This is a genomic window from Lysinibacillus boronitolerans JCM 21713 = 10a = NBRC 103108, from assembly GCF_000772935.1.
Taxonomy (GTDB): domain Bacteria; phylum Bacillota; class Bacilli; order Bacillales_A; family Planococcaceae; genus Lysinibacillus; species Lysinibacillus boronitolerans.
This window is the reverse complement of the sequence record NZ_JPVR01000067.1, coordinates 1-115,110: the sequence shown is the minus strand read 5'-3', so window position 1 is coordinate 115,110 and position 115,110 is coordinate 1. Positions and strand designations below refer to the sequence as shown.

The 115,110-nt window shown below is 35.9% G+C and carries 123 protein-coding genes and 4 pseudogenes; 83 read left to right on the top strand and 44 right to left on the bottom strand.

The annotated features are described in order from the left end of the window. Window positions 1–711: ribonuclease J (locus CD31_RS07165; RefSeq protein ID WP_036076486.1), on the top strand; the 711-nt coding region annotated here is incomplete at its 5' end. A 300-nt stretch (window positions 712–1,011) separates the two neighbouring features. Beyond that, on the top strand, window positions 1,012–1,956 hold the full coding sequence (locus CD31_RS07160; RefSeq protein ID WP_052125344.1) for a D-alanyl-D-alanine carboxypeptidase family protein: 945 nt from the start codon (window positions 1,012–1,014) through the stop codon (window positions 1,954–1,956). 42 nt (window positions 1,957–1,998) lie between these two features. Here CD31_RS07160 and CD31_RS07155 read toward each other — a convergent pair whose 3' ends face one another. Both CD31_RS07155 and CD31_RS22710 read right to left on the bottom strand, forming a co-directional pair. Then, window positions 1,999–2,244, bottom strand: coding sequence for a hypothetical protein (locus CD31_RS07155; RefSeq protein WP_036076482.1), 246 nt, complete (start codon window positions 2,242–2,244; stop codon window positions 1,999–2,001). A gap of 35 nt (window positions 2,245–2,279) precedes the next feature. Continuing rightward, the gene (locus tag CD31_RS22710; RefSeq protein ID WP_052125340.1) at window positions 2,280–2,615 is read right to left on the bottom strand and encodes a YolD-like family protein; all 336 of its coding nucleotides are present in this window, start codon (window positions 2,613–2,615) and stop codon (window positions 2,280–2,282) included. A 151-nt stretch (window positions 2,616–2,766) separates the two neighbouring features. Between CD31_RS22710 and CD31_RS07145 the strand changes: the two genes are divergently transcribed. Then, on the top strand, window positions 2,767–3,114 hold the full coding sequence (locus tag CD31_RS07145) for a YolD-like family protein (protein WP_244905065.1): 348 nt from the start codon (window positions 2,767–2,769) through the stop codon (window positions 3,112–3,114). Beyond that, window positions 3,098–3,451, top strand: a complete 354-nt coding sequence (locus CD31_RS07140) for a YhjD family protein (protein WP_081977464.1) — start codon at window positions 3,098–3,100, stop codon at window positions 3,449–3,451. Before CD31_RS07145 ends, CD31_RS07140 begins: the two co-directional genes overlap by 17 nt. Window positions 3,452–3,513: 62 nt before the next feature. Here the strand turns inward: CD31_RS07140 and CD31_RS07135 are convergent, their stop codons facing one another. From CD31_RS07135 to CD31_RS07120, 5 genes are all read right to left on the bottom strand, one after another. Then, on the bottom strand, window positions 3,514–4,254 hold the full coding sequence (locus CD31_RS07135) for a hypothetical protein (RefSeq protein WP_036076479.1): 741 nt from the start codon (window positions 4,252–4,254) through the stop codon (window positions 3,514–3,516). Window positions 4,255–4,410: 156 nt separating this feature from the next. Next, window positions 4,411–4,887, bottom strand: a complete 477-nt coding sequence (locus CD31_RS07130) for a GNAT family N-acetyltransferase (RefSeq protein WP_036076477.1) — start codon at window positions 4,885–4,887, stop codon at window positions 4,411–4,413. Between the two features lie 87 nt (window positions 4,888–4,974). Continuing rightward, on the bottom strand, window positions 4,975–5,259 hold the full coding sequence (locus CD31_RS07125) for a hypothetical protein (protein WP_036076476.1): 285 nt from the start codon (window positions 5,257–5,259) through the stop codon (window positions 4,975–4,977). 359 nt (window positions 5,260–5,618) lie between these two features. Further along, the gene (locus CD31_RS22925) at window positions 5,619–5,744 is read right to left on the bottom strand and encodes a YjcZ family sporulation protein (RefSeq protein WP_016993272.1); all 126 of its coding nucleotides are present in this window, start codon (window positions 5,742–5,744) and stop codon (window positions 5,619–5,621) included. A gap of 246 nt (window positions 5,745–5,990) precedes the next feature. Further along, entirely contained in the window at window positions 5,991–6,215 is a 225-nt protein-coding gene (locus CD31_RS07120; RefSeq protein WP_004224247.1) for a hypothetical protein, read from the bottom strand. 199 nt (window positions 6,216–6,414) lie between these two features. Between CD31_RS07120 and CD31_RS07115 the strand changes: the two genes are divergently transcribed. Continuing rightward, entirely contained in the window at window positions 6,415–7,395 is a 981-nt protein-coding gene (locus CD31_RS07115) for a DUF2268 domain-containing putative Zn-dependent protease (protein ID WP_036076472.1), read from the top strand. 528 nt (window positions 7,396–7,923) lie between these two features. Here the strand turns inward: CD31_RS07115 and CD31_RS07110 are convergent. After that, a complete protein-coding gene (locus CD31_RS07110; RefSeq protein WP_036076497.1) occupies window positions 7,924–8,910 on the bottom strand; it encodes an SDR family oxidoreductase in 987 nt (328 codons plus the stop codon). Between the two features lie 92 nt (window positions 8,911–9,002). On the opposite strand from CD31_RS07110, the gene CD31_RS23505 reads away from it, so the two are divergent. From CD31_RS23505 to CD31_RS07075, 9 genes and pseudogenes are all read left to right on the top strand, one after another. Then, window positions 9,003–9,173 (top strand): hypothetical protein, encoded by a 171-nt coding sequence (locus tag CD31_RS23505; protein ID WP_167334361.1) that lies wholly within the window; start codon window positions 9,003–9,005, stop codon window positions 9,171–9,173. A 95-nt stretch (window positions 9,174–9,268) separates the two neighbouring features. Beyond that, window positions 9,269–9,732 (top strand): annotated as a pseudogene (locus CD31_RS22920) (SDR family oxidoreductase); the annotation flags it as partial. Window positions 9,733–10,066: 334 nt separating this feature from the next. Then, entirely contained in the window at window positions 10,067–10,615 is a 549-nt protein-coding gene (locus tag CD31_RS07105; RefSeq protein ID WP_036076496.1) for a hypothetical protein, read from the top strand. A 353-nt stretch (window positions 10,616–10,968) separates the two neighbouring features. Then, window positions 10,969–12,030, top strand: coding sequence for a suppressor of fused domain protein (locus tag CD31_RS07100; protein ID WP_036076470.1), 1,062 nt, complete (start codon window positions 10,969–10,971; stop codon window positions 12,028–12,030). A 63-nt stretch (window positions 12,031–12,093) separates the two neighbouring features. Then, complete coding sequence (locus tag CD31_RS07095) at window positions 12,094–13,755, top strand: DUF6138 family protein (RefSeq protein WP_036076469.1); 1,662 nt, start codon at window positions 12,094–12,096, stop codon at window positions 13,753–13,755. Window positions 13,756–13,768: 13 nt separating this feature from the next. Beyond that, complete coding sequence (locus CD31_RS07090; RefSeq protein WP_036076466.1) at window positions 13,769–14,464, top strand: DUF4274 domain-containing protein; 696 nt, start codon at window positions 13,769–13,771, stop codon at window positions 14,462–14,464. Between the two features lie 17 nt (window positions 14,465–14,481). Further along, a complete protein-coding gene (locus CD31_RS07085) occupies window positions 14,482–15,282 on the top strand; it encodes a hypothetical protein (RefSeq protein WP_036076464.1) in 801 nt (266 codons plus the stop codon). A gap of 175 nt (window positions 15,283–15,457) precedes the next feature. Continuing rightward, complete coding sequence (locus CD31_RS07080; RefSeq protein ID WP_036076463.1) at window positions 15,458–15,931, top strand: DUF4259 domain-containing protein; 474 nt, start codon at window positions 15,458–15,460, stop codon at window positions 15,929–15,931. 15 nt (window positions 15,932–15,946) lie between these two features. Then, a complete protein-coding gene (locus CD31_RS07075) occupies window positions 15,947–16,414 on the top strand; it encodes a hypothetical protein (RefSeq protein WP_036076461.1) in 468 nt (155 codons plus the stop codon). A gap of 58 nt (window positions 16,415–16,472) precedes the next feature. Here the strand turns inward: CD31_RS07075 and CD31_RS07070 are convergent, their stop codons facing one another. Both CD31_RS07070 and CD31_RS07065 read right to left on the bottom strand, forming a co-directional pair. Beyond that, window positions 16,473–17,507 carry a YdcF family protein gene (locus CD31_RS07070; protein WP_036076459.1) on the bottom strand — a complete coding sequence of 345 codons (1,035 nt, stop codon included), beginning with the start codon at window positions 17,505–17,507 and terminating at the stop codon, window positions 16,473–16,475. 115 nt (window positions 17,508–17,622) lie between these two features. Continuing rightward, window positions 17,623–18,789 (bottom strand): immunity 26/phosphotriesterase HocA family protein, encoded by a 1,167-nt coding sequence (locus tag CD31_RS07065; RefSeq protein WP_036076457.1) that lies wholly within the window; start codon window positions 18,787–18,789, stop codon window positions 17,623–17,625. 183 nt (window positions 18,790–18,972) lie between these two features. Between CD31_RS07065 and CD31_RS23290 the strand changes: the two genes are divergently transcribed. The 4 genes from CD31_RS23290 to CD31_RS07045 all read left to right on the top strand — a co-directional run bounded on the left by CD31_RS23290 (window position 18,973) and on the right by CD31_RS07045 (window position 21,472). Then, complete coding sequence (locus CD31_RS23290; RefSeq protein WP_036076456.1) at window positions 18,973–19,407, top strand: GNAT family N-acetyltransferase; 435 nt, start codon at window positions 18,973–18,975, stop codon at window positions 19,405–19,407. Window positions 19,408–19,419: 12 nt separating this feature from the next. Further along, window positions 19,420–19,911 carry a nucleoside 2-deoxyribosyltransferase gene (locus CD31_RS23285; RefSeq protein ID WP_036076455.1) on the top strand — a complete coding sequence of 164 codons (492 nt, stop codon included), beginning with the start codon at window positions 19,420–19,422 and terminating at the stop codon, window positions 19,909–19,911. Next, window positions 19,911–20,225 (top strand): YbjQ family protein, encoded by a 315-nt coding sequence (locus CD31_RS07050; RefSeq protein WP_016993283.1) that lies wholly within the window; start codon window positions 19,911–19,913, stop codon window positions 20,223–20,225. Before CD31_RS23285 ends, CD31_RS07050 begins: the two co-directional genes overlap by 1 nt. 326 nt (window positions 20,226–20,551) lie before the next feature. Beyond that, window positions 20,552–21,472 (top strand): helix-turn-helix transcriptional regulator, encoded by a 921-nt coding sequence (locus tag CD31_RS07045; RefSeq protein WP_244905064.1) that lies wholly within the window; start codon window positions 20,552–20,554, stop codon window positions 21,470–21,472. 32 nt (window positions 21,473–21,504) lie between these two features. Here the strand turns inward: CD31_RS07045 and CD31_RS07040 are convergent, their stop codons facing one another. Then, a complete protein-coding gene (locus CD31_RS07040; RefSeq protein ID WP_036076453.1) occupies window positions 21,505–21,936 on the bottom strand; it encodes a hypothetical protein in 432 nt (143 codons plus the stop codon). Window positions 21,937–22,029: 93 nt separating this feature from the next. Between CD31_RS07040 and CD31_RS07035 the strand changes: the two genes are divergently transcribed. The 6 genes from CD31_RS07035 (at window position 22,030) to CD31_RS07010 (ending at window position 28,236) form a co-directional block, all read left to right on the top strand. Beyond that, window positions 22,030–23,718 (top strand): AAA family ATPase, encoded by a 1,689-nt coding sequence (locus CD31_RS07035; protein WP_036076452.1) that lies wholly within the window; start codon window positions 22,030–22,032, stop codon window positions 23,716–23,718. Window positions 23,719–23,916: 198 nt separating this feature from the next. Then, window positions 23,917–24,426 (top strand): TetR/AcrR family transcriptional regulator, encoded by a 510-nt coding sequence (locus CD31_RS07030; protein WP_016993288.1) that lies wholly within the window; start codon window positions 23,917–23,919, stop codon window positions 24,424–24,426. Window positions 24,427–24,518: 92 nt separating this feature from the next. Next, window positions 24,519–24,938, top strand: a complete 420-nt coding sequence (locus tag CD31_RS07025) for a DUF3995 domain-containing protein (RefSeq protein WP_036076451.1) — start codon at window positions 24,519–24,521, stop codon at window positions 24,936–24,938. A gap of 44 nt (window positions 24,939–24,982) precedes the next feature. After that, window positions 24,983–25,600, top strand: coding sequence for a histidine phosphatase family protein (locus CD31_RS07020; RefSeq protein WP_036076450.1), 618 nt, complete (start codon window positions 24,983–24,985; stop codon window positions 25,598–25,600). Between the two features lie 78 nt (window positions 25,601–25,678). Then, a complete protein-coding gene (locus CD31_RS07015) occupies window positions 25,679–26,515 on the top strand; it encodes a D-alanyl-D-alanine carboxypeptidase family protein (RefSeq protein ID WP_036076449.1) in 837 nt (278 codons plus the stop codon). Window positions 26,516–26,973: 458 nt separating this feature from the next. Then, window positions 26,974–28,236 carry a polysaccharide deacetylase family protein gene (locus CD31_RS07010; RefSeq protein WP_036076448.1) on the top strand — a complete coding sequence of 421 codons (1,263 nt, stop codon included), beginning with the start codon at window positions 26,974–26,976 and terminating at the stop codon, window positions 28,234–28,236. 48 nt (window positions 28,237–28,284) lie between these two features. On the opposite strand, the gene gltS is transcribed toward CD31_RS07010, so the two are convergent. Both gltS and hutG read right to left on the bottom strand, forming a co-directional pair. Beyond that, complete coding sequence (gene gltS / locus CD31_RS07005; RefSeq protein WP_036076447.1) at window positions 28,285–29,469, bottom strand: sodium/glutamate symporter; 1,185 nt, start codon at window positions 29,467–29,469, stop codon at window positions 28,285–28,287. Then, a complete protein-coding gene (gene hutG, locus CD31_RS07000; protein WP_036076446.1) occupies window positions 29,466–30,431 on the bottom strand; it encodes a formimidoylglutamase in 966 nt (321 codons plus the stop codon). Before hutG ends, gltS begins: the two co-directional genes overlap by 4 nt. A 140-nt stretch (window positions 30,432–30,571) precedes the next feature. On the opposite strand from hutG, the gene CD31_RS06995 reads away from it, so the two are divergent. From CD31_RS06995 to CD31_RS06975, 5 genes are all read left to right on the top strand, one after another. Further along, window positions 30,572–31,450: a LysR family transcriptional regulator gene (locus tag CD31_RS06995; protein ID WP_036076445.1), complete on the top strand. Its 879-nt coding sequence runs from the start codon at window positions 30,572–30,574 to the stop codon at window positions 31,448–31,450. 161 nt (window positions 31,451–31,611) lie between these two features. Then, window positions 31,612–32,847 carry an acyl-CoA dehydrogenase family protein gene (locus CD31_RS06990; RefSeq protein WP_036076444.1) on the top strand — a complete coding sequence of 412 codons (1,236 nt, stop codon included), beginning with the start codon at window positions 31,612–31,614 and terminating at the stop codon, window positions 32,845–32,847. Beyond that, window positions 32,844–33,620, top strand: coding sequence for an SDR family oxidoreductase (locus CD31_RS06985; RefSeq protein WP_036076443.1), 777 nt, complete (start codon window positions 32,844–32,846; stop codon window positions 33,618–33,620). Before CD31_RS06990 ends, CD31_RS06985 begins: the two co-directional genes overlap by 4 nt. Before the next feature lie 13 nt (window positions 33,621–33,633). After that, complete coding sequence (locus CD31_RS06980; RefSeq protein ID WP_036076442.1) at window positions 33,634–34,677, top strand: phosphotransferase family protein; 1,044 nt, start codon at window positions 33,634–33,636, stop codon at window positions 34,675–34,677. A 291-nt stretch (window positions 34,678–34,968) separates the two neighbouring features. Next, window positions 34,969–35,184, top strand: a complete 216-nt coding sequence (locus CD31_RS06975; RefSeq protein ID WP_036076441.1) for a DUF3955 domain-containing protein — start codon at window positions 34,969–34,971, stop codon at window positions 35,182–35,184. A gap of 37 nt (window positions 35,185–35,221) precedes the next feature. On the opposite strand, the gene CD31_RS06970 is transcribed toward CD31_RS06975, so the two are convergent. Next, window positions 35,222–35,707 carry a tetratricopeptide repeat protein gene (locus CD31_RS06970; RefSeq protein WP_036076440.1) on the bottom strand — a complete coding sequence of 162 codons (486 nt, stop codon included), beginning with the start codon at window positions 35,705–35,707 and terminating at the stop codon, window positions 35,222–35,224. 625 nt (window positions 35,708–36,332) lie between these two features. Between CD31_RS06970 and CD31_RS06965 the strand changes: the two genes are divergently transcribed. Beyond that, a complete protein-coding gene (locus tag CD31_RS06965; protein ID WP_036076439.1) occupies window positions 36,333–37,178 on the top strand; it encodes an alpha/beta hydrolase in 846 nt (281 codons plus the stop codon). Window positions 37,179–37,248: 70 nt separating this feature from the next. On the opposite strand, the gene CD31_RS06960 is transcribed toward CD31_RS06965, so the two are convergent. The 3 genes from CD31_RS06960 to CD31_RS06950 form a co-directional block, all read right to left on the bottom strand. Further along, window positions 37,249–37,683 (bottom strand): hypothetical protein, encoded by a 435-nt coding sequence (locus tag CD31_RS06960; protein ID WP_036076438.1) that lies wholly within the window; start codon window positions 37,681–37,683, stop codon window positions 37,249–37,251. 142 nt (window positions 37,684–37,825) lie between these two features. Next, window positions 37,826–38,401: a GNAT family N-acetyltransferase gene (locus tag CD31_RS06955; RefSeq protein ID WP_036076437.1), complete on the bottom strand. Its 576-nt coding sequence runs from the start codon at window positions 38,399–38,401 to the stop codon at window positions 37,826–37,828. A 16-nt stretch (window positions 38,402–38,417) separates the two neighbouring features. After that, window positions 38,418–39,284, bottom strand: coding sequence for an AraC family transcriptional regulator (locus tag CD31_RS06950; RefSeq protein WP_036076436.1), 867 nt, complete (start codon window positions 39,282–39,284; stop codon window positions 38,418–38,420). Window positions 39,285–39,551: 267 nt separating this feature from the next. Between CD31_RS06950 and CD31_RS06945 the strand changes: the two genes are divergently transcribed. Then, window positions 39,552–40,307 (top strand): class I SAM-dependent methyltransferase, encoded by a 756-nt coding sequence (locus CD31_RS06945; RefSeq protein ID WP_036076435.1) that lies wholly within the window; start codon window positions 39,552–39,554, stop codon window positions 40,305–40,307. A 47-nt stretch (window positions 40,308–40,354) separates the two neighbouring features. Here the strand turns inward: CD31_RS06945 and CD31_RS06940 are convergent, their stop codons facing one another. Next, on the bottom strand, window positions 40,355–41,548 hold the full coding sequence (locus CD31_RS06940; RefSeq protein WP_052125337.1) for a Ger(x)C family spore germination protein: 1,194 nt from the start codon (window positions 41,546–41,548) through the stop codon (window positions 40,355–40,357). 145 nt (window positions 41,549–41,693) lie between these two features. Between CD31_RS06940 and CD31_RS06935 the strand changes: the two genes are divergently transcribed. Continuing rightward, window positions 41,694–42,074, top strand: a complete 381-nt coding sequence (locus tag CD31_RS06935) for a VOC family protein (RefSeq protein ID WP_036076434.1) — start codon at window positions 41,694–41,696, stop codon at window positions 42,072–42,074. Window positions 42,075–42,238: 164 nt separating this feature from the next. Here CD31_RS06935 and CD31_RS06930 read toward each other — a convergent pair whose 3' ends face one another. From CD31_RS06930 to CD31_RS06920, 3 genes are all read right to left on the bottom strand, one after another. Beyond that, on the bottom strand, window positions 42,239–43,153 hold the full coding sequence (locus CD31_RS06930) for a class I SAM-dependent methyltransferase (RefSeq protein ID WP_036076433.1): 915 nt from the start codon (window positions 43,151–43,153) through the stop codon (window positions 42,239–42,241). 1,388 nt (window positions 43,154–44,541) lie between these two features. Beyond that, window positions 44,542–45,066 (bottom strand): hypothetical protein, encoded by a 525-nt coding sequence (locus CD31_RS06925; protein ID WP_036076432.1) that lies wholly within the window; start codon window positions 45,064–45,066, stop codon window positions 44,542–44,544. A 225-nt stretch (window positions 45,067–45,291) separates the two neighbouring features. Beyond that, entirely contained in the window at window positions 45,292–46,716 is a 1,425-nt protein-coding gene (locus tag CD31_RS06920) for a VanZ family protein (RefSeq protein ID WP_036076431.1), read from the bottom strand. 362 nt (window positions 46,717–47,078) lie between these two features. Between CD31_RS06920 and CD31_RS23500 the strand changes: the two genes are divergently transcribed. Continuing rightward, window positions 47,079–47,240 carry a hypothetical protein gene (locus CD31_RS23500; RefSeq protein ID WP_016993949.1) on the top strand — a complete coding sequence of 54 codons (162 nt, stop codon included), beginning with the start codon at window positions 47,079–47,081 and terminating at the stop codon, window positions 47,238–47,240. A 464-nt stretch (window positions 47,241–47,704) separates the two neighbouring features. Here CD31_RS23500 and CD31_RS06915 read toward each other — a convergent pair whose 3' ends face one another. Next, window positions 47,705–48,166, bottom strand: a complete 462-nt coding sequence (locus CD31_RS06915) for a DinB family protein (protein ID WP_036076430.1) — start codon at window positions 48,164–48,166, stop codon at window positions 47,705–47,707. 155 nt (window positions 48,167–48,321) lie between these two features. Further along, window positions 48,322–48,525 (bottom strand): hypothetical protein, encoded by a 204-nt coding sequence (locus tag CD31_RS06910; protein ID WP_036076429.1) that lies wholly within the window; start codon window positions 48,523–48,525, stop codon window positions 48,322–48,324. A gap of 247 nt (window positions 48,526–48,772) precedes the next feature. Between CD31_RS06910 and CD31_RS06905 the strand changes: the two genes are divergently transcribed. Then, window positions 48,773–49,282 carry a ClbS/DfsB family four-helix bundle protein gene (locus CD31_RS06905; protein ID WP_036076428.1) on the top strand — a complete coding sequence of 170 codons (510 nt, stop codon included), beginning with the start codon at window positions 48,773–48,775 and terminating at the stop codon, window positions 49,280–49,282. A gap of 685 nt (window positions 49,283–49,967) precedes the next feature. Then, on the top strand, window positions 49,968–54,089 hold the full coding sequence (locus CD31_RS06900; protein ID WP_036076427.1) for a chitobiase/beta-hexosaminidase C-terminal domain-containing protein: 4,122 nt from the start codon (window positions 49,968–49,970) through the stop codon (window positions 54,087–54,089). Between the two features lie 553 nt (window positions 54,090–54,642). Here CD31_RS06900 and CD31_RS06895 read toward each other — a convergent pair. The 4 genes from CD31_RS06895 to CD31_RS06880 all read right to left on the bottom strand — a co-directional run bounded on the left by CD31_RS06895 (window position 54,643) and on the right by CD31_RS06880 (window position 58,322). Continuing rightward, window positions 54,643–54,840, bottom strand: a complete 198-nt coding sequence (locus CD31_RS06895) for a hypothetical protein (RefSeq protein ID WP_244905067.1) — start codon at window positions 54,838–54,840, stop codon at window positions 54,643–54,645. A gap of 373 nt (window positions 54,841–55,213) precedes the next feature. After that, window positions 55,214–55,552: a hypothetical protein gene (locus CD31_RS06890; protein ID WP_016994200.1), complete on the bottom strand. Its 339-nt coding sequence runs from the start codon at window positions 55,550–55,552 to the stop codon at window positions 55,214–55,216. Between the two features lie 838 nt (window positions 55,553–56,390). Further along, complete coding sequence (locus CD31_RS06885; protein WP_036076425.1) at window positions 56,391–57,623, bottom strand: MFS transporter; 1,233 nt, start codon at window positions 57,621–57,623, stop codon at window positions 56,391–56,393. Window positions 57,624–57,692: 69 nt separating this feature from the next. Then, the gene (locus CD31_RS06880; RefSeq protein WP_036076424.1) at window positions 57,693–58,322 is read right to left on the bottom strand and encodes a LysE family translocator; all 630 of its coding nucleotides are present in this window, start codon (window positions 58,320–58,322) and stop codon (window positions 57,693–57,695) included. 247 nt (window positions 58,323–58,569) lie between these two features. Between CD31_RS06880 and CD31_RS06875 the strand changes: the two genes are divergently transcribed. After that, window positions 58,570–59,250 (top strand): TraR/DksA C4-type zinc finger protein, encoded by a 681-nt coding sequence (locus CD31_RS06875; protein WP_036076490.1) that lies wholly within the window; start codon window positions 58,570–58,572, stop codon window positions 59,248–59,250. A 300-nt stretch (window positions 59,251–59,550) separates the two neighbouring features. On the opposite strand, the gene CD31_RS23975 is transcribed toward CD31_RS06875, so the two are convergent. Further along, window positions 59,551–59,916, bottom strand: a complete 366-nt coding sequence (locus CD31_RS23975; protein ID WP_280522780.1) for a CBO0543 family protein — start codon at window positions 59,914–59,916, stop codon at window positions 59,551–59,553. 404 nt (window positions 59,917–60,320) lie between these two features. Here CD31_RS23975 and CD31_RS06865 point away from each other — a divergent pair, with 404 nt between their 5' ends. The 17 genes from CD31_RS06865 (at window position 60,321) to CD31_RS06785 (ending at window position 72,926) form a co-directional block, all read left to right on the top strand. Then, window positions 60,321–60,509, top strand: a complete 189-nt coding sequence (locus CD31_RS06865; protein ID WP_004225125.1) for a hypothetical protein — start codon at window positions 60,321–60,323, stop codon at window positions 60,507–60,509. Between the two features lie 236 nt (window positions 60,510–60,745). Then, window positions 60,746–61,153: an STAS/SEC14 domain-containing protein gene (locus tag CD31_RS06860; protein ID WP_167334362.1), complete on the top strand. Its 408-nt coding sequence runs from the start codon at window positions 60,746–60,748 to the stop codon at window positions 61,151–61,153. Window positions 61,154–61,703: 550 nt separating this feature from the next. Further along, the gene (locus CD31_RS06855) at window positions 61,704–62,024 is read left to right on the top strand and encodes a hypothetical protein (RefSeq protein WP_036076421.1); all 321 of its coding nucleotides are present in this window, start codon (window positions 61,704–61,706) and stop codon (window positions 62,022–62,024) included. 320 nt (window positions 62,025–62,344) lie between these two features. Further along, window positions 62,345–62,707, top strand: coding sequence for a hypothetical protein (locus CD31_RS06850; protein WP_232540661.1), 363 nt, complete (start codon window positions 62,345–62,347; stop codon window positions 62,705–62,707). A gap of 115 nt (window positions 62,708–62,822) precedes the next feature. Next, complete coding sequence (locus CD31_RS06845; protein WP_052125334.1) at window positions 62,823–63,338, top strand: hypothetical protein; 516 nt, start codon at window positions 62,823–62,825, stop codon at window positions 63,336–63,338. A gap of 259 nt (window positions 63,339–63,597) precedes the next feature. Further along, window positions 63,598–63,933 (top strand): hypothetical protein, encoded by a 336-nt coding sequence (locus CD31_RS06840; RefSeq protein WP_052125333.1) that lies wholly within the window; start codon window positions 63,598–63,600, stop codon window positions 63,931–63,933. Window positions 63,934–64,024: 91 nt separating this feature from the next. Beyond that, complete coding sequence (locus tag CD31_RS06835) at window positions 64,025–64,282, top strand: hypothetical protein (protein WP_036076418.1); 258 nt, start codon at window positions 64,025–64,027, stop codon at window positions 64,280–64,282. Between the two features lie 104 nt (window positions 64,283–64,386). Further along, window positions 64,387–64,575 carry a hypothetical protein gene (locus CD31_RS06830; RefSeq protein ID WP_036076417.1) on the top strand — a complete coding sequence of 63 codons (189 nt, stop codon included), beginning with the start codon at window positions 64,387–64,389 and terminating at the stop codon, window positions 64,573–64,575. A 565-nt stretch (window positions 64,576–65,140) separates the two neighbouring features. Then, window positions 65,141–65,566, top strand: a complete 426-nt coding sequence (locus tag CD31_RS06825; protein ID WP_004225136.1) for an acyl-CoA thioesterase — start codon at window positions 65,141–65,143, stop codon at window positions 65,564–65,566. A gap of 11 nt (window positions 65,567–65,577) precedes the next feature. Beyond that, window positions 65,578–65,952, top strand: a complete 375-nt coding sequence (locus tag CD31_RS06820; RefSeq protein ID WP_036076416.1) for a DUF423 domain-containing protein — start codon at window positions 65,578–65,580, stop codon at window positions 65,950–65,952. 160 nt (window positions 65,953–66,112) lie between these two features. After that, entirely contained in the window at window positions 66,113–67,444 is a 1,332-nt protein-coding gene (locus tag CD31_RS06815) for an SPFH domain-containing protein (protein WP_036076415.1), read from the top strand. A gap of 14 nt (window positions 67,445–67,458) precedes the next feature. Beyond that, entirely contained in the window at window positions 67,459–68,562 is a 1,104-nt protein-coding gene (locus tag CD31_RS06810; protein ID WP_036076414.1) for a TFIIB-type zinc ribbon-containing protein, read from the top strand. 433 nt (window positions 68,563–68,995) lie between these two features. After that, window positions 68,996–70,201 (top strand): EAL-associated domain-containing protein, encoded by a 1,206-nt coding sequence (locus CD31_RS06805; protein ID WP_036076413.1) that lies wholly within the window; start codon window positions 68,996–68,998, stop codon window positions 70,199–70,201. Window positions 70,202–70,525: 324 nt separating this feature from the next. Next, the gene (locus CD31_RS06800; protein WP_036076412.1) at window positions 70,526–71,170 is read left to right on the top strand and encodes a copper amine oxidase N-terminal domain-containing protein; all 645 of its coding nucleotides are present in this window, start codon (window positions 70,526–70,528) and stop codon (window positions 71,168–71,170) included. Between the two features lie 17 nt (window positions 71,171–71,187). Next, a complete protein-coding gene (locus tag CD31_RS06795; protein WP_036076411.1) occupies window positions 71,188–71,448 on the top strand; it encodes a hypothetical protein in 261 nt (86 codons plus the stop codon). A gap of 28 nt (window positions 71,449–71,476) precedes the next feature. Further along, window positions 71,477–72,382 carry an FAD:protein FMN transferase gene (locus CD31_RS06790; RefSeq protein WP_036076410.1) on the top strand — a complete coding sequence of 302 codons (906 nt, stop codon included), beginning with the start codon at window positions 71,477–71,479 and terminating at the stop codon, window positions 72,380–72,382. Further along, complete coding sequence (locus CD31_RS06785; RefSeq protein WP_036076409.1) at window positions 72,372–72,926, top strand: ferric reductase-like transmembrane domain-containing protein; 555 nt, start codon at window positions 72,372–72,374, stop codon at window positions 72,924–72,926. The genes CD31_RS06790 and CD31_RS06785 overlap by 11 nt, the downstream gene beginning before the upstream one ends. Window positions 72,927–73,066: 140 nt before the next feature. Here CD31_RS06785 and CD31_RS06780 read toward each other — a convergent pair whose 3' ends face one another. Together CD31_RS06780 and CD31_RS06775 are read right to left on the bottom strand one after the other, a co-directional pair. Further along, window positions 73,067–74,314, bottom strand: a complete 1,248-nt coding sequence (locus CD31_RS06780) for a sensor histidine kinase (RefSeq protein ID WP_036076408.1) — start codon at window positions 74,312–74,314, stop codon at window positions 73,067–73,069. 1 nt (window position 74,315) lies between these two features. Continuing rightward, window positions 74,316–74,981 (bottom strand): response regulator transcription factor, encoded by a 666-nt coding sequence (locus CD31_RS06775; protein ID WP_036076407.1) that lies wholly within the window; start codon window positions 74,979–74,981, stop codon window positions 74,316–74,318. Between the two features lie 218 nt (window positions 74,982–75,199). Here CD31_RS06775 and CD31_RS06770 point away from each other — a divergent pair, with 218 nt between their 5' ends. Continuing rightward, a complete protein-coding gene (locus tag CD31_RS06770; RefSeq protein ID WP_036076406.1) occupies window positions 75,200–75,748 on the top strand; it encodes a hypothetical protein in 549 nt (182 codons plus the stop codon). Between the two features lie 707 nt (window positions 75,749–76,455). Beyond that, window positions 76,456–76,848, top strand: a complete 393-nt coding sequence (locus tag CD31_RS06765; protein ID WP_036076405.1) for a RidA family protein — start codon at window positions 76,456–76,458, stop codon at window positions 76,846–76,848. Between the two features lie 53 nt (window positions 76,849–76,901). Here the strand turns inward: CD31_RS06765 and CD31_RS06760 are convergent, their stop codons facing one another. Continuing rightward, window positions 76,902–77,147 carry a hypothetical protein gene (locus CD31_RS06760; RefSeq protein ID WP_036076404.1) on the bottom strand — a complete coding sequence of 82 codons (246 nt, stop codon included), beginning with the start codon at window positions 77,145–77,147 and terminating at the stop codon, window positions 76,902–76,904. 430 nt (window positions 77,148–77,577) lie between these two features. Here CD31_RS06760 and CD31_RS06755 point away from each other — a divergent pair, with 430 nt between their 5' ends. Beyond that, on the top strand, window positions 77,578–78,432 hold the full coding sequence (locus tag CD31_RS06755) for a hypothetical protein (protein ID WP_036076403.1): 855 nt from the start codon (window positions 77,578–77,580) through the stop codon (window positions 78,430–78,432). Between the two features lie 356 nt (window positions 78,433–78,788). Here the strand turns inward: CD31_RS06755 and CD31_RS06750 are convergent, their stop codons facing one another. Beyond that, window positions 78,789–79,835, bottom strand: coding sequence for a DUF418 domain-containing protein (locus tag CD31_RS06750; RefSeq protein ID WP_036076402.1), 1,047 nt, complete (start codon window positions 79,833–79,835; stop codon window positions 78,789–78,791). A gap of 89 nt (window positions 79,836–79,924) precedes the next feature. Beyond that, window positions 79,925–80,878 carry a helix-turn-helix transcriptional regulator gene (locus CD31_RS06745; RefSeq protein WP_036076401.1) on the bottom strand — a complete coding sequence of 318 codons (954 nt, stop codon included), beginning with the start codon at window positions 80,876–80,878 and terminating at the stop codon, window positions 79,925–79,927. 100 nt (window positions 80,879–80,978) lie between these two features. Between CD31_RS06745 and CD31_RS06740 the strand changes: the two genes are divergently transcribed. After that, the gene (locus CD31_RS06740) at window positions 80,979–81,509 is read left to right on the top strand and encodes a dihydrofolate reductase family protein (RefSeq protein WP_036076400.1); all 531 of its coding nucleotides are present in this window, start codon (window positions 80,979–80,981) and stop codon (window positions 81,507–81,509) included. 14 nt (window positions 81,510–81,523) lie between these two features. Here the strand turns inward: CD31_RS06740 and CD31_RS06735 are convergent, their stop codons facing one another. Further along, window positions 81,524–82,531, bottom strand: coding sequence for a serine hydrolase domain-containing protein (locus CD31_RS06735; protein ID WP_036076399.1), 1,008 nt, complete (start codon window positions 82,529–82,531; stop codon window positions 81,524–81,526). A 138-nt stretch (window positions 82,532–82,669) separates the two neighbouring features. Here CD31_RS06735 and CD31_RS06730 point away from each other — a divergent pair, with 138 nt between their 5' ends. After that, the gene (locus CD31_RS06730; protein WP_036076398.1) at window positions 82,670–83,191 is read left to right on the top strand and encodes an AAA family ATPase; all 522 of its coding nucleotides are present in this window, start codon (window positions 82,670–82,672) and stop codon (window positions 83,189–83,191) included. A gap of 31 nt (window positions 83,192–83,222) precedes the next feature. Here the strand turns inward: CD31_RS06730 and ku are convergent, their stop codons facing one another. Beyond that, window positions 83,223–84,044, bottom strand: a complete 822-nt coding sequence (gene ku / locus CD31_RS06725; protein WP_016992188.1) for a non-homologous end joining protein Ku — start codon at window positions 84,042–84,044, stop codon at window positions 83,223–83,225. Window positions 84,045–84,151: 107 nt separating this feature from the next. Here ku and CD31_RS06720 point away from each other — a divergent pair, with 107 nt between their 5' ends. Then, on the top strand, window positions 84,152–85,969 hold the full coding sequence (locus CD31_RS06720; protein ID WP_036076397.1) for a DNA ligase D: 1,818 nt from the start codon (window positions 84,152–84,154) through the stop codon (window positions 85,967–85,969). A gap of 127 nt (window positions 85,970–86,096) precedes the next feature. Here CD31_RS06720 and CD31_RS06715 read toward each other — a convergent pair whose 3' ends face one another. Further along, entirely contained in the window at window positions 86,097–87,062 is a 966-nt protein-coding gene (locus CD31_RS06715) for an MBL fold metallo-hydrolase (protein WP_036076396.1), read from the bottom strand. 138 nt (window positions 87,063–87,200) lie between these two features. Between CD31_RS06715 and CD31_RS06710 the strand changes: the two genes are divergently transcribed. The 7 genes from CD31_RS06710 to CD31_RS06680 all read left to right on the top strand — a co-directional run bounded on the left by CD31_RS06710 (window position 87,201) and on the right by CD31_RS06680 (window position 94,899). Beyond that, window positions 87,201–88,676, top strand: coding sequence for a methyl-accepting chemotaxis protein (locus CD31_RS06710; protein WP_036076395.1), 1,476 nt, complete (start codon window positions 87,201–87,203; stop codon window positions 88,674–88,676). 161 nt (window positions 88,677–88,837) lie between these two features. After that, entirely contained in the window at window positions 88,838–89,311 is a 474-nt protein-coding gene (locus CD31_RS06705; RefSeq protein ID WP_036076394.1) for a GNAT family N-acetyltransferase, read from the top strand. Between the two features lie 46 nt (window positions 89,312–89,357). Next, window positions 89,358–90,014 carry a hypothetical protein gene (locus tag CD31_RS06700; protein ID WP_036076393.1) on the top strand — a complete coding sequence of 219 codons (657 nt, stop codon included), beginning with the start codon at window positions 89,358–89,360 and terminating at the stop codon, window positions 90,012–90,014. Window positions 90,015–90,175: 161 nt separating this feature from the next. Continuing rightward, entirely contained in the window at window positions 90,176–90,931 is a 756-nt protein-coding gene (locus tag CD31_RS06695; RefSeq protein ID WP_036076392.1) for an SDR family oxidoreductase, read from the top strand. A 335-nt stretch (window positions 90,932–91,266) separates the two neighbouring features. Next, entirely contained in the window at window positions 91,267–92,142 is an 876-nt protein-coding gene (locus CD31_RS06690) for a cation diffusion facilitator family transporter (RefSeq protein WP_036076391.1), read from the top strand. A 475-nt stretch (window positions 92,143–92,617) separates the two neighbouring features. Next, on the top strand, window positions 92,618–92,818 hold the full coding sequence (locus CD31_RS06685; RefSeq protein WP_004225195.1) for a cold-shock protein: 201 nt from the start codon (window positions 92,618–92,620) through the stop codon (window positions 92,816–92,818). A gap of 611 nt (window positions 92,819–93,429) precedes the next feature. After that, on the top strand, window positions 93,430–94,899 hold the full coding sequence (locus CD31_RS06680) for an Ig-like domain-containing domain (protein WP_244905066.1): 1,470 nt from the start codon (window positions 93,430–93,432) through the stop codon (window positions 94,897–94,899). Window positions 94,900–95,387: 488 nt separating this feature from the next. Here CD31_RS06680 and CD31_RS06675 read toward each other — a convergent pair whose 3' ends face one another. From CD31_RS06675 to CD31_RS06670, 4 genes and pseudogenes are all read right to left on the bottom strand, one after another. Then, window positions 95,388–95,786: a hypothetical protein gene (locus CD31_RS06675; RefSeq protein ID WP_036076389.1), complete on the bottom strand. Its 399-nt coding sequence runs from the start codon at window positions 95,784–95,786 to the stop codon at window positions 95,388–95,390. Between the two features lie 208 nt (window positions 95,787–95,994). Next, a complete protein-coding gene (locus CD31_RS22905; RefSeq protein WP_081977462.1) occupies window positions 95,995–96,111 on the bottom strand; it encodes a YjcZ family sporulation protein in 117 nt (38 codons plus the stop codon). A gap of 374 nt (window positions 96,112–96,485) precedes the next feature. Continuing rightward, window positions 96,486–96,770 (bottom strand): annotated as a pseudogene (locus CD31_RS22900) (manganese catalase family protein); the annotation flags it as partial. A gap of 5 nt (window positions 96,771–96,775) precedes the next feature. Beyond that, window positions 96,776–97,285 carry a DUF3231 family protein gene (locus CD31_RS06670; protein ID WP_016995542.1) on the bottom strand — a complete coding sequence of 170 codons (510 nt, stop codon included), beginning with the start codon at window positions 97,283–97,285 and terminating at the stop codon, window positions 96,776–96,778. 275 nt (window positions 97,286–97,560) lie between these two features. On the opposite strand from CD31_RS06670, the gene CD31_RS23275 reads away from it, so the two are divergent. The 11 genes and pseudogenes from CD31_RS23275 to CD31_RS06620 all read left to right on the top strand — a co-directional run bounded on the left by CD31_RS23275 (window position 97,561) and on the right by CD31_RS06620 (window position 104,903). Next, a complete protein-coding gene (locus tag CD31_RS23275) occupies window positions 97,561–97,698 on the top strand; it encodes a hypothetical protein (RefSeq protein ID WP_156113263.1) in 138 nt (45 codons plus the stop codon). A 91-nt stretch (window positions 97,699–97,789) separates the two neighbouring features. Beyond that, a pseudogene (locus CD31_RS06665) lies at window positions 97,790–98,636 on the top strand (MBL fold metallo-hydrolase). A 355-nt stretch (window positions 98,637–98,991) separates the two neighbouring features. Beyond that, window positions 98,992–99,297, top strand: coding sequence for a YfzA family protein (locus CD31_RS06660; RefSeq protein ID WP_016993770.1), 306 nt, complete (start codon window positions 98,992–98,994; stop codon window positions 99,295–99,297). Between the two features lie 15 nt (window positions 99,298–99,312). Then, on the top strand, window positions 99,313–99,684 hold the full coding sequence (locus CD31_RS06655) for a GntR family transcriptional regulator (protein ID WP_036076388.1): 372 nt from the start codon (window positions 99,313–99,315) through the stop codon (window positions 99,682–99,684). A 5-nt stretch (window positions 99,685–99,689) separates the two neighbouring features. Beyond that, entirely contained in the window at window positions 99,690–100,556 is an 867-nt protein-coding gene (locus CD31_RS06650; RefSeq protein ID WP_036076387.1) for an ABC transporter ATP-binding protein, read from the top strand. After that, window positions 100,549–101,154 (top strand): ABC-2 transporter permease, encoded by a 606-nt coding sequence (locus tag CD31_RS06645; RefSeq protein WP_036076386.1) that lies wholly within the window; start codon window positions 100,549–100,551, stop codon window positions 101,152–101,154. The genes CD31_RS06650 and CD31_RS06645 overlap by 8 nt, the downstream gene beginning before the upstream one ends. A 340-nt stretch (window positions 101,155–101,494) precedes the next feature. Further along, window positions 101,495–101,869 (top strand): annotated as a pseudogene (locus tag CD31_RS24110) (DUF6713 family protein). Between the two features lie 95 nt (window positions 101,870–101,964). Further along, window positions 101,965–102,333 carry a hypothetical protein gene (locus tag CD31_RS06635; RefSeq protein ID WP_016993763.1) on the top strand — a complete coding sequence of 123 codons (369 nt, stop codon included), beginning with the start codon at window positions 101,965–101,967 and terminating at the stop codon, window positions 102,331–102,333. Between the two features lie 100 nt (window positions 102,334–102,433). Beyond that, window positions 102,434–102,604 (top strand): hypothetical protein, encoded by a 171-nt coding sequence (locus CD31_RS23495; RefSeq protein ID WP_167334360.1) that lies wholly within the window; start codon window positions 102,434–102,436, stop codon window positions 102,602–102,604. A gap of 723 nt (window positions 102,605–103,327) precedes the next feature. Further along, window positions 103,328–104,179 carry a hypothetical protein gene (locus CD31_RS06625; protein WP_036076384.1) on the top strand — a complete coding sequence of 284 codons (852 nt, stop codon included), beginning with the start codon at window positions 103,328–103,330 and terminating at the stop codon, window positions 104,177–104,179. Between the two features lie 244 nt (window positions 104,180–104,423). After that, a complete protein-coding gene (locus CD31_RS06620; RefSeq protein WP_036076383.1) occupies window positions 104,424–104,903 on the top strand; it encodes a GNAT family N-acetyltransferase in 480 nt (159 codons plus the stop codon). Window positions 104,904–105,003: 100 nt separating this feature from the next. On the opposite strand, the gene CD31_RS06615 is transcribed toward CD31_RS06620, so the two are convergent. Then, complete coding sequence (locus CD31_RS06615) at window positions 105,004–105,945, bottom strand: DMT family transporter (protein WP_036076382.1); 942 nt, start codon at window positions 105,943–105,945, stop codon at window positions 105,004–105,006. Window positions 105,946–106,193: 248 nt separating this feature from the next. Between CD31_RS06615 and CD31_RS06610 the strand changes: the two genes are divergently transcribed. Continuing rightward, complete coding sequence (locus CD31_RS06610; RefSeq protein WP_036076381.1) at window positions 106,194–106,754, top strand: hypothetical protein; 561 nt, start codon at window positions 106,194–106,196, stop codon at window positions 106,752–106,754. Window positions 106,755–107,224: 470 nt separating this feature from the next. Here CD31_RS06610 and CD31_RS06605 read toward each other — a convergent pair whose 3' ends face one another. Then, complete coding sequence (locus CD31_RS06605) at window positions 107,225–107,854, bottom strand: TetR/AcrR family transcriptional regulator (protein WP_036076380.1); 630 nt, start codon at window positions 107,852–107,854, stop codon at window positions 107,225–107,227. Window positions 107,855–108,438: 584 nt separating this feature from the next. Here CD31_RS06605 and CD31_RS22705 point away from each other — a divergent pair. Both CD31_RS22705 and CD31_RS06590 read left to right on the top strand, forming a co-directional pair. Further along, complete coding sequence (locus CD31_RS22705; RefSeq protein WP_052125332.1) at window positions 108,439–108,837, top strand: helix-turn-helix domain-containing protein; 399 nt, start codon at window positions 108,439–108,441, stop codon at window positions 108,835–108,837. A gap of 604 nt (window positions 108,838–109,441) precedes the next feature. Then, entirely contained in the window at window positions 109,442–109,831 is a 390-nt protein-coding gene (locus CD31_RS06590) for a VOC family protein (RefSeq protein ID WP_036076378.1), read from the top strand. A gap of 311 nt (window positions 109,832–110,142) precedes the next feature. Here CD31_RS06590 and CD31_RS06585 read toward each other — a convergent pair whose 3' ends face one another. Further along, the gene (locus tag CD31_RS06585) at window positions 110,143–110,478 is read right to left on the bottom strand and encodes a hypothetical protein (protein ID WP_036076377.1); all 336 of its coding nucleotides are present in this window, start codon (window positions 110,476–110,478) and stop codon (window positions 110,143–110,145) included. Window positions 110,479–111,023: 545 nt separating this feature from the next. Here CD31_RS06585 and CD31_RS06580 point away from each other — a divergent pair. Further along, window positions 111,024–111,344 carry a DUF1827 family protein gene (locus CD31_RS06580; RefSeq protein WP_036076376.1) on the top strand — a complete coding sequence of 107 codons (321 nt, stop codon included), beginning with the start codon at window positions 111,024–111,026 and terminating at the stop codon, window positions 111,342–111,344. 571 nt (window positions 111,345–111,915) lie between these two features. Here CD31_RS06580 and CD31_RS06575 read toward each other — a convergent pair. After that, window positions 111,916–112,404: a hypothetical protein gene (locus CD31_RS06575; RefSeq protein ID WP_036076375.1), complete on the bottom strand. Its 489-nt coding sequence runs from the start codon at window positions 112,402–112,404 to the stop codon at window positions 111,916–111,918. 1,404 nt (window positions 112,405–113,808) lie between these two features. Here CD31_RS06575 and CD31_RS06570 point away from each other — a divergent pair. Together CD31_RS06570 and CD31_RS06565 are read left to right on the top strand one after the other, a co-directional pair. After that, on the top strand, window positions 113,809–114,048 hold the full coding sequence (locus tag CD31_RS06570) for a hypothetical protein (protein ID WP_016993743.1): 240 nt from the start codon (window positions 113,809–113,811) through the stop codon (window positions 114,046–114,048). Window positions 114,049–114,059: 11 nt separating this feature from the next. Next, a complete protein-coding gene (locus tag CD31_RS06565; RefSeq protein ID WP_036076374.1) occupies window positions 114,060–114,776 on the top strand; it encodes a hypothetical protein in 717 nt (238 codons plus the stop codon). The last annotated feature ends 334 nt before the right edge of the window (window positions 114,777–115,110 follow it).

Below are 115,110 nucleotides of genomic sequence, written 5' to 3'. Positions count from 1 at the left end.
CCAGCCGATACAGTTATATTTTCTTCATCACCCATTCCAGGTAATACAAAAAGTGTGAACAGAATCATCAACTTGTTACAACGTTCAGGTGCAGATGTTATTCATGGGCAACTTAATAACATCCATACTTCTGGTCATGGCTCACAGGAAGAACAAAAATTGATGTTACGTTTAATGAAGCCCAAATTTTTTATGCCGATTCACGGCGAATATCGTATGTTGAAGATGCACTCACAATTAGCAGTGGATTGTGATGTATTGGAAGAGAACACTTTTATTATGGAGAATGGGGAAGTTCTTGCGTTAAGTGCTAATCATGCAAGTATAGCAGGGAAAATCCCTTCTGGTGATACCTATATTGATGGTAATGGCATCGGTGATATTGGCAACATTGTATTACGTGACCGTCGTAAGCTTTCTGAAGATGGGATTGTGATTGTTTCTATAAGTATTGATACAGGACGACGAATTATCGTATCAGGGCCAGATTTTATGTCACGTGGATTTATTTATATGCGAGATTCTAGAGAACTCATCACTGAAGCACAAAAGATGCTAAGAGGTCATTTAAAAGAATGCATAAAAAAGAAGCCAACTGATTGGGGTAGTTTGAAAAATGCAATAACAAAACTTTTAGGGCCGTATTTATTTGAAAAGACGAAACGTCGTCCAATGATCTTACCTATTATTCTGGATGTTAATCAGCAATAATGAAGTAGGCAGTAAACTGATTCAATATTCAAAAAGCTAATATATATGCCTAACAACAAAATCCTACATTCAAGTATGTAACAAAACTTATAGAAAATCTAAACAGTCACATACTAACAAAGACCTCACTTTATAGAAAGATTCTTGATTATCTAAATTATCCCCTTATCTAAAGAAGAATCAATTTTGTATATAATAAACAGTTCAACTATTATTTTGTGAGGCACATTAACTATTTAAAGGAGTGGCTTTTTGAAACCAGTAGTTAAATTATTGTTTGTTCTAATTTGTTCATTTGCAATGTATTTTTCAGTAACAAAGTCTGCGGATGCATCGTATGCAGTTATAGATGCAGAAACTGGTCGACTTTTATCAGGCAATAATGCACATGCACAGTTACCAATTGCTAGTTTAACGAAAATGTGGACAGCTTTCGTAGTGATCGAAAATAGTAATTTAGATGATGAAGTAGTTATTTCAAGAGAAGCTGCATTAAGTGAGGGCTCTTCCATTTATTTAGAACCAGGGGAGAAAATAACGGTTGAAACACTACTGTACGGATTAATGTTACGTTCTGGAAATGACGCAGCATATGCATTAGCGGAACATACAGGAGGTTCGTTTGAAGGTTTTGTTGATTTAATGAATGAAAAAGCAACTTTTTACGGATTAAATAACACGTTTTTTACGAATCCATCAGGGCTTCATCATGATCTACACTTATCCTCTGCTTATGATACAGCGATGATGTTAAAAGTTGCATTAGAAAATGACACTTTTCGTAAAATTGCTACAACCGTTAATTATAAAAGTATAGAAAAAAATAATGTCACATGGCAAAATAAACATCGACTAGTTCAGGAACAAAATGGTGCGGTTGCAGGTAAAACTGGTTTTACTAAGGCTGCCGGACGAACACTTGCAACTTATTTTGAAAAAGAAGATAAAAAAGTCATTGTGGTTACATTAAGAGAGTCTAATGATTGGCAAGTACATAAACAACTTGCAAACTATGTATTCTCTCAATACGATGTCGTCACAGTAGCGAAAAAAGGAAATTATAAAACGATAGAAGACATAACTGTTACATTAAGCAAACCAATTAAACTTTTATTAAACAAGCAAGAGGAAGATGAAGTAAAAAATGTGTTACATTTTTCAAGAAATAAAGAAAATAAAAATGGCATTTGGCATGTGTTTTTAAATAATGAAAACATTTATTCAACCCGGGTAACGTTGAAATAAGGATTAGAACTATGAGGAAATGGGTGATTTCTTAAATTGATTTTAAAATGGTACCGTTTTACATTTGTTTTGCAGTTTTAATGAAGTTTTAGAACAGTCTTTCGTAATCAGGCGCTTTAATGGAGCAATGAAAAAGCCCAATTTCTCTTTTGATGCCGAGAAATCAGGCTTTTTCATATTGGAATTTCCATAATGTTGTAAATTCGCATCTCCTGACGCTACCCCATTTATCACTGCATATAAACCCCAGAGAACTTTAAATATAGCAATTAAATATAAAATCTCCATACTTCCCAGAAAGTTTCCAAAATGCATTTGCTAAACTAATATACAATTTCAATATCAACAATATCTAATAAATTTATTTTTAAAGCACTGTTGTCCTCGTAAACAATACAAGTTTTTCTGTAAAGATAGTCAATTTCCGTTAGTATACCTTTAATTACATGAATCCTGTTATTAGAAAAGTATTTAATTTTTACTTCAGAATTATTTTTCAGTGCTAGTTGGAAGATCAAATTCATTTCTTCAAGTTGATGTTCATCAACTTGAGGTTTTTTAATATCGTTTTGTTCTTCTAAAGCTTTTTTTAACAGGTTTACATGCTCAGGTAACATTAGAGACGTACTCCATTTTTTATTTCCACGATCTTGTAACATTAGATTTCCCTCCAGTAATTACAAATAGTTAGAACGTTTGTTCTGTGTTATTATAATCAAAAAGGGTTAACTTTACTATCGATAAAATGTATTTGGTAAACATTACATTATCTCTAACTATATATAAACAAAGAATGAGGTGTACTAAATAGTGGGAAATACAAAAATATGTCTTGATAACAACAAAAAATGGACAGCGATGATGCTACCAGAGCATTTAATGCTTTTGAAGGCATGGAAACAAGAGATGTTGACAGAGTTGCCACGAGAACATGCTGAATGGGAGCTTGAAGAATTACAGCAAACAATCACACAAGCATTCACACAGCATAACTATATTATGTTAACTATATGGGAACATGGTAACTATGTGCAATGGGGAGGTACCATCCAAGCGATGAACGAGGAGCAGCTGCTACTAGAAACCATTACCACAACGAAGCCCATCCCGTTAAGATACATTTATGCTGCTCGTATAGAAGATGATGGATGTGATTAATGGAGAGCAACGGCGATTATTACATCAATATTTGCTGCTTGATTTAGCTGTGAAATCCTTGCAGCACGACCTAACAGTGGCGGAACATTTTAAGATGAAGCGTGTATTTTTACCTGCTATGGATGCCTTATTAAAGCAGCTACACAACGATTATTTTCAATTAAAACGTCAGCTCGCCCAACAAAAAATACGATTAGTTGGCTGGCATCGGATTGATGACTACTTTAGTGATGTGCAGGTGGCTACCGCAGGTAATGATGAGGTACTACGCTATGCCAATCAAGCGTTAAAAACCCAAGTCGAAGAGCTAATAAATAAACATTTACACAATGCCTAGGCTTACCTCTACGATGAAAAAGCCAAAAGCTGATGACAGGAATGGTCAGCTTTTGGCTGGCTTTATTTCTCGATAGGTTTCACATCAATTTGCTCAACAAGAAACTCATTGTTAGTACGATTAAATTGATAGGCAATCCGAACATCGGCTACATAAATAGGTGAGATGCCAATCGATCCAGGGATGTTTAACATTATTTTTTGATTTTCTACTGTATAAATGACCACACCACCGAAAGCAAGTTGCGCTTGATTGATATCTGGTGCTGGATCAAAGTCGTAATCAAATGTAGATTCTTTTCCCTGTGCTTTTATCGTAATCGCTAATGTGCCATCATTTTTTTTAGTAATCGTTGATTCAATAGTATGTGCAACGATGTCTTCATAATGTTGGACATTCATCTCCGATAAATCCTCTCCATTTACCACATGAATCTCATAGTGATTGAGGCCTGTCCCTCGACCAGTTTGGATAATAATAACAGCCTCTTCCTTATGATCATTTGTCAGATCTGTATAGAATACCTGAGGTTTAGTTCCTGTATCAGGGATTGTCCAGTCAAAATTTTTCCGCTTACCATCAATATCTAAAGTTACCTCTGTTAGTTCATTTTGTGCTTCATTTCGTGCAAATACTTTCACCTTCTCATCTTCGGAAACAGCGATCAATGGAGCCTCATGTTGTATCTCCAGCTGTGATGAAACCTGTTCAGCAGGGGTGTTTACTGTATCGTTTGGAACAGTAACACTACATCCAGCTAGTAGAGAAATTCCTAATAACCATAGCCACATCTCTTTTTTCAATGTCTAGAGCCACCTTTTCTATAGCTTATTGACTTTATTATACTGTACAAACATGCCCCATAGCAGTTCAATTCGTGAAGGAAAAGCTTATATACCAGAGCGTGGAGGAGTAACAATGAAATTTAGAGATGGTAGGTGAAATGAGTGATACTTGCTTTATAGCGGCAAATTCATAACGATTTGCTCACCAATAGGTCCCATTCTTCTTTCTCCATGATCCACAAAGCCTACTTTGATATATAAATTCTGTGCAGCTCTATTCTTCTGATTGACGACTAACACTACTTCATTACATTCTTTAAATTCCTGCTTCACAAAATCAGCAAGTGCAAGCATAGCCCTTTTAGCATAGCCCCTACCTTGCTGTTGATGATCGATGGACAGGGCAGTTAGTAACATTGCCTGAGGATTACGAGAATATTCTTGTACTCTGTCCGTTGCATGAAGAACAAAAAAGCCAACAGGTACGCCACCACTTAAAATCACAATTGGATACTGTCCGACCTTCTCGATTGAAATCTCTTTAGGAAGTGCCGTAAATTGGTGTTGTTCTTCAGGTAATTCAAAACGATTTAACTGCTCTACATAGCTTTCAGAGAAATGTACTAACTCAATATTCGTTGTTTCTTGCATAAAAAAGCCTCCTTTTCTAATAGTTTAACCACAGAACAAACGTTCGTCAAGGAGGCTTGTATTAAAATAATGTGGGGGTAGGTCATTTTAACTTAAAAGGGTACCAAAAAGTAAAATAAAAGAAATACTAATCATCACAATAAGTGTAATGACCATTGTTAAAATTCCTCGAAGCAAGGTCGTTAAATTTTTAACATTTTTCATACCGACCAGGCTTAGGTAGAAACAGGCAATAGACAAGAGCAGTGTCAATAGTAATGGATGGAAATGAAGATATGTGTCAAAGAAGTCTTTCATTGAACCTGATAGAAAAAATAATAGGATACAGCCCAAAGATAAGATAAATGACCAGAGATTTAAATTAATTCCCATTGTTTTCCTCCCTCCTATAAAAACGAATTTGTTGTAGGAATGTTCCGATGATTCCGCTTGATAGGGAAAAGGAGAAACTAAATGTGTCGTTGCTCGAACAGGGTCACTCGGACGAAAGTGACCCACGTACCAAAAGGAGTATAAAGTAAAGTTGAAAGAACTTTACACTACTATTAGTATGTGAAGCTAGCGGTTTAAGATAGTTATCTATCTAAATTACTAGCTTTTAATTGTGAGTTAAAATAAATGATCTAGAATAAAACGAAAAGGGAGGAGATTTGAATAGTTGTGGTAGCGATTCATGGTAAAAAGGCTTTAGCTTCTGTAATGGAACAGAGGCAAAAGCCTGAGACGATCAATTAACACATGAAGCTAGCACCAACGATAATAAGAAGGATGAAGAGTACAACAATAAGCACGAATGTAGAGCTATTGCCGCCTCCATTGTCCCCGCCACAGTAACTATTGAAATTACAGTAACTCATGAAACACACCTCCTTTCCTTCTTCTAAAGTATGTATAGGACAAAAGGGGGGATGTTAGCGAGTAGAGAAAAAATGAGTTGTCCCTTCATTCGGAATAAGGCGATGAAAGCTTTACTTTATTATTATGATGGAATAGTAGCTTGAGCTAGTTGTTAGCCTGTATAGCATCAAGAATAATGAAACAAATTCTACTAATTGTTTTTGAATTCAACACAATGTAAAAAAACATCCGTTCTAGGATGTTTTTTAGTATAACGGCTGCTGCGTATGACAAGGGGGAAAGCCGTTCACATCATGAATCATATGAAGGTCGTACTGCTTTAAGGCAAATTGACTTTGATATAAATATTCAAGAACAAGCAGTTTTCCTCCTGATACGCCACAGAGGACACCAGAAGTTCCTTGACCATTTGTAAAAGAAACACCAACAGGCTGACCGATTAAATACGGAATTTTATGTTGCCAAGGCACAATAGCCACTCCTTTCACTATAATATATGAAAGGAGTGGCTAGAGGTTCTTATCTTCACAAAATCGTACACTCTGTTTGTGGAGATGCTAACTAAATACTGACAAATCAATCATTCTTTCATTTCTATTTTTATGGTAATATAAGTTATATATGGGGTTATAAAGAATTTTTAGTTATTAACGATTGGGAGGAGAATGGATGAAATTTAAAAAGGGAATCACCTTTATTCTAGGTCTCTTACTACTTATGCTTGCAGCCTGTACACCAACAGAAAAAAGTGAGAGCCAACTTCATGAGAAAAAGCAAATAACAGATGATGAAGAGATGGTGTTCTCATTTGAGCACCCTCAAACCAAACAAAAATACAAAATCATTTATGCCAATCAACTGTTTTATCCGTATATAGAAAAGGTCAAAGAGAATCCGAATCTTTCAAGCTCGGAAACTCTGGATTTGTATAATAAGGAAGTTATTCAACCGATCTATCAGGATTGTTTTGAAAATGGGGAATATTATCATATGGCAGAAACCCTGCTTACTACGGTTCCTACAGGGTTAACAGAAATTCAAGTGGTGAGTGAAAAAATGGAGACGCATAAAGCAGAAATCAATCAACTCATTCAAGAATCGTTATTGAAATCCGCAGACCTCTTACCCTCTCAAAGCGATGTAGCCGTTTGTGTATTCCCTTCAGCAACCAATAATAGAATACCCTTCGCAGTTGGAGCGGGCAAAATCATCATTCCGTATTCTCTAGGTGGTTCAGATGAATATTTAAAGGGAACCATTGCCCATGAATACCATCACAGCGTTTGGGCGGAGAAGCATACAAATAAAGTTAACACGTTTTCGATTTTGGATAATATAGTCTTCGAAGGAAAAGCCGTCATGTTCCAAAAGTCTGTATTTCCTGACATCAACCTGATTTCGGTGAACTTGACCTACAATAAGGAATTATGGACTCAAATTGAACCAGATTTAAAAAAGTCTAACTTAAAACGTTCCTTAGAGATTGTCCATGGTGGAAAAGGGTTACCGAAAAATTATGGTTACAGTGAAGGCTATAAGATGGTTAAATCCTATCTTGACTTGCATCCTGAACAAACACCAGAGGATTGGACAGCCTTAAGTGCACAAGAAATTTTCGAAGAAGGAAAATACTTGGAACACTATCAATAACTATTTTGGTGACACTTATTTGTGAAAGTTCAAAATTAAAGAGCACTTTTACTGATTACAACATGAACTAGTAAACATGCAGCATAATGATAGGAATTTCTCAATTGAAAAACAACAAACAATAAGTCACTACGGTTTTAAATCGCAGTGGCTTATGTGATGCCGCACAGTCCTATTAGCCTGATGGAATGAGGAGAATCTTCTCAAGAACAATGCAACGGCTAATTAATGAATAAAGTCTTGGGGAAATCTCCAACTAAACAGAGTATGTAAAAAGGGATAGCATTGTACAAAAACATCTTGGGGGCGATGTTAAAGGTGCTATCCCGACATTAATGTATGTGAAAGAACTTAAGAACATTACCACTGTAAGTAAATTGAAAAGTAATTGAAATAAGGGTGTAAAGCTTTTAATTAAAGGTATAATCCGAGGCCACATGGATAAATAACAGGTGGTTTTTCCTTGTCTGCTATGGTTGAAGTTATATTTTCATTATAAAGTCCTGCCATTAAACCATATTACGTCAATTATGAATTGGTTGATTCGCCACCATCTACATGCAAGACTTGCCCTGTAACATGTCTCGAATCATCTGATGCTAAATAAACAAATGTAGGGGCGACTTCAAAGGGCTGAGCCATACGGTTAAATAAATTGGTTCCATGTAAGGCATTTTCATCAGAGGAGAAGCTAGAAGGTATAAGTGGTGTCCAAATACGACCAGGGGCTATCGCGTTCACACGAATCTGTTTTTTGGCAACGCTTTTTGCTAGGGAACGAGTCCAGCCTACGATTGCCGCCTTTGTAGCGGAATAATCGATGAGTAAAGGTTCTCCTGCATAAGCCACAACGGAGGCAGTGCCAATAATGGAGCTTCCTGCTCGTAAATAAGGGAGAGCGGCTTTTGTCGTATAGAAGTGAGCATATACATTTAATTTAAAGGTTTCATCAAACTGTTCATCCGTGATGTCTGTCAGCTCATTTTGCTGAAATTGAATCCCAACATGGTTACATAAAATATCCAATTGACCAAAAGTATTCATCGTTTCGGAAACAATGTCTACACATTGTTTTTTAAAGCGAAGATCCCCCGGGAGCAGCAGACATTTTTGTCCTAATTCTTCAACTCTTTTTTTCGTTCTTAGCGCATCTTCATGCTCGTCTAAATAAGCAATGGCCACATCGGCCTCTTCTTTCGCAAAGGCAATGGCAGCAGCCGCACCCATCCCGCTATCACCCCCAGTAATAAGCGCGACTTTTCCCTTTAATTTACCACTCCCTTTATAATGAGGATTTTCAATGATGGGCTTAGGGACCATTAAGCTTTCCAATCCCGGTTGGCGTAATTGTCTTTGTTCAGGTTGAGTAAGGGGCACTTCTTTATATTGTGTAATCTTCCCATAGACAGGATATTGCGGGTACGGATCTTCCTTTTTATTGTCCTCAAACCACTTTTGATAAAAGTGGATTTGTGCTAATAATTCACGATAGTCCTTGTCATTCGGATTAGTAATAACCAATCCCTCCTTTTCAACATATACTATGAAAGCTTAGCTTTTTGTGTTAAACATCCAAACAAGCAGTGAAGGAAACAGGGGGACTGAAAATGGAGGTTGAATTTTTCCCAGAAGTGACACGATTATTAGAAAATGAAGCGTCTACATTAGAGATCCATTATTTGAAAGACACCTGGTTAACACCAACGATTGGCGTAAGACCACCTTATTATAGCTACCCAATCTACGAGTCATATTATCCGATTTGGGCTAATGAATAACCTGTAAACGAGGAAGCCATCTGGTGTTGTTATTTTTTCAACATCCGATGGCTTCTTGTTGCAGCTAATTTGGGAGTTTTTTTATATTCTCACATGGTTTTGAAGATAATTATACATTTGATAAGGATGAAGTAGAGGATATTTCAAAATTAATCAATATCAATCTAACCTCTACTATTACATATATTCAGGCACTTTTACCTAACCTAAGACAAGCAAAGCAGGGAAAGGTTATTTTAATTGGATCTACAGCGGGCTTAGATCACACAAACAATGCACAAGTTTCTTTTGTCACATCTAAATTCGGCGTAAGGGGTATTACAAATGCACTGCGTGAACATTTAAGGAAAGATAAAATTTCTGTCACATGCATTAATCCTGGTGAACTGGCAGCAGAAGTACCCTATGAAGAGGGAGCGGAAAAAGCCATTCATTTATATGAAGGTACACGAATCCCGTACAAGACATTGTATCTCTTGTGCAATGTGTAATTAATCTATCAGCAGTTTCCTGTGTAAAAGAAATTAATGTCCCAGCCATAACAGATTTAAATGCATGATTACTCAGTGAACGCTACTCAATATTGAGTAGCGTCTTTTTATAAAAAGGATAAATGAATTCCTTCCCCTAGAAAAAATTTTCGCGATCCTCTCCCACATAACACTACAAGTAAGCACATATAAATAAAGGTAGTAAAAAAATCAACATCCTTTCATCGTCATAATTAAATACTAAAACACTTCCAGCCTATTAAATCTTAAGAAAATCTTCAGGTTCTACTAGGAAATATTTAAGATTCGCTATGTATAATTATAAAAAAAGGAAATTTACGAAACCATTTGAAGATTTAAAACGTATTGGTAGTAGGAGAGAATATTGAAGTAGGTGAAGATATGGCACATACGATTTACATAGTATTAACCAAAACAGGGACGTTATTATCAAAAGCGATCGGTATGTATACGGGTAAGGAGATGAATCATGCATCCATAGCCTTTGATGAGGGGCTATTTGAGATGTATAGCTTTGGTCGAAGGCAATTGAACAACCCGTTAAGTGGGGGCTTTTTACGAGAGGATGCAGAAAGAGGGCTATTTGAGTGTGCGGATTGTGTTATTTATCGCTGTCGTATATCTCATTATCAATATTTAGACATGATGAAAATTGTCCGTTATATGTACTGGAATAGAGATCGCTATAAATATAATTTTATCGGACTTTTTGGTGTGGTGATGCAAAAGGAAGTGAGACGTGAGCGTGCTTATTTTTGTTCCCAGTTTGTAGCGACGCTACTAAAGGTGGGAGGGCTAAAAATATATCAAAACCCAGCATTAATGACGCCTCATTGCCTAGCGCAATTACCGTATTTAGAGAAAGTATTTGCAGGGAAACTGGCAGATTATTTACAAACGGTTCGTGAGCCAGCTATGCTATATGGTTAATGAATAGATGCACTACCTGACGTTTAAATAGAAAAATAGACACTCACGCGACAATCTTCTCTTTTGCAAGAGGATTGTCTTTTTATCTTTCAGCAGAAAACGCCCTTCCTTATTAGTGGTGAGATGAATGTACAAGTTGTACTTTTTGATTCAATGGTGCCCCAATACTTTTCGAGCAAGCTGAGGCGTCATCAATATTAGTCATATTTACCCCATATAGAATGTCAATAAACCTAGTTGCTGGAAACTGGAAAATGAGTCCTATTCCTGTTAAAAGAGTCACCATAAAATTGCTATCATAAATAATAGATACGTACGTTCTACGAGTGAATATCAGCAAGGAGGATATGGAAATGAGTGATGAAATAGCAGCAGTTGGTTGGGATGCGATTGATCAGGCATTAGCACAGGTATATGGTGAGCAGGAGCCAAAGCATTATGGGACATTGATTCCCTATTCACTAGGAGGACAAGATCCCTTAGATGGAATTAGTGTTTATAAAAGTGAAACATCCATTCCACATTGGCATTTTGTTACATATGGCTTCTCGGAACTATATGAAAAGGAATTTGAAAACAAGGACTATAGTGGATATGGATTTGAATTAACATTTCGACTAGTACGTCAACTAGATGAGGACGAGCCACCTGCTTGGGCATTGAATTTACTACAGAATATGGGCAGATATGTGTTTAATAGTGGTAATGTTTTTAGAGCGGGAGATTATTTGGATGCAAATGGTCCAATTTGTCTCGATGCTGACACGCATTTAACTGCACTAGCCTTTACACATGATCCAGAGCTTGCTGAAATCGATACACCAAATGGCAAGATGGAGTTTATCCAAATGGTTGGTATTTCAGAGGATGAGTTAGAAGCGATGCAGACATGGAATACGCTTGGTGTACTACAGGCTGGCATTAGGCAAATACCAAGCTATACTACGGATTTAACAAGAACTTCTCTCTTACAAAATCCTGAAGTTGCAGAGGCAGTTGCGCGAGGAATGGAGGAAGATGGTTCGAATACAGGGTTTCTTTTCGTAGATCAACTCGCTTGGGAAGTAGAAAAAAAGGGCTGGTTTAACAAACCGTCTAATGTCGTTCAACTCGGGGTAAAGCAAGCAGATGTCATTAGTAAATTATTACGTGGACGCATTTTGAAAGATAAAGATCTTAGCTTAGTCGGTCAACAAATAACGATAATATTTAGAGCAGGCCCTCAGGTAGGTTATTCTGAGAATGGTCAAGAGATTACGATCACATTGAACAAGGCAGCGGTAGAAGAATTAAGTCAGAGGCTGATACCGCAAGAAAGTCAATTTACTATTTCTTCTTTAGCTGGTGTAAGCTTTCAAATTTTGAAGACACATATTAAAAATCAAGAAGGAGCGGTTGTGAAAACAATCGGATAAGATGAATCTCTCGCTAGCTTTAGCGGGAGATTTTTCTCTAACAATAGAAAGGGAGGTTTTACAGTGAAGCAGTGTGTAGAGCATTTTCTAGCGGCTGTGTGGGAGCAACTCACGGCTGTTTATCAACAAGAGAGTAAACGAATAACAGACCTAAAAGAGCAAAGTAGGTTACAAGCAGGCATCCTTCAATATTTGAAAGTCGCCTGGAAAAAAGGGAAAAGTCCTAATGGCACGATCTTTATAGATGTTTATGAGCCATTTAGTTGGAGTGATAGCTCCTATAAGGTGGGAGCGGGTTCATACATACAAGAATTTACAGATGTCCAGCAGATTGAAGAGCTTTTTAGCGCTCTATGTACTAAAGCAGAGGAAGTGTTTCAATCTGAGCAATACGGTCCCCGATTTTTTGATTACCGCTTTGAGGTCGTGCTTGAATTTGAGCATGATAAAACGGTGCTTCATTATCAAAAGGAGCTGTTGAATAATCGTAAACTGGCGTCTACGAAACAAGTGCTGGCAAGCTTTATAGAAACAAAGGTGATGGCAGAGCTACCAGTTAGGCCAAGTGACAATGATGAATTTTTCCTTGCGCAGCATTTGGTCAATCCACATTTTTTCCATCAAACAGCTGAGGAAGTCGAACCACTTATTCATCGGCTTCAAGAAAAGCATCGGGCGAATAAAGAACGTTTAGACAAATGGATTTATTATTATACAATGGCCTTTAAGCAGTGGGCAGAGGAGCATTTTTTAACGCACTATTTTGAACAAGCAGGCGATTATAGGAAAGAGTGGGTATTGAAAACAGAGGACTCGGTACAGCAACTAGAGCAGGAAAAACTAGATTTCTTTCTTTATGTCGCGTTGAAGATTGGTCAAAAAGAGCCAGCCACTCGATTAGAATACTTGGAACTTGCGAAGCAGCTTGGCTCGCAGCAGGCAGCTAATTATTTGGAAAAAGGAAGCGGTCGTTTTGAAAGTATAAGAAAGCGGGATGTATTCGAAGGACAGGCAAATGATATTTTACAAACGATTGATATACGAGTGATGGTAGAAGAGGAAAATGCTTATCGTGAAGCCCTTTACTATATCATTCAACTGTTAGAAGAAGGTTTTCCAACGGGCTATAAGCTGACTTTAAAGAGTAAAGCGAAAAATTATCTTCCTATTAAAAAGGTAGCAAAATCAAAGCTTCATCAATTTTTCGCCAATTGCCTACAATATCCAAATCTTTTCCCTTTATTAGCGGACTATGCCCAGCTCGCTATGGAGGAATTTGCTTGGTACCAGGATGTTGAGCCGAGCGAAAAATCAGCTATGCCCAGCACCTATGCGGTTTTTGGATTAGGGCTTTATAGTAAGGATTATTTTCCGCTTGTTCAACGATATATGTTACTCGTTGATACAGAGCATCAATCCGTGCAAGATGCTTATGCGGAAGCTTTTCTTGAAGCTCATGGCTTATCAGTAGAGAGGATGCCTGTGTTTGTAGCTATTTTACTTGGTGCAAGTGAATCAGCAAAGCCAATAAAGAACATTGACATCATGGATTTAGATTTGCTCGTGGCACTCGGACAAGAACTTGAAAAGAAAGCAGATTATCAGCGTCCATTTGTTTTATATCGAATATTTGGTAGTTCCAAGAAGCTTGCTCAGCGACTAAAGCAAGAATCAGCACCAATAAGGGATGAACTTGAGAAATTACTGCAATGGATGGATTCCTGAAGGGGGTAGACGAATGGAATGGACCGAAGTGAGTAAATCCAAGGATTTAGAGGTCGTTCGTGAGGCCATTAGTAAATTAGATGTAAATGAGCGAGATGCACGTGGGAGAACACCATTAATGCTTTTTATAACAAATCGAATGCCACATGAAGGAATCAAGCTTCTTTTGGCACAGCATATAGACTTGGAGGCGCGAGATAAGCTTGGTGATACAGCACTTAAAAAAGCGGTAAAGTTTAAGCAGAAAGAAGTGATTTCTTTACTACTTGCAAAGGGTGTAAATTTATCTGAGCCAGAGGGGATTACCGCTACAGCTTGGTTTGCAGCAAGGGAGCATGCAAGAATAGCTGATTTATTGGTAGATACACCAGGTGCAATCCGTCTAACTTTGAATGCAGAAGAACAACAGCAAGCTGATGCCATTTTATACGAGGATTCTCTCAATACAATGTGCCAGCGCATAAGCAAGGTATCATCAGCTGTTATTTTACATGCCATTGTCAATAGCTATAACTGGGATGATGGCCCCGAGCCCATGCTCACAGCATTAGCTAATCCAGTTTGTGCCCCTATTACCATGATAGACATGTTTGAGCTAATGGAAGGAGAATATTGGCTAGCACTAACAGAGGAAGAGATAGCGAGTTCCGATTGGAAGCGACCATGGAAAGAGATGGCACTAACCTTACAAGAAAAATTAAAGTGCTAGCTAGCGAGGAGAGAGTAATGGACCAAAAAGCAAAGAAAATATTAATGCAAACCTATTGGCAATCTGGTGGATGGCGTTCAGGTGGTTATACCTATACAGAAGTAGATTTTCAATATGCTAAAAGTAAGGGCTTGATGTTTGATCGATTAACGATTTCCCATGATGAATGTGTACAAAGATTGCAACAGCTTCATGAAAAATACTTAACAAAGGAGCTTGTGGTAAAGGCATTTTTGCATAGCTTATCGACGCGCAAAGTTCATTTACGCAGCGCCTTATCGAGCTGGGCTCTTACGCAGGATTTACCGAAGCATACGTATTACGAACAACCTGTAGCATTGGTCTCCTATAGTGGCTGTGGCTACTGTAACGAGCGGAAAATCATGTCCAATGCTACATATGTCAATGAGGATTTAAATGTGCTAAATTTTGAACGCATCAAGTGGGGAGGGGTTCGTCTCAATTGGCTCGTCTATTGTTTACTAGACCTAGAATGCCTAGTGAAAGAACAAGAGGCATTGAATGTAAGTGAGGAAGACGTAGCCATCTTAAAACAGATGGTAACAGCAATAGAATCCTGTAACGACACAGATGCAGCTAGACAGCTAGAAAAGCGCTGGAAAGATGTTTTCAAGTCCAATCAACATGAACGAGATGTGGTCATGGAAATCTGGGGTTATGCGGGACTACTCGTATCAAAGGATGATTATCGCAAGGAGCGTGGACGTGGAACTGATTTTATGTCAATGGCGACTTGGAGAGGACAGGATGGCTATTCACAGGAAAAGATGAAGTTTTACTTTGGCTCCTACCTATAAAAAGGAGCAGTTATCGATCAAAAGATGGACCAAAGGATGCTGAGGATTATTGGTATAGCGAAGGAATTTTAAGAGCGCATACCATAATGGACTGCTGCCATGGTCATGCACTAATAATGTACAGATTTTACTTTTACCAGAGCTTTACTAGAATAAAAAAGAGAGGTGCAGTGAGATGGGTGCTTGGGGATACAAAGCATTGGAAAGTGATGAAGGTTTAGATGTGGTGGCGTTTTTACAGGAGTTTATGGAACAGCATAAGGAATCCAATCAGCTACCATTATCGGGTATTGTACAGGCAATGAAACAGCAAGGCTTTTTTGGTAAAACATTGGAGGATATAGATTTTTTCTACGATATGAGTGCCCTGGCTTTGGCAGAGCTTTATAGTCAATATTTGAATACTGGAACCATTTATGGTCAAGAAAGTAAGGATAGACAAATACAATGGGTAGTAGATGAAAGCTCTTTGACATTTATATTGCGGTATTTACAGGACATTCGAGATGAAGTACCTGATCAACATGGTAGTAGAGAGATTGTAGAATTATGGCAAGAGTCCAAGAGTTGGCCTGAATGGCAGTCCAACTTAGCCTATCTTATTCAAACCGTGGAACAAGCGATTAACCGTTTGCCACAATTAAAATAGATGGAGTGATTGGAAGTGACCTATGATTTTTGGATAATGGCTTCAATCATGGAGTTGGTTGAATACCCAGATGAGACAAGCGATGACTATATAGCACATCCAACTTTACAGACGATCATGAATGTGCTTGAAATCCAAGTACCGATAGCAGAGATTTACGAACGTTATTTTGGTCAATCCATTCATACGGGACATGTTTTGGTATTTGCGAATAAGCAGCAGCCACATGTCTGTGTGGTACTTGATACTTATCGAGATCCGCTCGATCAACTGGATTTAATTCAATTTGGCTGGAGAGTGAACACGAAAGATGTTCACCTAGTAAGACAGCTAACACGAAAACTGTTTGATAATTGTGAGGAGGGGATTCGCTATGAGGAAGGTCAATCCATTCTCTATCAGGTATTACAAGAGCAACGCTATCCTCGAAAATTTTACTATGAGACATTATATGAACAACAGATGAAGAAATTTTGGGTATAACAGCATCAAAAGGATTCGAAACACTTTCTAAAAAGTGTACGAATCCTTTTGCTAGAACTTATACAAAGAAAAAGCTGAATAGAGATAGCGCAATCGAAATGATCACGATAGGTCCAATCATTTTCATATGTCGTTTTCGTGCCATTACAACAATCGCTACATATTCACGAATCATCGCATTAGGCCAATAATAAAAGGCTGTCTTAGAGCCAATGCCCTGACTATCTAAGCCTGCGAGTCTTGCATAAATACCCGCACGAAAAAGATGAAAATTATTCGTGGTGAAAATACTGTTGTAGGCTTCACCCTGCTTCCGATCATCCATGAGCTGCTTAGAAAATAACATATTTTCATAGGTATTCACGGAGCGGTTCTCCTGGAGTGTATGCTCAATGGGAATACCTTTTTCAATTGCATATCGTTGCATCGCTTCAGCTTCGGGTAGATTTTCATCAGGACCTTGTCCACCAGAGAAAATAATGGTAGGCGGAGTGGTCACTGCTGCTTGCTTATGATAGAAATCAATTGCCTTTTGAATTCTACTAGCTAAAAGTGGAGGCACCTTATCATTAATTAATCCACTGCCTAGCACAATAATAAAATCTTGATTCAATCGAGGGCGATTGAATTGGTAGAGAAAATAAGCAGATAAAAAATTGGATAGATGGATAAAAAAATAAAACGTAATGAGTGAAATTCCACCAAAAATGGGCTGGAGGTGGACTGAAAACAAACTTGCTGGATTGATAATGGGTAATAGGATAAAAAGTAAAATGCCAATCGCCACAAGTAATGTTAAGGAATTGGCTAAACGTCTACCTTCTCGCTTCATTAATACTCTCGCATTTAAAAATAAACCAAACATTAAAGCAACAATACCAAAAGGAATTAAGATGAAAAGGGCAATCAGTGGAATAATGACAATAAGCCTTAAAAAGTAATGGTCAGATGCTAAAGATAGCATGACGCAGAATAGCAGAAATGAACAGATAAATAGATTAAATAATAGTCCGTTGATCATTTTTCTTGGGTCTTTGAAGTAAGAAATAAGAAAAACGATGAAAAGAATCAGTGGAATAATGCCAAAATACATACAAAATGCACCTCTAGTGATGGAGTTGGTTAATGATATCTTTATATTATAAGTAATTATTGGATGAAATCAACCATCGATGAAAAAGTGGAGAGGGCGCATCTAGAAGCTCCCTCTATTTTTTGTGTGTACGATGATAGGTTTTATTGAGGTAATGAATATATTGGGTGCGGGTCAAGCCACCCGTTTGGCGATTAAAGTCATCGTAGGAGATATCTTCTGGAAAACTAAATTCAGCGAATGCCCGCTGACGATCTTCGCGGAAGTGTGGATGATCTAGCGACTCTGTTACAATTCCTTCCTCTTGCTTCAACCAATCACTGGCAACGCCTGCATAGACACCATGATTGGTAAAACGGCTAGCTGTTTGATAGGAGGTAGAAGGTGCAGGTTTACTAATTGTTCCTGTTCCCCAGGATAAACGGTATCGAGGCTCTTTCCCATAGTTTAGTGTCACGCCATAGCCCATTGGAAATACAATATCGGATTCTGTTAACATTTTATGGCCAATCTTTTCATAGCATCCTCGCATAAAATGGTCATCCATCACAATATGTGTTTGAGGGGCCAATGGAGCAGATATGATTTCCTCAAGAGAAGGCAGGCGCTCTGTCGTTGTCAACAAATAGGGCCGTACAAACAATGGCATTGTCATTACATTATGCCAAATACTATCTTCTCCAAATAGATGATCCTTTTGCATTTGACGTAAGTCGCCAATGACAAGCACATAGCCATCTACAAATAAATCGATTTCTACACGAAAAATATCACCTGGTACCGTCTTATAGCGTAGACTTTTCATTTTAGTTAGCTTTTCTAGCTTGTCTGTGTAATCTGCAGGTAGCTGGGAGGGAAATTGCTGTAACCAATTCAAGAGAGCCGACTTAGTCGTTAAATGCTCAAAGCCTGTTAATGGTAGCTGATAATATGTTTTAGTGTTACGAGCTGTGATATAGCTAGATGGATGGTTTTCATTACCTAGACCAGCAGAAAAAACAACGCCTGCAGCTTTCACAGCGGAGATATTGGTGTAATTCAATTTCTTTTCTTTTCCACGCGCGGTTTGAGGGACGATGACTTCACGCTTACGCGTTAAAATGTCGACATCCGCTTCTTGGTAGCTATGCTCATTCACGAAAATTCTTTTTTTAATGAGATCACCTTCAAGGCAAATAAAATAATCCTCTCGAATCTGAATTGTTTCCCAATGTGCTTCTAAAGTATGTAGGCCGAAATAGGGGCGCAATGAATTGGTTAACCAACTAGTAAATGGTGTCAATCGGATTTCCTCCTAGCTATTGTTTTGTATTTTGGTCAAGTATACTGAATTTGATGGGTGTCGAAAATAGCTTAGATGGAAAATAGTTACTTTTATGCAGTGATAATAATTGCTTTTGGAGCAGATGCCTACCTTTTTCTTCAGGCTATAGAACTGCTATAATGACAGACAGAGGTGATGAATATGCATATTGTGACAATAGAAGGCATACCCTATGCTTGGCTTGAACAATTACAGGAAATCCACGCACACGTTTTTGATGGAGCTAATTTGCCACTCGAAAAGCTAGAAAAGAAAGAAGGCCTTCTTTGCATATTGGCAGTGGAAGGTGACACATTGATCGGCTTTAAATTAGGCTACCCACATCCAGATGGTATTTTTTATAGTTGGTTGGGTGGCGTCCAAGTAGCATATCGAGGTCAGGGAATTGCAAGTCAATTAATGAAACAACAGCATGAACATATCAAGACTTTAGGCTTTCACAAAGTTCGTACATATGGAAGAAATACATTCAAAGCCATGCTCATTACCAACCTCAAGCATGGTTTCGATATACTTTCAACATTTATTGATGAAAAAGGCAGACATAAAATTATATTTGAAAAAACAATTGGTTAAGGAGTTTTATACATGAAAGCATATTTAGCAAATGGGTTATTTTCGTTAGGCGATCGTTTTGTAAATGAACAATTGGCAGCAGCTATTCGTGAGGCAGTTCCAGGCATCGCATTATACGTACCTCAGGAGAATGAGGCCATCAATGATAAATCTGCCTATGCAGATAGCTTAGCGATTGCCCAAGCAGATTTAGAGATGCTCCAAAGTAGCGATGTTCTGATAGCTGTATTAGATGGGGTGGAAATTGATTCAGGCGTTGCCGCAGAGATAGGTGCATTTTCTATGCTGAATCGTCCCATTATTGGTGTGCTAACAGATGTTCGTCAACAGGGGCGGGACAATATGCAAAAAATAGAGGCACTGATCCGAGATGGGCTAGAGAATCAGTTTGTTTATCGTAATTTATTTGTTGTGGGGTTAATTAAACGCAATGGCGTGATTACATCTTCTATTGAAGAGGCTGTGGAAGCCATACAAAAACTACAAAACGGGGAGGCATCATGATGCTATTAGCTACATCAGACATTGTGGCAGGAAAAGATATCACGGAAACATTAGGGCTGGTGAAAGGGAATTCTGTTCAATCTAGAAATATTGGTCGTGACATGATAGCAGGACTTCGCAATATTGTAGGTGGAGAAATGAAGGAGTATGCGGAAATGCTTGTGCGCTCTCGTGAAATTGCCACAGAGGCAATGGTAGAGGAAGCCAAACAATTAGGGGCAGATGCAGTTGTAGGCGTTCGTTATGCTACTTCATCTGTCATGGATGGTACATCCGAAGTATTGGTATATGGAACAGCTGTAAAATTCAAATAAAAGAGTAGAAGGACTTTCATTCATTCAATGGAAGTCCTTTTTCAATGGTTAAAAAGTGACACATTCAACTAAAATGTTGTAAAATTTTAGTTAATTATGTCAAAAATACGGTCTATTGTGCTGCTTGAATGGTGATTTTTTATAGGATGCGTATAGTACAAATTATACCAATAAAGTAGAAGTTTTTCTTGATTCAGCAGAAAACGCTCATATGGAGCTTTTCGAGCAAGCTGGACGCAATTATGCTGAGGCGTAATTGATAGCAGGAAGGCTATTTATGTCCAATGTATTGCGAGCTGGGCATGATAGAAGAAAGAGTGGGATATATGGTAGATTCACAACAAGGCAAAGGCTATCGCATTCTATCGATGTTTGATCGATTGATGGATGGTCAAGGAATCAACAAGAAGCAAGAAGCATTGACACATCAGGTTGGTGAAAAAACCATACAACGGGATATCGATGAAATTCGTACATATCTAGAAAAGGCTAAGCTAGATTACCATTTACAATATGTGCGTACAGAAAAAGTGTATAAATTAATAAATACAAAAAACAATCGTTTATCTAAAGAACAGGTACTAGTCATCGTTAAAATACTGATTGCCTCAAAAGCTCTCGTAAAATCGGATATCGGTGAGATCGTTAATCAACTTCTCTCACGTGTAGCAGAGGATCAACTGTTATTAAATGAAAAAATTGTATATGAAGATATCCATCAGAACAAGTCATTATTGTCCTTGATATGGGGAATTTCAACAGCCATTCAAAAGAGAAAGGTCATTACCATTGATTATTTACAGGAGGGTGAAGCTATTCCAACTGCAAAAATTTTAAAGCCGCTCGCTGTTATCTTTTCAACACATTATTTTTATTTAATAGGAGATAATCAAGACACCCCAACTGTTTACAGAATGGATCGTATTCAGCATTTTCGTGAAATGGCTATCAATTTTGAAGCTCCATCTGTCCATCCATTACAAGTAGAGGACGCTAATGACCTTACTCATATACGGATTCTCTATAAAGGCCGTTCTCCTCAAATAGTCTACAGTCGTTTCCCAACAGCCCACCTTGTTTCACAAAACGATCATGAATATGTTTTTGAGGCAAAAGTGTTAGCATATGGCATGAAAGAATGGTTGTTAAGTCAAGGAGCCGATATGGAGGTATTAGAGCCAATTGAACTGAGAGAAGAGATCATTGAGACCTTACAAGCTATGCAGCAAAATTATCGTTACATATAAAAACCCATGCGTACATGCACGGGTTTTTACGCTTACTGAAACAATTGCTTAATGAATGTCATATCGATATCCTTAGTGAGCTTATAATCTTTCATGTAATTTTCCTCATATAAATAAACGAATAAATGCTGGTCATCATCTAAACGCAAGCCAATTTCTCTGTTGTCATTAATCGATAGTGTTAGCCAATAAGCTTCATTAGAATCGGAATTAGAAAACCACACTTTTTTTAAAGGTAGGTCCTTGAATGGCTGGATAATTTGATCGATCTCTGCTGCATCATTAATAATCACTGTTTTTTCATCTGAGGAACGAATAATTTCAATCTCATGAATTTCCTCCAGGTCGAGACGTTCTGTTACCTCTGTTGTAAAATCAGTGTCTCGTGTTAACAGCATTGTCGAGATATACAGAATAAGTAGTGGTAGTACAATGCCTAGAAATAGTTTGTATCTTTTTTTCATGCTCGTCTCCTTAAATTCTAAAAATTCACACATATGTATTCTTTTCCACGCTATAATTGAGCATATACTGAAATGATGAAGGAAGGCAATTAAATGACACATAATCATGAAGAAAAAGAACTATTTTACCCAAGTGGAATCATCATGTATCGAGGTGGCGTCAAAAAGAATGATTTCGGTCACGATATTTATGACGGCAAAGGCTCGTTATTTGATCAAGAGGGAGAATTATTATTCGAGGGTGAATTCGTCAATCATATGAAGCAAGGCAATGGCATTATGTATTTGAAAGGACAACTCATTTATCAGGGTGAATTCATTCAAAATAAGAAACAGGGTCATGGCATTTTATATAAGGATGGTCATATCCATTATGAAGGTCATTTTCGCAATGATTTAATGGACGGCTATGGTGTTTTATATTATGAAGAAGAAGTAATTAGGCCTTATCAAACACTGCGAGCACAGTACCCACATTTAAATCAACCACAGTATGAGGGTGACTTTGTCCACGGCATGAAAAAGGGAAAAGGCAAGCAATACTATCCAAATGGATTTTTACAATATGAGGGTGATTTTATCTGGCATCATATGCAAGGGGCTGGCAAGCTGTATTATCCTACGGAATCACCAACAGCTGAGGAGCTTGCACGTGGCGTAACTACACTCTACTATGAAGGTCATTTCTTTGAGGACCTAAAGCATGGTAAAGGCAAAGTATATGCTAGAGATGGAATTCTAGAAGCGGAAGGGCAATTTAAAGAGGATATGATGACAGGGCAAGGAACGCTCTATTATGCCAATGGGCAAGCTTCCTATATTGGTGACCTCGTTCAAGGCAAAAAACATGGACGAGGCGATTATTTTAATGAAGAAGGCAAAATTATTTATAGTGGTGAATTTATCAACGATGAGCGGTTACGCATTACACCTGAAGTCGAGCAAGAGATTGCCAAGCTACAAAAACAATTAGATAGTCTTGTAGGTCTTCCGAATGCAAAGAAGGAATTACATAATTTAATAAACTTTATTAAAATTCAAAGTCTGCGTGTGGATCATGGCTTAACAAGCTTTCCTATTACGTATCATCTTGTCTTCTCGGGCAATCCAGGCACAGGTAAAACAACCGTGGCACGCATTATTGGCCAAATCTACAAGCATCTTGGTGTTCTTTCAAGTGGGCATTTTGTGGAAACAGATCGTGCAGGATTGGTCGCTGGCTATGTTGGACAAACAGCGTTAAAGGTTCAGGAAGTCGTTAACAAAGCAAAGGGCGGGGTACTTTTTATTGATGAAGCCTATTCATTAATAAATGATAAGCAGGATGCATTTGGGAAGGAAGCGATTGATAGTTTATTAAAGGCAATGGAGGATCTACGTGATGACTTGGTAATTATTGTTGCCGGCTATACAGAGCTAATAGAAGAATTTTTACAATCCAATCCAGGCTTTAAATCTCGCTTTAATCATTTTGTACAATTTGATAATTTTAGCACGGATGAACTTTATGATATTTTTGCGATGCTTTGTCAAACGAACGATTATCAATTTGGCGAAGCATTTGCCCAACATATGAAAACACAGCTACGTCATATGCCGATTGAAACCATCCCTAATTTCTCGAATGGGCGTTATATTCGAAACTTGTTTGAAAAACTAGTGACGATCCAATCAAACCGATTGATTCAACAGGCAACAATCTCTAGAGAAGAACTTATGACATTTGAGGAGCAAGATATTTTACAGGGCATTGCAGAAAAGTTGTTTGACAATACTTTTTAAGACGAGGAGTAAATTCATGAAAAAGCTATTAGTGTTTATTTTAGTGTGTGCATGTATTTTACCACGACTAGTAACAGTTCATGTTACAGTAAATAATCATATTAATGTACGCCATAAAAACGATAAAAGTGGATGAGTGATGTATAAAGTGGTAATATACGACAAAACATACGCTATCGTATTTTTTGGAGGGCAATCATGCAAGTAACGAAAGAGGATTGGATTAGAGCGGGTCTAGAGCAATTAGCAGAAGCGGGGATCCATAAAGTACGCATTGAAGCACTTGCTCGATCATTAAACATTAGTAAAGGTAGCTTTTACCATTATTTTCGTGATCGTCAACAACTATTAGATGCAATGCTAGACTATTGGGAAAACCATGCAACAAAGGCCATCATTCAAAATATGGAGCAAGTTGATGCTACTTTAGAGCAGCTTTTACGGATAAGTTTTCACAAAAATAAAAAAATGGAGATAGGCATTTATGCTTGGGCCAAATATGATTCAGATGTCGCAGCGCGTATTGTTCAAATAGAGGAACAGCGAATAGCCTGTGTGGCGACGCTCTATCAAAAAAATGGGATAAGCATAGACGAATCCACTGATCGTGCAAGATTGGCTTATTTAACCTATATAGGCTGGATGACACGATTTGATGCCAATCCTCATTTCGATCTCGAAAAAATGATTAAGCTGTTAATACAATAAGAAGGTCTCTCAGAGCTGACATAAGCTTTGAGGGACTATATTTAACGCCAAAACATACGATAGCGTATGGAATTGTGAAGAGGAGGTAGTACATGTTTATTATATCAATTGTCGCAGTGGGACTATTATGGCTTATTAGTTTCCTACATATTTATTGGGCCTTTGGTGGTCGATGGGGTACAGAAGCTGTTATTCCTATGAAAGAAGGCAGCCACCAAGCCGTTTTTACGCCTAGGAAATGGGGAACGTTCTTTGTTGCAATGCTGGTGCTGCTAGCAAGTGGTATCATCCTTGTTCAAGGAGGCTTCATGCCATTTTTTCAAGCCTCTATTTATTCAAAAGTAGGAAGCATCGTTTGTGCGCTAGTATTTTTGCTACGAGCAATTGGTGATTTTAAATATGTTGGTATTTTTAAAACGATTAAGCATTCCAAGTTTGCTCAAAATGATTCAAAATGGTATAGTCCTTTATGCTTGTTTCTTAGCTTTGTTTATGTGCTGGTGTTAGTTTAACAGCAATTTTACTTTAACAGGGGAGCAGTATGGGGGGAAATAATATGGAGCAAATGATCTACTTACTTCGTCATGGTGAGACGACTTATAATACGCAAGGGAGATATCAGGGACAGCTTGATTCCCCACTCACTGAGCGTGGTCGGGAGCAGGTTCAGCAAAATGCACGCATGCTGAAGTCACTCATTGGTGATGTAGATGACTGGACCATCCTATCAAGTCCAATGGGAAGAGCTATGCAAAGTACAGCCATACTTTGTGAAACACTTGGCTATGACGGCAACAGGGTGAGGCAGGATCCACGTTTAACAGAGGTTGCTGTGGGACAATGGGCTGGTTTAACCATGGCGGAAATACAGCAAAAATGGCCTACCTTGTTAACGAACACGGATGCCTTCAATTGGTATTTTCGTGCACCAGATGGGGAAACCTACGAAGCTGTTGTAAGCAGATTAACGGCTTTACTTGAAACGATTCAACCACTTTCAAAAGTGATTGTTGTCTCGCATGGCTTGACTGGTCGTATTTTACGCGGCGTCTATGCGAGTCTAAGCAAAGAAGAGACGCTCAAGTTAGAGGTTTCTCAAGATGTAATATTCAAATTAACAAATAAAGAGATTAAAAGAATTAGTTCAAATGTTGATGATGATTTTTACCTGTGAAAATATTTGAGCACATCCCATTTTTCTCAAGGAATATTCAGAAATGCCGCCTCTTATAATGTGTAGGAGGCGTTTTTTATGAAAAAATGGATGTTATTTGGCTGTATTTGTATCATGGTTTTCTTATTTTATTTTACAAGCAAAACATATGAATTCACGCATCTAGAACTGCCATCATTACATAGTCAAAATGCTTTGTTACTCAATGAACAGGGCGATGTATTATACGAAAAAAATGCGGATGCTATTATTTATCCTGCATCCTTAACAAAGATCATGACAGCGATCGTTGCCATAGAGATGACAGATAATTTACAAACACAAACCATTGTAGAGCCCCAAACGATTGCGAACTATACGGCACAAAATGCTTCGATGGCAGGCTTTCAAGCAGGAGATTTTGTCACGATGGAGGATTTATTGTACGGCACACTCCTTGCCTCAGGTGCCGATGCAACAGGAACACTTGCAGATGCTGTCGCTGGCAGTGAGGACAAATTTGTCACGTTGATGAATAACAAGGCGCAAGAACTAGGCATGCATGACACACATTTTGTTAATACCAGTGGTCTACATGATGAGGCTCATGTATCCAGCGTGCGGGATATTAGCAAGCTTCTGCAATATGCATTAGAAAATCCTATCTTTTATCAAATATTTACCTCAAAAAGCTACACAACCTATGTTCCCAATCAATTAATCATCACAAACTCATTATTTACAAAATTACCGGGTCTAGACAGTCCGATAATAGGTGGAAAAACAGGGTATACCCCAGAAGCAGGACTGTGTCTAGCGTCCATAATCGAGAAAGAAGGGAAATCATTTTTATTCATTACAACCAATGCTCCTAGCTATCTATGGAACCCACCCCCACATATTGAAGATGCCCTAACTGCCTTCGAAGCTTTATAGGAGGAAAATTAATGAAAAAACCTCAACTTTTTCATGGTTTCCAGCGTCTTAATAGAAAGGGGGATATTTAAAGGACGGTGGTGGGTAACAGCCGTCAAATACGAGATTAAGGTGATGAACCGCTCCAAATAAGGAGAAAGCCGCTCACCTAAGTCGGTAGTACCCTCTATTCTTCGGAACAGCATGAAGATGATCAATTCTTAAAATAGGAGCTAACAAAAAATCTCCAAGATAAGCCACCATCATTTTATTATCATAATCTCTGCATAGTTTCGTAGAAAAAAGGGAAGGAGGAATGTATAAGTATTTACTAAAATAAAAATGTAGCAACATCGTAATAGGGAATCTAGTTGATTATTACTATTTTATGGCAGAGTTGTTTACTCTATAATGAAAGTTAAATCTTAGCAATTTTTTAGCAAACAGACATGGAAGACATCTAAGGGTGGTGTAGAACAATGAAAAAATATTTATCCTATGCAATCGTTTTGGCGTTTATGATGTGCATATTGGCTGGGCAACTTTCAGCAAGTGCAGAAGGGTCAGTGGTAATTCAAAAGGTAGTCAAGGATACGGTTATGTATGAAGAAGCTTCTACGAATAGCGCGGAGATCGGTGAACTAACAAAAGGAAGCTTTGTCTCAGTAACACAAGCAAGTAAAGGATGGACACATATTCAAACGCCAGAGCAGGAGGGCTATGTCACATCTGATGCTTTAGTCAAGTTGAAGTCTGAGGGATACCTGGTGAATCAAAAGGGTGGTACAACATTATTTACAGCCCCAAGTCAACATGCCCAGCATGTAGGACAGCTCTATGAGGGACGAATGATTTATGTGTATGGCACAGCACCTGGTGGTTGGTCTTTCGTTCAATATGGCGAGGAGATAGGGTATGTAGCGACAAACGCATTAAAAAAACCAGCTCCAACGAAGAAAAAAATTAATGCTGTTGCTGGTGCTGAATTACGTTTAACAGCTAGTCCAAACGGAGAAGTTCTTAGTACACTTCCCAATAAAACGACTGTCCAGTATTACATAACACTTGCTGGTTGGGCTTATGTAGAAGCAGGCGACCAAAAAGGGTATGTCAAAGCTTCTGAGCTAGCCGATATTCAGTTAATAGATAATAAAGTTTATAATAAAGGTGTACCAGTAGCGAAAGGCGCAAAAAAACGGGTAGCTTTAACATTTGATGATGGGCCTGATGCCAAGGTGACACCACAAATTTTGGCAACGTTAAAGAAATACGATGCCAAGGCTACATTCTTTATGGTAGGTAAAAATGTATCAAGAAATGCTGCAATCGTTAAACAAGTCTATGAAGCAGGACATGAAATCGGCAATCATACCTTGACCCATAAAAAATTAACGACTCTGTCAATAGCAGGCGTTAAACAAGAAGTCAATGGCACAAGTAATGCTATTTATGCAGCCATTGGGCAATATCCAACCGTTTTCCGTCCACCCTATGGGGCGACCAATGACCAAGTACGTTCTGTCATGACAATCCCCTCGATTTTGTGGTCGATCGATACACTAGATTGGAAACATCATAATCCAGATAAAATATTAGCGTATGTCAAAGCCTCTGTAAAAGATGGTAGTATTATTCTTATGCATGATATCCATCAAACAACAGCCAATGGTTTAGAAAATGTCATTCTTTATTTACAAAAGCAAGGCTATGAATTTGTTACAGTAAGTGAGATATTACAATAATAAGAAAGCTTTGCAATTGTCTACTCAAGACGACTGCAAAGCTCTTTTTTATTTAAATAAATTAATAGTTGTAATAATAATAGGAATACCAAATACATCGATTAAAAATGCGCCGACAATCGGTACAACAAGAAAGGCTTTTTTAGAAGGACCGAAGCGTTGCACAACGGCTGACATATTGGCCATGGCATTTGGTGTTGCGCCTAGACCATGTCCTGCAAAACCTGCTACCATGACAGCTGCATCATAGTTTTTGCCAAGTAATTTAAATAGCACAAAAATACTAAAGACAACAATAAAGAATACTTGCGCAAAAACAATGATAAATAATGGTAGTGCCAAATCAGCAATTTCCCATAACTTGATACTCATAAGTGCCATGGAAAGGAATACACCTAATGTGACATCTCCAATTAATGAGATGCTTTTCATATTAATGGCTTCAGGTTTGAATTTATCCATAATATTGCGTACTAAGACAGCCACAAACATAGCTCCTACATAGCCTGGCAGAACAAAACCTGTTGCTTCTGAGAATAGTGTGCCGACATACGTACCAACAGCCATACAGAAAGTAATTAATAAGACTTGTGTAAAGAACGAATCCGATGTAATTTGCTCATGTTTATTTTCATATTCGACTTCTTCCGATTCTTGTTCATCTGGTGTTAAATTATATTTACCTACTAAATATTTGACAATTGGACCACCAATTAAGCCACCAGCAATTAGACCACATGTTGCGGCTGCCGCACCAATTGTCATAGCTGAAGAAATCCCTAAATCTTCTAAGGTCTGGCCAAATGCCGCTGCAGCGCCATGACCACCCTCCATAGAAACGGCTCCTGCCATCATACCGATTAAAGGGTGGATCCCCATAAGTGAGGCCAGTGATACCCCAATGACATTTTGCATTAACGCTAGGAAGCCGCATGCTAGCCAGTAAATAATCAGTAATTTACCACCGAGCTTTACAAGTTTAAAGCTTGCACCTAAGCCAATTGTCGTAAAGAAAGTAATCATAAATAAGCTTTGCAAAGAAGTATCAAGTGATATTTCTAAAATACCCGTTGTTTTTAAGATGGTGGCAAGAGCAGCGAACAATAAACCACCAACAACTGGTGCTGGGATACAGAAACGCTTTAAAAAGCCGATTTTATTGATAAGAAAGCTTCCTAGTGCAAAGAGTGCTACAGCTAGGAATACCGTTGTAATTTGATTAATTTCGATCATGAACCTTGCCCCCTAAGTAAGTTGTTCAGTGCCTCATACACAAAATAAGCACCTAATTTCACTGTACGTCCGTTTTCATCTAATAACGGATTGACCTCACAAATATCAAATGAATGGGTGTGAGGGTGTGAAGTGACTTGTTGCAAAATAGAGCGCACAGTCGATGGGTCAAGCCCAAACGGTGAGGGAGCACTTACACCTGGAGCAAATGCGGCATTCAATACATCCATACATAATGTTAAAAGAATATAATCATGCTGATCCATAAAGTGTTGTAATGCATCCGTTAATTGTTGTTGGTAGGCTACCGTCATTTGATCCTCATAAACATACTTCACATTTAATGCATCAGCTTTTTCGAAAAGTTCTCTTGTATTGCCGTAGCGTTGAATACCAACAACAAAATAGTCAGCGTGTGGATCCTGCTCTAAAATTTGACGGAACATCGTACCTGACGAAGATTGTTCATCATATGGTCGTAAATCAAAGTGAGCATCTATATTGATGATGCCGATTTTAGCTTCCTTTGGTAGGGCAGAACGAACGCCTAAATAATGGCCATACAGCGTTTCATGCCCGCCACCTAGCACAACACATGATAAGTTTTTTTGCAGTACTGCTGCTACAACTTCACCAAGCTCACGCTGTGCCTCCTCTAAAGCATGGTTTAGACAAACGATATTGCCAACATCAATAATTTGCTGATCGTTCTCAAATGTCCACGGTAAACTTGCTAAGCCTTCTCGTAGCGCATTGGGACCATTTGCTGCCCCTACACGGCCTTGATTTCGACGTACCCCTTCATCGCAGATAAAACCAACGAGTGCAGCACTTTTCTTATCTGAAGCGCTTACATCATTAATCGCGACTCTTTTTACTTGTTGATGTAAACGAAAGCTGCTTTTATTTGTTGTTGAATCTATTCGGCCTTTCCATTGTTTTTGATCTGTCATTGTGTACATAAACGTATCAACCCCATTGTGAATATTATTGTAGAAAAAGTATTGTTGTAATTCATTATATATTCACATAATTATAATTACTAATATATAATTAATATTAATCTATAGCTTTTAATTATAAATACTGGAGGTATCTATAGGTGGACATTAAACAACTACACTACTTTATCGCTGTTTCAGAACAGATGAATTTCTCGAAAGCCGCTGAAAGACTGCATATTTCTCAGCCTTCCTTAAGTAATGCGATCAAAAAATTAGAACAAGAGATTGGCTCCCCGTTATTAGAAAGAAATACTAGAAATCTGCAATTAACAGAAGCTGGAGAATTACTTTTTGAACGAGCAAAAGTTATTGTGAAAAATATGGAAGTGTTGAAAATTGAAATGAATGAAGTGATTGTTCATGGTACAAGAGATATCACCATTGGGGTCATGGAATCGATCAAGCATTGGCTTCCGAAAGTAATTGCCAACTATAAAAAAGACTATCCTCAAATGAAATTTCATTTAGTCGATATTTTAGGCAGTAAGCGGGTGAAAAAATCCTTGAAAAGCTATAAAACGCATGTAATCATCACCAATCAGCTAATGGATGATCCAGAGTTGGAAGTTCAAACCTTATATGAAGAGCGGTTGGTTGCAGTGTTACCTTTACATCATCCGTTAGCCCAAAAGGATACTATAACCATCTCAGATATTTGTGAAGAACCATTTATTATTAGTACCGAGGGCTTTCAAACAAGACGAGATATCTTAACATCATTTGAACAGGCTGGTAAAAGCATCAATATTCAATTTGAAATTGAGCGTTTTGAAACGGCTGTATCGCTCGTACGAGAACATTTGGGTGTGACCATATTACCTGAAAATTACTTGCAAGGTCCGACTGCAAAGACGATTGTAAAAAAAGAAATTGAGGGCGTGAATTTAAATCGGCATGTTTATCTAGTGTACTTAAAAAACCGTCATTTACCATTAGCCATCCGACAATTATTGAAGGATATTTTACAGTTTTTTTGAAAATAAAACGATGTAAGTCCATAGTAATGAATTTTTCGTTTTGTTAGAAAATTCAAAAATAGAACATTGCTTTACTAGAAAAATAGCGGTAACATTTATTGTAAGAATGAAAATGAACATTCATTCATTTTACGAAGTTCAAGCAAAGGGGGTATCTTCCGATGAATTTTTCCTATAGTGAAAAAGTTGTGAAGTTACAGGACAAGCTGACGAATTTTATGGAGCAATACATTTATCCAAATGAGGCCGTTTATACTGCACAGGTCGAGGCAATGGAGGATCGTTGGGGAGCGATTCCACCTATTATGGAGGAGCTGAAGCAGAAGGCACAACAGGCAGGTTTGTGGAATTTATTTTTACCAGATAGTGAATATGGGGCAGGTTTAACCAACTTAGAATACGCTCCTTTATGTGAAATCATGGGACGCTCACTTCTGGCACCCGAAGTGTTTAACTGTAATGCACCTGACACAGGCAATATGGAAGTACTAGTACGTTATGGCTCGGCACAGCAAAAAAAGCAGTGGCTTGAACCATTACTACGAGGCGAAATAAGGTCGTGTTTTGCGATGACGGAGCCAGCCGTTGCATCCAGTGATGCTACAAATATTGAGGCGAGCATTGAACGAGATGGAGATGAATACATTTTAAATGGCCATAAATGGTGGACAACCGGTGCTGGGGATCCTCGCTGTAGAGTGGCTATTTTTATGGGCAAGCATAAAGATACAACGGCCCCTATCCATGAGCAGCAGTCTATGATTCTCGTACCGATGGATACACCAGGGGTAAAGGTGGAGCGTATGCTCACGGCTTTTGGCTATGATCATGCACCAGAGGGACATGGTGAGGTTACATTTACCAATGTGCGCGTACCAGTGGACAATATTTTATGGGGTGAAGGAAAAGGCTTTGCCATTGCACAAGGCAGACTAGGGCCAGGAAGAATTCATCACTGTATGCGTCTTATAGGTGCCGCAGAGCGTGCATTAGAGGAAATGTGTGTACGTGTGCAAGCGCGGCAGGCATTTCATCGACCATTAGCAGATCAAGGGGTAATGCGAGAGCGTATTGCAGAATCTAGGATGGATATTGAGCAAGCAAGACTTTTAACATTGAAGGCTGCTTATATGATGGACACGGTGGGCAACAAAGAGGCAAAAGCTGAAATTGCTATGATTAAGGTAGTTGCTCCAAATATGGCACTTAGAGTCATTGATCGAGCTATCCAAGCATTTGGTGCTGCTGGGGTAGGTCCTGATACAACGCTTGCTGCACAATGGGCGAATTCTCGTACATTACGTTTAGCGGATGGACCGGATGAGGTGCATCGTAATACCATTGCTAAACTAGAATTGAAAAAGCATGCCAACAAACAAAAGGAGCTGGTGAAATGACGGTCCTAGAGTTATTTAGCTTAAAAGGTAAAACAGCGATTGTGACAGGTGGTGGACGTGGACTCGGCGCACAAATTGCACAAGGATTTGCAGAGGCTGGAGCCAATGTGGTCTTGTGCTCACGAAAGGTGGAGGCATGTGAGGAGGTTGCAGCAGGGCTCGAAAAGCTTGGTGTTCAAACATTAGCGCTAGCCTGCGATGTCACAAAGCCAGAGGATATTGCCAATGTGGTAGCCCAAACGATTACAACATTTGGTAGAATTGATATTTTAGTCAATAACAGTGGTGCATCATGGGGAACACCAGCCATTGATATGCCTTACGAAGCCTGGCAAAAAGTATTTGATGTCAATGTCAATGGGACATTTTTATTCAGCCAAGCAGTTGGCAAAATTATGCTAGAGCAGAAAGGTGGCAAAATCATTAATATTGCTTCTATCGCAGGACTAGGTGGTACGCTACCAGCCTTTATGGATACGATTGCCTATAACGCGAGTAAAGGGGCTGTCATCACTTTAACGAAGGATTTAGCTGTCAAATGGGGACCACACGGTGTCAATGTCAATGCCATTGCCCCAGGGTTTTTCCCTACGAAAATGTCCAATGTTTTAATTGAACGTGGGCAAGACTATTTGATGGGTGTTACACCGCTAAAACGCTTAGGCTCAGAAAATGATTTGAAGGGCGTTGCATTATTTTTAGCAGCACCAGCTTCGGACTATGTAACAGGGGATGTCATTATAGTAGATGGGGGCATGAGCTCCATTATTTAAGGAGGGAAAGAAAATGGATACGATGCAAGTAAGGTCAAGTGAACGTTTAGATGTGGATAAGTTACATGCCTTTTTAGAGAGCCATTTCCCTGAGCTTCCACAGGATAGGCTTGAAATCACACAATTTAGTGCAGGGCATTCCAATTTGACGTATTGTTTAAAAATTGCTGATTTTGAAGCTGTTCTGCGTCGTCCTCCGCTTGGACCAGTTGCCAAAAAAGCGCATGATATGAAGCGGGAATTTACGATTTTATCGGCACTGCATCCATTTTTACCATCGGTTCCAAAACCATATGTCTATGTAGAGGATCGAGACATTATTGGTAGTGATTTCTTTTTGATGGAGCGCAAAAAAGGTATCGTCCTTGACACACATTTTCCAAAAGGCACAGAGCCAACAGAGGAACTGGCACGTCAGTTGTCCGAGATAATGGTTGATTCTTTAGTTGCATTACATGCGATCCCTTATCAGGACACACCGTTAAAGGAGATGGTAAAGCCTGACGGATTTCTTGAAAGGCAGGTGCATGGCTGGATCGAGCGCTATGAAAAAGCAAAAACCGCAGAACATAAAGAAGTAGCGATTTTAACAAAGTGGTTAAAAAACAATCTTCCCTCCAATAATGAGGCAACCATTATTCATTATGATTATAAATTGAATAATGCGATGTTCACTGAGGACTATAGCGAAATGATTGGTCTTTTTGATTGGGAGATGACAACGGTAGGGGACCCACTTGCTGATGTTGGTGTAGCAATGAGCTATTGGATGCAAGCGGATGACCCGAAAATGCTATTATATGCACTAGGAGAACCACCAGTAACTGTATTACCAGGCTTTTATACCCGACAGCAATTTATTGATCGTTATGCGGAGAAGAGTGGGCGAGATGTGTCAGCCATTCATTATTACAGTACATTTGCTTATTTCAAATTAGCCGTTATTTGTCAGCAAATCTATTATCGCTATGTTAAAGGACAAACGCAGGATGATCGCTTCGCTCAGATGGATAAAATGGTCGCTGCCCTCATACAACAAGCTTCTAAATCAATATAGTTTATGGAAAAACGGTTACTTTTAACAAAGTAGCTGTTTTTTTATAGCCCATTATAACAGATTATCCGACATTAATCTATATAATTAATTAAGCTCACTCGCACAACATTTACTCAAAAAGCATAATAGATCACGTACAAGAAATTAAAAGAGGGGGAACGTTTGTTCTTTTTGTCTAAAGTTGTTAATCAATAATAATTTATTGTTTTTCGATAAAAAATAATTGACTTATAATAAAAATAACGCTATCATCAATAACAACAAGGATTTAATAATATGGAGGAAGAAATAATGAGAAAATATTTACTTGCCACAATTCCGATGATCATGGGGATCGTTTGTTTATTTATAAAAGGCATTTTAGGAGATGAGATACTAGCAGATGGTACGGTAGTAGAGAAAAACTTCTTTCTCATTACATTGAGCTGTTTATTTTTCTTTAGCGGCATACTTACATTCTTGATTATGGCGTTATCTTCTTCATTCAAAAAACATAGTTCCGTATAATAATGCTAAAAACAGGCCCTGAATAGGAGCCTGTTTTTTATAACCATGTTTGATCTAGTTTATCACTATAGTAGTGAATTGCTTTTTTATAATCTTGAATGCCTTGATGATTGGTTGTGCGTAATATAGTGTTCAATAATGTTTCCATTGATTTTGCATGTTCGCCAAGATTATAAAGTGTCATGGCATAGAAGACCTTGATATGCTCCGCCTTCGGGAACTCTTGAATGGCTTGTTCAAAGATCCGTTTTGCTTGCTCGTATTGTCCAATAGTCCGATAGGTGCTCCCTAAACCAAGGTAGGCATCCACTAAAACTTCTGGTTCTAGCCCCAACTTTATCGCTTCTTCATAGTGCGGAACAGCCTCTTTTTCCTGCCCTAACGAATCAAATGTCCAAGCACATTGAAATTGATAATAAGCATTTTGAGGATGTTCCTTGACCAGTGCCACCATGCATTGATTTGCTTCCTCAAGCTGTCCGTTTTTTCTTAATGTAAGAATGTGTTCTAATTGTTTGTCCATTATATTTAACCTCTTCTTTACTTAAGTAACATACCATTCATAAAAACAATCTTCTATCAACAACTCAAATGAATCAGCTATTCGCTTAATTTCTCCACAATTATGATCCTAAAAACATGGCCTGATGGCTCGATGTAAATGGAATTACTCCTACCATCCATTGAAATAAATAGCTGGTTTCTAAAATAGTAGTTGGAGATAGGCTCTCTTTATATTGTTGGCGAAAATCCAGTGTTAAATCGACAACGGTTTCGTTTCCTACAGTTGATCCACTAGAAAAAGCATGAATTGCTAAACCTGCATATGCCCTCCAAACGTTTCAATGAATGCTACATAATTGCATGCAGTTGTTGCTGTGCATCTATTATTTACTTGCAGGTTTACCCACTAACGTTGGATGCTTATCAAAATGACCGCAAACGCCTTATTAGATCTTCCTTTATAGACACGCTCCCTTTATTAAGTATACACGATCCTTCATTGCTAGGAATCTGTGGGAATGATATTGTTAATGTAAATCGTAACATCTACTGAGGTGATAGAATGCTAGAGCGTTCAATAGAAAAAACACGGGAAAACCAAGAGGAAAGGGAGTGATGATACAAAAATAGAAAAGAGGATGAAGATGATGACATATCAAAAACTTATGTGTGATGGATTTGAATTAAACTATTGTATAAAGGGGCAAGGCCAACCAATTTTAGTGGTGGGGAGTAGTGTTTATTATCCACGTCTGTTCTCAGAAGACTTTTACCAACATTTCCAGGTAATTTTTTTAGATCATCGAGGTTTTGGTAAGCCAGCTCAAGCATTTACGCAAGAAGAATATACATTGGACAAAATAGTGAAGGATATGGAGTATGCAAGACAAATCCTTCAGCTAGATGATTTGATTGTTTTAGGGCATTCCGGACATGCATTTATGGCGATGGCATATGCCAAAGCTTACCCCCAGCATGTTCAAAAAATCGTTCTATTAAATACGGCAACAACGAATAGTCAAGAAAGACAGCAGCAAAGCTTGTCTTATTTTGAGGCACATGCAAGTACAGCGCGTAAACATCAATTTGCGCACGATATAGCCTTGTTGGAGCAGGATTTAAAGAAGGAGCCTGAGCGACGCTTTGTTCATATGTGTATTCGTATGGGGGCACATAGCTTTTATGATTATATGTTCAATGCAACCGCTATGTGGGATAACGTTCATCCGAATATGGAAATTATTGATTATCTATGGGGTGTAGCTTTTGCAGAGCAGAACCTTTTACAACAAATACATCAAGTAAACAAGCCGATTTTTGTAGGTCTAGGCAGGTATGATTATTTAGTAGCCCCTATATCATTATGGGATGCAGTGGACCCTATACCTCATGTAAAGAAAGTCATTTTTGAAAAAAGTGGTCATAATCCTATGTTTGAAGAACCTATATTTTTTAAAGAACAACTAATTCAATGGATAAACGAGGGGTAGTCGAATGGCTGGTTATGCTTTTATTGCAATTAACCAGCCTATTTATATCGAAAAGAGGAGAGCCAAAGTATTAACTATCTAAACAAGCTTTGCGTATTGCCTCAATGTTTTGACAGTCCATAATGACTGGCTGTACCGTATCATCGATTTGAAGGAAGTACCCACAGCAGCTTTGCGGAACAAGATAGATAAAGTAAATTCCTAAAAATTGGATGCCATCTGAGAGGTATACATCTACTAAAGTCCCTGGTTCAAAACTTTCTAAGTGACTGCAAATACAGCTTTGACAATGATTTTTAACTTGGTTTTGTTTCTGATATTTTTTTTCAAATTGGGGACTATTATAATATTTGATTTTATAAGAATCTTCCTCAATAATAATAGGATGATCTACGCTGGGAGAGTGACCAAAGTAAACATTCTTTGATTCACAATAGCATTTAGAAAACTTATGATAATTGTTAAATTCCCCATCCATTCGTGTTAAATATCTGTTTCCATCCATTTCTAAAACGCTCCTTTATGATTACAATGTCTTGCTAGCATGAGTCATCTATTTCTAGTCTATGTGAAAGAGCCCTTTGGGAGATGGTAAAATGTCCATTTATCTGTACAATATAAGAAAAGGCTAAACTCATTAGTAGAGTTTAGCCTTTCAAGTCGTAATCGCCTTTCAATAGACCGTATATCTCTAAATCAACAACCCCCTTGCCAGACCATAATGAAGCTTGTCTCAAAAGACCCTCTTTCGAAAATCCATTTTTTAGCAAAACTTTTTTCGATGGTTCATTTAAAGGCATGACTTCTGCCTGAATTCGATTAACATTTACCTCCTCCATTAAAAATTTTACGATGACTGCAACTGCCTCTGATGCAATGCCCTTTCCCCAGAATGCTTCAGCTAAGTAGTAACCAATTGTTACCATATCTACTTTTTGATTAAAGTCCATTGCTTCAATAATTCCTACAAGTTTCTCACTCTGTGATTTTTCGAAGATTCCCCATTTAATTCTGCTTTTTTTCATATAATCACGTTCAAAATGGCCAATCATTTTTTGAACAGTTTGAAGGTTATGTTTTGGGATGATGCCACAATACTCAAATACCTTGTCATTATCATAAATAGCAAATAGCTCTCGTACATGTGAGTCTTCAATTTTTTTAAATTGTAAATTAGCTGAATGTAGAGTAGGGAACTGCTTAAATACTTTCTCAATTATCATCGACCTTGCTCCTTTACTATTCTTTAATGGGAATGTAGATTTTCATTTTCATCTCATATGGATAGATAGATTGCATGACATCGGTTATTTCAAAATCAGGACCCGTATCGCGCTGATAATTAGAATTTGGCAACCATATTCCGTAAATGTAACGTCTTGTATTTTGAATACCTTCTGCAGTGCTATTTAACGTAAATTCCGCATATTTACCCTCAGGAATTTCAAGTTGGATAAAGCCCTTCTCTAATTGTTGCTCAAACGTTTCGACTTCCTCTCCTACAATAAAGGAAAATTGACCATCCTCTTGAAAATTTGTAGAAATGCCATACGCCATATTGGGGGCTACTTTATGTGAGATTTGCTCATAATACTGCTGTTGTCCAAAATCTAAATAAAAGCCTGGAATGTCTGCATAGTACTGTTCGTCTCGTATGGACGTTTTGTATTCATAGCCTACAATACGTTTTTTAGGTAATTGCAGTATTTCTGGTCGCTGCATAGGGAGTTCTCCTTCCAATTTATAATCCAAAAAATTTATTTTGGGTTGAAGTAGTATGGAGTTGGCCCCTTTACGGTATTTAGCAGGTGTGACACCAAAATACTGAACAAATGCCCGTGTAAATGCCTCCTGAGAACCATATTGAAAGTTGATTGCAATCTCAAGTATATTCTGCGTTGTTGTTGCTAATAAGGAAGCTGCTTCAGAGAGCCTCCTATTGCGAATATACTGCTGCACTGAAAAACCTGTAATGGCTTGGAAAAGTCGTTGGAAATGAAATGCTGAAAAGTATGACTGGGAAGAAATATCTGTAATCGTCAATTTTTCCTGTAGGTTTTCCTCAATAAACTCTATGGCGTTTTGAATTCTTTCAAAATAATCCATACCATCATCCTTTCTTAACTCAATGGTACTGTTTAATAGGAAGGGACTTTTGATAATTTGTGCTAATTTGTACATTAAATTGTAATGTATAGGAAATCAATAGAAACATTGATTGAAACAATAAATAAATGTATAATTTAACTAAATTTACAAGAAAGTGAGTGATAGATAATGATAGTCAGCTCTGTTTTCCCATTGAATATAAGAAAGGTGCGGGAGAATAAATAGATTAAATGATTTCTTCCGCAAAAAATCGGAGGAGACAATATGTACAAAAATTATGGACCATTAAGCACAGCACTTTATGATTTTACGAAACCAGTTGGATATTCCCTTGGTGGGGATATTGAATATTACCTAGAACGACTGCAAGGTGTAAAGGGAAAGATACTAGAAGCTGGGGTTGGTTCTGGACGCTTCTTTATTCCTTTCTTGGAAAAAGGCTTTGATATAGAGGGAATTGATTATTCCCCAGAAATGCTAGCATCCTGTCGAAAAAGATGCCAAGAACGGGGATTGACGCCAGTGCTGTATGAGGGAAATATTAGCCAATTCACCTTAGGTCAGCAATACGAAGCCATTGTTATGCCTACAGGCTCGTTTTGTTTAATTGAAAATCATCAAGAAGCGCTAGCATCCTTAACTGCTATGTATCAGCACCTTGTTCCTGGTGGACGACTCCTAGTAGATTTATTACTTCCTACAGACTGGAAAACAGGTGAAATTACAACATCCTACCATCAAATTTCACAAGATGAAGGAATTACACTTGAAAGAAAATCGATTGCCATGAACTGGGTGGAGCAATATACGTTGATGGTTTTAAAATATGAGAAGTGGCAGCAAGGTACATTAAGGGATACCGAACTGCAAAAGTTTTTATTGCGCTGGTATGGGATTGAGGAATTTAAGCTTCTATTACAAAGTGTTGGCTTCTCTGATATAACTTGTTCAGCGAATTATAAGTTCCTTCAACAACCAACTGAAGAAACGTCACTCCTAACATTTGAAGCGGTACGTTAATTAAAATGACCAGTACTCCTTAAAAGAGAACTGGTCATTTTTATGAATTAGTCTAGTTTTAATTTAGTTGCAGTTCCGACTCCTTTTGTATGCACATCGACTTCAATTTGAACTGCAAGCTCTGGATAGAGGGTTAGCCAGTTCTTTTTAATTCGATTCCATGCTTGGTAGTCTTCACGATGTAGTACTTCACTAAATTTTAATAGATCAACTTGATAGGTTTGCTGAATCGTTTGAAGTGTTCTTTCTAATCGTTCCTTGATTTGTTTGCTCGTGACTTTATTTAAAGCATCGATGGTTTTTGATTTTGTTAAATCCAACGGGCAACTTATCTCTGCAACGTTTTGTTCAATATCAAGTTTGATGGAAATTGAAGGTAGATCATTTTGAAAATGCCCCGTCACTTTAGTTGAGGAATTAATAATTTCTGTTGAGATTTTCCCTTGCTCAGGACAGGCAATAATTTCAAATGTGCTTTTTATATGATTATTTAAAAAACTATAATCTCTGCTTTCTTGTTCGGATAAATAGCCGATAAGTTTATAATTTTTAAAAATAGCCAGTCCACCATATTTTAATTGTGCAGGGCTATCAATTTTTTCTATATTCGAGCTAAAATCTCCAGCACCTGCATCACCATGTATATGAATAGAGGGTAAGACGGCACTATGATCTATACTACCTAATGATTGGATTAAATCATCAAGAATAACAGATTCTGTCGCGCCCCATACTGCTTCAGAAACCCTTAGTGATTTAAACATTTTACTTGCAGGAACATCTTCTAAAGGGGTTAAAACACTTAATATTTCTTGGGCAGTCGAATCATGAGAAACGATAATGTTAAAATCACTTCGTCCCTCAGGGTCTCTTTGAAATAAATCCAAAACGCTATTCATGCCTTCCTTAGCCATTTCTTCACCAATAATAATAATTTGGGCATGCGCATAATAGGGCTTTCTTGGTGTCAGCGATGTCAATTTTCGAATGGCTTCAAATAAGGATTTTCCTTTTGCATGGTAGGTATAGACAGGAACTTGATTGCTAGAGGCCTTTTTTGAGGCTACTTGACTTGGGTTAACAATCTGAACAGAAATTTCGAATAGCTCGTCCGATTTATCAACTCCAACAGCCGTAACAATCGCTAATTCGTTTAACTCCCGCTTATTCCAGCATCCACCCAGTAAAAGAAGCACTAATAGCAATAGGATGAATGATACCTTGTGTTTGATGGTGGACACCTCCTCTAGGAAAAGGGCGAAGTATTTCCGATACTATTAAGGATAAGCAAAAGACAGGCAAAATAATCAATAATGGAAATCTCAATGAATCTTTTTGTAGGAGAATAAAATGAAGAACACAAACTGTGAAATGGAGGTAAGAAAAATGAAACAATCCTTATTTAAAGGTGTAGAGGCCATTTTTATTCCAATAAAAGATCCCCAATTATCGGCTAAATGGTATGAGGAAATACTCGGATTTAAGCTTCTATATAGAGAAGAGGGCGCAGCAGTTATGAAGATTACTGAACAATCCCCCACAGTCATTTGCTTAGTAAAAGCTAAGGAGCATCAGCCATGTCATTTTCCAGACAATCACTTTGGTGTGGGGAAATATGTGAACTTCCTCTCTCAAAATATTGAAGAGACATATTTATTTCTAGTGGATCATCATGTTCAAGTCGAGGCTTTAGAAGGAGAAGGGGGTACTAAATTTTTTACCTTCTATGACCCTGATGGGAATCCTTTAGGTGTTTGTCAATCATAATAAGCGGGTCACTGCGTTAACAGTGACCCTAGTAACAAATCTAGGAGGTGTAAGGCTAATTAGCTTTACACTACTATAGTATACTCATTCTCTATATTGAAATAGTTAATTGCCTGGGTAATAAAAAGAAAATTAAGAATTTTATGAAAATAAATAAGTTGGACCTATTTTTTGACAATATGCATATAATGGATAGTTTCAAAAGCACATAAGTAATCTGTTCGGTTTTGAAAATACAGCTCTTGAATCGCTGTTGGAGATAGATGTTCGTATATAAGCAAACCTAATCGATCTAGCATCCTCTCCATGTCCTCATAAGCATAGCATGATTTCATTGGTTCACTACCAACTGCGGCCATGTTGACCATGTTTTCTACTCTATTGGAGAGTCCTTTTTCCGTGAAGAGAGATTCATCAGCATAATCCAAAACAATGGAACTTCCTGATGGAACTAGGGTAAATAGATGATTGAGTAAGCTTGCTAATTCTAATTTTGTTAAGTAATAGGAAACACCTAACAGACTAAAAAATGTTTTTTTAGATTGGAAGCCTTGCTCTACAAATAATGGAGCTTGAAAGTGCTTTGTAAAATCCATCGATACAAAATGCAGATGATTCAAGAGGGGGAGAGAAGCTTTCTGTAATCTTTTCTTTTTGGAAGCCTGTGTTGTGGGATAATCCACCTCAAAAATTTCTAGCATGGTTTGTCCTTGCTGCTGACGATACGGAAAAGTATCCAAGCCAGCACCTAAAATGACATATTGCTCGACACCAAGCTGTATTTCGCTATGCAAGACCCTTTCACAATAAGCAGCACGTGCCAAAGGAGTTGGTGAGAGTTGAACTTGTGTAATCCATTTTATTAATTCCTTTGAATTGTCTTTAAATTTTGTAGCGATATCTTTATTAAAAAATTCAATGCCCTGTATCATATTAGCTTGGATATTTTGATATTCTTCTTGTGAAATCAATTCTTTGGCTACATAATCATCAAAAATTTTCGGTGTATCAAATTGGCTATGGTAAGCTCTACTAAAGGCAGCCACTAATGAAGTGATACTAGATTCCTGTTGATTCATACCAACACTCCTTAACAAAAAATAGGATTCCCCTGGCCAGGAGAATCCTATTATATATAATATTAATTTAAATTTAAATTTTAGCATAAAAATATTTTTTTGTCAAGTATTAGGTGCTGAGAAAGAGGAGTAATATGAAAAAAATAAAATTGCCTTATCTTTACTCTTAGCAGTAATTGTTAGTGGCATAGAAAGATCAAAGCTCTTTTGCTACAGATCTATTAGAAAATTCCACTATAACACTACATCGTATAGATACAGATAAAGAAGATTAGTATGGTAGATGGCGCTGAGGACGTGTTTGATTTTGCAATTTAATTTGTAGCGTAAAAAATTTTTAAGAATGCGTAACTTTTTAAAACATCAGCCGTCTAACTCAGCAGTAGAATACAAAGAACTAAAGCAAACTAGTAACATTCACTTTTCACAAAAGGGCCAGGACTCACATTTTTTCGTGTTCCTGGTCTTTTTGTGTTGGTGGTCCTATATTTTAACGAAAAAATAAAGAATTTATGAAACCTTTAGCCTGTTCATTCGTATTGTAATTTGAATCTAAAGCTAGACAAGATTTAGTAAGATTCACTTTCACTTAAAAGACTAGAGCTTACATCATCATGTGAGAATCTAGTCTTTTTTGTTGTTCAGATATTGTTCAGTATAATATGTTAATCTATGAAAGAAGATTTTTCATAGTCTTCAACCTAAACGCAAAATGACCAGTTCTCTTTAAAAGAGTGACTGGTCTTTTTGTTTCATGTTAATTTAGCAGACTAAGATTCTTCTGCATGTTTGGTTAATAGCACGAAAAAGTTATTAAAGGGAGAAATAAAACCATAGAGACCTGTATGTTTGTAACAGACTAATGCGAGAATGATGACGTGGATTTCATGCTTTAGCAGAAATCATTCAGTTAGTTATGTGAAAATAGCAAATGGGCATCCAACCTATACAGGAACAATCATGGATAAAAGAGACTATGTCATCAGCCGCCTTTAGACAATTAAGAGATCGTGATTTCTTATTTTAATGAAAATAAGAAATACTATAAAATTTGATAGAAGGATTTATTTTCTCGAAAAAACATTAATTCTCCCTAAAATTCTATTGGAAAATATTTTAACTTGTTCAGCGCCTCAAGTTGTCGTAGTATTATAACGAATCAAAACTAAGTTAGTTAGTAAGATTCACTTTCACAATAAAACCAGGTGCTCCCCAAAAGAGAGCAGCTGGTTTTTTGTTTATATGCGACTTGGAAGTCACGAGATAAATGAGTATGAAATATGTAATGAAGTATTAAAGGGAGCCGAATACTCTCCTCTTGAAAACAAAAAAATCCCATCTCTAAAATTTAGAGATGAGAGCTACTGTTCTTTATATATACCTTTAATCTAGCCACTCAATTGAACAATCGTTAAGGAGCGGTTAGCATAACTGGCGACGAAGGAATCTGAAGCTGCACTGGCTCCCACCAAGTCGCCAGCGGCTAATGTAGCTTGAACCACATAGGCTGAGCTACTTCTATTGACAACATTAAAGACTGCAATGCCGTTTAAAAAAATAGGTTGCCCATTGACGGTAATGCTAACTGTGAAAAATGGTTGATCAGGATCAGGTAACGCAGTTGCTTGTGCATTGATCGACATGGTGATTTGATAGACACCGTCATTTTGAACGACCAATTCATTCCCAGATGGGCTAACCGCAACATTTGATAGCGGACCAACCACTTGGAAAGTGACGGGTGTTGCCTCAGGCGATAAAAGGCCCAATGTATCTCCTCTGAGGGATCCGTACGCTAAAACACTTCGATCTGGTGAAGGGACAGGAACAACAGGACCAGGAAGGGCAACAATTTTTGGGAAATATTTCATTTCATTTGGACAACAGTCCTGACATGTATGTTTACCGAACATTCTCTAACCCTCCTCTATACTCTCAATATAAATAGTATATTCAACTCTGTTATCTTTAATTGAACGGACACCTAGGCAACAGATTAAGTTTGTTGATGGTGTCCATTTTGTTAGCAGTATTCCAATGTTTGAGATGTTGAAAGAGAAAATAACTGTTTCAACTCACATTAAAAGAAAGCCCAGTATCAAGTCTGGGCTTTCCTTAGTTAACAGTATTAGAAAAGGCTACTTTCTCGCCTGAATCAGAGTGAACCAACTTTTTCCATTTAATGTACCAGAAACTCTGTATATAGGCTGATAGAAATCTTTTGTATCATACATATACGAGAGCTCTATTAAATCGACAGTAAGTTGATCGCCTTTTTTTATCAATAGTTCTTCTTCTGTTACGAGTGCATTATATTTTATCTGTGGAAATTCGCCATGCTTAATTCGCTCATACACCTCTGCAGGTGACAAAATATTTACTTCATGGACCAACTGATGCTCATGAATATTATACGATAATGAATACATACTACCATCTGGCTTCAAACCGAGGTCTACTTCACCAAGCCAATAATCTTGGTTCAATTCAGCTTGGTCAGGAAGCGTCCATTCAAATACGCCATTATCCAAAGCTGTAAACTCCCCATCTTTAGGAAGGAGAGAAAGCTCATCCATCATGCTCTTTGCCTTCTTCACAAGTGTTTCTTGGACAGCTAAAGAAGGTTGCACTGGCGTATAAAGATCGTCTGTTAGCAACCAATTTCCCTCTGAATTAATATATAACGTATACGAGTTTTCCGCTTTGTCTTTTAATAAAACCTCACGATCACCACTAATTTCCTGCCGACTTAACTCTGATAAATCAAATTTCTTTTGCAACAGGGTCTCAACTTCATCTGTATGCTTTATTTTTTTATACACTGGGGCAACGGTAGACGTTGCATGTAAATCTAATGAGGTGGTTACATCAACTTCCGACATATTCGATTTCGTATAGGCGTTAATTGCTAAATGACCAAATTCCTGCTGAGCGTAGACAATCATCATGCCAACAAAAATTACCCCCATTATGAGAGGTATCTTCAGATTTCCGACTAAACTTTTTATTTTTACTTTTTTATGCTGAACAATAGAAGATCCTAGTCTATATAGCTGGTATCCCATAATCCCACCAAGCGAGTTGTTGATTAAATCATCAAGCTCGAAAATCCCTGCTCCTGTGAGTGTTTGATACGTTTCAATGGATAAAGTTGCAATTACCACTACAGGAAGAAGCCATTTAAACGATTTAAATTTAGTGAAAAGTAGAGGTAAGAAAACGCCTAGTGGCACAAACATTAAAATGTTAAAAATACAATTTTGAAGATCACGTAACGAGTATTTCTTCCATGCATCTATATAGCCACTGAATGGTTGAAGATTCATTTGCATGAAATGAGAAGAACCACGTCCAAAAATCGTTAGTTCACATACAAATACAATATAGCCGATAAAGAGTGCTCCCAGTATCAATTGCTTAAAGTTTATTTTTTTTCGATTTGACTGTTGGTTTTTATGATAGAGGAAATAATAAAGTCCAATAAGTAAGAACTCCGCGCCAATAATAAGGATGACTGGCACCATTAAAATCCGAATGTTATTCATAATATCTGTAACGCCCAAAACAAGATGCTCCTAACTATGTTAATCTATTGTCGACTGTTCTTATTGTAAATGGTAATTATTAATAATTATTGAGAAAAATTATGAAGAATTCTTAAGATTTTACGTAAAAAAGGGGAGGAACAGTTAGGAGATTATCTACAAAGTTTGTGAAAATTGCACGTTTAGAGGCAAAGACAAACCTTGCTGTTTCGAATTATCAGCATAATTTTATGGGCAATAAAGTATAGGTAGGCGTTATTTATAAGACTTCCGTTATATTGTCTTGTCAGTCCTTGTAATCAAAATTGACGTAAACAATTGTCAGAAAATATCAATATACCCTATAATAAATAAAAAAGCTGAGAATAAGAGGTGAACTTATGGGGAAACCAGTAGATTACAATCTATTTCCGGGTTATAAAAACACACTTGACTCCAGACTTGATGAACGTAAGGAAGAATTTATTGAGGAACTAGAAAGAGCAAAAGTTGATGGACATATACTTGAATTTGAGAAAACACCAGAAGAATTGCCCCAATAGTAAGATCAAAGCATCTTGAAAAAGATGCTTTTTTCTTTTATTTAGAGCTTGTTTCTATGTATAAATTGGCTTTTCACTTCAAGGAGCTCTTCCTTTTTAAGCGATAATAATTGAGAGAAATGTCAATAATCAATAGGATGTAAAGTACACTAAATACATTTAAAGTTAACGAAGGCAGAGGGAAAATGACATCTCTAATCAATATTAGCCAAATAGTGGTGGATACTAAAACAATAGTATCCAATAAAATAACCATAGTATGTTTATGGGCTTTAAAAATAAAATTAAATACAATTAATCTTACTAAAATTGGTGTCGTGAAGAAGTAAAATGAATAGATCTGTGTAATTTCTTCTAGGCTCACATGCATCTCCCTTTGGTGTTATTTGAGTTAAATAAGCGGCAGCAAACAAAAATAGGACTATTAAAAGTAGTCCTATTTCAAGAGTGTAACATATAAATGTCTATTTTTCCATTTTACGTAAATAGGCAAGCTGTCCAATATGATAGGCATTATGGGTCGCGGCATTTGATATGATGGCCCACCACTCCGCTTTCACAGGAAACCCATTCACGATAGATAAAAGTTGTTCTTCCTCAATTAATTCTTGCCACTTAAGCAGGATATGTAATAACTTTTCTTTTAATTCAAAGAAAGTTACTTCATCTTTAACAAGAAACGTATTTGCATTATTCGCTTGAAAAGGGGCTTTTACTTGATTTTCCCTATATCGTATTTGCCAAATTTCATTCCAATAGATTAGATGCTGGACAATTTCAGCCATACTATGACTAGAAGAATCGGGTTTCCAAAAGGCTTCTGATTCAGATAGCCCTTCTACGACTTCAGAAAATGAGATATACCAACTTCGGTCATTTGCATTAGCTAAAAGTTGATCTAACAAAATGGTTTTAGCTTCCATCATTCACGTTCCCTTCCAAAGTATTTTTCAAATAGTATAACATTCTGAAGTTGGAATGTACGGATGAATTTGGTGCAAAAAAAAGCTGTAGCTTATTAGAGCTACAGCAAATATAGGAGAGCGTTTTAACAATTGAAAAGTTCCTAAAAAGAGGCAAATCAGCTTCTATTTTCAGCTTTTTCTGATTCATCTTTTTTACTTCTAAGCAACAAGGCCATGAATAAGAAACTGGCTACCCAAAAGGCAAAGAATAAATTTTCTAGTAAAGCCCAATGCCCATTTTTAATATAATTCCAAATAGTTGTAATTAAAAATATGATAATAAAGAATGAAATATATAAGCATTTTCCGAATGTAGTCACATTAAGCACCTCTATTTTTAATCATCAAACAGTAAGAAATGAAGACCGTAAAACCCCTGTTTCCTTCAATATGGGTAATACACTCAAGGTTAGTGTGTGTAAATTATGGTAGCTTATACATCCACCGAAAAGTTAGACGCTATCAATTTTGACAAATTATTTTTTTAGCAATTGTAAATCGTTATTTATAGAAGGAAATCATTTACTTTTGCTAAACTTATGAAATAGATGGAAGGGAGGAAATAGCGTGAGACAGTATGCCAACAAAGAAGAATTGATTAATACGATTAACGAAAAGTATAAAAAATATATTGCAGAATTTAAAGATATACCAGAAAACTTGAAAAACAAACGGATTAAAGAGGTTGATAAAACGCCGTCTGAAAATCTTTCTTATCAACTTGGTTGGATAAATCTTTTGCTTCAGTGGGAGCAAAAAGAACAACATGGAGAAGAAGTACATACGCCTGCAGAGGGCTATAAGTGGAATAATCTAAGTGGATTGTACAATTCTTTTTATAAACAATATGGAGAGTACTCTTTGAAGGAACAACAATCAATGCTTAATGAAGCTGTCAATCATTTATGTGAGTGGTTAAATACCCTTTCAGAAAAGGAATTATTTGAAGTTGATCAAAGACGATGGGCAAAAACACAAGCGAATTGGCCTGTTTGGAAATGGGTGCATATTAACTCAGTCGCTCCATTTACAAACTTCAGAACCAAAATTCGTAAATGGAAGAAGATAAACCTTTAAAAGAATGGATGTTCTTTACAATACAAAACAAACGGATTTACTTTAGCCTTCCACTAATGGAGGGCTTTTTTATGCACTTTGGCAGCAATGATAGGCTATTGTATCTCGATGCTTCATACGAATGATTAATTATTGGGGAAAGGAGAGATGGTTAGGAATGAGTCAAGAAACAATCTTTCAACGAGCTGACCACGTCTAAGTAATTATATCTCCTCGACCATTTCAATGCTTCTGTACAAAAGTAGTGAAGGGTTTCTTTGTCTGCCAGAGCTGAGCTGGTACATTAGCGCTTTTGTTCATACGAGAATTTATGAGAAAACTACTATTCTCATGACTATTGTAAAAGATAAATATGTACTATTTTACATAGAATTTAGAATATTCATATTAAATAACAAAGTATTTATTATTTTTCTGTTAAAATTATTATGTTAAACAATATTTTGGGATTGTTTGATAATTACCAGTAATTTTGTTAATAGGATTGAGAATGTATCTTTATTAAACATGAATAGGAGGGATTACTCTAAGTATTTACATGCATTAACAGCTTCAGCGGTAGTAGTAGCACCAATTACATCTGAAGCTAGTAGTTTCAAGGATGTACAGTAATTGAATAATCACTTCTATGTAAACAAGTTAAGGAACAGATTATTTTAGATTAAAATCATAAGGAGCTAAGCGAATGAAGAAATATGAATGTAATATCGTTACCAAAATAGCGTTATCATTTTTACTTGTAATTTCGATGATTTCACCTTACTTCACAGTTGTAAGGGCCGAAACAGAAGCTATTGGAGTGGGGGAAGCGGTCAATCAATTTGATCCAACCATAGTTAAGAGTAATGTTACTGTAGAAGGATATATAGTAGGGTTTGCCAAAAGTGAAACTTCTTATTCTGTGATAGCAGATAGTGACACAAATATTGCCATTGCCGATACACCGGGTGAAACAGATGTCACGAAAATGCTGTATATTCAATTACCAAGCTCCTATAGAGCCAATTTCGGATTATTTACTAATCCAAGTAATCTTGGGAAAAAAGTTAAAATAACAGGTTCACTAGAAAAATACTTTAGTAACCATGCAGGGCTAAAATCACCAACTTCAATTGAGTTTGTTAGGGACGATACAACTGAACCAAATCCTCCCGAGACTGAAGTAACCATTGCCGAAGCTCGTGCAGCTGTTGGAACTGACCGCACAGTTCAAATTCAAGGGACGGTTACGACAACACCTGGTAGCTGGGGAGGCAAGGCCTTCTATGTACAGGATGAGACAGCAGGGGTATATGTCTTCTCTAGTTCTGCAGAAGCAGGGAGCTTAGCTGTCGGAGATATTGTCAAAATCACAGGGAAAACTAGTTTATATAGTGGAGAAGTTCAATTTAATTCTCCAGCAATTGAACGGATTTCTACAGGGATAGCACCTGCACCGCAAACAGTGACTCTTCCGATTGATGACAGTTTACAAGGTGAATTAATTACACTTGAAAATGTGAAGATTAAAGATTTAGCGCCATCTGGTACGTACGGTACATTTGAATTTAAAGCAGTCGATGCAGCAAATAACGAGCTGTTAATTCGCCATGATAATCGTACAGGCTATCAGTTCTCTCAGTTTGAAGCAGATGGATTCAATAACAATGATGTCATCACAGTGACAGGGATTGCGTCAATTTTTAATGGGACATATCAATTAAAGACGTTAAGCGCGGAAAGCTTCCAATTAGTATCAAACTATGAGTCAACTCAAGTAGGGAATATTAAGGCTTTTCCAGCAGCAGGCGAAATTTATGCAGGAACAAAAGTAACATTATCTACAGATACACCAAATGCAACAATCTATTACACAATCGATGGTTCTGAACCGTCAATAGCTAGTGAGGTGTATGATGCAGCAGCGGGTATTGTTGTAGATAAAGCAATGACTATAAAAGCATTTGCTACTGCAACAGGCCTAGATGATAGTCACATTGCATCCTTTAATTATACAGTGAAAGAAGAGCCAACCGTTATATCCATTACGGAAGCTCGTAATAAAGAAATCGGTCAAACAGTTATCGTAACAGGTATTGTGACAGCGAAATTAGAAACGGCTACAGCGCACATACAAGATGATGGTGCGGCGATAGCTATTTATCCTGTGGATAGTCTTGCCGCAAATGTCGGTGATCGGGTGACGGTGCAAGGTCAAGTAGCTGAATATAGTGGTCTAAAGCAATTAACGAATATTTCACTTGTTGGCATGCCTGTTCCATCGACAATACCAGAGCCACACATTATTAAAAGTAATGAGGTTGCAGAAGACAATGAATCGAGACTCGTTACAATTAAAAATGTTGCCATTACTGGTTCGGGTCAAAACTTTACAGGAACTGACGAAGTAGGAACTTTTGCTATTTACGATAAAACACGAGACTCAGGTTTAGTGAGTGGAAAAACGTATGGGGAAATTACAGGGATTGTGGGTCAATATACAAATCACCAACTGCTCCCACTTCGCATTATTGAGGATGTAACAAAGGTGCAGGATATCAAAGCTTCTCACGTCGGGGGCGTAACAGCTGGCACGAAAGTCTCCCTTTCAACAATGACTGAAGGCGCAACGATTTATTACACAGTGGATGGCTCAACACCAACAACAGCTAGTGCAAAGTATACAGAGGAAATCCTTGTTAATAAACCAATGACGCTGAAAGCGATTGCGGTGAAAGAAGGTTTAACAAACAGTGCGATTGCTACATTTGTTTATGAAATTATTGATACTAAAAATGCCAAGATTAGCGATATTCAAGGAGCAAGCCATAAATCACCATATGTCGATTTAACAGTAAGTGATGTAGAGGGCATTGTAACATTCGTTATAAATTCAACAAGCTTTATTATGCAAGAAAACGAGTCGTCATTTGATGGCGTAAAATCAACTGCTATCAAAGTAAATAAGACAGGACATAATGTAGCTGTAGGGGACCTTATTAAAGTATCAGGAAATGTAATAGAGGCGGGTGGCAACTCTCGATTGACAGATACACAAATTTCAGCAGCCAATATTACAAAAACAGGTACAGCAGGAATTCCAGAAGCCCTTGTGATAGGGAAGGATCTGTTCCCGCCAAATAAAATTATCGATAATGATAGCTTTGCGATTTTTGACCCACAAGAAGATGGCATCGATTTTTGGGAATCCATCGAGTATATGCTGGTATCATTCCCAGATGCGCGAGTAATTGGACCGATTTATAATAATGATTCTCCAATTGTTGTACCGAGCACAACAAATAATACATTCAATGTGAATGGTGGTTTAAATATAGCGGCCGATGATTATAACCCAGAAAAAATTATGCTTGAAGGGGTAGCTGGGAAAAATTATGATTCAGGTGATCGTTTTAATGAAGCCCTTATCGGATTTGTAGAAAATTTTACAGATGGCTATCGACTGAACACAAATAAAGTCTTCCCAGAGGTGACAAAAGCGAATCTTCAGCAAGAAGTGACGCATCTTGAACCAGTAGCGGACAAGTTAAATGTCGCTTCCTATAATATCGAAAACTTTTCAAATAATCCTGCCAATACATCAAACGAAAAAGTAGCCAGAATTGCAGCGACATTTGTGAATAATATGAAATCACCAGATATTATTACATTAGTCGAAGTTCAAGATAATGATGGGCAAACTGATTCAGGAAATGCAGATGCATCGGAAAGCTATCTGCGATTAATTCATGCAATTAAAGCTGCGGGTGGGCCTGCTTATGATTGGATTGATGTCATGCCAATTAACAATACAGTAGGTGGTGCACCTGGTGGTAATATTCGTGTAGGCTACCTATATAACCCGGAGCGCGTTTCATTAGTGTCAGGTATAAAGGGGATGGGTGATCAAAAAAATACATGGACAGCAGATGGTAACCTTACTTTAAATCCTGGCTTTGTTGATCCATCAAAATTTGTAGATACACGAAAACCAATTGCAGCGGAATTTGAATTCCAGAATGAACGTGTAGTGATTATCGGAGCTCACCTAAATTCTAAAGGTGGGGATGGTTCACTTTGGGGACCAACTCAGCCACCAGTGCTAGAATCAGTTAAGAAACGTATTCAACTTGCTCAAGCCATCAATGATTTTATCGATGAAGGACTTGCCGTTAATCCAGATTTAAATATCATTGTAGCAGGGGACATGAATGACTTTGAATTCACACCAGCGCTTGAAACGTTAAAGGGTGATATTTTAACGAATATGGTAGATAAAGCCCCAGAGCAAGATCGTTTTACGTACTTTTTCCAAGGAAACAATCAAGTGTTGGATCATATTTTAGTTTCGAATCATCTTGCTGACGTTACAGAAATTGACTTGATTCATATAAATGCGAACTTTACAGAAGCACAAGGCCGTGCATCAGATCATGACCCAGTATTAGTTCAAATTGATTTGAAGGCAGGGAATGTGGAAATCCCTACACCAATCATACCTGAAAATGTATACAACTTTGATAACTACAAAACAGGTAAATTAATAATGAATCGTCCAAGTATTTCGCTAACGTTAGGGAAAAATACGAATATTAAAAATGGAATTGCGGTATTTAGTGAATATGCAGAATTCCATGGTGAAGGATTTGCAGACAAAACAGTAACGATTAGTCCCAAAAAGGGAAATGCAATTATTGACTTCAAAGGTACGAAAATTGGTGAAATTATTATCGAAGGAAAAAATGTGAAAGAAATTCGAAATTTACCTGATGGAGCGACCATTACGTATACTAAAGGGGCTTCGGCAGAGCAAATTGAGTTTAAGTAGTAACTAAAAAACAATCCAGCACTAGTCTATATTGGATTTGGTGCTGGGTTTACCTATAACATTGAAAAGTTGTTGAATAATCATATAAAAATAACCAAGTATTCATATGAGTACTTGGTTATTTTTTACTTTTTATAAAGCCCATATTAGGAAATAAAAAATTTTAAACCGATAATTAAAATAACGAACCCTGAAATCTTTAATGTCTCTCCATTTTCAGTGATATTTATTAGTAATTCAATCTATCATCCCCTTATTATTTTACTCCACACCAAAAATCAATATTAGAATTCAACCTTTCTTTCAATGCAATAAATTTAGTTGGAGGTAAATGAGGGACACATTATATGTATAAAATTATTTATAGAAGTTTAGATGGTAATGAATAGCATATTAGAAAAATCGTTATTTATTTTAACTATCAAGAAAAGCATCCCTCTATGTTTCACCGTTCCAATTTTCTTAGAGAAAAAACCCAACCAAATCAATTCTTTGGTACAGATGAAAGAATAAATGACTATGGCAAACAAAAAGCATTGCAACAAAAGCAATGCTAAGTACGTGGAGTTTTTGACAACTTTACTACATTAAAAACAAAGCCTATAAATCCACAAATAAAGAAAATATACGCTACTAGTATGGACATGGCTTCAAAATTGTTAGTAAAGATTCTATATCCTCCTAAAGTAAATAAAGCCAAACCACCAACCGAATTAAGTAATATTTTATTTTTGTCAGTCAAAAAACACACCTCCAAATAATGGTATGTATATATGTTAACATAAATTAAATATTTAGTTAACCCATTCTATTTTCATTTGTGAGTGTCATAAAAACAAAGGAACTTTACTGAACATTACTTTAAATAGAATGATAATCCTATTACTCACAAAATATGAATCACCGACTGTAAAAATACATTTTCGTTCTAATTCAAGGTGGTACAGGAGGAATAGAGTAGGAGTGAGATAGATTTTCGGATATGCACGGGGATTAACTGGACAATTTGAAGTTCATGTCAAAAAGAAAATGTGCTGTAAGGAGGAGAGAAGCTGGAGGTAAATGAATGAATATGGAAAGCCCTATAACAGTGTACAGGGCTTTTATAATCTTAACATTAAAGTCTAAAGAATCGGTGTTAGTTCTGAGTTCACAAACCGTTGGGCAGCAATAATTACACCTGAAGCTGTTCGTCCATAAACGCTATATATTCCACCATTTTGATTTGGAACAATTTCAACTTCATATTGAGCTCCAACTACACCAGGCGTTACAAAAGTAGATCCATTAGCAATAGCAGCAAAAGGAGTTGTTGATAATAATTGTCTTGACCCATCTAGTCTAAAAACTCTTACTACGCCAGTTAATAAACCTCCCGTAAGGTTGAGAATTTTGACACGAACACTAGCTGCATTAGCTGGTTGATTTCCTGTATTTTCAATTGGGCCAGTAGTTAAAGGCATTTATTTCACCTCCAAATAAACAAAATTTGTATAATCTGCAGATTATATTTTCATAGTATGTAGTATTCTGTATACTCTCTAGTCTTATTAATCATTTCTATAAATTAAAGAAAAGTGTGGGTTGGTTTAGTAAGTAATGTGACATATGTAAGAGAAGGTTAACCTGTTTTTCATGACATAGAACCTTAGTAGAACATCTAAAAGTGGAGCTATTTTAGGAAGCTGAACAATATGAGGAAAATAACTAGTGCCACTGGGCTGGTATGACTCTAAAATGAGAGAGAAAACGAATAAGTTCTTGCGATACACTCAATCATTAATTTGTAATTAAAGATACATTAAAAAAGCTACAGCGTTTGCAGACGCTACAGCTCTAATTGATTTATCCCTTTTAAGAAACTTAGGAGGGCAAAACTATGTTAACAGGGCAAACAACAGTTACTAAAGTTGGTTGAAACAAACGAGGAAGCAAGGCAGCCAGTAACGAAAGCTGATAACAATAGCTAAATTGGAGTGATTGAATCAATATTACCAAAGGCATGTGGTGGCACAACCGTTGTATACAGGAATTAAAACATCGTATATATTCATCGAATAAGGAACAGGTGCAAAAGCGCATTTCGTTAGTGCATGGGGATAGAGAGGTTGAAGTTCTTCATAGATTGCTTGATGGGATAGCCCAGTACGACAAAAAATGATGAAGTAGCCGAGAGACTACTTCTTATAAGTTTTTTCTAAAAGTAATTTTAAGCGGAATTATTTTTAGTATAAGTTCTTAATAAAACTAAGTGCTTTCATATAAGGTCATCAGTGTAAAAAGCTGTCAGGTCCTTATTTTTTATGCCATTTCATTGGTTTTTTCAATATCCTCTACTTTGATAAACTTCAAGACAACAAACAGGAGAATAAATCCTAATACACCTGCTGTAATATAACTGGCATTGAGATAATTTTTCATGACAAGAGACATAATAGGAGGGCCTGCTGCAACGCCTATAAATCGTGCTGAGCTGTAAAAAGAGGACACGGTTCCTCTTAACTCTTTTCTAATATTGTCAGTAATAATTGTGTCAAGTGCAGGCAATAGTGCACCAATTGCAATCCCTGCTATACTCGTGACGACTAATAAAAGAATTAGCTTTTTACTTGTAAACCCAACAAAGACAATACTGACAGACATTGCAATCAAGGAGACAATGATTATTTTTTTAATCCTTCCTAGGTTCCCTTTAATTTTTCGACCAGATATAAATGAAGCTATACAAAGTAATAAAAGTGGGATGGCCAGGACAAAACCCTTTTTAATCCCTTTTATATCATGAACTTTTTCAAGGTTTTCTGACAAGAAAAATAGCATACTAAATAATATGAGCATCACAAGGACCCCGTTAAGGAACACAGTATATAACCATTTTCCCTCATCCTTGAAAACTTTCTTTGTATTACGTAAAAACTCTTTGAGCTTCAATGGTTCATCATCATCTTTAGGAGCTTTAACGAAGAAAAAAATAAGGACAATCGAAATCAAACTAAGCGCTGAAATGGAAAAGAAGGGCAGGAACCATAACAAAGCGGCAAATATTGATCCTAAAATGGGACTTAACACTTTCCCAAATGTGTTAGACGTTTCAATTATGCCTAATGTAGAACTTATTTTTTCATCATCATCCTGGTAAAGATCACCTACAAGAGGCAATACGATAGGCATTGCACCAGCGGCCCCAATCCCCTGAATAATTCTTCCAGCAATAATTATTGCGTAAGGGTCATCCATTTTCCATGAAGCAAATCCAGCAATTAGACCACCGATTAAGGCTAAAATTAAGCTCGGTAATATGACTATTTTTCTGCCGAAGCGGTCTGATAAATAGCCAGCTACTGGGATAAGAAAAATCGCTGCGACTGAATAGCTTGTTATGATCATGCTAGACTGAAAAGATGTAATCCCGACCTTATCCTCCAGTATTGGGAGTACAGGAATAAGCATCGAATTTCCCAGTGTCATGATGAGCGGAATAGAAGTCAAACTTACAATACACCAGACACTTACATTAACCCTCTCTTTGTCCATTACCACACCTCGACTAATATTCTTTTAAAGGTATGGTTTCCTTTCGTGTTTTTTTTTATGCGTTGTCGTTTATTGGAATAACACTTGGTAAGCCTGCTTCCCAAAGTAAATTCCGAAACCAATCATTAATAAGGCTGAGATAAAAGAGACCGTTTTCAAAAGCTGTGTAGATAATAATTTTCGAGCAACACTGGATAAAAAGGAATAAATAAAATCTACAAAAATAATGCCAATCAAAATGGCGATACTAACTAAAATGATTTCATACCCTGTTGAGATACCAGCCGTTTTTGCAAGTATGGAGCCGTATATTCCCAACCAAAAAAGGATGGTTAGCGGATTCAAAAAAGACATGAAAAATCCGGTCATGATGGATTGTCTCAATCGCGTTCTTTTCCCAGTTTTCGAATCCATCTCAATTTTATGTAGCGACAGTAAACTTTCGATACCGGTGTACAAAAGAACAAAACAGCCGAAAGACCAAAGGATTGTTTTCAACCAGATGGAATTGATAAATTGGCCAATTCCAAAATATACGATAAACATATAGATAATGTCAGTCGCTATGGCACCCAGACTAAAAAACCATGCATGAAAAAAGCCATTTTTTAAACCTGTATTTAATAGGACAGTCTTAACAGGTCCAATTGTTGCAGCCATTGATATGCCTAAAAAGATAAAGGTAAATATAGAATTCATAAAATAGCCTCCAATTATCAAATGTAATTGCATTTTATTCGAAGGCAATAACTTTTAGGACAATCTAAAACATGCGGATATAATATGTTCTTATTCATTTAGCTATCTATATTTGGGATCTTTATTAAAGAGTATAGTAGCGTATTTTAAATAAATTTTGTTCTTTTCGTTTTTGTCTTTAAACTTATCCTTTAAAACAAATAATTCAATCAAATTCGTTCATAATAATGAAAAGGACGTGGTGACTATTCTAAATGAGAAGAAGATATCAAAGTTGAAAAATATGTTAATTGAGCAAAAACACTCGCTTCAACGAAGAATGGATACAGATGACGAATATTTAGAACGAGGTAGTTTACGGGATTCTGTTGATGAATTATCAACAATCGATAATCATCCAGCAGATTTAGGTACCGAATTATATGAGCGTGAAAAAGATATGGCGTTAAAAGTCCATGACAGTGATGAGTTAGCAAAAGTAAATACCGCCTTACAAAAGGTTGAGGATGGTACCTATGGTGTATGTGAAGTTTGTCAACAAGATATCCCATATGATCGCTTGGTGGCACTGCCTTATACCTCTTTTTGTATTGAACATACTGCAAAAGACGTTCCAACAGATCGACCGGTTGAAGAGCAAGTGATGCTTCCTCCAGTTGACAATTCTTTTGCTGGCCGAGATGACAAGGATGATATTCATGATTATGAAGATGTGTTTCAGGTTGTAGCGAAATATGGAACTTCCGAAACACCTTCCGATTTTGAAGGGGATTTTGAAGATTATGATGAATTATATGAAGACCCAGAAGAAATTGCCGTTAATGACGAATGGGATTCATACCATATCTCCGAAACAGATGAACTAACACGTCAAGTTTCCATTCAGGAAGTAGAACACGCGAGAAAATTTGATTATTTAGAGGATTAAATGTGGGATTCAAAATAAATCTAACGAAAATCGATATATTGCTTTAACCTTATAAACAATATTCCACAAATGGGCGCAAATATTATAAAGGAATGCTTTAATAAACATACATGGCCAGCCCATCTATTTTAAGAGAAAGGGTATTACCCCAGTTTACAGATCATTTCCATGTTAAAAAGATCACTTAATATAGTGGTCTTTTTAATGTTATGGTATTTTATGTAAGGAGGAATTACAATTTTGGTTATTTCATGTCATTAGATAAATAAAAAAAGCCGTAGCGTCATCATACATTACAGCTTATATTTTTATTAAAAATTTGTAATACCAGTACAAAAATAGATAAGGGAACAAGTACGAGAAAAACGTAAGGTAGACATTCCAACCGTTTTTGTAAATTACTCGTCCGAAATATAAGAAAATCATTTCTAAAAAAGTAGTGAACAATGACATTAAAAAGATAACCAAATAAGCTCTGTTTAATTTTTTTATGAAGTAGATTAAGTAACATCCCAAGACTGGGTATATCCCTAAATCAAAAGGTAATGTAGCTAAATGTTTCTGATTAGGGAAAGGTAATACTTCCCAAAAATCAAAATAAAAACCTATGGCATTTATTATATAAGCAGAAACACTAAAATATGGAGCAAATAAAAAGAGTAACATTTTATCTCTCTTATAGAGGTGCAGTATACCTATAATCCAAGGAATTAGAAAGGCCAAAAGTAGATGTAGGATCATTTTTTTCTTCCCTTTGATTTTTATTATAAATATGTACTTTATCGCTTTTTATTAAACTGTGTAAGTTTACTGAACAATAATGCATGCACTAGTCTAGTTTTAGGGCTAACTTACAGGGGAGCTTTTATCAAAGCGTACAAGGAGGTTAAGCCACCAAGCGTTACATTGCCTTTTAGGGGTTACGAAGAGTGAAGAAAAAATTTAGTGGTGAGGTGTAGTAAGACCGGATATACACGATCATCAATTGCTTCTTTCAAGGCTGTTCTTGCGATTATAAGTGAAAATAGTGTATTATAGCTTTCATGTTGTAAACAAAAAGGACGGATGTAATGAAATATAATAAGACAATTATGCTAAAGCTTATCAATGAACATCGAACATTGCATGATGAATTAAAAAAGCTAAAATCTGAAATGGGTTTAGAGAAAAATTTCGCAGTAAAGGCATTGTATCATTCATTCGTTGCAGAAGATGGTCCTTATATGAAAGAATATCAGGATTTAGAGCGATTACAATAAATCGTAGTGCCACTAACAAATAATTTTTAGTGCGAGAATTTCATACTAAGTTTGTGATTGAGCCATTCATTTTGAGTGGCTTTTTTTTGTCTTTTTTCTCGCAAGCTTACGGATAACTAAATTGGGCAAGGAGTCAGAAGCTTAGCGTTATTTTTTATTGTCTAAATCGCATATGGTTTTATGAAGTGCAAATAAACGGCAGGCGGTATAATGTTGAGTTTAGATGGTTTTAATGCATAATAGAAACTGAGGGAGATGATTCTAAGTTGATAGTAAAAAATGTCAACACCGAAGTTTCAGGAGATATAATCGTTACTCACCTGATAGGTCAAATAAAAATGGAAGACGTTAATGATTGGTTTAATGATTTTGAAAAGATATGTCAGCAGTTTATTTCTGAAGGTAGAGAATACAAATTGTTGGTAGATAGGAAAGGATACATCCCAGATCATTTTTCTGTTCAAAAAGAATGGAAAGATAAGTTCTTTAATAAAACAATGCTAAAACACAGCAAAGCAATTGCGTTTCTTCTTGAAAAAGGAGAGATAATGAACCATTTAAAGCAATCCAACACAAAAGAGTCTGTTGAATTTTTCGATAATTACGAACAGGCATTCAAATGGTTGGTTGAGTATTCAAAATAAGCGTCTTTTTATATAGGTTTATAGAGATATGACGTGGTTGGAACCTAGACTGTACTGCAACGTTCAAGCTTCAGTTTTTTTAAGAATTGTGTAGTTTAAAGGTTTTGATTTTGATAAAGTTTCTAAAGCAATAAACCAAAAACCAGGCACTCTAATGAGCACCTGGTTTTAATCATTTGCAACAAATTTTTACCTTGTTAGAAAAAAGAATAAAACGTTGATATATAAGGGAGGGGTCACAGTAAAAGCGAACCTCAAAAAGTACCCCAATTTGATGAAATATTGTATTAACTTTTATTTCATCCATTCGCAAACGGATTCATTAAATCAATGGATTTAATGAATCTTTCTCAAATGAATTGTACATATACATTTAATGCCGATGGTGACTGAAAAAACTGTTCAATAATAAGTAAAAGAAAAAGCCGCAGCGTCATCACACGCTACAGCTCGAATTGGTTTATGCCCTTTGATGGCTTAGTCATTAGCATTATACCCCAACTTAGGAGGGCAAACCTATATTAAAAGAAAGAACACTAACGATGCTTCAATGATTACAGACTACCACTGGATGGTTAACGCCATCAAAGAAATACGATCAGAAATGGTTATAGGGGCAAAAACGGCACAGTATGGGATTAAAGCTACATTACCAAAGGTAGCAGGCGGTGTAGGAGATCCAAATATGCAGGAAGCTATTAGACGATCTAAGAACATAAAGCGTGTTGCAGAATATGAGAAAAAGCTATTAGAGGTTCAGAAGCTTCTAGATAAAGTTTCTGGAGACAGAGAACTATATGTACTGAACTGGGTGTTAGACGGGTACTCAATGCCTTGGATTGGGAAAGTGGGGGCGTTTTTACGGCAATAAGCGCACTGGCTATATAGGGCAGAATTTGGTGTGGTTTTGAGAGTGGGAATTGTAGTATATGGTTCCAAATTATTCTCTTCCTGATTTAGGTTTGACATACAAACAAGCTTTTAACAAAGCATACAAACAGATTAAGCCTCCTAGCGTTGTGATACCATTCGTGAGTTACGAAGGTTGGAGAAAACAGTTTAATGGTGAAGTTTGAGTTATTTAGATAACCTTCGTGTTTTATTATAGGTGATTTCATCGTTGGATAATTATGTTAAAATTGATAGGTGGTTTTAAAGGCTACTAAAATTATTGGTAAGGAGGTATAAATAGTGAATATTTATTGGCTAGGGGGAGGGCTTCTTCCACTTGATTGGGAGTTTTGTTTTTTAACAGTTAATGAATACAAGGAGAAATTAATTGAAAAAAGAGAGAAGAACCCTGACTATTTTGATATGCAAACAGGTGGAGTAGATAAATTATTTGCTCTTATAGATAAACGTGTCACGTTTGCTCTTAATAACTTTAATGGGACATTAGAAAAATATAATGAATTAAGGTGCCCTCCATTGATTACTCCAATACCTAGAGGGGATGATAGTAATGGGGCAGATTTTATCATAATTTTAAAGCGAGATGAAGATGGAGATACAGTAGTTTACTCTCCATATCCTATTTCGTATTTAGAGGATTAAGAGGGCCCATATTTCTAGAATCAAACTCCATTTGAGAAACTAACAGAGCAGTTTAGTTAAGCAACGGTAGTGAGTTTTTTTAGCACATAATTTAAAAAATAGAGGAGGGATAATGTTGCAAATTAATTTGAACAAATCTCTTGCTTGGAAAATAGGGGAGATGATTGATTCTGGCTTAATATCATATAAGCATTATTCCTTATTTTGTGATGATATTATAGATAAATCTGAAAGTCCTCCTTACTGGATTATAGAACTTTCATTAACAAAATTTCAAAACAATGCAGTAAGAATTGTAAATGAATTTGCATATTCTGAACCTTTTGAAAAATTTCCTGAATTAAATGATTTCTATTTGGCTTGTTTATTTTTGAAATATAGGCACCGTCAAATATCTTGGGCAAGTTTTCTTATTAATGCTGGAGGGTATAGTGACGGTTATCGTTGTTCAATCCATTGTGAATTTTTTTATGACCAGCTTAATGCTTATGAAAATTCTAAATACAGTAAAAATATCGAAGAAATTCAGGTAATAGACGTTGAAAATCTTCTTAAGGTAAATATCAGTGAAGCACAAGTCACTTATAAGATATTTGAATATTACTTTGACAAATATGTATCTAGTTTCTAATGAATACTAAAAATAGAGGTACTTTAGTGTAGCTTTGGTTTCAACTTCTACGGATATTAGAGCATATTTTGGAAATTGTTTTTTCAAGCATGTTTTTTAGACTTGTTCTCATAATTATAAAATCTACACAAGTCATTCATTTTGAATGGCTTTTTATTTTTGTCTTTATTCTCGCAGACGTTATAAAGAACGAGAACAAATACACTTTCGAACAGTTTAAGGATTCTTACGAATAACTAAATTGGGCAAGGAGGAAATTATGAATCAAAATCTATTCACTCTTAAATCGTTAATACCTATAGATATTCAAATGCTTGCTGGAGAAGGAGATCCTAATCCAGAGTCAACGCCTGAACCTACACCGGAGCCAGCATCAGGCGGAGATGGTCAAGGGGCTGCGTGGACACTTGAATCAGTTCAATCATTTCTAAATGACAATGATGAGGGTAAGAAATGGCTACAGTCAATTGCTGATACTAGAGTAACTGATGCTATTAAAACCTATGAAACTAAAACCCTTCCAAAGAAATTAGAAGATGAGATTGCTAAACGCTATCCACCTGAATCTGAGAATCAAAACAGTTACGCAATTTAAAAGCACAATTTGAGCAGTCTCAAAAAGAAGCTGCACGAGAAAAGCTAGTTCATCAAGCTTTATCTACTTTGATAAAGGACATCAAGACGATTTGAACTATAATTTCGGGCTGTTAGAAGCCTTGATCGGTGAAGCCAATGGTTTGACCGATAACTTGAGAGAGGAAATGCTTGAAAAGATTTATAACCTTCAGCAACAAATTGATATGCTGACTGGTGAAAATATCGGGGAATTACTAGAGCGCCTAAATGATCCCATTCAACAAGCATTAACAGCCGCACAAGATGCAAGGACTGCTAAAACAGCGACGGAAGAAGCTACAGCGTTAGCTATACAGCCACAGAATTAGCGAAAGCTAGTGCTTTACTTGCTGATGAAAAGGCTAACTATGCTAATGAAAAAGCAGTGTAAGCGCAAGAGGCAGCAGATAACGCCAATCAAGAGGCTTCAAACTTGTCGCAGTTAAAGATTGATGTTGTAAAAGCTACACAAGATGCAAATGTAGCTACAGGTAATACAAATCAAGCAGCACAGACAGCCACTAATAAAACTAATATAGTTTTACTAAATGTAACAGAGTTAGTAAATTTAAAGAGTGGAACAGCGAAACACAGTACAAAAAGAACAACTTTGTCACTTTAGAAGGTAACGGTTATATGGCCTTACGTGACAATAAAGGAGTTAGACCCCCTACATTACCTGTGCTTTCAAATGCTGATTGGGCAATGTTTGTTCAAAAGGGCGAGAAAGGTGAACATGGCCCTCCTGGACAGGACGCTCTAAACAGATTGAAACTAAGGAAGAACGCGATATGATGTAGTTGGAGCTGAGATTAAAATACAAGGTTCAATATTTAGAAAAAACAGCATCAGGTTCTTTAAGAATAGTATTGTTTAAAGGTTTTGATTTCGATAAAGTTCCAGAAGCAATAAATTAATAGCCAGGCGCTCAAATGAGTACAAGGTGTTTTTGTAGGTGCTGTATTGTAACTGCTCGTGCATATTTATTTAATTTTTCATAAAGTGGTACCCCATTCAAAAGTGTTTATATGAGTTTATATGGAATAAAAATTTTTATTAGAAAAATCCATATTTATTTTAAATACCAAGAAAAGCAACGCTCTATTTTTCACCGTTCCAATTTCCTCAGAGCAAAAACCCCACCAAATCAATACTTTTACGCTATAATGTAGGACGAGGTGAAGAAAATGTTTGTAAGTGAGAAACAGATTGAAATACGGTACGCAGAGACCGACCAGATGGGCGTGGTGTACCATGCGAACTATATCATTTGGATGGAAATTGGGCGTACCCAGCTTGTAAGTGATGCGGGCTTTGAATATGCTGCGTTAGAAAAAGATGGCTATGTATCGCCGGTGATGGATTTATCGATTTCGTATAAAGCAGCCATGCATTATGGACAAGTGGCGACGGTGCGCACTTGGGTAGAAAAGCATGATCGTTTACGAACTACGTATGGCTATGAAATTTTACATGAGGATGGCACGGTAGCAGCCACAGCTCAATCCGTACATATTCTTGCGCATAAGGATACATTGCGACCGGTATCTTTAAGTAAGATTGACCCTGCTTGGGATGCCAAATATAAAGAAATTGCTGTTGAGGCAAAATAGGAGAACAATAGATGGAAATGTTTTTAGCTTTAGGCGCTATTTTGGCAGCTCTTGGTGTTGTTTTAGGTGCTTTTGGGGCACATGCACTCAAGGATAAGTTTGCCTCACCGCATTATGCAGCCATTTGGGAAACGGCTGTGCAATATCAGATGTATCATGCTTTAGGGATTCTAGCCCTTGGCATTCTATCCAATGAGGCATTTTTAGGAAGCTCTAGTCTGCTTTCTTGGGCAGTATACTTGATGTTTGCAGGGATTGTATTTTTCTCTGGTAGTTTATATGTGCTTGCCGTGACAGGTGTGAAAAAGCTAGGTGCGATTACGCCAATTGGTGGCATGTTATTTATTGTTGCGTGGGTGCTTGTAATAATAGCTGCCTTTGCCTAATACAAAATGTAACGAGAACGTTCTGGTGATTTATATCATCGGAGCTTCTCGTTTTTTAGTTGATCGGAAGAAAATGAAACAATTTGTCTGATTTTGCGTATTACATAGTATGAAGAGATGTTAAAATAAGCTAAACATCAATGTGAAGGTGGGAATATTTATGGGTTTATTAAAAGCAGGCGTTGGGGCATTAACAGGTGTTTTAGAGGATCAATGGCGTGAGTATTTTTATTGTGAAGCCTTATCCTCAGATGTGCTAGTAACTAAGGGTGTTAAGCGCACTTCTAAACGAGGTTCAAATAAGGGCAATGACAACATTATTAGTAATGGTTCTATTATTGCCATCAATGAAGGGCAATGTATGATGATTGTTGAGCAGGGGAAGGTTGTAGAGTTTTCTTCAGAGGCTGGGGAATATGTCTATGACACATCAACAGAGCCTTCGATTATGTACGGCTCAGATTTATCTCATGGCATTATGGAAACATTTAAACAGATAGGCAAGCGTTTTACATTTGGTGGCGAACCTGCTAAAGATCAGCGAGTTTATTATTTTAATAAAAAGGAGATAGTTGGCAATAAATATGGCACTCCTGCACCAATTCCATTCCGTGTGATTGATCGTAATATCGGATTAGATATCGATATTGCCATCCGTTGCCATGGTGAATATTCCTATAAAATTATTGATCCATTATTATTCTATACAAATGTATGTGGAAATGTAGAGCGTGAATTTACGCGAGAGGCCATTGATAGCCAGTTAAAATCAGAATTAATGACAGCGTTACAGCCAGCCTTTGCGCAAATTTCAGCAAGTGGCGTTCGTTATAGTGAAATACCTGCGCATACGGTTGCATTAGCAGACGCACTCAATAAGGTATTATCTGAAAAGTGGCTTGCTACACGTGGTTTAGCTGTTGTGTCATTTGGGATTAGTACCCTTAAGGCTTCTGAGGAAGACGAAGCCATGATAAAACAACTGCAACGCAATGCGGTCATGCGTGATCCAGGTATGGCTGCTGCCCATTTAACAGGCGCTCAGGCAGAAGCGATGATTGCGGCTGCTAACAATGATGGTGGGGCTATGGCAGGCTTCATGGGGATGAATATGGCTACACAAGCAGGTGGCGTCAATGCTAGTCAGCTATATCAAATGAATGAGCAAAATAAGCAAGCACAAATGGCTCAGGCTGCGATGCAAAATCAATCAGCCAATGCACCTGGTACATGGACATGTGCATGTGGTCATGACAACACGGGCAAATTCTGTTCGAATTGCGGCGCAGCAAAACCAGCGGAAGAGGGCTGGACATGTACATGTGGAGCGGTGAATAAAGGAAAGTTTTGCAGCGAGTGTGGCTCTAAAAAACCAGCTGATGCTTTACTCTATGCATGTGATAAATGTGGGTGGACACCAGAGGACCCTGCCAATCCGCCTAAATTCTGTCCCGAATGCGGCGATGTTTTTGATGAAAAGGATGTCAAGTAAGGAGATGATGACCTATGTCAACGCAAGAAGTTGAAAATGTCAAACAAGTAAAGCTTGACTTTGATGCGGAATGTCCATCCTGTAGTGCATCAATTGAGTTTAATCCTGCTACAGGTAAGCTGACTTGTCCATATTGTGGATTTGAATCTGAAATTGCAGCCCCTGAGCAAGAAGAGGAAAAGGTTGCTCAGGAAATGGACTTCTTAAAAGCAGAGGAGCGTGGGAATTTCAATTGGGGCGTGGAGAAGAAAACAGTTATTTGTAAAGCTTGTGCGGCCGAGACAATTTATGATGCATTGCAGGTCGCTGACAGTTGTCCTTACTGCGGCTCAAATCAGGTCATGGAGGCGAGCGCTGAAAATACGCTTGCTCCCAATGGCGTATGTGCTTTTGAAGTAACGGATAAGCAGGCAGGAGAACATTTTCAGAAATGGATCAAAGGTCGATGGTTTACACCAAAGGCTGCCAAAATAAATGCCAAGCCTGATGCCTTTAAAGGGGTATATCTCCCGTATTGGACGTTTGACTCCAAAACAAGCTCCAGATACTCCGCAAGATATGGACGACATCGAACAGTTACGGATAAAGATGGTAAAACGCATACTGAAACAGATTGGTATTCAACAAGTGGTTTTTATCAGGAGTTTATAGACGATCATTTAGTGAGTGCCACGACTCGCTATGATCGGAACATGATGCGAAAAATTGAACCATTTAATCTTCTTAATAATAAGGCCTATAAACCACAATATGTAGCTGGATTTTTATCAGAGCGTTACAGTGTTGGTTTGCAGGATGGCTGGAACCAAGCAAAAAATGAAATTCATGATCACCTCCATGCGCAGATTACGTCCAAAATTCGTTGGGAAAATAGTGCAGATGTAGTATCCAATCTATGCTTTTCCACAAACCATGATGATATTACATACAAATATTTAATGTTACCGATTTGGTTATCCTCTTTCCGCTATAAGGAGAAGATTTACCGCTTTATGGTGAATGGACAAACGGGTCGAGTTGGCGGAAATGCTCCTATTTCACCGCTTCGCGTAACGATCGCTGTTATTTTATCATTAGCAGTAATCGCTCTGATTTGGTATTTCTTTATGTCTGAATAATAATAAACAGTATGCCAGTAGGAACCTTGTTGTCCTTTTGGGATACTGTTTTTTCATAAAATTGTCCATAAATACTGGGTAAATGACTGAATTAATTGGCTGGTATAGGCTAATAATCATCCATTATCACGGCTGTCATTGCGTCGAGTTGCATAGATTAAAGGGAGAAATAAAATAAGAGAGACAGCCTTGGATGGACAAAAGTATAAAGCTGCAAGATGGAAAGTCGTTAGCATTGATAAAAATCACATACTGGCATTTATGATGGTTAAAGGTTAGGACGGCTTGGCCAAAAATCTTGGGAAGTGAAGTTGCGATTTTACTTTAAACAACTTATTATACAGTCAGAGAGCATTTTTTGAGCTAGTCATGATAAATGTAATGTTATTTTTGAATAACAATGAAAACGTTATTCATATTGGAGGTTTCGATGATGGACGCAATTGAAGTGTTAACAAATTTAGATCAAATACATGGGTATTATCAACCGATATTTAGCGCAGACGCGCATACGGTGATTGCCTACGAAATTTCCGGATATCTACAAATTCAAGGTCAGCAAATTAATTTGAAAGATTTTGTCAACAATGAAGATATTCCCGAAGAATATCGAATTGATATGGAACACAAAATTTTACATGCGGCTTTGGCCAAAATTGATGAAATTGCACCAGAAATTGATATTTATATCCCAAGCAATCCAAATTTATTAATGCAAGATTTTGGTGAAAGTCATTTTAATATTATCCAACAATATATAGAGGAAAAAGATTTACAGCGTATCGTACTTGTCGTATCGGAGCATCGATTTATAGGGGATATCAACAAATTACATCACGCCCTACGCTATTTTACGACGTTTGGGGTAAAAATTGCCGTTCAGGAAGTAGGAGCCGAAAGTCATTTAGAGCATATTGCGCTATTGGCACCACATATCTTAAAGGTCAATACACGTGATTTAAATTATGATTCTTGGTCCGCTCAATCGGACATGATTTCTGCCATTGGTAGCCTTGCTTATAAAATTGGAGCAAATCTATTATTTGAGGATATTGAAACGGTTTATCAGCTACAATTTGCTTGGAAAAATGGTGGTAGATTTTATCAAGGGCCATACCTAGCAAATCCAGCTATGACTTTTGTCGATAAGGATATATTAAAGGAACGCTTTAAAAAAGAATGCCAGCAATTTATTACTTCCGAAAAGAAAATGCTAGAGGCGCAATATTTGCAGCTGAAAAAATTAAGGGAGGAATTAGAGGCAATTGTTCACCGTGTGAAACCAACAAGCGACAATGTCTCCCATTTAGAGTACTTAGCTGAATTATTGGATAACTACTCCTTCCGTCTTTATATTTGTAATGAGGATGGATTCCAGTTAACGCCTAACGTTATGCGCATTGATGGCAATTGGGAGCTACAGCCACGTGCCATCAATAAAAATTGGAGCTGGCGCCCTTATTTCCTTCAAACGATTATCAAAATGCGCAACGATCAAAGTGGGGAAATCTCTGAATTGTATCGGGATATTGAAACAGGGGAAATTACAAGAACATTCTCCATTGCCATCAACGAGCATGAATATTTGTTTGTTGACCTTTCCTATGACTATCTTTATGAGCATAAAATCTTTAGATAATATTAGTAATTTCTTTAGTGACAACATTTCATGGGTACAAATTGCAATTCGATCTATTTAGTTTAATTAAATGTATTAGGTATTATGGGGGAGAATCCTAAAAGCCTAGTAAAATACTGAAGTTGCCTTCTATATTTGCAGAAGGCAATTTTTTTTGATTTCAATCAAGAATGCTATTTAAGTTCTCATAGAAAATTAACTACCTCTATCGAAACAAAAATGGCAGTCTATACATTTGTTAAATTTGTAATGAATGATTTTATTTTTTCAGTATTTTTTCATTTAGCTTAATTAAGATGGAAATATCATAAAGGAGCTGAAAAAATGAGGATTATCAAAATACTGCTAATTATTAGTTTAATTTGGCCATTTGTTGATGCCAAAATAGCAAATGCGGATGATGAAGAAGATTATAAAAAATACGAGGGTGATGTTCATAAAAAGCACAATGATGATTATGATGATGACGAGGAAGATGATGATTATGATTATTATAAAGAAGAGGATGATTATGAATATTATGACCAAAGATACCCTGAAACAAATAGTAATACATGGAATATTTGGACAAGATCTACTTATGTAAATAAAGGAGAGTTACCCCTAAAAGAAGCGAAAGAAATTCAATTAAAACTAGAAAATAATAATAATACAAGGTCACTTTACTTGATTCCTTTAGATGGTGAAATATATGTGCCAGGTAAAATTGTTGCTGAACTTTTAGGTGCAAAAGTAGTTAATTATGATAATAGTAAAATATTAGAAATTAATAAAGCTGGTACAGAACTAATTTTTCGTGCTGGGACAAATGTAGTGTACTATAACGAGATAAAAACACCGATACCAGCTGTTACATTTTACTTGAATGATAATATATATGTTCCAATTAGTGTAATTTCAAATGGTTTAGGCTATGTGGCTGAATGGCAAGAAATGAATAACGCTGTTGTATTGAAGTTATTAAAATAAAAAAGGGAGATGATTGAATGAAAGATCAAAAGAAAGCTAAATGGATATTAGGCACTTCTGGAGTAATATTATCTTCTTTACTATTAACGCAATTTAATAATGTTCCATCAGATATAAACATAGCTGATCTAAATTTGACAAATGAACAATCAAAAAAAATGTCAGACCGAGAAAAGGAACTTGTTCAATTAGATTGGACAAATTTTGAAATTGTTGGAGTGAATCAACTACAACAACAAAATAAAATTCGTACCGATCGAACTACCAAACGATCCTAAACTTAGTTTGAAGTGGAGTTGAAATTGCTTGGATACCTTATCATTAAACACGATGAATACAAACTTTTATATTGAAATTGCTGGAACACAAAAAATGGATTGGAAAGACAAAGTGGTGAAATGGTTGCAATACGTTGCAAGAGAGTGGTCGAGATTTGAGCCAAATAATGAGTTAAATCAAATTAATCAACTAAAGGTAGGAGAAATAGGTAGAATTTCTCCTGCATTATATGATTGTTTAAAAGCAGCAGACAACTATTATACATTAACTAATAATATATTTTCTCCGTATTTAAAATTACATTTAGAACAACATGGGTATGATCGATCCTTTCCTTTTCAAGAATCAAAGTATAAGCCAATACAAATAGAAAAAAAGACAAATAAGCCATTTCTTTTTTTGGATCACAATGAAGTTTTAAAAACGGATAATCAATTAATTGATTTAGGTGGATTTGCCAAAGGATACGTAGTTGAAAAAATAGCTGATTGGCTTAGACAGGTTTCTCCAGAGTTTGGAATTGTAGATGGTGGTGGAGATATGAAAATGTGGTCGTCAGGCAAAAAGACATGGACCATTGGGATTGCTCATCCATCTCATATACACGAAGAGATCAGTTCAATTAGAATTCAAAATGGTGCAATTGCCACTTCGAATCGTATATTCAGAAGTTGGAAACAGCAGGGGAAAGAAAAGCATCACTTATTAGATGGAAGAACCGGAGAGGTAATCATTAGCCCTATCCTTCAAACAACAATAATAACAAACTCATTATGTCAAGCAGAAGTGGCAACAAAACTGGCTTTTTTATTAAATGAACAAGAATTACAAGTATGGTTTGACAAACTACAGATGCCTTGTGCTTGCTTAATAGCAAAAGATGATGGAAGTATATATTGGCTGAAAGGAGGAGAAAAATTAGATGTTATTTAGTACTTGGGAATGGATTCGATTATTAGGGCTTTTAAGTTATTTTTACTTCAGTATGTCTATTTTTTTTGGTTTACTAAGGAAATCTTCTACTCTCAAGTCCAATAAAAACTTGTACTTTCAATTACATCAAATGAGTGGATGGATGGGATTTATAACTGTTATTGTACATTTACTTTTACTAATGATTGATCAATACGAACCCTATACTATTTCTGAAATCGTATTACCTTTTAGCGCTAACTATCAGGCATTGTTGTCTGGGCTAGGAACCATAGCTTTTTATTTATTTTTAATAGTTCTTTTAACATCAGATATATGGATAAATAAAATGAACTTCTCACTTTGGAAGAAGATGCATTTTCTTGTTTTACCTGCTTGGATATTATCACTTATTCATGGGCTATTCATTGGTACTGACTCTAATCAAATGTTGGTAATTTTATTTTATAGCAGTACGGTAATGGTTATAATTACCGCACTACTTGTAAGGTTGATGAGTGATGGGTTTAAGAAGAAAGATCAAAAGCAAGGGGTTAGCAAGTAAGCGGTGCTTGAATGGATGAAAGGCAGTTTCTCCATGTTAGCTAGACTGCCAAAGTAGCTCAAAAAATAAACTAATTGAATGGCACTACTGATACATGTAATGCCATTCTTTGGTTTATCCATCATGTAACGATGAAGAGCCTACTTTTTAGTATAAAGAGGAAATTGAATACAAAATGTTGTACCTTTTTCCAATTCGCTTTGAACTGTGAATGTTCCTCCGTGATCATGAACAATAGAATCAGCTATAGCAAGTCCTAGTCCTGTTCCGTTTCTGTTTCTCACTGCATCACTCCGGAAAAATCTATCAAAAATAAAAGGGAGGTCTTCCTTAGAAATCCCAATGCCTGTATCTTCAATGTAGATATATATCATTTTATCAGTTTGTAAAAGCTTTAGATAGATTGATCCTCTTTGTGTGTACTGAGCGGCATTATCTAATAATATATAAATTAATTCAGTTATATTATTTGAATTTCCAATAAATTCAACATTAGGTTGGATTTCTGTTTCGAAAACGATTGATTTCGGTAACGCTCTTTTAAACTTCCTACTAATCGTTATTAGCAACTCTGTTAAGGAGATTTTTTCTTTAGTTGAATGAATACGATTTTTGTCATGTCGGGCTAAAAATAATAGTTTATCTAATAGCTCTTTCATTAACTCTGCTTCATGCTTTAAATCTTCAATCAATTCTTTACCGAAATCACTCATATTATTAGCTTCATCAGTTTCTAAAATATCGAGTGAACTATAAAATACGCTTAGCGGTGTTCTTAACTCATGAGAAGCATCTGAAACAAAGCTTTTCTGTTTTTCAAGTGCATGTTGAATGGGAATCATGGCTTTTCCTGCCATGTAGTAACTTAAGAATCCAATTATTATTGTAAAAATTATAATTAAAACAATAAACAGTAAGATCATTTTTTGAAAAAAATGATATTGTGATGTGGTCGATTTGCCTATAACAATATATCCAAGAAATTCATCGTTCGGCTGAATGGGTTTCGATAAAATTAAAAGATGTTTATCGCGCCACTTTATATTTTTTACAAAACGTTTAGAAGGATCTTCCGTTTGAATGATTTTTTCTAGATCTTTAAATAAACCTTGATAGTTTTCGTCACCGTGGACTAGTATCTGGTCTTTTGTATAAATATAGTAAAAATACATACCATTTGGGTTAAATTCTAATTTCCCTTCATTATCATTTTTGTGCTCAAAAAAGTCATGATATTGTTCTTTATAATAAGTTTCTAGTTCTTCTATTTGTTGATAATCCATTAGTTGAACTAATGAAAAATATAGAATAATAAGAAAAGCAAAGAAAAAGCCTATAAAATAAATGGAGTTAAATAAAGTTAGTTTTTTACGAGTTTTCTTAAACATGCTACCTCACTCTGTATCCTATTCCTCTAATGTTTTCAATAATGGATTTTGGACGATTATGATCGATTTTTTTACGAACTAATTTTACTAACGCATCAAGGTTGTTGTTAGTCATTTCATGATCAAAGCCCCATACTTGTGTGTAAATTTGTTCTCTAGTAAGAATGATGCCTTTGTTGATAAAAAGGTACTCTAACAATAAAAATTCGTTTTTAGTTAATAGTATTTCTTGATTATCTTTAAAAAGTGTTCTGGAATCCAAATATAACTTTAAATCATCAATTTGAATGATTTGATGAATGGATTTATTTTTTCTTCTTAAAATGGCACGTATTCTCGCTAAGAGTTCTTCCATTTTAAATGGTTTAACAACATAATCATCAGCACCTGCATCTAATCCGCAAATGATGTCATTGCAATCATCCTTTGCTGTTAGTATTAAAATGCCACCTTCATAACCATTTCTTCTAGCTTCTTTGCACACATCAATACCGCTTATTTCTGGCATCATCCAATCTAAAATGACTAGATCGTATGTATGAAACAGTATGTATTCTAATGCATGCTGACCATTATCTACAGCATCCACCTGATGAAATTCTTTTTGAATGATGTGAACAATGTTTTTTCTTAATCGATTATCATCTTCTGCTATCAGTATTTTCAACGAAGCTCCTCCTACCTTTTTTATATTCAATATAACTAATTTATAACAACATTATGAAATCCACCTGAATTTTTTTGTGCAACCAATCTTCTACTTATTCTAAGCCAAAAAAGAAATTTAAATTAAATATCGTAATTTTTTCTAGTACCGTTTTTCAGATTTTTTTCATATTGGTTGCTTAGACTAATGTTGAACCTCAATATGGAAGGAGATCTCCTATGCGATATTTAAAAATGTTTGGGATAGTATTGGTAGTTATGTTTTTTTTGTATGATGTAAATCCCATTTATGCAGATGATATTTTTGAAGGGAAAGATGAGTATGATGAGGGTAACGGTAGACAACAACACGAAGAAGGGCGTTATGAGGACCTTGGTGAATTAATTGGTTGGTGTGCATTCATAGGAATTGGTGCAGCGGGTATGATTTTTCCTATTAGAACCTTCTTGAAGTCTGTAATTCGTACTTTCCCACAATCTAAAGGACTATATTTATACGTAGCAAAGTTAATAGGTAGATATCATATTCTTTTTGGCACAATGGCATTGTTGTTAGGTATTGGTCATGGGATAATTATGTACTTTAATGAGGGTGAATTGGAGAATGAAGGAATTATTGGCTTAATTGCAATTATTCTTTTATCAATTACTGCTATTATAGGAATAAATTTATTCAACTATAGAAAAAATCGAAGCTTGCGAACAATCCATATCTCAATAGCGGCATTAAGTGTTATTACAGGAGGGATTCATATTTTTATCTCTTAATTATGTAAACATGACTCGGCTCATAATTACTAAGCTTAACATTTTTGTTGCATACTGCATTCATTTTCTATATTTGTTGTATAAACAATGCTTAGACAAAGAATCTCTAGTATTTGAGCTTAAAGCAAAAGGATCGCATTAGGGAAGTGTGCTGTGTAATTATATTTAAGTTTATAGTTCTTGTATTGGCTATGGTAAATTTCCGTATAAGAATTCTACACCTCAGCATTACTTGCAGATGAATTAAAACTAGCTGTAATGCAGGTGGACAAAACTTAGCCAACATAAGTGCGACTCGACCCCAAATAACTAAAAAACTAGGTACCGCCAAAGAGGGGTACCTAGTTCTATTATGCAAAGGGACACTTGGGATGGAGTGACCCTAGTAACAATTTCGGAGGTGTAAGGCTAATTTAGCTTTACACTACTATATATATGTTGTGCTTGCTATGGTTGAATAGTTAATTGCCTGAGAAATAATCGATGAAATGCAAAAGTGTTTGGGTATTTCATTGATTGTCTAGGATAGAAATGGTAAAGTGAACATAACTTTAGGGACAAGGAGGAGAATTCACATGAAAAAAAGAGCTATTCGTTTTTTAAGCATGGGTATAGGGTTCTCCACAGCTGTTTTTTTCTAAAATCAACGAACAAGGGATAAGTCTGCCCTTTTTTAGAAAAAAAACAATCCTAAAGGAGAAAAGAATATGAAAACAAACATAGTACGTAAAAATCCAATGCAGGTACCTAGCCCTGTTGGGAAGTATAGCCACATCACAATCATTCCGAAAGATGCAACAATGTATGCATTCTCTGGACAAATTGGGGTTGATCAAGATGATCAACTGCCTGCAGATTTAATTGAACAAACCACCAATACATTTAGAAATATTGAAGCGCTTTTAGCAACTGAGGGATTGGATGCATCTCATGTGGTAAAGGTGAATATATGGGCGACAGAGGAGATTGATTGGCACCATTTCTATCAGCAATGGGAAGTAATGTTTGGTCATTCCTATCCCTCTATGACTATTGCTTATGTATCTGCATTAGGGCTACCAGATATAAAAATAGAGATTGAACTTTGGGCTGCTAAATAGCTTAAAAAACGACAATATCCATGTGGTATTGTCGTTTTTGTATACAGACTGAATTAACGTAACATCCTTTTTAATTGTTTCATTTCATAATTTAAATCGTCAATTTGCTTTTGTAGTTTGTCAATATCATTGCTATTACTTTCATTTTCCTTCAATTCATCTTCTAGCGCAAGACCAGCCGCAATGGTCGCTAGAGCGTCTCCAAGTGTTGTAATCGCCCCCGCAATGACAGCCAGCTTAGCTGCTTGACTCACGGATTCCAATCCCTCATTATTCCGATTACCTTTATTTTGCTTCATATAATCCTCCCTACAAAAAAGGGTATTATTTGCATTGTATGCTTAGAATAAGAAACAGGTGAAGAATTTATGGGCATCAAATAGGTAACAAGGGAAAGTTGGATATTATAAGGCGTTTTTTAGAAGTTTATGGTCTTTTCTAACATGATTTCAATGACATTCAGAGAATAAATAAATATTTTAACTCATATAAAAATGTGTTGTCAATAATAAATTTGTAATTTTATTAAAAAATGTTATAATAGTATTACGATCATTTTTTATAAACGTATTTCGAATTCCGATGTCCTATTTTGCAGAAAGAATTTGGATACGTTTTTTTTTTATTTTTTAAACGGAAGAAAAATTCGAAATTGTTTAAAGAAGTTATTTAAAAGAATTTACTATCTAATAGTAACTTAATTTTTATTCCATAAGGAGGACTAGATGAATGAATCTAATTAATAAGAAAGTTACACACAAGCGTTTTGGCATAGGTAGTATAGTTAATCAAAATGATTCAAGTATTGAAATACATTTTGCATCAGAAAATAAAAGGTTTGTTTTTCCAGATGTATTTGGAAAGCACCTAACAATACATGATAAAAGTGATGCTAAGTTACTTGAGGAAATTATACAAAAAAAAGAAATTGAACGAAAAGAAGAAGAATCGCGGATGGAAGAGGCCAAAGAACTTCAACGGAAAGAACTCTTGCTTCGCTTGGAACACGAAAAACTAATGAGTAATCATAAACTTCATCCCTCATCACAGATGGTTTTTTGGTGTGATTCAGAGGAACAGAATCGTTCTTTTTCAGAGTGGAAAGTTTTTTCGGGTATATTAAAGAGTGGTACTAACAAAGGAAACCCAAACAAGCCGAGCCGTTTGCATCAAAATAGCGCTGTCCTTTTAACAGCAAGAGATTCCAGTCAGCTTGAAAAAGATAGACGCATCTTAGGTGTCTATATGGTGAATGAAAATTTTGTTGGTAAACTGTGTGAAGATGGACATATTCCTGCTCATTCAAAATACAGAATTCAACTGACAGAACAGGAATCGGATCAGCTGCTTTTCTGGCAATATTATATCAATGAAAAATTCCCCGAAAAAATGACATGGAAGACAGGTAAATATCGTTATTTCGAAAATTTATGGATGGCTCAAATTTTACTTGATATCATTGCGCTGAAAAGTGACCCAAAAGAACGAGAGTTGGCACAACAATTCTTTAAACATTTTTGTAAAATGAATCAGATAACAGTTCAAGAAATTCCCAAACCTGATGGCGCATTAACCCGTATTTAGTACAGTGAACCAATTATCAAGATGAAGAGACATACTCGCTTGAAGAAAAAATAACTGCAATGAATACAAGTCACTGGATTATATAATCCAGTGACTTGTATGTTTATCTCCTAATTAGCATTCAATTACCTATTCCCCACAAAGTACCCGAATGATTCACTTTTATTTCTTATTAGACTTAATAAAGTAAAAGAAACAGCGTTAACAATGATTAACGCTGTTTTTAAATTAGTCACGTTGGTGACCAAATAAAATGGGGATGTGTTTCTTGCTGAAGATATGAGCAAAGATGGAAAGCGAGTAGGGTACATTACCAATATATGATGTTTACCACCAAGCTGATAGGTATTTATCCTTTACAATAAATAATCTTTATTTCTTTGTCGTAGGGGAGGAATTGTCCAATATGTGCCGATTCGCCATAGCCTTTCCATTGGGCCAAAGCGGAAAAAGTATAGCCATAGCTTACTAAAGAGCAATTGGCAAACATAAATGCCTAGACAAATCCACAAAGATTCAAGATAGCGAAGTTGTCCGATTAAACCGAAAGCATGGCCAATTAAGAGAATGAGCACGGTTTGCCCCAAGTAATTAGTCAAGGCCATGCGCCCATATGCTTTTAACGGTGCCAATAGTCGCTGGAACAAAGTACTTTGTAATAATAGGGTGATTGTTCCCATGTAAAAGGCAGAAGCGAATGGGCTAAACTGTAGTCCAATTAATGAAAATTGCTCGATATTAGTAATATGAGCTGCTAGCTGATCATTCGGTAAATGTTGGATGTTGATAAGGGGCTCAGGGACATACTGCCATTGATAAAACCAGCTAACCATGCTTATCAAGCCCATTATAATCGTCACTAACCTGATTTTATTTCGATGTAACGTGATATTTTCAAATAAATGATATTGACCTGCAGCTAGACCAAGCAAAATCAGTGGAAATGGCATTAAAATTTTTAGACCAAAATAGGCAGTGATGGCTAATAGGATGAACCCAAGGATGAGATTGATGCCTTTGCGCATTTTATAAAAAGGTAAGGCTACAAAGCCGAAGATAGCATAGACTGTTAAAGCTTCACCTGGTTGGAAATAAAAATGAACAATCCCCATAAGCAGTAAAATCAAAAGTCTACGGCTAAATAAGGCATAGGCTTTTTCACCCCTTGCCTGAGCGCGTGAAATAAAGAGATAAAATCCTATTCCAAATAAAAATGAAAAAATGATAAAAAATTTACCCTCTACAAAAAGTGTTAGAAAGCGGCTATAGGCAATATCGTTTGCCAATTTAGGTGGTTCAATCCACATTAACGAGGGGATATTGACTAGAATAATGCCTAGTAAGGCGAACCCTCTTAAATAATCTAATGTATCAATTCGTTTATTACTGTTGGTCGGTTGCACGTAAATCTCCTCCTTCAAACCCAATTATAAGGACGCTCTATCAAAAGTAGTAACGATGAATGTTACGTGAATCTGACAAAATTGTCATCTTATTGAGGTTCTTTTGGCTCGGGGTAAATCGCTAATAGCTCATGTGCATGCTGACGCAAAAGCTGAATTAATGCTTGCGGTTCTTTGACAATCGCATGTTGACCAAGGCGAAAGAATAGGGAGCTATTAAAGTGGAGCTCATGTTGATCGATGATCGTATCGATATAGCCTGTTCCATCACTATGTCGAACAACCGCTTTTTCCAGATGGGGCTCACTTAAACATTGACGAACGCCCTCGCTGGATAATTCAACATATAAGCGAATTGGCTGCTGAGGCTCATAGTCAGTTTCTAGCCATTGCTGCAAATTCATCGTCGTTTTACGATTTGTTTCACCAACTTTTATGCCTTTAATTCGATCTACACGGAAGAGTAATATTCTTTCACTTGATAGCAGTAGCGCAGGCATATACCATAAGCCATCATGAGCGTACACGCCAATAGGCTGGATATGCTTTGAGGTAATACCAGACTTCGATTCATAGTGGATATGCAATTGTGATTGGTTGATGATAGCCTCTAAAACGTCAGTTAAGAGTGGTGTTGTAATGGCTCTTTTAGGGTTCCAAAAGGCAATATAGGATTGCAGCGTATCCACCTTTTTCTTGGCTTCCTTCTGTAAGGATTCATACAGCTTTTGAGAGACAGACTGAATTTCAGTATTAAAAGGTAAATCACGATAATAATGCAAAGACTGGAATGCAAAGAAAATAGCGACCGCTTCTTCCTCGGTAAATAATATAGGGGGGAGAATGGCATTTGATAGTACCGTATAGCCCCCATGTCTTCCTTGTTCCGCGTAAATGGGTAGACCCATATCACTTAAATCCAAAAGGTAACGATGTACCGTTCGCACGGAAATATGGAAGGTGTCGGCAATTTCCTGCGCTGTAAATTTCTTTTTTGCACTGACAAATAACAAAATATCAATTAATCGTTTAGCTTTGCTCATATTTTTTCACCTTTTTATTTAATCATGCCAATAGTTGTCATGTTTTATAGTTAGTATAGAGATTGTACAAGAGATTTTCAAAAGAAGAGGAGCTGACCTAATGTCACGAGAAATACTGGTATTTATTGCAGGGAGTTTAGATGGATTTATTGCCAAGGAAAATGATGATCTACAGTGGCTAGAGGAAACAGAGGGAGAAGGAGATAATGGCTACGCTGATATGTATCAAACCATTGATACCGTCATTATGGGAAAACGGACATATGATTATATCCTAGAGCACATTGATCCGTTCCCTTATCCTGATAAAAAATGCTATGTCTTCTCAACAACTCAAACTGGGGAAAATGAGCATGTGACGTTTGTCCAAGAGGATGTCATCACATTTACTAAACGTTTAAAAGAGCAAGAAGGCACAAAGATTTGGATGGTAGGGGGAGGGGCTATTCTAGATGCTTTTTTACAGGAGCGGCTAATTGACGAATGGATTATTACGCTTACACCGCATTTACTGGGCTCAGGTATACCCTTGTTTACATCTCCACGTCCATTCGAAAACTTAAGGCTATTGGAAACAAAACGATATGGTCAAATGGTACAACTGCATTATGAGGTAAGGAAAGAGGCTTAAATCAAGCCTCTTCTTTATTTGATGAAGGAACGATAGATTTCTCCTAAGAGACCTTGCATTTGATGGACGCCTGTATCGGTGTTAGTCATGGCAACAAAGCCTGTGTCTAGGTGGGGATAGGCCACTAGCATACATTGATAGCCAACACCCCAGCCAAGCGAGGATATTTCAAGCTGCTCACCAGCACCATCCAGAAATACACCAAGGCCCATCCATTCCTTACAGCCCTGAGGACGAATTAGCTCATGGATTGAAGCTAAACCAAGTGTACCTTTACCCTTTAAAGCCTGCATTACCTCTTGTAATAATTTTGCTAGATCTGACGGTGTTGTCCATAATCCACAAGCTGCATCATACGGGTAAATAGGGTATCTCTGTGCTGTTACGGTGCCATCTTTATGATGACCACTTGCTGTATTGGCGGTTGGAACTGCGGAAGAAAAAAAGCTATTTGTCATGGCTAGTGGTTGAAAAATCAGGTCTGTCATGAGTGTCGAAAAATTTGAGCCTATTATATCCTCAATTAGCAATTGAACAATGCAAAAGCCAGCATCGGAATAATGAAATTCTTGCTCAGCCTCAAATTTACTATCAATTGGTATGGGACAATAAGGAGTTGTCCCTTTTAATAAGTCAACCATCGAAGGCCTCTGCCATAGTGAATGTAAGGGAGAGAAGCTGTCTTTAGGGTCAATAATCCCCGCCTGATGACTTAACAAATGTCGTAATGTAACCTTTTTTGCCTGAGTGTAGCTATTATCTGGCATCTTCCAGGATGTGAGCTTTTGATTAATATCCTCATCTAAATCCACCATACCTTGCTCGACCAGCTTCATCACTAAAATGCCTGTAAGTAGTTTACTGATTGAACAGGCATTGAAGATGGTTTCGGTATTGACTCTGTTAGTTTTCCCAACCTCTAAAAGACCAAAGCAATCTGCTTGCTGAAGCTCACCATCCTTTATATAAGCAATGCTGAGGCCAGTTATTTGTTGAAGCAACATTTGCTCATGTATTGTCATGAATTAAGATCTCCTTATTTTTCCTTCATCATACCATAATTGGGAACCTATGTTCTCGAAAAACTATCGTTATGTAAGATGAAATTTATTGTATAATAAAGGAATTATTTCAAAGGTACATATTTAAGGAGGGGTTCAATGACAAAAACGTTTCCACAAAAAATACATATTATTGGGTCGGTTGGCAGTGGAAAAACGACATTGGCGAGGAAATTATCTAAAACCTTGCAAATTCCTTATTATGAGCTTGATAATGTGGCATGGATTCGAAAGGAATCAGGGGATATACCAAGAACAGATGAAGAAAAAAAGGAGCACTTACAAACCATTCTCCAAACGAACACTTGGATTATAGAAGGGATACATCAAGAAGAGTGGGTTATTGATAGCTTCCAACAAGCGGATTGCATTATCTTTCTCGATACCCCTTATAAAATTCGGATCTTTCGTATTATAAAAAGATTTATGAAACAAAAAATGGGCATCGAAAAAGCCCATTATCAACCAACTTTTTCGATTTTCTTTAAAATGTTTCGTTGGAATAAACGCTTTGAAAGGGTAGGAAAACCTAAATTCTTTAAACAGCAACAGGCTGTATTGGCTAAACTTTTAATGATTCAGCGCAAAAAGGATTTAGATTCCTATTTTCGACAATTCTAAAGCGTATCCCGATGTCAGGATACGCTTGTTTTTAGGCATTTTTCTTTGTCCGTGTTGTCCGTTTTCTTGTAGCTGGCTTTTTCGTTTTTTCTAATGAAGCCTGTAGTGCTGTCATTAAATCCGTGACATTTTCAGGGATTGGACGTTGTTTATCACTTGTAGCGATTGTATTTGTAGCTTTCTTTTCTTCAATTAGTTCTAATAAAGCATTGCGGTAATCGTCTGTATATTTTTCAGGGTTAAATGTAGTTGTTAGTTGTTCCACTAGCATAAGCGCTGTATCAAGCTCCTTTTGTACTACATCCTGTTCACTTGGAATGTTTGGAACATCGCCAATACTCCTTACCTCATCTGGATAGTGAATTGTTTCCATTACGAGGGCATTTTGATAAACACGCACGATGGCAAGTTGCTCTTTAGAACGGATAATGATTTTAGCAATGCCAATTTTCCCTGATTGTTCTAATGTTTTTCGTAACAATGAATAGGCTTTGGCACCCGTCGAATCGGGTGATAAAAAATAGGTGCGTTCAAAATAAATCGGATCGATTTCAGTTAATTGCACAAAATCAATAATTTCCACAGCCTTATCTTCATTTTCCTTACGCAAGTTTTCTAAATCCTCTGGATCCAACACAACAAATTTATTTTTGGCATATTCATAAGCCTTCACGATATCTTCATCTTTTACCTCTTGGTTACAGCCCTCACAAACCTTTTTATAGCTAATCGGCGTATGGCAGTCTTTGTGAAGCTGGCGCAATTTGACATCCTTATTTTCAGTAGCAGCATGTAGTTTCACAGGAATATTGACCAGTCCAAAGGAAATACTGCCTTTCCACACTGTATGCATTGTTGTCACCTCGTTTTTCTTACTATGATGTATTTTGAGGTTTTTTATGTATCTTAAAATGAAATCTTCAAACACTGAATATAAAAAGCAAAGTAGGTATTGCGAAAATGAAACCAATGCTTTTATCGGAAACAAACGATATTCCTAGTGGAGATGAATGGCTATTTGAAACGAAATATGATGGTTTTCGCTGCTTATTCGTTTGGGATGAGGAGCCGCAGCTCATTAGTAGAAATGGCCGAAATTTAAATCACCTATTTCCAGAAATTTTCGCTTTTTGTCAACAAATACATGCATCGATTCAAACATTTTTACCTCTAGCCTTGGATGGGGAGTTAGTTTACTTACGCAATCATTATAAAAGTGATTTTGCCGTTGTTCAAAAGAGAGGGAGAATGCAAAATCAAGACGTGATTCAGGAACATGCTAATTCATTTCCTTTTCACTATCTAGCATTTGATGTTTTAACCCTTAAAGGAGAACCTATCCAAAACCGCTATTTAAAGACGCGGAAAGAACAATTGGTCAAGCTTGCTACGAAGTTCAATTGGCCAAGCGTGGACTATGAGAATCCAACGCCTATCCAAATCATACATGGTAGTGAGGAGCATGAGAGCTTATGGCAATCCATCAAGCTTTACAATGGAGAAGGCATTGTTGCTAAGAAGAAAACAAGTAAATGGCTTGAAAACATACGATCAAAACATTGGTTAAAGATAAAAAATTGGCGTTATGTCACAGTCATTGTCACCCAATATGACCATAGCAATAGCTATTTCCATGGTGCGATTTATGAGGACAATCAATTACGAGAAGTTGTTACGTTTAAGCATGGTATGACAGAGGAAGAGCATCAAACACTTGTCAAATTCTTTCAGACTAATGGACTGCGTAAGAAGGAGCGATGGCAACTTGAGCCTTCTATTTGTGTTGACATTGCCTGTATTGATTTTGATGGTAGTAAGCTTCGGGAACCTAGATTTCATGCCTTTCGATTAGATTTGTTACCTGAGGAGTGTCATTGGCAGCACATGCAACGCCAATTGTATCCTATCCCTGACTCCGTTGCTATCACACATCCAGACAAGCCTGTATGGCCAAAAATGGGTATTACAAAGGATCAATACTTGTTCTATTTGCAAAATATATCGTCCTATTTATTGCCTTTTCTAAAGGACCGCCCTCTAACGCTAATACGCTATCCACATGGTGTTCCAGGTGAAAGTTTTTATCAAAAAAGTAGACCTGAAAAAATGCCTGATTTTGTGGCAACAGCCGTGATGGATGACATCGATTATATCGTGTGTAATAACTTGGAAACCTTATTGTGGCTTGGAAATCAGCTGGCATTAGAGCTCCACATTCCATTTCAAACACATCGTTCTCCATACCCGACAGAAATTGTTTTCGATTTAGATCCTCCCTCAGCACAAGATTTTTCATTAGCCGTTTCAGGAGCACTTGATTTAAAGAACATTATCGATTATTTTCAGCTACAATCCTTTGTCAAAACATCAGGTGGAAAAGGTTTACAGCTATATATTCCTTTACCCGCAAATACATTTACTTATGAAGAGGTACGTATATTTACAGAATTTGTTTGTCGCTTTTTATGTGAGCAAAAGCCCAATTTATATACAATTGAGCGTTTAAAGAAGAATCGACATGAAAAATTATATTTAGATTATGTCCAGCATGCAGAGGGCAAGACCATCATTGCCCCGTATTCCACTCGAGGCAATGAAATGGGTTTAGTAGCAACACCGCTTCTCTGGGAGGAGGTCAATGAAAACCTTACACCAGAGCTTTTTACGATTCCTTTTGTCATGGAGCGCATGAAAAAAATGAGCAATCCCTTTCAATCTTTTCGTGAAGTAGGGGAGCAACAAGATTTTCAAGCTGTTCTAGATCGTTTAAAGGTTTAAAGACAGTAAGCTTTAGAGCACTTTCATAAAAAAGAGAGCGGATTTTCCAAAAAAAGATCGCTTCGACCAATACTAAAAGCAAAACTAAAAAAGAGGTGTTCCAAAGTCATTGGAGACACCTCTTTTCCTATTTGAGTGGAATCTGTGCATTTACTTTTTCTAGGTAATCCAGTATTCCCATTGCGGACACAATAGTATCAAATGGGATGGTTTGATAGACAGGATGATCTGAAAGAATGCCGTTTTCCTGTAGATAGTTGAATAAAAGCTCCTTTAAGCGTGCATCTAAGTAGTGAACTTGTTCCTGGAACTGGCTTGATGCTGCTTGTGCTTTTCTGCCTTCTTCTAAAAAGAGCGGTGTCCAATAGCGCACCTGGCGATAGGCTTCTGCTGGATTTTTATAAGCTCCGTAGTGGCCGAAGTATAATTCACTTGCTTGTAGCTTTTCGTACAATTTTATGGATTGTTCCATTGTTTCAGGGTCGTATTGATTTGGAGAGGTGGACGGAATGATTAAATCAATTGCTTCCCCATCCATTTCTGGATAGCGAACACCCGTCGTATCTCCTACAAACAAGCCATTTGTAGCGGAATAAAGCATTGAAACATGATGCTTAGCATGCCCCTCAGTATGATAAAACGTTAAATGATGTTGACCTAATTGTAAACGCTGTTCGTGATGAACTTCAATAATTTTTGCAGCGTCAATAGGCACAATTGGATCAAAGAGACGGTCAAATTCAGCGCCATAAACCCCTTTTGCACTGCGGATAAGACGACTTGGATCAATCATGTGGGCTGCGCCACGTGGATGAACCACTAATTTAGCATTGGGACAGCTTTGCAAAAATAATCCTGCTCCGCCTGCATGATCTAAATGAATATGTGTCACGATGACATAGTCTATATCCTCTACTGCAATATTTAATTCTTGTAACCCTTCCATAATATAAGGTACGGATGGACTGGCCGAAGTTTCGATAAGAGCTATCTTTTCATCGATTAATAGATAGGAGCTTGTTCGCTGCTCTCGACCTAAATCATGTGTATCGATACAGTAGAAATTTGGTGCGATTTGTTGGACGCTAGTCAATTCAATTTCCCCCTTTTATTTCAAAAATAAGCTGATTCTGCTTATAAATGCAATATTTAGCTACAAAAAGTAGTTGTTATACTATATAATAATAGAAAATTAAACTGAATGTCTATTCATTTTTTTAGGGGGATAGTAATGGAGCATAAAATTCGTTATGATACACGAAAAGTTCATCGTGTAAATTTGGCTATTATCTCAATTTTGGCCATTTTAATATGTGGACCAATGATTCTATCAAAGGGCTTGCATTTTTTATTTATTGGGCTTGCTGTCATTGCCTTGGCAGTATGTAATTATTTTTTACCTATTAAAACGTATGTCAAAGGCTTTATTTTTGGCCTCATTCCATCAAGTGTTGTGTTTACACTATTTTTGCTTGATAGCTTTTCATTAAATAAACATTATATTTTACTGTGCACAGTGGCCATCATTGCTCTGTATTTTAAAAAAGAATTGATTGTCTTCTTTGGGATTCTAACAAATCTTAGTTTTTTCATTTTATATTTGGTCAACTCGTCATCATTGTTAGGGCCATTCGATGACACCATTGTCTTTGTGACACTTTTGGCGATTATGAATGGGGTTATCATTGCCTTTTATTTGCTGGCAAAATGGGGGAATGAACTGATTCAACATGCAGAAATGCAGCAAAATGAAGTACAAGCATCCTTCAATCAATTACAAAATACGTTTCAGGAAATTGAAAAGAGCAGTCAGGCATTAGACATGCATGTCACGCAATTCCAACAAACCATGCAGAGGATTTCTGGCTCTAGTAAGCAAATTTTAGTAGCGACAGAGGATATTTCTGCAAGTATTCAGCAGGAGGTATCTAGTTTACAAATGATTCATGGCACTATGGGCGACTCGGTTCATTTTGTCAATAAAACTTTGACGATCTCAAAGGATACGGTCGCTAAATCTACTGAGCTACAGCAAGAAGTATTAGCGGGATGGGATAAAATGCAGGATGCAATGACTCAAATGAGCGTTATGAGTCATGCAATGGCCTCAACTGCGGAAACTGTCAACGAGCTACAACATAGCCTACAAACAGTGGATAGTCTTTTAAAGGGGATTACCCATATTGCAGAACAGACTAATTTATTGGCATTAAATGCTGCGATAGAAGCGGCTAGAGCGGGGGAGCATGGTAAAGGATTTGCGATTGTTGCAGATGAAGTACGTAAGCTAGCAGAGGAAAGCGCTGCTATTACTGTCAGCATTACCAATGTGACGAAAACCTTGTTTGAAAAATCAACAGAGGCTCATCAACGCTCTGATGACGGTGAAAAGGCGCTACAGTATGGAGAACAGCTTTTACAGGATGTCAGTCATTTCTTTAATAGTTTAAAGGATTCTTTTACGGAAACGAATACAGATTTAACAAGAGGGATGCATGAATTAAGCAGTGCCATCTCACAATTCGAGGTAATCCAAATGCAAATTGAAAAACTGAATCACATGACGGAGCAAAATGCAGCTTCTACTGGTGAGATTCTACACTCAGTGGAGGACGAAAATCAGCTTCTAGTAAGCATGACAGATACAACGAACCACATTCAGGCTTTAAGCAACACATTAAAGTCATTAGTAATGGCAAAGGGATGAGCGAACCATTGATATTGAAATAAATGGTAGGTTAAAATAAGAATAGGATTATCCCTCCTAGATAGAGGGTATATAGATTGTATTCATCTGCATTGTTTTATCCATACCTGTTTATGGTTACTGTATTGCTGTTGTATAACTTAAAAAGGAGGATTGATTCCATGAACATTCGTAGTGTACAGAGTTCAGATTATTATACTTTATCCCCATTAATTAATGAGTGGTGGGGCGGTAGGAATATGTCAGATAAGCTGCCTAAATTATTTTTTGATCACTTTACAAATACGAGCCTTATTATGGAGAAGGATGGCGAAATCATTGGCTTCCTCATTGGCTTTTTATCGCAATCCAAGACAAATGAAGCGTTCATCCATTTTGTTGGGGTCCATCCTGATTACAGAAAACAGAATATTGCAAAAAGATTATATGATGTATTCTTTCATGTGGTGAAGCAGTACCATCGAAATATTGTGAAATGTGTCACGTCACCTATTAATGAAGTATCCATCGCTTTCCACACGAATCTGGGCTTTAGAATGGAAAAAGGTGACAAGGTGATAGAAAATATATCCATTCATAGTAATTATGGTGGCGAAAATCAAGATCGCGTGTTGTTTTATAAAATTCTACCGTAATTTACTTTAGCTATTTGGCATATAGTCCCGAATAAGGGGGCTATATATGTTTATTAAAAAGTTATTTACATTATGGTTTCTTCTTTTAATCATTGTTTGTGGTGCATTTTTCTTTTTTGCAAATGCACCTATTCAATATGCTGAAAAAACAAATATTCCAATGTCACAACCTAGTAATGATGAATTATTGCGTTATATTCAGCAATATCAATTTTTAATCAGTGAGGTTTCTCATGCATTGCGCAAAGAAGCTTATAGCTTTCAATTAGATTATGGAATTTTACCCAATAGCAAAATAGAACTTCTTGTGTCATTACCCGACAAGGTCGATCGCAAGGCCAAGCAACATATAGAAGAAACCATATTGGACGTTATCAAAGCTAATGAATTAAACCCCATCTCTTTTCAAATAACGTTAAAAAATCTCTATGAGCCAGCAGCAGCGATTTCAACTCGGCTTAGTTATAATGATGTCATGGCCAATTTATTTGAGGCGATGTTTGCACAAAATTTTGGCGCCTTCAGCGTTGACCATAGTATGACATCTGAGGAGATTCAAGTAAGGATTAATTTAACAGATGAGAAAAATGACAAGGCTAAAAAGAAGGCTCAACAGTTAGCGGAAGATACGATAAAGCAGCATCAATTTGATGTAGAAGCCTTTTCTATTGATGTTCAAAATCAGATTAAAATTTTAGATTAGAAAATTATCACGAATTTTGTTTGGTATGAATTCAGATTAGATGAAGAGGGGAATACATACTCTACATGTGGCAAATTCTTCGCGTTTTGATTTCTAAAAACGGAGCAGACCTTTATTAATAATCCATCGAAAGCGTCCCAAATATACTGGGGGTAAAAACAATGAGTAAAACGCAACAAAAAATAGCAATCATTACAGGTGCAAGCCACCCACAAGATATTGGAACAGCTATTTGTAGAAGATTAGCTGGGGATGGTGTCAATATTTTTTTTACACACTGGCATGCTGATCTTAATTGGATAGGAGAATTCAAACAGGAGATTTTGAGCAAGGGTGTTTCTTGTGAAGAAATGTCGATTGATTTATCGCAATCCCAATCCCCAAAAACGATACTCCAAACGGTTGACGAAAAACTAGGCGTACCTTCCATTTTAATAAATAACGCTGCCCATTCAGCACAAGATGGTTATCTAGCGTTAGATGCTCAAACATTAGACGATCATTACGCGGTGAATATGAGGTCAACCTTACTCCTTTGTGTGGAATTTGCGCGTCTTTTTGAAAAAGCTAATTTTATCTCAGGGAGAATCATTAATATGACATCTGGTCAAGAGTTAGGTCCTATGATGGGAGAACTAGCCTATGTAGCAACGAAAGGGGCCATTTCAGCCTTTACTAGATCATTAGCACAGGAGCTAGCACCATTGGGCATTACCGTAAATGCTGTCAATCCAGGGCCAACAGATTCTACATGGATGAACGATGCTATTAGAGGCTATCTATTACCTAAATTTCCAATGGGGCGGATTGGGACACCAGAGGATGTGGCCAAATTGATTAGCTTTCTCGCTAGCGAGGAGGCTACCTGGATCACTGGACAAATAATCCACTCGGAGGGCGGATTTCTGCGAGGATAATTGAGATCAAAGTCTTGCTATGATTTGTGGCAAGGCTTTTTTACTTGCTTAAAAAAAGGGTCACTTCCGGATTGGAAATGACCAAGATTGGTTAGGTGTGTTCGTTGGAGGAAAAAATCTTAAAGAACAGATACACTACTATTTTATTCGGTTAATATAATAATTTCTAGGTTTTGAACCAGTGACTGAGTTTCTTCCTAAGGGCTTTATTTTTTCCCCTAATCAACACTTTTATCTTCCTCCTACTTATCTACAGTAAGGCAAAAAGGTTGCTGTAGACCCACTCGATGTTGGGTTGTTATGATGGTAATGTACGTAAGTGGGAGGTAAGTGAATTGGAAGCAGAAAGATATAATAATCTTAAATTAGGTGAACGTGGTGCCATTATCAGTATTATTGTATATATAATTTTATCCATCATAAAAGTTGGCATTGGTTACATGAGTGGTTCAGAGGCTTTAAAGGCAGATGGATTGAATAATACGACAGATATTATTGCCTCTATTGCAGTACTTATTGGACTAAAGCTTTCACAAAAACCAGCAGATCATGATCATCGCTATGGTCATTGGAAAAGTGAAACCATTGCCTCAATGGTCGCTTCATTTATTATGATGGCCGTGGGTATTCAAGTATTAGTTGGTGCTTTTTCTTCTATTTTTCAAGGTGGAAAGGAATCGCCAGATATGATTGCAGCCTATGTAGGGTTAGGATCAGCTTTGGTGATGTATTTTGTCTATCGTTACAACAAACAATTGGCTGAAAAAGTCAATAGTAAAGCCGTTATGGCTGCAGCGAAAGATAATTTGTCAGATGCTTGGGTAAGTATTGGAACAGCTGTAGGAATTTTAGGGTCACAACTGCATATGCCGTGGTTAGATACAGTAACTGCGATTGTCGTAGGTTTCATCATTTGTAAAACAGCTTGGGAGATTTTTAAGGAAGCTTCTCATGAACTATCGGATGGATTTGATGAGAAAATTCTTCAAACATACAAAGAGATTATTTTAAAAATAGATGGTGTTAAGGGATTGAAGGAAATCAGAGGAAGAAATTATGGTAATAACGAGGTTATTGATGTGGTTATACTAGTAGATGCCAAGTTGGATATTACGAAAGCTCACGATGTTGCTTCTGTTGTTGAAAAAAATATGGTGGAAGAGCAAGGGGTTTATGAAGTACATGTCCATGTGGAGCCTAAAGAAGCATAGGGCAATTGAGTCCTAAAATGTAATATTCAGCTTCAAAAAAATATGAGGTAAGGAATATCGCTAACAATTGCCTCTAGCTATTTATAGCTGCGGGTTATCGTCAAACTGTTGGGCTAAAGGCTGACGGCACGATGTTAGCTGTGAGCAGCAATAATGAAGGCCAAGGTAATGTAGTTTCCAACTCCTCAATAAATAATCTATAGCTTCTTAATGGTGGTGAAATGACTAATTTTAACCTTGTAAATAGGTGGTACGTGTAGGTTTTAGCTTTCATTGATAAAAAAATTCACTTTACACTGGACTAATACGATTTTTTATCATATACTGTATGTAATAGAATCTTTCTTAAAAGAAATAATAAATTCACATATTACAAAGAGTAATCGTGTTTTGTTAGTTACTTTTTGTAATATGTGAATTTTTTTCTTTGGAAGTAGTATGATTTTATTTAATAACATTATTGGAGGTCATTTAAATGACACAAGGTACAGTAAAATGGTTTAACGCAGAAAAAGGTTTCGGTTTCATCGAAGTAGAAGGCGGACAAGACGTATTCGCTCACTTCTCAGCTATCCAAGGTGAAGGTTTCAAATCACTTGAAGAAGGTCAAAAAGTTGAATTCACAGTTGAAGAAGGTCAACGCGGACCACAAGCTGCTAACATCGTAAAACTTTAATTTTTCTTAAATGAATATTTTCAATAGACAAAGTCGATTTTTCGACTTTGTCTATTTTTTTATGATAAATTGTTTCTCAACACATCCTAAATCAAATAGTATTGATCCGAATAAATCGTTGTACTAAAGTGTTCGACACACAATTTTATTATTAGGATGATGTTCAGTGTAAATAGATGCCCAGTATAATTAATTTTGAGCAGCAAAACATAACAAAAGCTTAGCGTTTTTTTCGCTGTGATTTATGGAGAGTGTTCCTTCTTAAGGGAATCAACAGGGGAAATAATAGGTTAAATAATATTCTAAGTATATGTTAATCAAAAATATTTAATTTAGTTTCTTTAAAGCATTTGAACAGACTATGAAGTCAAAAACTAAATACTTAAAGTGAACTTAGAACATTATCATAACAAGGGATAGATCTTTGATTTTAAATGCTGGATGAGATTATACTATTTAGTTTAATTACTGATAAAGTACATAGATAACCATACCAGTAGTGATTTGGAATATCCCCCAAAATAGTAATAGACATACCTTTTTTTATATAATAACCTATTTAGGTAGGATCTTTTAAAAAACGGTGCTAGGGGGATTAGTGAGTGAAAAGAATGTTTACTTTTATTGTTATTCTAATTTTATTAAATACACTTAATTTGAGTGTTGCTAATGCAGCAGAAGAAGAGAAAGCAATAAAAATAGAAAAAGAAATTCATATTAACGGAAAAGCCATTCAAAAGGTATTTGCAGATAAAAATACAAATCAGATTTACTATATTGAGAAAAACTTCAACAATTGGGAAGAGATTGTAGCATTGAATATGGAGGGAAAAGAACTTTGGCGTTATAAACCTACAAGATATCTAGATTATGACCTAGAGTTACTCGGTAATGGTAATATTGCTATTCGTGCACATTATGCAAGTAAAATATATACAGATGGATTTAATATAGGAGGTTCAAAAGTTGCTATGCTAACCTCTAATGGAGAAGTCCAATGGGAAGTAGATAGTGACAAAGTAATTAAAAAAATTAGAATTGATGAAAACGAAAACATCCTTGCTTATAATTCAAATGATGTTTATATCGTTAATAAAAACAATAAATTACTGGACACTATATATTCAGGTATTAATAAAGGAACGACTAACTATAAACGAATACAAGATGCAAACTTTTACAATGGTTTTGTAAGAATTATGGTGGATGGTTCGGATGGTTATGAATTGGTTGATGTGGATTTAAATGGGGAAACAATAAAGACAAGTAATATTGCTAATTTTCATCTTATTGATAATGCTATTATAAGTCCATTTGGAGAAATAATTTTAAATGTTCGTTTCCAAGGAGCTGTAGTGATTGATGAACATGCAAACATCCTTGCGGAAACACGTTCTCTAGGAAGTTTAGATAATTATATATTTGATAATAACGGAATAATGATGCATTTTAAAAACACGAATAATAAATTCGATGATTTCATTTATTATGATATGATTAATAAATCAATCAGTAAATTTTCGTATAGCAAATTAGATTCTAATAGCAAATTATTAGAATTAAATAATGGAATTGTTATAGATCAAAATAAGAATGTATTTTTAACTATCAAAAATAAATTGTTAATATTAAATAGTTCTGGCGATAAATTAGCTACCTATGAGAATAAAACAACTTCAAATATCTATGTTGGTTCAAAATTAGATGAAAATAGGCTAATTTTATATACTGATACCTCACTTTATATAGTTAATATGTCTCTTAAAGAATCAACAAACGAATGGTTAATTTGGGCAGAGAAAGAAAAAGTAGATATTAATAAAAATTGGACGATTTCATTTACACAACCTGTTAATCCTAAGAACATTAAAGATTATATTTATGTTGCCTTTGACGAAAAAGGAAATAACATCATAAACGTAAAAAAAGAAATTAGCCCTGATGGAAAATCAATTATTATTAGTCCTTATGGTAGTTGGCTTAGTAATACAGAGTATTTTTTATTTATATCAGAAGATATCGAATCAATTTATAATCAAAGATTGAATCAAAATATTCGTATGAAATTCGACACCTACTAGTTTAAAAATAATTAAGAAAGCCTGTTCACAGAGTAGTATTTGAAGACTCTATTGGACCAGTAAAAGTTCATACATAATTTGACGGGTTTTAGCAATATTTAATTTCTGACATGACAGGTACAAATCTGTCATGTCCTACCTTATTAAGTAGCCTACATTAAAAAGTTACTGTAAGTTTGAAATTATATGATTATTATTTTGTTCCAATAACTTGTTTGAGAATGCCCTAATTAAATATAAACTAGTAAGTATTACGAAAAAAATATTATTCTGAGGACTGTCATTATGACCAGTCCTTTTTCTTTTATCATTCCTCGTAGAAGAGAATCGATTTTGTAGGGTTTGGTTGATATAACATTCTCTTTGTGTAATGACAATTAACGAAATGATGAAATAAGCATCATTTAACTATTCAGTGTGTAGTACATTCATTGCAACAATGTTAGATATTTTTGCGTACTGACGAATATAAACCTCTAGGTCTGTTTTTAACTATCAAAACTACCTAAAACCATAAAATCTACAATCACGCCACTTACCGGATTTTCCGAACCTAACACACTAATTCCTAATACTGTCACACCACTAATATTTGTAATATTAGCAGAGACATATTTCCCACTCATATTCTTCTCTCTCATTTGAACGCTCGGTCTTAAGTTTATCGTTGGATTTGTCGAGTATACGCTTGCCACTGCATAATCAATAGAGGATAAAAGAGGATTGCCATTAGCTAATGCATTGTCTGTAAAATAAAATGTGGCTATTCCATTTGCGTCAGAGGTAGCTTGTCCATAAACAATACGCTTTACTTTGTTCGGATTCGAATCTCCCGCTTTAAACACCTGCATAATTGTTGGTGCAAGTGTAATAAAATCAATGCTCATAGGCACTCTCCTTTGCTAGTTTTAGCCCTAAATATGCTTGATATATTCTATGAACTGTTAGTTAGATTAGTACAATAAGCAACAAACACATTCTTCTATGCTACAAAGTAAGTAGTAAAAAAGGGTCACCAGGGTGGAGACGACCCTTTGTTCATAGCAAGAATATTGAAAAATAATAGATAGGCATTCTACAAGTAGAATGTAATTGTTATTTATACAAGAAAGTAGCGCCTGCAATAATTAAAAGAATAAAGAGGACAACAATTAGAGCGAATGATAAATTATCGTGCTTGCCATAGTTTGAACCGTAAACTTCATATCCCATATAAAGTCCCTCCTTTCAATAATCTAGAATATGTAGAATTATAGAAAGCGCATAGCCAACCATTCTCCTTAAACCTGATTTGACTAAATTAGAAAATATATAAGGGTCACTCGGCTGAAAGTGACCCTAAGTAACAATTCGGGAGGTACAAGTTAAACTAGTTTAGCTTAACACTACTATTTATATGAAAAGCTACTTTGTTTTGTATAGTTTATTGCCTTCAAAATAAATTTAAAAAATAAGACTGTGACGGTCAACCAACGCCACAGCCTAAGAAGTGCGTGCGATACACTCATTAATAGTTTGTGTAAATATAGTCTTTTTATACATTTAAAAAGCCGCAGCGTCATCAAACGCTACAGCTTAAGATAATTTTAAATTTTAATTATTAAGCCAGGACTGTGTCCATTTGGCATCTCTGGCATATAGTTGGGAAGATTTCTCCAATACGTATTATGAAACATTCTACACTCAGGGTATTTGTTGATATCGTAGTTAGGTACGAGCAATAGTTTCCCAAAATCTACGCCTAGAGCTTCTAATGCTTTGGCAAATGCATTTTAATCGAACAAGCAGAAAAGCTAGCGTTACCCTAACTGTCTGATTAGAACGCATTTCATAATACTTGTCCTTGGAAGAACACCCGTTGACTTAAATACAGTCTTTATTTTTCAGGATAATTAACATGTAATGGCGGTGGTACAAGCCAGCCTTTATTTTTGTTTAAACGTAAAAGTTTAGCACCAAGTTGAGCTTTAGCCATATGGAATTGCCCATACATCAATGCGATATCTTCACGAGTAGAAGTACCCATTGCCTGACTACATGCAACTAATCCAGCTGCTATGTCAGCAGTAAGAGCAGCGCTTATTTCTGGATCATTAAACTTAGCACCTGGAGGAATATCTTCCAGTCTTGCTACAGGTCTTTCAGGTGAAGCAGGAGGTAGTGCAATCCCGTTTGTTTTAAGAATTTTTTCTAATTGCTTAACTTCTTCCCTGCATGTTTCGATGATATCTTCAATAATTTTTTTTAGATCTTCATCACCAGCATGATTATAAAACGTTTGATAGCCAGAAATCATACCATAGTCTGCAATTAAACTCGACCAAACACTAAATACCTCACCATAATGCAACGGTTCATCTTTTGGATTTCCACCAAGAATACCCATCTGTACACATCCTTTTCTTATTTTTCGCCATTAAAGCCATGTTAGTATGGATGAAAACAGAAGTAAAATTCACCTTTACTTAAAATATTTAATGTAAAAATTAAAAGAAGCCACAGAGATAAAAAATCTCTGCAGCTCTTTAAGTAGTGAGACACTACGCACTTATATTATGGTTGTTTATTGTCTATTTATACATGAGATATAAATTATTTAAGAAATGAACAGTATAGATCTTTTTAATCAGGACATTTTAAACCATAGTGGAGGTGAGTGTTTTGACAAAAGAAAAGCAAAAAAATGAATTAGAGCAAGAAGAAATAGCAATAGAATTTAATCCTGAAGAATTAGAAGCAGTAAAAGAGGAACAAGAGCAAAAGAAAGAACAGCCATTCAATAAAAAAGAAAAGAAGTAAGAAGATAAAATGCCACAATCTACGGATTGTGGCATTTCCATAAATACACCTAAATCAAAATGCTGACTTAATTGAAAGTAGAGGATTTTAAATGGACAAGAATTTGAATTACGGAGAAGATTATAAATTTATTCCAGCAACCTCTGTTGGAAGTGGCGTAGGCATAGAACTATTACCTGATTTATATCAATACACGATTCAAATTGTAAACATTGTACTTTATGGCGAACCGCAGATGAAAGATTTTGTGCTAATAGATGCAGGGATGCCCAAAAGTGCAGAGGAGATTATTTCAGTTGTTGAAGAACGTTATGGTTCTAATTCTCAACCGAAGGCAATCATATTGACTCACGGTCATTTTGATCATGTTGGAGGAATTATAGAATTAATAGAGCGTTGGGATGTTCCTGTCTATGCGCATACATTAGAGATACCCTTTTTAACTGGAAAACAAAATTATCCAGAGCCTGATCCAACTGTAAATAACGGCTTGGTTGCTAAATTGTCACCTATTTTTCCAAATGAAGCTATAAATTTAGGTGATAACATCAAAGCCTTACCTTCTGATGGTAGTGTTCCCTTTATGTCAGGTTTTCGATGGATTCATACGCCAGGCCATTCACCAGGGCATATATCATTATTCCGTGAAAAGGATAAGGCACTTATTGCTGGTGATGCGTTTGTTACGGTCAAACAAGAATCACTTTATAAGGTGATTACACAAACAAAAGAAATCAGCGGTCCTCCTCAATATTTTACAACTGATTGGCAGGCTGCCCGAGCATCTATCGAAAAATTAGCCTTACTAAAACCATCCAATGCGATCACAGGGCATGGATTACCGATGAAAGGTGAAGAACTGACAAGCAATCTTAAAAAAACTTGTCGATCATTTTGAACAAATCGCGCTACCCAAGCACGGTAAATATTTAAATTAATAATTTAAGGATAAAAAAGCCGCAGCGTCGTCACACGCTACAGCCATTGTCTTGCCAGTTTAGTCAGATGATTCATTATAGCATAATTTATCAGATAGAAACTGTAGAATGAACAGATTTGAATGACAAGACACAAGAAATGGCCAAGTAGCTAATAGGAGCCTGTTTTGATCATAGCTATCAAAACAGGCTCCTTCTATGTATTTGAATGCCATAAATCATAAAATTTCCTTTACACCGAAAAAATGGTTGAACTAATTTTTTATTTGTGTATATAATGTTTATATAGTATATATACAATATATAATAATTTGTTTTGTCTCTTTAATGAATTAGTGAGGGGTGAATTGATCAAGTGATAGGCACTGAAAAAACGCATGACAGTAATTTGTTAAAACGATGGATCATCACTATCGGTATATTTTTAATTGTTCAATTGATCTTTATCATGGTCGATGGCACTGTGCTGGAGCCAAACATAAACGATAGTAATGATTTATTTGCCAGAATGGGAAGATGGATATTAGATTCGAGGCTTTTCACCGAATGGATAACGCCTTATTCCTTTCCCTTTTTTAATATGTTCATCACAATTCATATTATTGCTATACTGATTGCAGCACTAGGGGATATTATTTCAACTATATTCTCAAAAAAATAAAAAAGAGGGATTGGCATGCAAATTATTATTTCGAACAGTTCAAAGGAGCCAATTTATGAACAAATTACGAATCAAATTAAATCGCTTATTTTAGCAGGTGAATTACAAGAGGGCACAGCAATACCCTCTATGCGTAACCTCGCCAAGGATTTACAAATAAGTGTAATAACGACGAAACGGGCCTATGAGGAATTGGAGAAGGCGGGCTTTATCTATTCCATTGTCGGCAAAGGTTCTTTTGTAGCGGAGCAAAATTTAGAGGTTATACGAGAAAAGAAGCTGAAGGTTATTGAGGAACAGCTGAGTGCGGTCATAGCGAATAGCAGAGAAATTGGCCTATCACTTGAGGAGCTAAAGGAATTATTGAAGATTTTATACGAGGAGTGAAAGGGATGGAGAATGTAATCGAATTAAAGAATGTAACAAAGAAGTTTAAAGGTTTTTCCGTCAATAATATAAATTTACAGGTAAAGCGAGGCTTTGTAACAGGTTTCATAGGAGCCAATGGAGCGGGTAAGTCCACAACGATAAAAACAATGATGAATCTATTAAAACCAGATGCTGGAGAAGTTAAGCTTTTCGGATTGGACTACAAGACGCATGAGAAGGAGATTAAGGAGCGCATCGGATTTGTCTACGATGGCAATATATTCTTTGAAGGGCTGAACTTAAAAGATATAAAACGTATAGTTGCCCCTGCTTACAAACATTGGGACGATACATTATTTGATCAATATGTAGAACAATTCGAATTACCGCTTAATAAAGCGATAAAAACATTTTCTAAAGGGATGCAAATGAAGGCTTCATTGGCAATAGCACTCTCACATCATGCAGAGCTAATTATAATGGATGAGCCAACAGCAGGTTTAGATCCCATTTTTAGACGGGAGCTGTTAGATTTATTGCAGGAATTAATGGTTGATGGTAATCGCACCATTTTCTTCTCAACGCATATTACAACTGATTTAGATCGTATTGCAGATTACATAGCGTTTATACAGAAAGGGAAATTAGTATTTAATCAGTCTATTCACGATGTTGCAGAAAACTATGCGCTTGTTAAAGGGGAATTAAATCTTCTTGATAGGGACACTGAAAAGGCATTTGTTCATATTCATCGTGCATCAACAGGATTTGAAGCATTAACGGATAATATCAAAGCAGTGAAAAATATTTTCGGAGACACAGTGATTATTGAACGTGCCTCTCTGGAAGATATCATGTATTACTTTAAAGGAGGCATCCATCATGCTTAACTTAATTAAACGCGATGTCATACTACAGAAAAGGCAGCTATTATTCTATATTCCATTTATCGTATTCTTTATTTTAATGGGGGCACCACCAGTTTTAATTTTCCTAGTTGCCAGTATTTTTATTCCCTTTAATACCTATGCATACGATGAAAAAGTTGAGACAAATATATTATTAAACTCCTTACCATACACACGTACGGAAATTATTGCATCCCGCTATCTTGGTGCCATCGCATATATGATTTTATCCATAGGCGTGACAAGTGTAGCGTTACTTGCTTTCAATAAACATTTTACGATGGCTGATATTGCAATTGGGAGTGGTTTATTCTTACTATTTGCTGCGCTTACCTTCCCATTATTTCAGATATTTAAACAGGGCTATATTACAACGGTTATACTTATTAGCTTTATCCTCTTAACTTGGATTTCACGGCCTATTGCTTTGTATATAAATGAACACTTAACAGCAATCATTGATTTTGTAGATAATACATCCGTCACGGTTTTATATATAGGGGCGACATTTTTCATTATGCTAATCTATATTATTTCTTGGGGGATTACACATAGTATTTACCAACGAAAAGCCTTTTGATTGTGTGCTTTATAGTTGTCTCGGTGTTTACTCCTAGAAGGTTACTGAAGGAAAGTGGCCAATTTTAGAATGGTGCCCGCTTGGAACTAAATGTAAGATGAATTTAAATGTCTTTATGCAAAAATGAATGAAGTAAAAAAGGTTATAACTGATAATCATCCATATGAAGAACTAAAGAATACAGGACTGCTAGGTGATTTTTTCCACTCGATTGCTTAATATAAGGGAAAGAATGAAAGCCTCCATATGCCTACAAATCGACATATTTAGGCGTGTTTACTTAGTATTTCGATAGTGGTTTTATAGTAACATTTGGTATATATACTGCAGGAGGTTGTAGATGCCTGATTTATTACTCATTCTTTTTTTATTTAACTTTTCTTTATTTCTTTTGCACGAAATGGATGCAATAAGACGCTCTGAGTGGCGATTGTTTATAATATTTAAAGATATGGAAGATTCAAAGGCTTAGATAGTATTCACTTTTATTCACCTGTTTCTATACGTATTATTCCTTTCCTTACTTTTCAGTCAGTATCAAACCATCATTTTTTGGATCGTTGATTTATTCTTTATCATTCATGCAATCCTGCATGTATTTTTTGAAAGGCATCCTCGAAATGAATTTAAAAATAGCTTTTCAAGATCCATAATTTATCCAATGGGGGTCCTTGCGGTAATACATTTAGCATTATTAATGAATATGTCGATTTAATTGTATTATAAAGGAAGTTTTCGTTTAGTAATTTGCAGAAAATTATTCCAATTTGTTGGTTTTCTGCTTATTATAAAGATGGAGGTGATTATCAGATGTATAGTAATACGGCAAATATGTTGAAACAAACAAACAATCTTATCAATGCATTGAAAAAATTGAAACAAAATCTATCTTTTGTGAAATTGTATATTAATAGCGATAGAATACTGGCTATCTATTTTTTAAGTAATGCATATAGTGATTTTAATTTATTTAAAACCATTTATTTATCTGTAACACCTGGTGATCAAACGATTGATGAGTTTTTACAGGAGTATGAAAAATTCTTTGTAGAAGTGAATAAATACTTAGAGGTCCTTAATGAGGATAGCATTGTCGAGGATAGACTTCATAAGGAAGTTTTGTTTGCGATTAATGAATTAGAAAGATATTTGTTAAATCTTTTAGATGTGTATAGATAAAAAATTAGACATTCCTTATTTCTGAGGGGTGTCTTTTATTTTAAAATAAGCTCCTTTGATAAAGCCTCTATGGTTGAATGGTAAGAGATGGGAGGGGAATATGATTAGAAAAATTGAAATGGGTTTGTTTGTAGTTGGAGTAGTAATGGCTTTAATAGGTATGCCTTATTTATTGGGGTATTCAACGAATGAATGTTTAAAATATCCTCTCTATCTAGGGTTAATATTAATGGTTGCCACTATCCCTGTAACAATATCCAAGAGAAGGTAATCCATTGAGATTTTAATACTTGCTGTCTTTTATATTTTTAGAGATGGTAGAGACACACTTGTGATATTGATCCTAAAGAGTAGTATTATCCATAAGTAACGAGGATTTAGCAGTTTATCTTGCTGATATGTACTATAAAAATGATTTTAAGGAAAAATACATTGTTATAATAATAAAATGAATGCTAGAAAATAAGAAGCTCCATAAAACTAAAGAAATACTACTCAAATCCCCTGGATAACTTTCTGCAGCTGCAAATCGAATACCTCCCATAAAAAGCACAGTCACCCATTGGATACTATAAGTTAAGAAAAGTACGATTACAAAATAAACAATATACGATAAAGTAAGAAAAAATCTCTTATGCACCATTCCAGTCTCCTCCAATATTTACAATAACCATATTTCTATTAGTTAGTTGTACATATCTAAAAGTAATGCTCCTTCCATTTATGAAGAAGGGAAGTGGAAAAAGGGAAAAATTACATATATAAAAGAAGGCAAGACATTGTTAAGATTTGATAGGTAAAGTATTCTATGGAATTGGAATAGAACGCTAATTAGTCACTATAAAACGATAGAAAAATGGTACATAGCTTAGGAGCAAATATAGCTATCGGAAATTAATACGTAATAAATATACAGGAAGGAAATAATTCCTCCAGTTTATTTAACAGAGCTGATAATAGCTTTTAGAGGTTTGTAAAAGGAAGGAAGTATTTTATGAAAAATCAATTGATACGATTAATCGCTATCATTCTACTTGGTGTGTGTTTATATATTAATATGTACGAAAAAGATGAATTAGGGTTGATGCAATTTTTTGCATATGTTGGCTTATTAGGTTTTACTTTTGCGGTGGGTATTCCAATCATCTTTATTAAAAATAAGATTAGTTTATCCAAAAAAATTGGTTTGTTGTTTTTAAGCATCCTCATCGCAGCAATAATTCCTTTATTGGGATTAGGAAATTTAAAATATATCCTTGAAGAACATTTCATGAATAAAGAGATGAATAAAGTTGTAAATCAATATAATGTAGATTTGCAAAATGATGAGGTGTTTTTAACCTTTCAAAACCATCTTCTAGTTGGAAAAAGAGATGATTTGTTTGGAAGTATAGACAAAACACTATTGGTTTATAATGCCGCAGGGAAAGAAACGAAAAGAATAAAAATAACGGAATTAGCAAAAGCAGCCGTTCCTTATCTGCCCCTTACTGATAAAGAAAAGGAAACAACTTATTTTGATGGTATGAAGGCGCAAGGAAATACATATGACCTTTGGAAAAAAATAGATGAAAACGACATACAACTATTTTTTAGATACGTTACAACGGAAGTTCCTGAGGATTATCAACCTGAACGAGATATGCCAGCCGATGCAAAGGACATAAAGTTCCATTATGATATCACCTATTCACCAGTTTTAGATGAGAACGGGGAATTTGTTTTTAGTTCGGATACTTTCCATTTATATAAAAGCAACGAGTCAATCCGAGTTAGCTACAAAGCTTCGGGCATGGAAGCGATTGTTGCTCCAAATACGGCAGTGTTAGTGAACGAAATCAAGTAAAGTTTACATTGCTAACAAAAGTACAACATGAAGCCTGTAGAGTGTTAGCGGCAAATCCAAAAACGTTAGGATGAATATACTAAGAAACACCAAAGCCTAGGTACTCAAATTAATGCGAGCCTGGGCATTTTTTACGTGATTTATTTATCTAACGAACGTATTGTTTTTCGAAATTTCAAATAAATGAATGACCACAACCTAATAAAATGGTAAAGTATAGAAAAAGTGAATGGAGAATTATGTAATGGAAAAATTGAAAGAGGTTGAATTAAAACATTTTTCAAGTGAATATATGCAAGGACTGAACGCTTTTGTACTTACTGAAGAGCAAAAACAATTTTCTGCACTGCCGAGCAATTTTGAGGAAATTAATGAAGGACAGCATCGTATTGTAATTCTAAGTGAAAATACACCTGTTGGTTTCTTTCTCCTAAATGCAAATGAACGAGTTAAGAAATATTCTACGAATAGAAATGCGATGCTATTATCTGCATTATCAATTAATCATACAGAACAAGGGAAGGGCTATGCAAAACAAGGAATGACATTACTAGTTGAGTTTGTTAAAGTAGAATTTCCTAATTGCGATGAAATTGTTTTAGTTGTAGACAAAGATAATATACCAGCACAGAAACTATATGTAAAAGTAGGGTTTGAAGATACGAATGAAAGGCTAATAGGACGTATCGGCGAAGAAATAATCATGAGGCAATTCATAAAATAAAGTTAGACCACCATTGTCACCAGAGTTTATGCTACATTTTGTAGATGAACTCTGGTTTTATGTTTTGGGGAAATCGATCAAGGTTAGCAAAGAAAATTATTTAAAATATCCTGATTAAAAATACACCAGCTATCATCACCATTAAACCAATTATTTGTAATGGTTGAATTCGATTCTTTAGCGAGTTAAACAATCCGAATTGCTGTACCAGCAAGCTACCAGTGATTTGACCGAATAAAGCAAGAACTACAGTTTGGCCATTTCCAATTTGATTGACAAGAAATACATTGATGAGAACATAAGATCCTCCTAAGATCCCGCCAATCCATATCCACCAAGGAGCAGCTTGTTTAAAAGGTTCTTTAATACTTGTGTAAGATCGATCTTTTAACCCAACAATTATAATCAAGGTAATAGTACCAACAAAGAATGAAACAAGGGCAGCATGAGAAGAAGAGTGAAGAACTTTTCCTAATTGCCCATTAACAGCGATTTGGATAGCTAGTAACATTCCTGCTAGAATCCCTACTATGCGCCAAATCCATAGATTCCGCACACTCTCCTTATTTGTTTGGGGAGAATACTGTTCATTTTTCTTGCTTCGTATAGCTGTAGCTAAAAGGACGCCTAGTAAGACTAGTAATATGCCAAAGATTCGATTCCATCCAAAGGAATATTGTGTTGCATTAAACCAGCCATTATGATCGATTAACATACTCATGAGAGTCATTCCAAAGATCGGTAGGATAGTTGTTTGCACACTTCCCAATTTAGGAAACAAGAGAATGTTAGTAGTTATCGCAATAGCGCCACCAATTCCCCCCAACCATATATAGATAGGTTGGTTCAACAATAAATCTAATGGAATCCCCAGTGATGAACCACTACTTACTAATGTAATAGTTAAGAAGATGACACCAACAGCGAAGGAGATCAATGAAGCTAAAAAAGGAGAAATCACAAACTTTCTTAATTGAGCATTAATGGCTGTTTGCACAGCAAGAATAGCTCCAATACTTATAGCCAAAAGTACTGCAAACATAAAAATTCATCACAACCTTTGTTGAAGAAAATGTAAAACAACGACATGATTGATTATATCAAAATATTTGTCAAATTTACTAAGCATTGAACGATTAGTAAAAATCCCTTATCCATTGCAGCCATTAGTGAACAAGGCTGAATGCAATGAAAAAATGTAGAAGCGGCTAATAAATAGTAGCCTTATGTCAATAAAGTATAGTGTAATCTCTTCAAATTCTGTATATTGGTGTATGAGGAGGAGATTGAATGGCAAGAAAATGGATACTACCATTAATTTTATTACTAGGTGTTATGATCTCTGGTTGTAGTGAGGGCCAAGAAAAAGGTAGCAAAGATGGTGGAGATGTAGAAGTAACGATTCCAGCTATATTTTTTGAGGGTCAGGACATTGATTCTGTTATTTCAAAGGCAAAAAGCAGTGGGATTGAGGAAGTCAGTAAGAATGATGATGGTTCTTTAACTTATAAATTGTCTGAAAAAGAACATAAAGAAATGATGAAAGGTTTAAAAGAAGGCATTCTAGCAAGTGTAGATGAGCTTAAAGCAAGTGAAGAGTTCAAATCTATTAAAGATGTAACCTATGACAAGTCTTTTTCAGAATTCACTTTATCTGTAAACAAAGAAGAATTCGATAATAGTCTTGACACAATGGCCTCATTCGGACTAGCTTTAACAGGTATGTACTATCAATTATTTAATGGTGTGGATGAAAAGGATTATAAAGTCAAAGTAATTTTTAAAGATGAATCAAATGGAGATGTAATTAACACAATAATTTATCCAGATGATTTAAACAAGAAAAATTGATCGGAAGAACGTCTAACGTGGGTGTTCTTTTTAAATGTGTTGAGCATAGTCGTTGTTCCTGATGCCTGATGTTTTTTATTTTTGCAAAGCACACATGAATAGGTATAGGAAAATGATGGAATTTGTTTTAAGAAACGACTGACGATAGCATAGTTGTAAGTAAAGATAGACCTAAATGATTTCACAAAGCCCAGATACTCATTAATTTTGGGCCTAGGCTTTGTGCTTATTCAATTTGTAATTCCTTTTATTCTCAAACCTCTAATAGACCCCCAAAGAGCTATCTAAAAAAATTTTTAATGGCATCCATTCGAATTTTACTATAACATTCTTCGCAGCGAAAAATCTTCTCGGTTCTTTCCTTTAACTGTCTGAATCTCAGTGACCCCTCATATACTCTGAATTTTTTTCTACAACTAGAACAAATGACCTCATAGTAATGCATAGCTATCCTCCTCAAGTCTTTCCTATTACTTTTTAGTTGATTTATCGAATATTGTTATCAGTTCTCTCGTATATTCCTCAACATTTAACTGGGGATTTCTCATTAATTCAATGGTGAACCCGTCAATGGAATTTCTTATCGCTAACGCCATCACTCTCGCAGACAATTGGGTGAATTCTCGGAAAACACCCTCATGCATTCCTAGTGTAAGAATGTTTTCAATTGGAAGAAAAATAGTATCATCATGATCCGCTGCAAATCGAAGTTTGCCATCAGCAGTTCTTTCATTAGAAACAATTTCAATAACAGCGAAAACATGTTGCCGATTTTCGTCTATGAATCGAAGGTTTGATTCTATATACACTCTAAGCATATCGATAGGAGATTTTTGATTTTCTATTAGAGGTGCAGTATAGGCTTGACATGCCATGTAGTAATCGTAAATAACTTGCTCTAATAATTCTCCCTTGTTTGCAAAGTGATAGGAGATAACCCCCTTACTGATTTGTGCACGCTTTGCTATTTGACCTAAAGAAGCTTGGGCGTATCCTACTTCTGCGATAGTTTCAATAGCACATTCCACAATTTGAGTTCTACGGGCTTTTTCAATAAACGACATTTCTTTTTGGTTAGTTGTTTTATTTTTTTTACTCATGTATTTATTTTAGCACGGTCGTACTAATAAATCGATTAAAATTACATTTAGATAGGGTCCTAAATCTTTGTAATTAAACCAAAGCTTGTTCAAGGGCTAGACTAGGGTGTTTCGTGAGGAAGGTTATGATACTTGAGCTTAATGGAATTATTTCTTAGCCTATTTGAAAGTGAAAATAAGTTGTTTATTATCTGTTGACATGGAGTCAGCTCCATCTTTTAAGATGAATGTTATCAAAGAATGGAGTGATGGAGATGGTAATTTTAACTAATATACTAATTGGGTTATACGCGGTTTTAATAGGAGTGGCAGGGATAAAAAAATGGCAAGAAGTTGGATTTGAAGTACGAACATTCATGTTTGTTATCGTATCAATTAGTATGCTCTTAATATTATGTATACCAAACAAAGATTGGTTATTTATATTACTGTTAATTGCATTTATCTTGTTACATATACTAGCAGTTACAGAAGGAAGGTTATCAAATGGACGAATTACATTCAGCCATCATATCATTCGTTTCATTTTCCATTGTATAATTGCCCTAATGGTTTATAAATTTATATGATAGAAGGGGATCATAATGAAAATTGGTGAATTTGCAATATGTACTGGTCTTAGTAAAGATACTATTCGTTATTATGAAAAAATGAATTTATTGCAACCGGAAATTAAAAATAAGCACCGCTATTATAACAAGAAAGACATTGATACAGTGGAAGCAATTCTTAAACTTAAACAAACGGGATTTTCTCTCCAAGAAATCAAAATGCTTTTTGATTGGTCGGGAAATATTGATCAAAATAAAAAACTGACAAAAGAAGAAATACAAAATCTACTTGAAATAAAAGTTATATTCCAAGAAAAGTATGAGCAGATGTTACAAAGAGAACATCAGCTTAAACAAATTAAACAGGTTTTATTAAATATAGATAATAAAATAAAGCACCTTTTAGAGAAAAATAAAGGAGAAAATTGTTAGTTGTGTTTAGAAAGTAAAGGAAAAGAATATATTCAATAATTTAAAGCTGTTGTTGTATACTTTAGGAAACTAAAAAAGGGCCTCTGATCTGGAAGTAACCCTAAAATGAGATCGGTAGTGACGGTCAACTAACGCCACCACCTAATAAGTGCGTGCGAAACACTCATATTAATGTGAGCAATCAAGGCTTCTTATACAATAAAAGCTATCTTGTGTTATGGATGATGGGATAGCTTAGCTTGGTAAATCGTAGGGCGATATTGGCTATCTCAACATAAATTATGTTAAAGGGGTTATATGACAATTGGCTTGAAGTATAAAAGGGTAGTTTGAAAAATAAAAATGACTACTTTCTATTTAGAAAGTGATAAAGATGGATCCTCAAGAAGTATGCGAGCGATTGGCAAATAAATGAAACTTCCAAGTACTACGATATTCAGGGTGAGAAACAATTTTCCAAGCTGCTTCAATTTAGTTAATTCTAAAAGTGTTGTTCCTTCAACCTATCGGGTAGGTTAGGCAAGAAGGAATAGTAGAATATCACGTTGAATAGAAAAAATATAGAGTTCCACAAGTAGAATGAATTATTAAGGAGGATGTATTTATGACTAGCCATGACGACAAATCACCAATAAAAAACAGAATCGGAGGTGTATTTATCCCAGTTCGTAACCTAGAGAAAGCAAAAGAATGGTACAGAAAAATACTAGGTTTGGAAGGGGGAGAAGAATATTTTGGACATTTATTCGTGGTACCCATGAAAGGTACGGCTGGATTAATTCTAGATTCCATGCCAAAGTGGAGAAATGAAGATGGTGATATTTCCACTTACCAAGTTCCATCAATTCAGCTTTTGACCGATGATATTGAAGCTTCTTACCAATTTATGAAAGAAAATAATGTTGAACTTGTTACAGAGATTCAGGATAATTTTTATTTTGTGTTCAAAGATATTGATGGCAATTTACTAATGATTTGTAAAGAAGCTTCTTAAAAAATGTGAACATTGCCCTTGGGACTTTACTAAATAAATCAAACCTTCATTAAAACAGAGAAGAAGGTTTCAGACTGACAAACTCAAACTTTATTGAGTTTGTCTACAGATAATCAATTCAAGGTTGATGAAAAATTAATCAAGTTTTACATGATACCAACATATCAAAAGCGTACTAGCAAGGAAAAGGCAGACAATTAATTAAGTTCACCGAGGATAAATAGAAAGAAAAAGGTCACTTCTATTAAAAGTGACCAGAATGCTTATTTATGCTTTATTAAACCTCTAGGGGATTAGGTGTTTATTCGATTTTATTGAATTGTAATATTTCCTTTATATGTTGCAAAGTAAATACCTGCATCAGGATCGTATGCATAATCAAATCTTGTTAGGTATCCTGCGTATTTAAAATCTCCATCCCATTCAACATGATAAATTTGTCCAGGTGGAAACGTTGAAGTTCTTTTATTAACTGTGACATATTTAGTATACACAGCAGCTGGACTAACATTGTCTATACTACTAGAGTTTTGAACAACGTTGATTTCGGCTGCTGAAACATTACCTGATGGATAGATGAAAAATGAAACAAGTAAAGCTGAGAGAAGACCAAATCCAAAAATGCGACCTTTAATTGTTTTTATCATTATTATTCCTCCATTCTAGTATAATCCCCTAGTAATTTACATTTAAACATATATTGGTATTGATTTCAACATATGGTAACTATTGGTTTTGAAATTGATTAAAAAGTAGGTACTATGCATGCATTACGAGTGGTTAAAGAACTATCAAAAATTAGAAGATTAAATTGTACATAGAATGAAAGTCTGTAATCGATTTAATGGAATGGTATATAACCTTCTATGTAAAAATATCTGTAAAAAGAATGGGAGTTGAGTTATTAGTAAACGTACCAGTACGATTTTTCTTCAAACAGAAGCTCGAAAATGTACTAATTAAACGTTTATCAATCTTGCATTTAACCCACGAAAAATACGAAGGCACTAATAGACGATGTTGCTCTAAACCTTTTAAGAGAATAGGGTGACTACGTATAATGGCCAAACTGAGATGAAAGTAAATTCTACATAACATACTTTTTATATTTTCATAAATTTCTCCTTGCCATAACACAAACGTTTGTTCTATTATAAATACAAACAAACGTTCTAGGGAAGGAGAGGTCAAAATGGCGAAAATATATAATTTTCCAACTAAAATATTTCGAGATATCACAAAAAAAAGAGTCGATGTTGTAACTATTGCTTCCGGATTTATGGGTGGTGTTGTAAAGGTATACGAATGTGAAGGGACAGTCATTATTCATAGTGAAAATAAAAAGTCTAGCCATGCTAGTATTTCAAATGATCTTGGTCAGGTTAAAGAATGGGAAATTAGATATGCAATAGAACATATTTTAAAAAGAGGCATAACAGAAGTGAATATAAAAGTTAGTAATACTGGAGTTGTTCATATTCGTAATAAAGAAATTAATTCACTTTCTCAGTAAAGTCATGTCACTTATAAAATAATAAGAGTACAGGTTTTATCGTAAATAGTCTTTTTTAAAACGTAATTTGCAACGATCCCTTCGACTGTTAGAGACTTTTAAATTTGTTCCAGCTAACATGAAATGTCCAATTTTAAAATGTGTTTTCATTTCATAACAACTCCTGTTATTTAGGTTAGCAACTTACAAAATGATAATATGATTAGGGGATATTTGGAAATATGGTTCGTTTTTCGATTATTGCACAATTTGGAATTTGAGGTTGATGGAGGAAGAACAAATGTGTGAAAGTCAATATGGGCTGTCAGTAAATTGATATGAATTTATAATAAAGGAGTATGTTTATGAAACTATTTATGTTACGTTATAAATTTGGTTGGCTACCTAACTATCGCAGAACCTATACCTAGGTTTGAAAGGTGAAACATACGAAAATTATACTTTCAAGCTAACAAAAATTTCATGGACTAAATAGTTTATTAACAGAATGAAATGAGTTCGGTTTAAACGAACTCATTTTTGTGTTCAATTATAGAGTTTGCATTTAGGCGAACGGTCTGTAAGTAAAATTCTATTTATCACAAGAATCATAAATACAAACGTCCTTTGCTTTCATATTTTCATCCATAAAATTTTTATACCTTGCTATTGCTGTTTCAAGTTTTTTGACATGTGTCTGTCTCTCTTTCTCCGATGAGGAACTTTGGAAGGAACTAGCCTCCATTCTAACATTAGATTCTAACTCTACAAATTCATCAACATTGACTTGTTTATATAATAAACTTCTTATAGAATCAGAATGATTCTCCGATAAGAACAATAAATTACTATGATTTTCAAGCATTTGTTGCTTTTTATTAATATCCTTTTCCATTAAGTAGCTCTTCTCGAAATCTAAAATCGATTGATAATTTTCTAACAAATCTTGCGTTCCCATAAAAAAAGAGGTTTTATAGTATCTAATTTGTTCATACTGTGTTTTCGCATAAGCACCTAACAGTAAAGTTGTTAGAGCAAATATAATCGCTAGTAAGACTATAAATGTAAACCTTTTTTTCAATTTAAATCCTCCCATATTGTTGAGATTAATTTACAACCAGTGAATAATGACTATTTTTATTACCTACCTATAGTATGTGTGACTTCAGCTTCTGCTGTTTTTACACCTATTTCTAATGGAGGCTGTAATACTTTTTACATAACAATTGCCTATGAAGTAAATGATCCAGAATAAACCCATTCTCCAACCGACAGTTTGATTTTATACATTAAACCAGTACCGTTAAAATTATAATTTCTCCAGTAATAGAATTAATGACTCCATTTGTAGAAGCTTCATATACTTCTTTATTATTAGTTGTTTGTAAAATCTTGAAATCCTTTATATGTATATTGATAGAAGATTGACCTAGATCTCCACCAAATTTATTTCTATTCCCTTCTACTAATACTTGGCTACTATTGTTTAGCAATTCTAAATATTCGGTGTTAACTTTTAAATTAAAATGTAAGTTCTTTGGTAAAGAATTTTCGGCATTTGAGGCTATTTTTTGGACTGTTTGAGGCTGTTTATCTTCTACAGCTTCAGTCTTAACAGAGAATTCAACTTATATCCAAAATACAGTTAATAGAATAAAAAATAATGAAACCAAGTAGAAACTCTTTTTCAAGCAAATCACTCCTTATAATATCTAAAAATTAAAATTTGTTGGCCAACAAACATGGATAAATATATCATAATTTACAAAGTTACAATCTGCTTAATATATCCCTAAAATGGTTATAGTTGGAGACGTTATTTAAAGATAATTCAACTTAAAATGTTGTAAAAATGGGGGAGTTATTATGAACTACGAAGTAACGGTATCAAATTTTTATTCAAGCGTATGCCTGGATTCTTGGCTTTTTAAGCTTACATTTAACAAACGAAGAACATAAAGGCGATGTTGCTCTAAACCTTTTACAAGCACAGGTTTCCAACGTAATCAGAATGGTAATGTTGAGATTGATACGATTAATGCTCAAATGAGCGTAAGTAATTGGCAAATAGTTAACGTGAAGGTGGTATAAAGTGACGCAAAAAGTATTTACATCTACGGAATCAACAAATCAAATCGCAGACTCTTATAGTAACCCTCCCTAATTTACGTGAAGTTGTCTTCAATACATTAGATAAAGGCTTAGCGTTAAATTTTTTCGATTTTTTTAACCTAAATTTAACCTTGATAGAATATATTTAAACTGGGGAAATAAGTTTTGAAGATCTATTGCTGACGGATCGCCGTATGCGATGAAAGTCGCCTGTACGGTGAAGGCTCGTTATAAAGCTGAGATAGAGAAGGTATAAGACGAGAACAGCAATGTAGCTCCACAAATTTCAAGCATCAATATCTTTAGAAATAGTAACAATCAGTACACTAAGGCAGAAATAAAATTTTCACAACCTATCAATGATTTGACTGTAGTGCCAGGGGAATTTAAATTTTTTGACATTAATAATCCTTATAATCCAATTATGGGTTCGTTGTTTAATACTTATCGTACAAACCTACCTCAAACACCAAATCAAATTGATGATGAGTATATTACGGTAGAGTTCGCTCCAAAGAGTACTGTGGCTAACGTAACATATACTAAGGGATCCTTAAAAGGTGTAAATGGGGTAGAGGTTGAATCACAATCTGTGACACCAGTGCTAGAATAAGGTGAAATACTATGGTATATAAACAAAGCGTTGAACAAGAATGGTCAATTGAAGAACAAGAAAAATCATTAAATATCGTTGTTTCTACAAAACTCCATCATACCCAACTAGAAGTACTGTTAGCTCATTTTGTAGATGAATATGGAACTTGTAATAAGGATATCTATGTCCAAGTATCTGAAGTAGAATTTAATGAAAACAATGTTATATCTTCTGATAAATGGAAAAAGGAAATAGCTCAGCATGTTTTTATACTAGATGCGCTAAAAGTTAAAGAACTACCCATCTTTAATCGAAATCATTTAAAAGAAGGATTTACTATCCATTCGATTCAAGAGTTAACACCACAAGATATTGATTTTATTGAAAAAGGTGAAAATGTTTGGTTTCCAACTAGATTTCATCCACTTTGTTATGATACAGTAGCGACTAATAGTTTGATTTTACGCCACCATAAGGAATTAGTAGGCTGGTGTGTTGTGTTACCATCTACGAATCAATTGCTAATGTATGATAATCTTTTTGTTAAAGAAAGATATCAATCATTGGGAAGAAGCTTGACATTGTTTTGGCACGCTATTTTACTACAATTAGAGCAAACACCAATGAAATATCTTACCTTTGTGGTAGATGGGGAAAATGAAAAAATGTTAAAGGTTTTGAGGAATAAAGTTCATGCTCCACTAATTGATTATCAAAAAGTAACTGTGTTCAAATTAATGGATTAAATTAAAATGATGAATCGTTGATTTTAATAATACGTGTAGAATTCAATCTTTATAAAGGATACGTCATATCGACGTATCCTTTTCTCATTGCGTCTCACAACTTTAGTGGGCTTTAATTTTACATTATGAGAGCAATCGAGATGGGCAACGAAACATATTACTGAATTTCTATTCGCCTTATGGCTTTTTATTTACACAAAAATTGGCGAAGGATAGGTGATAGTAAAATGAAAGAAGTACTATTAACAAAGTCAATCGGTGGTGAAGTGAATAATGAGAGGGTATGTTAAGATTTCTTTACCTTGTCGTGATTCTATTGATTAACTTTAAATTT

Excerpts from the sequence above, each read along its gene's own strand:
- CD31_RS07160 (WP_052125344.1), top strand. The coding sequence starts at position 1,012 with ATGTATTTTTCAGTAACAAAGTCTGCGGATGCATCGTATGCAGTTATA.
- CD31_RS07155 (WP_036076482.1), bottom strand. The coding sequence starts at position 2,244 with ATGGAGATTTTATATTTAATTGCTATATTTAAAGTTCTCTGGGGTTTA.
- CD31_RS22710 (WP_052125340.1), bottom strand. The coding sequence starts at position 2,615 with ATGTTACAAGATCGTGGAAATAAAAAATGGAGTACGTCTCTAATGTTA.
- CD31_RS07140 (WP_081977464.1), top strand. The coding sequence starts at position 3,098 with ATGATGGATGTGATTAATGGAGAGCAACGGCGATTATTACATCAATAT.
- CD31_RS07130 (WP_036076477.1), bottom strand. The coding sequence starts at position 4,887 with ATGCAAGAAACAACGAATATTGAGTTAGTACATTTCTCTGAAAGCTAT.
- CD31_RS07125 (WP_036076476.1), bottom strand. The coding sequence starts at position 5,259 with ATGGGAATTAATTTAAATCTCTGGTCATTTATCTTATCTTTGGGCTGT.
- CD31_RS22925 (WP_016993272.1), bottom strand. The coding sequence starts at position 5,744 with ATGAGTTACTGTAATTTCAATAGTTACTGTGGCGGGGACAATGGAGGC.
- CD31_RS07115 (WP_036076472.1), top strand. The coding sequence starts at position 6,415 with ATGAAATTTAAAAAGGGAATCACCTTTATTCTAGGTCTCTTACTACTT.
- CD31_RS23505 (WP_167334361.1), top strand. The coding sequence starts at position 9,003 with ATGGAGGTTGAATTTTTCCCAGAAGTGACACGATTATTAGAAAATGAA.
- CD31_RS07105 (WP_036076496.1), top strand. The coding sequence starts at position 10,067 with ATGGCACATACGATTTACATAGTATTAACCAAAACAGGGACGTTATTA.
- CD31_RS07100 (WP_036076470.1), top strand. The coding sequence starts at position 10,969 with ATGAGTGATGAAATAGCAGCAGTTGGTTGGGATGCGATTGATCAGGCA.
- CD31_RS07090 (WP_036076466.1), top strand. The coding sequence starts at position 13,769 with ATGGAATGGACCGAAGTGAGTAAATCCAAGGATTTAGAGGTCGTTCGT.
- CD31_RS07085 (WP_036076464.1), top strand. The coding sequence starts at position 14,482 with ATGGACCAAAAAGCAAAGAAAATATTAATGCAAACCTATTGGCAATCT.
- CD31_RS07080 (WP_036076463.1), top strand. The coding sequence starts at position 15,458 with ATGGGTGCTTGGGGATACAAAGCATTGGAAAGTGATGAAGGTTTAGAT.
- CD31_RS07070 (WP_036076459.1), bottom strand. The coding sequence starts at position 17,507 with ATGTATTTTGGCATTATTCCACTGATTCTTTTCATCGTTTTTCTTATT.
- CD31_RS23290 (WP_036076456.1), top strand. The coding sequence starts at position 18,973 with ATGCATATTGTGACAATAGAAGGCATACCCTATGCTTGGCTTGAACAA.
- CD31_RS23285 (WP_036076455.1), top strand. The coding sequence starts at position 19,420 with ATGAAAGCATATTTAGCAAATGGGTTATTTTCGTTAGGCGATCGTTTT.
- CD31_RS07050 (WP_016993283.1), top strand. The coding sequence starts at position 19,911 with ATGCTATTAGCTACATCAGACATTGTGGCAGGAAAAGATATCACGGAA.
- CD31_RS07045 (WP_244905064.1), top strand. The coding sequence starts at position 20,552 with ATGGTAGATTCACAACAAGGCAAAGGCTATCGCATTCTATCGATGTTT.
- CD31_RS07040 (WP_036076453.1), bottom strand. The coding sequence starts at position 21,936 with ATGAAAAAAAGATACAAACTATTTCTAGGCATTGTACTACCACTACTT.
- CD31_RS07035 (WP_036076452.1), top strand. The coding sequence starts at position 22,030 with ATGACACATAATCATGAAGAAAAAGAACTATTTTACCCAAGTGGAATC.
- CD31_RS07030 (WP_016993288.1), top strand. The coding sequence starts at position 23,917 with ATGCAAGTAACGAAAGAGGATTGGATTAGAGCGGGTCTAGAGCAATTA.
- CD31_RS07025 (WP_036076451.1), top strand. The coding sequence starts at position 24,519 with ATGTTTATTATATCAATTGTCGCAGTGGGACTATTATGGCTTATTAGT.
- CD31_RS07020 (WP_036076450.1), top strand. The coding sequence starts at position 24,983 with ATGGAGCAAATGATCTACTTACTTCGTCATGGTGAGACGACTTATAAT.
- CD31_RS07015 (WP_036076449.1), top strand. The coding sequence starts at position 25,679 with ATGAAAAAATGGATGTTATTTGGCTGTATTTGTATCATGGTTTTCTTA.
- CD31_RS07010 (WP_036076448.1), top strand. The coding sequence starts at position 26,974 with ATGAAAAAATATTTATCCTATGCAATCGTTTTGGCGTTTATGATGTGC.
- gltS (WP_036076447.1), bottom strand. The coding sequence starts at position 29,469 with ATGATCGAAATTAATCAAATTACAACGGTATTCCTAGCTGTAGCACTC.
- hutG (WP_036076446.1), bottom strand. The coding sequence starts at position 30,431 with ATGTACACAATGACAGATCAAAAACAATGGAAAGGCCGAATAGATTCA.
- CD31_RS06990 (WP_036076444.1), top strand. The coding sequence starts at position 31,612 with ATGAATTTTTCCTATAGTGAAAAAGTTGTGAAGTTACAGGACAAGCTG.
- CD31_RS06985 (WP_036076443.1), top strand. The coding sequence starts at position 32,844 with ATGACGGTCCTAGAGTTATTTAGCTTAAAAGGTAAAACAGCGATTGTG.
- CD31_RS06980 (WP_036076442.1), top strand. The coding sequence starts at position 33,634 with ATGGATACGATGCAAGTAAGGTCAAGTGAACGTTTAGATGTGGATAAG.
- CD31_RS06975 (WP_036076441.1), top strand. The coding sequence starts at position 34,969 with ATGAGAAAATATTTACTTGCCACAATTCCGATGATCATGGGGATCGTT.
- CD31_RS06970 (WP_036076440.1), bottom strand. The coding sequence starts at position 35,707 with ATGGACAAACAATTAGAACACATTCTTACATTAAGAAAAAACGGACAG.
- CD31_RS06965 (WP_036076439.1), top strand. The coding sequence starts at position 36,333 with ATGATGACATATCAAAAACTTATGTGTGATGGATTTGAATTAAACTAT.
- CD31_RS06960 (WP_036076438.1), bottom strand. The coding sequence starts at position 37,683 with ATGGATGGAAACAGATATTTAACACGAATGGATGGGGAATTTAACAAT.
- CD31_RS06955 (WP_036076437.1), bottom strand. The coding sequence starts at position 38,401 with ATGATAATTGAGAAAGTATTTAAGCAGTTCCCTACTCTACATTCAGCT.
- CD31_RS06950 (WP_036076436.1), bottom strand. The coding sequence starts at position 39,284 with ATGGATTATTTTGAAAGAATTCAAAACGCCATAGAGTTTATTGAGGAA.
- CD31_RS06945 (WP_036076435.1), top strand. The coding sequence starts at position 39,552 with ATGTACAAAAATTATGGACCATTAAGCACAGCACTTTATGATTTTACG.
- CD31_RS06935 (WP_036076434.1), top strand. The coding sequence starts at position 41,694 with ATGAAACAATCCTTATTTAAAGGTGTAGAGGCCATTTTTATTCCAATA.
- CD31_RS06930 (WP_036076433.1), bottom strand. The coding sequence starts at position 43,153 with ATGAATCAACAGGAATCTAGTATCACTTCATTAGTGGCTGCCTTTAGT.
- CD31_RS06925 (WP_036076432.1), bottom strand. The coding sequence starts at position 45,066 with ATGTTCGGTAAACATACATGTCAGGACTGTTGTCCAAATGAAATGAAA.
- CD31_RS23500 (WP_016993949.1), top strand. The coding sequence starts at position 47,079 with ATGGGGAAACCAGTAGATTACAATCTATTTCCGGGTTATAAAAACACA.
- CD31_RS06915 (WP_036076430.1), bottom strand. The coding sequence starts at position 48,166 with ATGATGGAAGCTAAAACCATTTTGTTAGATCAACTTTTAGCTAATGCA.
- CD31_RS06900 (WP_036076427.1), top strand. The coding sequence starts at position 49,968 with ATGAAGAAATATGAATGTAATATCGTTACCAAAATAGCGTTATCATTT.
- CD31_RS06890 (WP_016994200.1), bottom strand. The coding sequence starts at position 55,552 with ATGCCTTTAACTACTGGCCCAATTGAAAATACAGGAAATCAACCAGCT.
- CD31_RS06885 (WP_036076425.1), bottom strand. The coding sequence starts at position 57,623 with ATGGACAAAGAGAGGGTTAATGTAAGTGTCTGGTGTATTGTAAGTTTG.
- CD31_RS06880 (WP_036076424.1), bottom strand. The coding sequence starts at position 58,322 with ATGAATTCTATATTTACCTTTATCTTTTTAGGCATATCAATGGCTGCA.
- CD31_RS23975 (WP_280522780.1), bottom strand. The coding sequence starts at position 59,916 with ATGTTACTCTTTTTATTTGCTCCATATTTTAGTGTTTCTGCTTATATA.
- CD31_RS06865 (WP_004225125.1), top strand. The coding sequence starts at position 60,321 with ATGAAATATAATAAGACAATTATGCTAAAGCTTATCAATGAACATCGA.
- CD31_RS06855 (WP_036076421.1), top strand. The coding sequence starts at position 61,704 with ATGATTACAGACTACCACTGGATGGTTAACGCCATCAAAGAAATACGA.
- CD31_RS06840 (WP_052125333.1), top strand. The coding sequence starts at position 63,598 with ATGAATCAAAATCTATTCACTCTTAAATCGTTAATACCTATAGATATT.
- CD31_RS06825 (WP_004225136.1), top strand. The coding sequence starts at position 65,141 with ATGTTTGTAAGTGAGAAACAGATTGAAATACGGTACGCAGAGACCGAC.
- CD31_RS06820 (WP_036076416.1), top strand. The coding sequence starts at position 65,578 with ATGGAAATGTTTTTAGCTTTAGGCGCTATTTTGGCAGCTCTTGGTGTT.
- CD31_RS06815 (WP_036076415.1), top strand. The coding sequence starts at position 66,113 with ATGGGTTTATTAAAAGCAGGCGTTGGGGCATTAACAGGTGTTTTAGAG.
- CD31_RS06810 (WP_036076414.1), top strand. The coding sequence starts at position 67,459 with ATGTCAACGCAAGAAGTTGAAAATGTCAAACAAGTAAAGCTTGACTTT.
- CD31_RS06805 (WP_036076413.1), top strand. The coding sequence starts at position 68,996 with ATGGACGCAATTGAAGTGTTAACAAATTTAGATCAAATACATGGGTAT.
- CD31_RS06800 (WP_036076412.1), top strand. The coding sequence starts at position 70,526 with ATGAGGATTATCAAAATACTGCTAATTATTAGTTTAATTTGGCCATTT.
- CD31_RS06795 (WP_036076411.1), top strand. The coding sequence starts at position 71,188 with ATGAAAGATCAAAAGAAAGCTAAATGGATATTAGGCACTTCTGGAGTA.
- CD31_RS06785 (WP_036076409.1), top strand. The coding sequence starts at position 72,372 with ATGTTATTTAGTACTTGGGAATGGATTCGATTATTAGGGCTTTTAAGT.
- CD31_RS06780 (WP_036076408.1), bottom strand. The coding sequence starts at position 74,314 with ATGTTTAAGAAAACTCGTAAAAAACTAACTTTATTTAACTCCATTTAT.
- CD31_RS06770 (WP_036076406.1), top strand. The coding sequence starts at position 75,200 with ATGCGATATTTAAAAATGTTTGGGATAGTATTGGTAGTTATGTTTTTT.
- CD31_RS06765 (WP_036076405.1), top strand. The coding sequence starts at position 76,456 with ATGAAAACAAACATAGTACGTAAAAATCCAATGCAGGTACCTAGCCCT.
- CD31_RS06760 (WP_036076404.1), bottom strand. The coding sequence starts at position 77,147 with ATGAAGCAAAATAAAGGTAATCGGAATAATGAGGGATTGGAATCCGTG.
- CD31_RS06755 (WP_036076403.1), top strand. The coding sequence starts at position 77,578 with ATGAATCTAATTAATAAGAAAGTTACACACAAGCGTTTTGGCATAGGT.
- CD31_RS06745 (WP_036076401.1), bottom strand. The coding sequence starts at position 80,878 with ATGAGCAAAGCTAAACGATTAATTGATATTTTGTTATTTGTCAGTGCA.
- CD31_RS06740 (WP_036076400.1), top strand. The coding sequence starts at position 80,979 with ATGTCACGAGAAATACTGGTATTTATTGCAGGGAGTTTAGATGGATTT.
- CD31_RS06735 (WP_036076399.1), bottom strand. The coding sequence starts at position 82,531 with ATGACAATACATGAGCAAATGTTGCTTCAACAAATAACTGGCCTCAGC.
- CD31_RS06730 (WP_036076398.1), top strand. The coding sequence starts at position 82,670 with ATGACAAAAACGTTTCCACAAAAAATACATATTATTGGGTCGGTTGGC.
- ku (WP_016992188.1), bottom strand. The coding sequence starts at position 84,044 with ATGCATACAGTGTGGAAAGGCAGTATTTCCTTTGGACTGGTCAATATT.
- CD31_RS06720 (WP_036076397.1), top strand. The coding sequence starts at position 84,152 with ATGAAACCAATGCTTTTATCGGAAACAAACGATATTCCTAGTGGAGAT.
- CD31_RS06710 (WP_036076395.1), top strand. The coding sequence starts at position 87,201 with ATGGAGCATAAAATTCGTTATGATACACGAAAAGTTCATCGTGTAAAT.
- CD31_RS06705 (WP_036076394.1), top strand. The coding sequence starts at position 88,838 with ATGAACATTCGTAGTGTACAGAGTTCAGATTATTATACTTTATCCCCA.
- CD31_RS06700 (WP_036076393.1), top strand. The coding sequence starts at position 89,358 with ATGTTTATTAAAAAGTTATTTACATTATGGTTTCTTCTTTTAATCATT.
- CD31_RS06695 (WP_036076392.1), top strand. The coding sequence starts at position 90,176 with ATGAGTAAAACGCAACAAAAAATAGCAATCATTACAGGTGCAAGCCAC.
- CD31_RS06685 (WP_004225195.1), top strand. The coding sequence starts at position 92,618 with ATGACACAAGGTACAGTAAAATGGTTTAACGCAGAAAAAGGTTTCGGT.
- CD31_RS06680 (WP_244905066.1), top strand. The coding sequence starts at position 93,430 with ATGTTTACTTTTATTGTTATTCTAATTTTATTAAATACACTTAATTTG.
- CD31_RS06675 (WP_036076389.1), bottom strand. The coding sequence starts at position 95,786 with ATGAGCATTGATTTTATTACACTTGCACCAACAATTATGCAGGTGTTT.
- CD31_RS22905 (WP_081977462.1), bottom strand. The coding sequence starts at position 96,111 with ATGGGATATGAAGTTTACGGTTCAAACTATGGCAAGCACGATAATTTA.
- CD31_RS06670 (WP_016995542.1), bottom strand. The coding sequence starts at position 97,285 with ATGGGTATTCTTGGTGGAAATCCAAAAGATGAACCGTTGCATTATGGT.
- CD31_RS06655 (WP_036076388.1), top strand. The coding sequence starts at position 99,313 with ATGCAAATTATTATTTCGAACAGTTCAAAGGAGCCAATTTATGAACAA.
- CD31_RS06650 (WP_036076387.1), top strand. The coding sequence starts at position 99,690 with ATGGAGAATGTAATCGAATTAAAGAATGTAACAAAGAAGTTTAAAGGT.
- CD31_RS06645 (WP_036076386.1), top strand. The coding sequence starts at position 100,549 with ATGCTTAACTTAATTAAACGCGATGTCATACTACAGAAAAGGCAGCTA.
- CD31_RS06635 (WP_016993763.1), top strand. The coding sequence starts at position 101,965 with ATGTATAGTAATACGGCAAATATGTTGAAACAAACAAACAATCTTATC.
- CD31_RS23495 (WP_167334360.1), top strand. The coding sequence starts at position 102,434 with ATGATTAGAAAAATTGAAATGGGTTTGTTTGTAGTTGGAGTAGTAATG.
- CD31_RS06625 (WP_036076384.1), top strand. The coding sequence starts at position 103,328 with ATGAAAAATCAATTGATACGATTAATCGCTATCATTCTACTTGGTGTG.
- CD31_RS06620 (WP_036076383.1), top strand. The coding sequence starts at position 104,424 with ATGGAAAAATTGAAAGAGGTTGAATTAAAACATTTTTCAAGTGAATAT.
- CD31_RS06615 (WP_036076382.1), bottom strand. The coding sequence starts at position 105,945 with ATGTTTGCAGTACTTTTGGCTATAAGTATTGGAGCTATTCTTGCTGTG.
- CD31_RS06610 (WP_036076381.1), top strand. The coding sequence starts at position 106,194 with ATGGCAAGAAAATGGATACTACCATTAATTTTATTACTAGGTGTTATG.
- CD31_RS06605 (WP_036076380.1), bottom strand. The coding sequence starts at position 107,854 with ATGAGTAAAAAAAATAAAACAACTAACCAAAAAGAAATGTCGTTTATT.
- CD31_RS22705 (WP_052125332.1), top strand. The coding sequence starts at position 108,439 with ATGAAAATTGGTGAATTTGCAATATGTACTGGTCTTAGTAAAGATACT.
- CD31_RS06590 (WP_036076378.1), top strand. The coding sequence starts at position 109,442 with ATGACTAGCCATGACGACAAATCACCAATAAAAAACAGAATCGGAGGT.
- CD31_RS06585 (WP_036076377.1), bottom strand. The coding sequence starts at position 110,478 with ATGATAAAAACAATTAAAGGTCGCATTTTTGGATTTGGTCTTCTCTCA.
- CD31_RS06580 (WP_036076376.1), top strand. The coding sequence starts at position 111,024 with ATGGCGAAAATATATAATTTTCCAACTAAAATATTTCGAGATATCACA.
- CD31_RS06565 (WP_036076374.1), top strand. The coding sequence starts at position 114,060 with ATGGTATATAAACAAAGCGTTGAACAAGAATGGTCAATTGAAGAACAA.